The sequence below is a fragment of the Pedobacter sp. 22226 genome (genome assembly GCF_052045455.1).
Lineage (GTDB): Bacteria > Bacteroidota > Bacteroidia > Sphingobacteriales > Sphingobacteriaceae > Pedobacter > Pedobacter jeongneungensis.
Map to the genome: position 1 here is coordinate 630,682 of NZ_JBQEPB010000001.1, position 115,343 is coordinate 746,024.

The window sequence follows — 115,343 nt, forward strand, 5'->3', positions numbered from 1 at the left end:
GAGTACCATTCGAAATGAGTGAAGAGGATTTTGGAAAACTTTTTCTTCCAATGATCTTCAATGCGGAGACAGAGGAGCGGATGGAGCAACTGGCATTGAAAGTTGATGCCGTGCTTCAGGAGCTATCTGAGGTCGAGCCGCTATTGGCATTTGAACTTACCGGAAAATACAGTATCCGTGACAGACTTTCATATTTAGGGCATATGCCCAGGATCGGCGAGCTGCCATTTGATATGGAAGAGTGGCTAAAGCCCTTGGTAAAGGATGATATCAGTCCGGAACTTGACCATACTATACTTCAGATTTCCTCAAGGATTTCCAGAAAGATTCACCGTGAAACAAAAGATCACCTGCAGCGCGTTCCTGAACTTGATGATACCAAGCTGGAAGAACTTGTACGGGGCTATGTAAAAAAGTTAAGAGAGTCATTAGAAGAAACGGTTGAAATAGAATTGGATGCAGACCTGGCGGGATCGATTGGAATTGATCCTGAATTAAATGATGATACTATAGCATAAAGGGCCGGTGTGGTCGGCACTGCGCGATTTTTACTCCTAAGCTTAATAGGTCCGAAAATTGAGCCTTGACGAAAATACAGTTGACAAACCTACCCATTGGTTGAGTGCTGCGCAAAAGAATACTTAAAATATGATAGAGGAGTGGGCCTATTTGGTCAAAAAATATACTATTGCAGGTGCCAGGGAAAGATTCGAAGAGATCTGTGCCACCATGATCAAAAGAAGGTTTAGGGAAAGTAACGTAAAAACCGTGCGGGTTACGCAGGGTGATGGCGGAATAGATATATTTATAGGTGACATGGGTATATCACCGATAGAGGTTTTTCAATGTAAGTTTTTTCTAAATGGCATTGAATCTTCCCAGAAACAACAGATCAGGGAGTCTTTCCGTACGGTTATGGAATCAGGGGATTACAAATGCGCGAAATGGATTTTATGCATACCTGAAGAAATGAGTAAGGCAGAACACCTATGGTGGTCTGAGTGGAGGCAGAAACAGATAAACGATTATCAACTGGACAATGGTTTTATAGCGCTTATTGATGGGCCGGATATCATTGATAGCCTTAAGGAATATGGTCTTTACGAGGAAGTATTCGATGAGGATCTACGGTCTGGGATCACAGCACTGCTGAAGCTTGCCGTACCAAAAGATATTGAGCTCGATAAGGAACTAGCTAGGGCGTCAGCGTTTGTCGTTGGATTGAAAAACTATTTTGCCGGAGAGTACACTGCACATCTGGAGCGAAGCCAAACTGATGAAATCATAAACTGGGTAGCAGAAAGTCTCCCAGGGAAGGATCGGCTGGAAAGAGTGCTGGTTGTCAAAGGAAAAAAGGGGGTCGGTAAATCAACCATTTTACATGATGTGTACCAGAAACTAAATACTGAGAACAATTACTGTCTTCTCGCGGTGAAATGCGATCAGTTTTATGATATCAATACTGCCGATCTTGCCAAACAGCTTTTTGGCAGTGCTATTTCTTTTGAGGATATATTCAGGACGGTCGGCGATAGCGGTAAACAATTTATTATCCTCCTTGACCAGCTAGATGCCCTCTCACAGACACTTTCCGCAGATCGAAGGTGGCTTCAGACCTATATTACATTGATCGACAGGTTGCTGGAAATCAGGAATGTCCGGATAGTTATTTCTACCCGAAGCTTTGATCTTGAATACGATGCTGATCTGCGCAGGTATAGCGCGCCGGGCGTGCGCCAGATAGAGGTTGGTAATCTATCCCAGGAGGAAGTGTCAACTGTTCTAAAGGCCCTGGCGATTCAGGTTAAAAACCCGGTTTTGTTGGAACTTTTAAGAGTTCCCTATAATATGGAGCTTTTTACAAAAATTCCTGACCTTGCCGGCCTTATAGCTGAAAATGTCGAAATAAGCATATCTAGGCTTCATGGGGAACTTTATTCGCAGGTACTAAAGGCTAGAAAACTTCAGGTTGCAAACTGTCTCAATGAGATTATCAATAGAATGTATGCCTCTCAACCCAACCTGGTTGAGCAGCGATTTCTGGAGACTTTCGAACCAGAAACGAGTTATCTGGTCTCTCATGGGATTTTGGTTCTGCATGGTTCCAGATTGTCTTTTTTTCACCAGTCTTTTTATGAATACTATTTGGCGAGATGGTTTGTGGACTCTGGACAGGACCTTAAAGCCTATATGTTTGAAGAAGAACAGAACCTCTATATCCGCTCGCTGATTAAAACAGTTATCGAGTATCTGAGGGAAGCAAACCATCATGCATACATCCAGCTTTATAGGGATATACTGGTAGATGAAAAAGTGCGTTATCACATCCGTTATCTTTTTATTACCGAGCTGGGCCAGATCGAAGAACCCACAGAAAAAGAAAAGGAGGTGGTATATTCCACAATAGGCTCAAAGGATGGTTACCTTTTTACCGAGGTTTTCCGATCGCCGGGATGGCTACATTTTTTTATAGAAAATGATCTGCTTTCTGACGATGCCAATGAACTTTATTCTCTTTTTTATAAAAATATCGGCTTTTACACGCAGAATATTTTTGATTACCTCGCAAAATCAGAAAGCAATAGGCATCTCATCGCACATCTGATACCGTTGGTACCTAAATGGTCAGCTGGATTGTTGAGCTATTTTGATCTGCATTATCCTTACAACCAGAATAACGAACTGAGATATTTCGAGACAATTAAAAAGATCAGTATGCTCGATCTGGGATTTGCGCTTGACAGACTTCGGCCAGTAATCTTGATCCATAGGAAAAACAACGAACGATTGAAATTCGACCACCGTTATGACAGGGTCATGGAACACCTTTTCAAGATTGACCCGCGGGCGGTAGCAGTCTTCCTTTTTGATATACAGCTACAGATTTTGAAAGCAACTGAATGCAGGTATTATGGCATCCCTGAAGAAGTGGGCTCCGCTCTGGTAAGTTCCCGCAATTATAATGATGACTATCAAGACAGGGACAGTCCTGATGAAAAATCCATTGAGTCCTTCCTTATAAAATATTATCGCAGCTGCGATAGGAAAGAGCTAGAACAGTTGTTCCATGACCATAAAGATAACAATGCCGTTCCACTGCTGATCCTGCTAATAAAATTGCTGCGGGATAGATCTTATGAATTTGTCGCGGAAACGCTTGAGCTATTACAGATCATTGATGATAAAAAAGGACTGTGCGGAACCGACGATTTTTTCTCACTACAAATCAGGCGGTTGATAGCGGCATCAATCCCCAGTTTCACAGCCGAAAAATATGCCTTCGTCAAGCGTCTGATTTTGGAAATGCAGCACCCATACGAGGTTTATAAATACAATGACCAAGAGGGGAAGCGAAGGTTCAGCCTTAAATTCGGTAAGAAAAAATACCTCTTTTTAAAAGCATTGCCACCGGCGGTTTTGGCCCATGACAATGAATTACGCAGTGAATATCAGGTACTGGAGCGCCGTTATGGAGCGGTGGACCACAATGTCGCCATGGATAGAAGTAGATCGAGATGGGGTGGTGGGCAATCGCCTCTTTCCAATCCCAATTTCGATAAATTCAATCACTCCGCATGGTTATCGAGTATGAAGATGGTCAATGAGGACTATAAAAACGTAGATTTTTTTAAGGGGGGGATATTGGAGCATAGTCGTTCATTTGAGGCCCAGGTTGAGAAAAATCCCGGTTATTTTTACGGCTTTATTCACTCCTTATTTGATGAACAAGGAATATCACCGAGATATATCTCCCATGGTATCTCCGCGCTAATAAAAACGAAAGATAATATCGAAAAAACCGCTGAACTCATCAGAAGAGAAATGAGACTGACTTTAGATAGGGAATATACACAATATGCACTTTGGCACGGCAGGTTTCTGGTAGAGAATAAGGTAGTGACTGATGAGACGGTGGAATTTTGGGAAAGAATAGCAAGATGGGAACCGCATGAGGGTGATAGGTTGAACCCTGGACAGGAGATGAGCGACTTTATCAATACGCCTCGTGGCTCAGCGCTTGAAAATCTAATGTCCCTTGAGGATTACCCCCAATACCAGCAACGGATATTTGGTACCATAGAATATATTCTCAGGGACGGACAAGTGCCGACCATTACATTATCTTGTGGGATCATGCACGGTATAGCCTATCTTAACCGCCTTGATCTTGAAAGATCTTTTGCAATATTCAAGCGCCTGGTATTGCTTGGGGATAGCGAAGTGCTTAGATATTCTATAAATCCAGCACAGTATTACAACAATAGCCTACATGAGCAGATGGATTTTTATTTCCAGGAAATGTTACTTCATGAAGAACTCCATGATCAATGTTACTTTTTTGTCAGCAGTTGGGTGTTTGAGCACATTAATGACTTTGATCTGTATGATCATTTCATGAAGTTGGGAGGAAATTCACTAAAATGTGCCATGAAAGTTGCAGAAAAATTTTTGGTCGAAGATGGAGATATAAATCAAAGGGCGCTCCAGGTCTTGGAAAGATGCGTGAAGGATGCGGGCGGTGTCGATCTATCGCATGAGCTCTCCGGACTCGTATTAAGGGTGTTTGAGCCGGTATATTTTCCGCAACTTCATAATTTTATATCCCAATATGTTAAGAGTGTGCATTTTGCAAAAGATCCAAGTTATCTTTTTGAGTACCTTACAGAATGCGCTGCGGATTACCCCTGTGAATGTTTGGCCATGCTTCACAGTATGAAATTTCCATTTGAAGTAAACATTGCCGAGACCGGTTATATGGGAGATGAACCATTGATACTTGTTCTTGCTATCTACTCCAAATTACGCAACCACAGATTTAGATACAGGACAGAACAGGAAATGGCATTAGACGAATTTGACAGGATGCTCACCATTCCTTCTATCCGCTCCAAAGCCCTTGAAGCAATGGAAAATGTTCTTAATTAGTAGAACAGGGAAGTCTCTAACTTTATACTTAAGCAAAATTGATCATAACATCATCGTGTCTTTTAGTGTAGAGTGATGTGCACAAGCACCAGAATTGATTAACTTAGATTTATATTACTAAATATGGATAAAAAAATTGACGTAAGCTCAACAGTATTGGAAAAAGGCATCGACATGGCCAAGGGTTTTTTGGATAAACTCATTATGCCAGCAGTTGAAGAACTTGGCCTACTTGGTAAAGACGGTGTTGCACACTGGAGATTTAACCGCCAGGTCAAAACGTTGAATAAGGCCAAGTTGTATTGTGAAAAACACAATATCAATCCCAAAACGATCTCATTAAAAGTGCTTTGTCCCCTGCTTGAATATTCCGGCCTCGAAGAGGACGATGATATGCAGGATAAATGGGCGGTACTTCTGGGTAATATGGTAGATTCAGAACAAAATGTTGAGAATCACGTATTCCCCTACATTCTCAGCCAGATTTCGAAAACGGAATATGTGGTTTTGGATATGGCTTTTAAAAGATGGAAGAACCGTGTAAATGACCTGACGCAGGAACTTCAGGAGTTTAGGGAAGCCAGACCGAAACTTGCAGAAGCACTCCGAAATAAAATAAAAGACATCGGAACAGAGATAGCAGATAAGGTAGATTATACATTCTATTACCAAAGAGCAGAGCTCACAAAAAAAAAGAAGGCCTTTGAAAACCAGCTTGATGCGCTAAACTATCAAGAGAATATTCTAAAACATAAAATTTCAGAACCCGAGACCTTGTCTGATAGAAATGTTAAGGAGTTTGAGCTATCTAATCTTGTTCGTTTGGGTGTCCTCAAAGAAATCCGTGAACCATATGTAAGATCGCAGTCGATTGAAATCCCGAATGAACCAAATGAAAGTCATCTTGTACTGGATCTGGAAATTGATGTGGAAAGTAAAGATAGGTTTGTAATGACCGAGCTTGGAATACTTTTTATTCAGGCCTGTACAGAAAAAATAGCATGATCATTCTTTGTATTGCCCCATTGATCTGTTGATCGGCAAATATGCTGGCATATCTGCCGATCAACAGATGGGTAAATACTGGATTTAAGATTTTGCTTGCATCTTTAACATAAGTGGCTAAATTTGGTAATCGGAAGGGAAAAATTTCGATCAATTACTTTTCAGCCGACAAATTCAAATACCATCATGTCAGATATTACTGAGATCACCGATGCCTTATTGCGCTTTAGAGACGAACGGGACTGGGAACAGTTTCATAACCCCAAGGATCTTGCGCTTGCGATCAATATAGAGGCTGCAGAACTTTTGGAGCTATTCCTTTGGAAAAAGGCAGATCAGGCAGATCCCGAGAAAATCAGGGAGGAACTTGCAGATATACTATCCTACGCATTCTTGCTGGCCGATAAGTACAAGCTGGATCCAAGGGAGATCATTCTAGACAAAATAAAAAAAAATGCTGAGAAATACCCGGTTGAAAAGGCAAAGGGAACAGCCAAAAAATATGACGAGCTATGATTGGTAGAAAAGTAATCTACAGCGAGCCCCAGTCAGTGTTTTTTGAGGATATCCTATTGAATAGGGTTGCTGAGAAAATGATGATCGGACAAAGCAGCAACTTAGGGAAGTCCCCACAGGGACCTGAATACCGCTCTTGGCAAAACTCTCCGGTAGCCATCAAAAATTTGATTGAACTCAGCGGTGTTAAGGATATCTATGTCACCTTTGAGTATTTGCTGCCCTATACCGAAATGCGTATTGATTGTATGCTTTATGGTATGGACGAAAAAAACCGTGGAAAAGTAATACATATTGAACTTAAGCAATGGAACAAGGTTGTTGAAACCGATATTGAAGGGAACTTTGTTGAGACCTATACCGGACGGCCCAATAACAGGGTACCTCATCCATCTCAACAGGTCAAAGGCTATCATGATTTTTTGACTGGCTTCATACAAGTCTTCGAACAGGGAACTTTGGACCTCTTTGGTTGTGCATATTGCCACAATTATAAGACTGAAAATGGTACCGGTCTCCATGCGCCTATATATAAGGATATCATGGATGAATATCCACTTTACGCAGGGAATGAAGTGCAATCTCTTGCTGAAAGGCTAAGGTCGCTGCTTAACGGGGGCAGGGGTTATGAAATTTTTAATAAATTCATGCAGAGTCCGGTCAATCCGTCAAAGAAATTACTCGAAAGTGCCTCCAAGATTATCTCGAATTCCTCAGACTTTGTCCTGCTCAATGACCAGATCGTAGCCAGAAATACCATCCTGGCCAAAGTCTCTGCGGCCAAAAAGAATAAAGAAAAAAGCGTTGTCATCATAAAAGGTGGGCCTGGAACAGGTAAGACCGTTATCGCCCTGCACATCCTTGCAGAAATTGCCGGAAGAAAAGACACAAAAAACGTGTTTTTTGCTACACGTTCCAAGCCCTTGCTGGAGGGAATCAAGAGCATGCTTGATAGAGGAAGTGAGGCAAAGCCGCTTTTTACCAATCTTAGCCAGTACATCCCTTCAAAAATGGATGAAAACCAGGTTGATTTGCTTATCATCGATGAGGCCCACAGGGTAGAGGAGCGCTCCAATAACCGGTTTACCCGTCCACAGGATCTGACCTCGCTCTCCAGGATGGAAACGCTCATCCGTGCGGCAAAAACAAGTGTATTTTTTATAGATGACAAGCAAAATATAAGAAGTGACGAGATTGGAAGCTCACAGCTCATCGAAAAGGTAGCTAGAGAATATGGTGCCGCTGTTGAGGAAGTTACATTGGTTTCAGAGTTTCGGTGTAACGGATCAGATAACTATCTTGACTGGCTCGAAGCTGCCCTGGGCCATACCACGGAAACACGCATACTGACTGAAAAGGATAATTACGATTTCAAAATATTCAATACCCTAACATCACTTTATCAGGAATTGGTGGAGAGGAATACCGGGAATACGACCTCGCGGTTAGTTGCTGGATACTGTTGGCACTGGTCCAAGACACTAGATGAGAAGGGTGAGCTGATTAAGGATGTCTGCATCGGTGACTTTGCCATGCCATGGGAAACCCACGGAGAGATCTCAAAACCGCCAAAAGGTTATGTAAAATGGTATGAATGGGCCTATAAGCCAGAGGGGATCAAACAGGTTGGTTGTATTTATACGACCCAGGGTTTTGAGTTTGATTATATCGGGGTGATAATCGGCCCCGACCTTAGATATGATGCACAAACGGATTCCTTGTATACCGACATCACAGCGACAAAGGACACCACTCTTAAAAGGGGCAAAAAGAATTTTGATGATTATGTGCGCAACATCTACCGGGTATTGATGACCCGCGGTACAAAGGGATGCTATGTTTATTTTGTCGATGATCAGGTACGCCAATATTTTGAAAGAAGGCTAGCTGGGAAATTATCAAAAGTGTAATATGGGGATTTGTTGGGCATGTTTGTTGAGTGAAAGGGATTCAATTTGCCTAGATACAAATATATCGGCTGAGATTGAAAAGTTAGGATGGATTGTCTATACGTTGCAAAATGTCCTTCAATCCGGTTTCGACCGTGCTGAATAAGCCATTATTATTATTCAACTCATTAAACCTTAATCGCTTCAAATAGATCGATCTGAAATTTTTCCAGGCTGGTTCTTGCCTCAAATATGCGTACATGGGGCAATTGCTCATCGATAGTGGCAATGATTGCTTTTCTGTCATCAGGATTCATACTGGCACCCAAAACAATTTCGGTAATTCCTTCGGCAGGTAATCGGAAAACCTTATTTGAGGCGCCGTGACGGGTCAGCCGAAATTCATTTTCGTAAAGCCAATGCGGTGATTTGGTATTGAGCAGCCTAATCATTGTGGTATCTGGCTCGTCGGCAGGAGGAAACATGGGCACAAACGGAAAGTCCTCCTGATAGTTCACTGGGCCCAGTGTGCCCTTAACTACATCGAATAAAATGTCCCTGTCAAAGCCGACACAGAAGCCCCTATGGCTATTGGCATAATGTGCCCACATCAAAAGATTGTCGGCTTTACTCGTTAGTGATAGAAGACCAAAAGAAGCATGCAGATTAGCCTTTAATTTTTCATGTTGGTCTTTCCAGAATGCTCCATCTTCGAATTTTCCTGAATGCTGCTCTTTAAACGCCCGGGTTTGTATCTGCTGTTCAGAGATATCAGGCCAACTCTTTCTGCCGATTTCTATTAATTTGAGGTAAATGTTTCCTTCATTAAGGTCTTCAGGGTTGTAACGAAAAGGAAGAGAGGCATCAAAAGGATCATTCAGCCCCGCTGGAGAGGATAAAAAAACTTCTTGATGTGTTAAAACCCTTTGGTGATAGCTATCATTCCAATATCTATATTTATAAAGTGTTTTGGGGATATTGTCGAGCATAGATCTAAATTAAGCGGCTTAGTCATTAAAAAAACGCCCCGGTCCACAAAGCGCTAGGGTGTAAAGTAGCCTTTTTTCAACTGGAACCCAAACTTTATTTACTAAAACATTTCTTTTTTGACAGTCATTTATTAATGGCAATTTGTTGTCATTCAATGGCTAAGATCTTATGTGGCCAATTGAATTTTGTTATATTTGGCTAATGCAACCATATCGCTGGGTACAAAAGGCGAGGTGTCAAAGTTTCGAACAAGTTGTTCAGAGAAGCTTAGCAAATTAACCAAATTAACACACTCAAAATGAAAATTAGCCAAATCTATAATTTAAATAAAATACAGGCGCAACTCGACTTTGTCGACATTGATCCCACTTCCGATACACCATTATTTATCGATCCGTTTTTCCTGGGTAAAAAGCCGGATAACTGGTCGATGGGGGCTACACTTACCTTACGAGGCTTTTTTCAGCGTGTCATTGATTTGATAAGAAATGGTCAAGAAGAGGAAGCCAAGGAGCTATTTGCCCACCTTCATGAACCGAATGCGACCTGTCTCGGCTTGTCCCGCGGTAATCCACGGGGACGGGGAGTTGGAGACGAGGACACTACTAATATCTATTAAAGCTTGCTCAGTAGCCGGGCTATACAGACCGGTCTTATTCAGGATATCGAGGATAGCGTATTGTTTGTCGACAACTTCGGAAAGGACAAGTTATCGGATATGGCGACAAATATTATCACAGGCCACCTGATAGAATATACCCAAAACCAGTGTAAGCTGCACAATATTCCCCTTACACAAGGTGTAACTTCCGGTTTTTTCTGGAACAGGAATGCTGGAGAATGGGAGGCTATCTACACCGACATGCTAGTGGTTAATGATAAAAAGATTCTACTGGTTCCAAAGGGAATTGTTTCTTATAGTAAGAATTATGCACCTGATAAATACTATAATCATTTTGTACTTAATTTTCTGCAGCATGAGCATCTCAGGATTAATGGTGCCCTCATTCAGCATCGAAAGGACGGCACGCCGTTTGTAACCAAGGACAGCCTTAAAGAACTTCATCCTCAATCAAAGGATTTTTTAAGACGCTTTACCCAGGAACATCCTGAAGTGCTAGAACAGTTCAAAAATGAAACTGAAAACGATTCTCTACTCAATATGGAGATCGATGATCTGGATATCACAAATATCATCCCCCAGCTCATTCAGCAACTAGGAGATATACCACCGGGAACCCAATCTGCATCAGCCTTTCACAATCTGATTATTGGAATCCTTGAAATCATTTTCTATCCGCACCTGATCAATCCTGTTAAAGAACATGAAATCCATGATGGGCGCAAAAGGATCGATATCTGCTTCGACAATGCCGCTAGAGGTGGGATATTCTATTGACTAGAGAATAACGTAAAAATACCTTGCGGATATGTTTTCGTCGAGTGCAAAAATTACAGCAGAGATATTGTTAATCCTGAGATAGACCAAATTGCCGGAAGGTTTTCTAATAGACGCGGAAAAGTGGGGTTTATTGTGTGCCGGACCATTGACGATCTCCCTCTTTTTATTAATCGTTGCCGAGATACCTATAAAGACGATCGTGGACTCATTATTCCCTTGGTTGACCAGGATATTATCGATCTGCTAAATAACCATAATAACTGGAATTCAAATTTTGCCGAGAGATTCCTATCAGATAGGGTCAGGTCTATTATTACCGATTAAATGATCTGTAGATATAAATATTACTTGAAAGGTTGGATACTGGCTATTCATTCAGAGGACGAATGTGGATTGTTCTCATAAAAGCCGGGTTACACCCTCAGCGTAACCACTAGACTCTGGCAATAGCACTATAACTGAGCTAGGCTTTGGAAAAAATCTATAATTTATCGGCAATTCGGTTTCGGAATTAGACAGTTTTTTTATAAATTTGAGTTGATCAAAGCTAGGATCAAAAATGAACGTTGAAATTGCGATTTGCCCTTGTTGTATAGTGTAAGTCGTTGATTTTTAGTCTTTTTTGATTATTGTTTGAGTTATTTTTGTTTAATCGCACGTAAGTAGCTGTAAATAAGCTGTTTATGGTGATAAATTCTTTTTGTATCGTTTTTGGACACGTCGATAACTATTTAATTGTTAAGCAATTACGTGTAGTTCTTGTATCGGAAAGTAATTCCCTAAACTTACCACAATTTTCGAAAAGTAAAGACAGTTATTTAATTGATTTTTAATGAGTTGTGTTGATGTTTTCTTCCAATCTCTTGGACGTTTGATACTATTTTTCGCGTTTTTGTTGCTCGTGAGGGCAAATTCACAAGGGAATTTACCATACCTGGTAAAAAGAATTATAAGGGCAACCCCCCAGACACTTAAATCAAAAATAATATAAGAATTATTGTTATTCGCTGATAATACGTATAAGAACATAGATAGATTTATTAGCCTGTTTAACTGATATAGGATAAAACGGCATCCATTCTATTTAAGAACTTTAGCAACATGACTTTCGTCTGTCAGCCCAAATTCAGCAGCGATCTCTTTTAGACTGTAACGACCGCTCGCCATTCTTTGCTCCACGACACTTTTTCGGTATAATTTAATATAATCCCTTAAAGTTATACCGGCATTCCTTTTAAAGTACGGACCTATATAATCAGTTGAGATATTAAAATGAGCAGCCATTAAGGTCGCTTTTAGTTTGTCGGGTGTATAAATATACTTATGTATATAGCAGAACATGGCCTGCATATCCTTACTCTGCCCACCTGTGTTTTTAAGCTCAGGCATATTGCGCTGCATTATAGACGCAATAGATAATATTTGAAGCCAAAGCAGTTCCTCATTGCTAAAAATCTCATCCTTTAGAGACACAATAACATCAATAATTTTATCTACCGTATGCAAATCCCCAGGTTTTAAAGCAAATCCAGATAAATGAGTATCCCTGCTTTTAATAAGATATTCCAGATTTTGCAAATGGGAAGCACTGCCAATTGAAGCGGCGTATATATAGGGGTCAGTAAATTTTATATAAACAAATCTTGTACAATTTTCTATTTCAAAATAATGGTCATCCTCGGGTCCTAAAAGATAGAGCGTGCCTTGGCTGTAGTCATTTGCAAAATCGTGAATATAATGCTTGCCGTTGCCTTTCTTAATGTATATAAGTTCATAATGGTTGTGATTATGCGCAGGGTGTTCCCAACGGTCCGTTTCAAAATCAGAAATAGCTATTGGTTGGAATTGACGGTAACGCTTCATAACGGAAAGATACAAAATTGTATCGGATTTTTACCAATTCTTAGCCTTAGTTTATCCCAATTTTGCATGGTATAAAAAATTAAAAGCATGAATAGGAGAAAATTTATAGCAACAGATTCTTTAGCAGGCGTGGCAATAGCCTTGAATCCTTTTTCAGGATTGTCTAAGGGCATTAAACCATATAAAGATGATCAGACAATACCAAACTTTTGGCCTGGTAATGCATGCTCAGCCATCTCTGTCTCCCTACAATTTTAGGCCAGTGGAAAGCCAATATCGCGCTCCTCTGGAAGAGCAATGCTTCAATAAATTGATTAAATACTGCGTTCTTCCTGTTAAAGCAAAAATGCTGCTTATTGATTAAAAACTATCAGTGTACTAAATAAAAATAAAAAATGAATACAACATATAAGGCACTCGTAGTAGGTGCAAACGGAGTTATTGGGACTAATCTTATCAATCATTTACTGTCGCTTGGTAACTGGAATGTAACCGGGCTTTCGCGAAAAGGTGGTATTGATGCCACTAATCTTAAGCATATTTCGGTAGATTTATTGGATATTGACAGTTGCCACTCCAAATTATCCGGTCTGAAAGACATAACCCATATTTTTTATGCTGCTTATCAGGACAGGCCAACATGGGCAGAGTTAGTACCGCCTAACCTGGCCATGCTGGTTAATGTTTTAGAAGCCATCGAACCTGTGGCAGCGGGACTTCGGCACATTAGCCTGATGCAGGGATATAAAGTTTATGGTGCGCATTTAGGACCATTTAAAACACCTGCAAAAGAAAGTGATGCAGGTCACATGCCCCCGGAATTTAATGTGGACCAGCAGCAATATCTTGAAAAAAAACAAATAGGCAAACCGTGGACGTGGTCTGCTATCAGACCATCTGTTGTCGGGGGAACAGCTATAGGCAATCCTATGAACCTTGCGCTTGTTATTGCAATGTATGCCTCGATATCTAAAGAACTTGGATTGCCATTACGTTTTCCCGGCAAAGCCGGAGCATACGATACGCTGTTGGAAATTACGGATGCCGGCTTACTGGCAAAGGCTACTGTTTGGGCAGCAACATCGCCAGAGTGTGCAAACCAGGCTTTTAATATTACCAATGGTGATTTGTTCCGGTGGAATGAAATGTGGCCGAAGATAGCAGCTTATTTTAAAATGGAAGTTGCTCCACCACTGCAAATGCCATTGCAAAGCGTTATGGCAGACAAATCCGGTTTTTGGCTAACAGTTCAGCAAAAATATAACTTAGAAAAACATAGTTATGAGCAGCTTTCGGGCTGGGCATTCGGTGATTTTGTGTTCTCCTGGGATTATGACTTTTTTGCCGATGGAACCAAAGCAAGGCTGCTTGGCTTTCATGAATTTATTAATACTGAAACGATGTTTTACGATCTTTTCGATGAATTTCGCAGTAAGCATGTTATACCTTAAACTTTTCATTTGTGTCAGTTTAAGTACGGGTCAGAAAACGAAGCCATTCAAATGAACAAGCTATTTTGCGGGCATATTAAATGAAGGGGGAATAGCACTGTCATCAGAGGCCCAAAGTTTATTAGGGCGTTTTCCCATTACCAGTTCCAGTTTTCCACCTTTTATTAAATCTGCATGGCTAAACCAGGATTTGTTCCATACCACTCCATTTAATTTTGCCGACTGAATGTATTTGTTTTCCGGAGAATAATTTGCACAGGCCACTTCGAATTTTTTACCATTGCCCAGATCGAGTTTTACCTTGGCAAATGCTGGACTCCCGATTACATACATTGGCAGGCCAGGTGTGATGGGATAAAAACCCATTTGAGAAAATACGACGAAAGAGGTTAAGCCACCACCATCTTCATCTCCGGGAATGCCCATTAAATCATTCCGGAACCACTGGGTTAATAAACTGCGTACTCTTTTTTGTGTGCGCCAGGGCTGGCCCGCATAATTGTACAGGTACGGAATATGCATTGCCGGTTCATTTCCCATAGAAAACTGACCAACATTACCCGTATGATCTGGCAGCTGATAATAAAAATCGGATCTGCTTTTTCCGAGCGGGGTATTATACATTTTTTCCAGTTCATCAACAAAAGCCTGTTTGCCTCCCATCATTTCTACCAAATCACCAAGGTTGTGCAGCACATCCCAGCGGTAAAGCCAGCCGTTGTTTTCATCGTAAGTTTCACGGGCACCAAGTCCGCCTGAAAACCGGTAATCTAAATTTTCGATAAATTTACCATTTGCATCTTTTGGATGAAAAAAACGGGTATCGGGGTTAAAAACAGTATGATAACTCTTGCTTTTATCTAAAAAATAATCTGCATTCCCGGTTTTTCCCAGTTGCTTTGCAATATTACCCAAACACCATTCATCGTACACTGTACCCAATGTTACCGCTATAGGCTGCCGCTTTTCAAAGCCATGTACTTCGGGTGCGGTTTCTTTTTCGCCTGCAGGCAGGGCGGGAAAATATCCCTTATCTTTAAAAAACTGATCCAGTACCCCGGCTTTTTTTGATGACCATGGTGAAAGGGTTTTTTCGGTAATACCTGCTTTACAATATTGATAAGCATCCGCCAGGTTAAAGGTTCGCAGCCCTTTATTATAGGCGTCAATGATAGTTGCAACTCCATGGTTACTGTTCATCCTGCGGCTATCTCCGGTAACTTCGGGGAAAGTAGGCATCCAGTGATCGTCCATCTGTTGCGCCATGCGGAGGTAAGAATTAATCATATCGCCTTCCATTTTTGGTTCGATAATCACGCGCAGCGGATGTGTTGCCCTGTAGGTATCCCAAATCCAGTCATCAGTAAAAAACGGCACACCTTTATCATCATGCACCTTTCCATCAAATGCACTAAAATATTTTCCATCTTCAGATAAACAGATCATACGTTCGTAGGTGCGGTATAGCGAGGTGTAAAAAATGGTCTTGGCCGTTTCATCTGTTCCCTCCACCGCAATTTTTCCGAGCGTTGCATTCCAGATGTTTTTTCCCGTTTGCGCTACCTGATCAAGGTTATAATCTTTAATTTCCCGGCTAAGATTCTTTTTGGCCTGTTCTACACTGATGAAAGATATTCCGTATCGTGCTTTGATCTGTTTGGTTTTTTCAGGATATTTTAAAACCAGATAAGCATTGCGCCCATTGGTATATTGCTCCTTAAAATCAATTTTATCACCCTTATGGGTGCCCGATCCGGTTGGTGCAAGGTCAGTTTCCAGATAGAGGTACACTTTGGTGTTATTATCCAGTTTCTGAAATCCACTTACCACATTCCGATCTGCTTTGAGCTCTCCATCACCGGTATTTATAACAAGATAGGCAGGAAGGTTTGTAGCTGAAAAATTTAGCGCATAAATGCCCGATTGGTGTGACGGGGCAAACTGCACGTTTATGCCGTAATCATCCAGGTCTACCTCATAATAATAGGGTTTTACCACTTCATTGTCGTAGCCATAACGAAGGATACTTTTTATTTTCTTCAGGTCGCCCTGAAAAGGACTGAGGTTAAAAGCGGAACTTCCGCGGTGACTGGTAACCACCACCGGCAGGCCGCTTATGGTGTTTGCCGTAAAATTATCACGCTCCGGGTAAACCCTCAGCAAACTGTTTGGCAGGTGAACGGTGGGGTAGGTTGGCACCAGCAAATGGCTGATGTTGCCAATATAGGGATTAACGTAGTCTACAGGTTTTTTATTGATCTGTGCAAACCCAAAATTGCGATCAAATGCAAGTGTAAAAATTAGACAGATTAAAATGTAAATGTATTTTTTCATGATCGGGATTTTCGCAGGACAGGTTAAGCCTGATGGTTTCTGGTATTGATAATCAACCATTATTTAATTAGTAAAACGATTTATCAAATTTGCTGAAAAACACTTGCTGATCAAAAAATATTGAACATAAAAGTTAAAAAAAATAAAAACAGATCAGTTTATGAGCTAAAATTGTATAAAAAATAAAACAATCAGGCTGTAAAATGGATCATATATATGAGCAAGGAAAAACATTATCAGGAGATCTTTAGAAGTTCATTGAAAAGTTTGAACTGAATAAATTCAAAATAATGTCTGCCGGTATAGAATTGAGGGGCGTTACAGGTTATTTCAATTTCAGCAATATTGGTACTCAAATCAGGCGATCATAATTATTCCGGTGCTGATGACTAGCTGAAATTATTCTTGCCGCAGCCCGCAGGGTTTCAAAGAAAATAATGTAAAGGATTTTTATTGATATTCTATAGTGTATTTACCTATAGCCAATTATGGCAATGAAACCGAATGTATTTATATTATCTTTGTGTTATCTCTATGCGTATTTACAGTTCATATTCTGATAGCGAATTGGCATTTTTGTTAACTAAAGGTGATGAACTGGCCTTTACAGAAATTTACAACCGTTTTTATGCTTCAGGACCTTGGATGTTTTTGCGCACAGCAGAGTAGAAAACAAGTAGGTGGCCTCTTTACAGGATTATATCGATCAGGATCATGTACAAACTGACCATTAATGCCTGTTTAATAATTACTACTTATTTTACCTTTAAAATATAGCCCAAACCATAAACATTTTCGATACTTACCCGCTCAGAGGCCTTAAAAAGCCTGCGAAGCCTTGAAATAAAAACTTCAAGGCTTTTTCCGTTAAAATAATCATCGTTTCCCCAAAGCGCTAAAAGAATATCTTTCTTTTTAACCACCTGATTGATATTGCCAGCCAAAGAGTCTAACACTTCCGATTCCCTTACCGTGAGCGAAATTTCTTTTCCCTCGGGCATGTGCACCAATAACTGGTCTTTTTGATAAATGATGTCGCCAATAGAGATATGGTCTGGCTTCGGAAGTGATTCCATTTTGGGTTTACCGGAAAACTTATTAATGATATTCCCGATCCGTAAAACCAGTTCTTCAATTTCGAATGGTTTGGATATATAATCTATCGCACCAAGCTTAAGGCCCCGAAGCCGGTCCTGTTTTTCGTTGTGTGCGGTAAGAAAGAAAAATGGCTGGTTCGCGTTTATCTTTACCATTTCCGCAGCCAGTTCGAAACCATTCCTGTCTGGCAGCTGTACATCAACAATTACCAGTTTGTTATCGAGTTGGTTTGCGCCATAATAGTTCAATGCCTCTGTTGCCGTTTTAAACCACAATACGCTAAAGCCCCTCAATTTCATGTATTCTGAAATGACGTTGCCCAGGTCTATTTCATCTTCAATGATTACGATATCATAAAGCATAATGCTGTAGATTAATGATTTGTACTGTTCACTGTTTGCCCGGAAGGGATATGTACCAGAAATTCAGTTCCTTTTCCCGGTTCTGTTCTGACGCTGATTTCCCAGCCATGAATATCCAGGCATTGTTTAACATAATAAAGCCCAAGTCCCAGGCCCGAAATGGTACTATCCTTGCCTGCACGGAAGAATTTATCAAATATTTTTTCTTTTATGGTATCATCAATTCCCTTTCCATTGTCTTTAATGTGGAGGATGTAACCGCCATTATGCGACGTAATAAAAAGCACGGTCATTTTTACATCGCGGTGGTTATGTTTAAAGGCGTTATCCAGCATATTCTGCAACATGGTAGTAAATACAAAAGGATCCATCATGATCAGGATTTCCGAACCATGAGGATCAAAGGTAAGGCTGTCGGGTGCCTGAAGTTTTATTTTATAATCGTTAACCAGGGTAAGCACTTCATAATTGAGGTCGGTTTCCTCTAAATTGATGTTGTTGTTGATCTCAGAAATCTCCAGCATCTGGTTAATATGGGAATGAAGTCTTCGGGCCTGTCGTTCTACAATGTTGACGAGTGCATTTACACGCATCCTGTCATTGAGTACCTCCTCTTCATGCAGGCTTTTACTGGCCACCAATATGGTGGTAATGGGGGTGTTAAATTCGTGTTTGATGCTATTCAGGAAGTCAGATTTAACATCCGTTTCCTTTTTCTGCCGCATCCAGCTGATGTAGGTATAATAATTAATGCCCACGATAATGATAATGCACAGCGCAACCAGCGAAAATGTTGGCAGCATTTGATAGGCCACTTTCAAGGTACGTCCGGGAGGATCGACAAAAAGATTGAAGGTAATTCTATAATCGTAAACCAGTTTGCCACTAACCGAAAGATTGGTTACACGGTTCTGAAGGCTTGGATCGGCTAGTGTCCCATCAATAATCACACCGTAAGGGGTTATTTGATTTGATTTAAAACCGGTATGACTATAGTTATCGAATATAGTGATATTCCCGATTTTGGTATCAAAGTTGATTTCGATCTGCTGGAAAGTGAGGAGGTATTGCAAGCTGCTATCCAAACCATTTCTTTTTACAATCGACCGGAAAACACTGTCCATGGTGCTTTTCTTTTGGAGATCTTTTAACAGGGTGTCGCTCACCCTTTCCGACAATCTAACAAATTCTTTCCGGTTGCTCAGGTAAGCCTGTTTAAGCGCCGGCATATTACTGGAGAGGATCGAATCGATGATTTTTCCACCGCCACTGTACACTTTATCTTCTGATATACTGCGTCCATATTCATCGTTGATCAGCGTTTTTTCTTTTAAACTATAATCCCTGTCTCTGAGCACATAAGAATTATAGGTTAATCTGAGCTGTACCAGGAGTAAAATCAGAAAACTGACCAGCACAACGGACTTATATATACGATCTTTCATTTTATCCCTTAAAAATAGACGTATTATTCCATAAATACCATAACGTTAAGCTTTCGTTAGGTTTCTGTTACGGTTTCGTTCGACAAATTTCGTTGGTGTGGAGTGTAGCTTTGGATAATGAAAGCGTGATGGTGTTCATTAACCAGATTTTAGCCGATCAATTGGAATAGCTAAATATCTGTACATCAATTCATTTTTAAATACAGCTAACACAAATACAAAAACCAAAAAAAAGAGAAATGACCTTTAAAAGGATTTTATCATTATTACTTATCGTTTCGGGAACGACATCCATTTACCCGGCAATGGCCCAGCAGAAATCGGCCAATAAACCTTTACCTGAACTTCAGCAAGATTTTGTTGACCTTGGATTGGGCATGTTTATCCACTATGGGATGCCTACCTTTATGAATCAGGACTGGTCTGACCCTGATGCCGATCTTTCCCTTTTCCAGTCGCCTAAACTCGATGCTGATCAATGGGCGAAAGCCGCAAAATCTGCAAATATGACTTATGGCTGTTTGACCACTAAGCACCACAGTGGATTTCCGATCTGGAACACCAAAACCACAGCCTATAATGTAATGAATACCCCGCTGAAACGCGATGTGGTAAAGGAATATGCAGATGCCTTCCGTAAAAACGGATTAAAGGTCATGTTGTATTATTCTATATTAGATACCCATCACGGCATCCGCCCGAACCAGATTACCCCGGCGAATGTTAAAATGATCAAAGATCAGATTACTGAATTGCTCACCAATTATGGCGAAATCACCGCCCTTATTATTGATGGATGGGATGCACCATGGTCTAGGATTTCTTACGATCAGGTACCTTTTGAAGATATTTACTATTTAATCAAATCATTACAACCTAACTGTTTGGTAATGGATCTGAATGCGGCCAAATACCCTACGCAGGCACTTTTTTATACCGACATCAAATCATATGAACAAGGCGCCGGCCAGTTTATTTCTAAAGAAAACAACAAACTTCCGGCGCTTGCCTGTTTGCCTTTGCAGGCCAACTGGTTCTGGAAAACATCTTTCCCTACTACACCTGTAAAAAATGTACCCGAACTGGTGAATAAGTTCATCATTCCTTATAACGGTGCCTACTGCAATTTTATATTGAATGTGGCACCGGGCAAAAATGGCCTGATTGATGATAACGCGTTAGCAGCACTTAAAGAAATGGGGAAGATCTATAAAAAACCTGCAAATCTTCCACGTATTCCGGCTTATGCTGCACCAATTATTTCGAGTAACATCGCCAAGCATGTAAAAAGCAACAGTAGCTGGAGTGATGATATGAATATCATGGATTTTGCCAATGATGATGATTTTGGTTCCAGCTGGTTGTCTAATCCTACCGTAAAATCGCCATGGTATGAGTTAAACTTCGAAAAAGCTGTTCCTTGTAATATGGTGGTGCTAACGGCAGGAAATAACAAAAAAGCCACATACAGCTTACAATACTATGCGAATGGTAGATGGAATGCTTTAACTGCAAAACATGAGGGTGAGAAAAGGGTGAATATTTTTAGGTTCGGACGTATCTGGTGCGAAAAAATAAAAGTAACCATTACCGACTTCGACAACCCACCAGCGATTGCTGAACTAGGCGTATTTAACGAAAGAAAATAAGATGGATTAGCCGGATCAGTTTTGGCCGGCTAATTTATGAACCACTCTTGTTGCCAGATATAAGTGGGAATTAACTACTGCTCTTTGTGTTTCCGGAACTTCTATATAAAACTGAAAGTGATAGCAGCAAAAAATCATATTCGATGAATAAAATATTCCCGCTTATCATAAGCGGAAAAAATACCCGGTGAGGACCGGTCATAACCAGCTTTAATGAGATTCGCTATAAGCTGATTTTAGTGGTCAAAACATAGGTTGTGGCGAATACCCAACCTATGTTTTAGTTTTTCAATTGCTAAGTGAAATCTTAGATCTAAAGCAAAAGTGAAGACATCTGAATTAACTTTGACTTTTTAATACTCGATATCATTAACTAAAGCCGGATTTGGTTTTTTTGGGCGAAGGGCGCTATTTAACAAAACTAACCAGTTCGTTTATCGGCAATCTCACCTTTTTTAAGGCAGCATAGACATCGTGTTCCTCATCCCGGTATCCAAGTGCTAAGGTAACCACACTGGTCAGCCCTTGAGACTTCAGGTTAAGCAATGAATCAAATTTTTCTGCATCAAACCCTTCCATTGGTGTAGAATCAATCTTCAGCTCTGCTGCGGAGATTAACGCTGTCCCCAAGGTGATGTAAGCCTGTCTTGCTGCCCAGGCCGCATTTTCTTCGTCTTGCCTTGAAAGAATCCCGCCAACTAATGCGGTCTTGAATTCCGCAAGGGCTTCCACTGGAATTTCTCTTTGCAATGCAATCTGCTGCATATAAGCATCGAGCTGTTCAATCGTGATTTTTGTAAATGCAGCAAAAACAAGCAGGTGGGAACATGTAGCGATTTGCGTATTAAAGGATCCCTCAGCCAGGGCATCCTTAAGGGAAGGATTTTCAACTACTATAATCCGGTAAGGCTGCAATCCGGTGGACGATGCAGATAGATTGATAGATTCCAGGATTTTGTCTATGGCTTCAGCCGGAACCTTGCGGTCTCTGAATTTTTTGGTGGCATAGCGCCACTTTAAGCTTTCTATTGTATTCATTATTGTCGTTTTTAATCTGTGCAGCAAAGTTGCAATAATTAGTTTATTTTTGTCACTATATGACAAAAAGTAACGGTGACAAACAGGTAACCATGAAGAAGATTACGAAAGAACCAAGCCACGATTGTAAAATGGCCATTATGGCTGTACATGATGCGATTGATGTGTTAAACGGCAAATGGAAGATCACCATTATCACCTGTTTATTGTTTGGCCCAAAAAGGTATTCAGATATTATGCGCGATGTGAAAGGTATTTCTGGAAAGGTACTCAGCAGGGAGCTCAAAGAGATGGAGACCAACCTGCTTATCAGCAGGAGCGTAATCAGTAACCGGCCCATCACTGTGAGCTACTCCCTAACCGATTATGGCATGTCTGTGCAGCCTATAATCACCGTGCTTTCGGAATGGGGACAGACCCATCGGAAGCAGATTAGTAAAAAATAAGCCACTAATAAGTTTACTGAGTTTCATTGTTGACAACTGGATTTTCCAATTTTAAGCTGCTGTATCTTTTAAGCCGCCGGTTAGGTGTGGAACTAAGGTTGAAAGCACTATTTATAAGGGAAATTGAATAGGTTTTTAAAGTGTCTTTGGCATCATGTATATCATGAGTTAATGCTGAAAAATGCTAATTTATTTAGTAAAAATGATTACCTTTGATTTTTGAAATTGATACAACATCCTTATTATGATTGAACTGGAATATTTTTTTGATGGGGAAAATGGGGCAGTAGAGGTTTATCAGCTAATCCAGTTTGGAGCAGGAGAGCCCTGGAGGATTGTGCTGGATGGAGAACTGCTCGGTAGTTTGGAAAAGCTACAGGGCACCTGGAGGCAACTGAGCGGCGATGAACTCAGGACAGAACTTTTTAACGGTCTTATATGTCACATTAATAATCAATATTTCAATAGCCTGCCTGAGCAAATCTGTTCGCGTTGGCCAAACCTGGTCGAAAAAGTCGTATTAAAATCTGATGAAGCATATTTGGTTATCTGCAAAGAGGGAATCAGCTTTAAAAGCTTTGAGCGGATATTTTCAAGGTTCGTACCAGGCTTGCTTAAAGATGAGTGGGTAGTAAAATTTCAAGTGTTTAACCATGATTTTTCTGATGACTTTTTGCTGGAAGCCAGTCCGCTGGTAGATAAGAGAGAAACATTTGGCTGGGAAGAGGTGAACCGGTAATGGAACAGTTAAGCATTTACATCAGTAGCCTTATAACTAAAATTTCTTTTCTATACCTTTCAAAAAGCTGCTGAAAAACCACCAGATTGCTACGCCCGATTCATCTTCAATAGTAATGAAGCACCCCATTTAGCCAACCCCGGACGTTGACGGCCCGGCATTACCGCGGAAAAAGGCTTAGATGTGCACGGTAGCCAAACAATCTTTTCATTTTACGGTTAGCTGATTATGAACATATCCCTTCTCACCCTGGTAAAGAACCGGAAACCTGCTATAATTAATATGTTGGCCGGATTGTGTAAAGGCAACAGGTTTCCTTCTGAAGTGGTGATTATCCATATGAATGAACAGATTTATGGTTTATCAGGCTATCCTTTCCCGGTTAGGGAATATGTGCTTTCTTCTGTCGAAGCGTTGCCATTAGCCCATGCGCGTAATTGTGCAGCGCAAAAAGCTTTATCTGATCAGCTGGTATTCCTTGATGCAGACTGTATCCCGGCGGAGGATTTTTTGGAGGTTTATCAAGAAGCACTTTATCAAAAGAACTGTCTTTATTCTGGGAGGGTTAGCTATCTCCCGCATTGGGTTATGGATAAGCCAGATTTATTGCAGTTAATGGCCCTGTCTGGTACTGCCGACCCTGTAAGAGCGGGCGTAGACCAATACCCGTATCATTTGTTCTGGTCTTTAAATTTTGGCTGTTCAAAGTCAGTCTATGCACAAATCGGCGGCTTCGATGAAACTTTCTGCGGATATGGGGCAGAGGATACCGATTTCAGTTTTTCAGCCAGGCAGAAAGGGGTAGACCTTGTTACCATTGATGCCTTGGCCTACCACCAATACCATCCAAGTTATGACCCTCCGATCAATCACCTTGAGGCGATTGTGAAAAACGCGGCCATTTTTAATGAAAAATGGGGGGTATGGCCTATGGAAGGCTGGCTGGAGAAATTCTGCGCAATGGGTTATACGGCCTGGCAGGGGGGACAACTGCAGATTTTGAGGTTACCAGGCAAGGATGAAATTTCTGCGGTTTTAAAACGTAGTTGACCTGCTGAAATTGTTATCATAGATCTTTTTCAGGTAATCTGCGGCTTTAGCTGTGGCAGTGTCTGACACTATCCCTGTCCAGTCGGGTTCCTGTGCTAAAGTATTCTCAAGAAGTGTGTTCCAGCGTACCTCAAACAGCTCTTCGGGATGTACTATGGATGCTAGGTTTAGTGCTGCTAAAATGCGGGCTTTTTCCACCTGCTCATCAAAAGGGCGTTCTTCGGGTACCACAATAAATCTTTTGCCCAGTGCTGCTACCTCCATTACCGTATTGTGCCCTGCATTGCCGATGATGATATTGCAGTTTTCCATTATAAGTCCGGGTTTGGAGAGGTTGCCCATAAAGCTGATGTTCGGATAGTTGCTAACCATAGTACCAGTTTCTCCAAGTACCTGAAAATGCCATTGCGGGCATTGTTCTGCCAGATGTGCGATAACCTGCGCAGTGAGGCTCGTACCGCCCTTCCCGATAATAACCGCGACTTTTTTCCCTTCGCGGTCGCAATGGTCTTTTTGAGGCTCAAAGCGGGCAATGCCACCAGCGTGAAAAGTTTTTTCTAAAACCCAGTCAGGATCATTGCTCTTCATTATTTCCGGATAGGGAGCCAGTATTCCTGATGCATTACCATAGGCGTGCAGATGTGGAAGGTCATCACGTTTGCCATGTTGTTTAACAGCGATATAAGGGATCCCGCACAGGCTGGCGAGCATTGCAGCCTCAGCAGATACATCCACTACCAGTAGTAAAGGAAATGCTGAAACAAAAAATCGGGTCATTACTTCCACCCTTTTGCGTTGTCCCTCAATATTTAAAGGAGAATAATGAATGCCATTTGGTTTCCTGTCGCTAAAGTAAAGGTCAGCCTTTTCAGGGGTATCCATCGGCAGGATGATTATGCTGTAATCCTCTGGGATTATTTGTGCATAAGATCCCAGGTTACTTCCGATGAGGGTAATGGTAGTATCCGACAACGACTTTGCTATGGCCAGGGTACGCATGATGTGTCCTGATCCGTGATGATGGACATAAAAAGCTATATTATAAGGCTGGGACATTTCCGGGCTGTTCAATAGTATCCATCAGTATCCGCTCATATGCATCTGCCATGCGTTTGATATTGAGTGTTTTCTCGGCATGTTGCCTGCAATCTTCCCTGTTTAGCTTTATCGCACCAGTAATACAATCTGCCAGTTCTGCGGGGTTGCAGCTACTGGTAAGGCATCCTGTTTTGCTGTTGATAAGGTAAGGAAGCGCACCTTTTGCTATTCCGGCAACCGGGGTTCCGCAGGCCAGGCTTTCGGCGACTACCAAACCGAAGGGTTCTTCCCAACAGGGGGTGATAACAGAACATAATGCATTGCCGATCAAGTCATTCAGCTCTTCATGCTGACAGTTTCCCAAAAGATCGACATCACCCTCCAGCAGAGGTTCAACATAAGTCTGAAAATAGTGATGATCGGCAATGCTGCCGGCAATTTTGATCCTGAAACCTGCAATCCTCGCTGCCTGTATGGCCAGATGGGTGCCTTTGTCAGGATGGATGCGCCCGAACCAGATAACATACCTCCCGGATGGCTGCCCGATGTATTTCCAGGCATCCATATCCACACCGTTGGTTACAACTTCGCAGGAGTTAAGGTAAGGCTGCCAGGCAACTGCATTGGAATTTGAAACACTAACGTACCGAATTTTGCCACTTTTGCGTTCATGTGACATTGCCCTTTTCATCTCAAAGATCGGAGGGGTATGCAGAACGGTTACCATAGGTGTTCCGATTAGTGTAGCCATTGTTACCGGAACATAGTTCAGGCTGTTATTGAACAGCACATCGTGCCCCTTGCCGTCGATATCCTGCATGAGCTCCAGGTAGGCATGGTGTGTAGAGATAAAATCTTCGCTCAGTTCATGTGAGCGGAACCTGCTGAAGGTTTCCCGGTCGTAATCTATATCACTTAGAATTACGTGGACATTAAGCCCCGGGTCAGATTGTTCGCTTGCATATAGTGTTACCTGATGGCCTTTGTCTATCAGCCGGCGGGTAATTTCATAGGTAAAAGCTTCGAGGCCGCCCATGAAGGGTTTTTTGATAGGATGTTTAAGATGTGCAATTATGCCAATGTTCATAGGTAATCATTTATTAAAACAACCATCAAAAACGTTGCTCGGTTTTTATTTTTTTTAAGAAAGATATTCCCGCCAAGCATTTTCGTATCCACTGCTGCAAATAAATAATATATTGATGAACAGCCAGCTTTCCGAAACGAACCTTTACCCCGGTCAATATCCGGATCAGTACGATTAGTTTCCACTTGCCGCCAATATTGCCCGGTCTCTTCATCCGAAGTTTTGTATCGAATAAAAAAAAGATGCCGCAATTAGCGGCATCTTTATGGGACTATGATCAGCAGTAAGCCAGCGAAGACTTACATTTATGATTCGTCATTTTTATTATGGGCTGTAATTGCCTCTCCGATTATCAAAACAAGCTGATCGTCCAGTTCATCCATTGTTCTCCATTGTACCATATCATCGTTTGGTTCTGCATAAACCACCCCGATTTTTTCTTCGTCCCGAAGTATCCTGTACGTGCCATTTTCCTGAGGTTCGACCACGAAATCCCCTTCTTCTGTATTGATTCTAAAATTTTCCATTTCCCTGTCGTTGCTTGTTATGTAAAGTAAATTTGTTTAGATAACCACTAAAAGGTATCAAGTGTTTGGGGAATCTTGATCTTACAGCAGTTAATCTAGATTTTCCTTTCAAGCCGTATCCATTGCGTTTTTACCATTCGCGTCAGGACTATAGCCGCAAGGAACAAAAGGGCATAAAAACCAAATACGTTCTGAATGTTGAGGTTTATCCGTTTAAAAGATGCATCTCATTTCCCATTTCATCTTTAAACTTTTATCACGGCCTGGATTTTAATTCTTCGTCATTGTACCTGTTTTACTGATCAGATATGTTTATTTAAACCTGTAGGTAATGCTCAATCGTGCATTGCGCGGAACCTCATAGATATAAGTATAGTACGAAACAGACGTTGCAGTTTCAGTTGCCAGCTTGGTATATGATCCCTGCGTCAGCAACCTGCGGTCCAATAGGTTATTAACTACCGCTGCGACGGTTATTTTACCTTTTTCATAAGAAACGCCTGCGTCAAAACGGTAGTATGAAGGTAACATCAATGGAACGGAAGTTGATCCCGCATAACGGTCCAGCTGAATCTGGTAACCCGCACTCAATCCAAAACCGTTAAATAAGGCGCCTTGTTTCTGGTAGCGGTAAGATAACCAGCCATTGGTAATGTGCTTAGCAGAGTTAGGGGTGTGCCTGCCTACCAATTCTGGTTTGGCATCCTCACTTACTGTAGCATCCGTAAGCGCATAATTTAAGACCAGGTTCAATCCACGTGTAATTTCACCGTTTATATCCAGTTCAATGCCTTTTGATATAACCCCACCCAACTGGATCTGGGCATTTGGATTTGCAGCCAGGTGAGCCGGATCCAGGTCGGCGGTTAATACATTTTTCTTCTTGATGCGGAAAGCGGCAGCCGTCAGGTTCCATCTTCCGTCAAAGAAATCCTTTTTCAAACCCAGCTCGATGTTATTTCCGCGGATCGGCTTGAAAGGTTCTCCTGCATAGTCCTGACCCGCAACAGGAAGGAAGCTCTGATCGTAAAGTGTATAGGCGCTGAAGTCTTTCGCCAGGGTTACACTCAAACCAGCCCTCGGACTGAAAACATTGTCAGATATTTGTGTAAGATTGGTTTTGCCCACCGTTACCGCATGTGTGAAACGACCGGCTAAAGTTAAACGCACACGTCCATCCAGCATGCGAAGTTCATCCTGCAGGTAAGCGCCGGTATAAGTCAGGTTGGTGGCATATACATTTGATCCTGAACGGTTCTGAATGCTTCGCGACCGGTCGAAGACAGGAATATTGGCAAAAGGAATACCATAAACCGGATTGTAGATATTAAATACAGCATTGTTTGCCAGCTTAAGGTCAGGCTGTTGCACGCTCGAAAAATCACCCCATGTTTTCAGGTTACCCATATCAAGTCCACCTAAAATACGGTGTACAACCGATCCTGTAGCAACATCGCCCATCAGGCTAACCTGTATGTTTTTGTTAATGGCCAATTCCTCACTGATATTGAGGTAACGTTTCATATCGCCATTTGGTGCAATGGTTGAAGGCCACGGTGTACCCCCATCTAAACCATAACGGAGATAAGCAGCCTGGGCATTAATCTTCCAGTTGTTATTTAAACGGTGGCTCACATAAAGCGTGGCGTTGTGGTCATACAGCTTTGCCGGATCAAGTGCCGGATCGCCCAGAAAGAAACTGGGATCTGTATCTCCGAAGCCTTTTGGTGAGAAGCCATAAGAGCCCAGTGCCTGCGCCTCTACATGCTGGGTAGTATATTCGGCGGTGATTAATGTATTGCTGTCTACCTGGTAGCTAATTACTGGAGCAATAACGTATTTATCCGTGTAATTGTATTTGTTATAGCTGTCTTTAGTTTGTGCAGCTACATTGAGGCGAAACAACAATTTGCCGTCGCGACTTAATTTACCATCTAAGTCAACAGCGGCGCGACCCAGGTTATAACCTCCGGCGGCTACACTTACCGAACTGTTGTTCTGCCCCGTAGGCTTCTTGGTTACCACGTTATAAATACCGCCGGGTTCACCGTTGGCCATCATAAAGCCCGAAGGACCTTTTACAAACTCAATACGATCAATAGTTGCCGCATCGTCGGCTAGTGGTCCCCATGGCATTTTTTGGTTCATGCCGTTGCGGAAGGCGGGGATACTCGTGCCGCGCATAAAAATATTGGCATATTGTGCGTCCCAATGGCCTACGCGTACCGTTCCGCTCACATTCCTGGTTACCCCGTCAACAATATCAAACACCTGTTGATCAGCCAGTACCTTACTGGTTACCACCTGTATGTTCTGCGGTACTTCGATCAGGGGAGATTGTAAGCGTAACGAAGAAGACACTTTATCCACTTTATATTTTTTCTTATTCGTGCTTATCTGTACCTCGTCTAACTCTGAACGATTTTCTTTTAGAGAAAAGTCAGCAATTACAGTACCACGGAATGAAACATGTATCTGTTTTTCCTTTGGATAAAGGCCAACTGCCGAAACTACAAGCGTATAATCGCCAACCGGAACCCGGCGGATTTGGTATAATCCATCCTCGTCGGTAACCGAGCCAAAGCGGGTGCCTTTCAGCACTACAGTTACATTAGCAGCTACACTACCATCAGCAGTGGTAATCCTGCCTCTTACTAGCCCGGTTTGTTCGTCATTCCGGCTTTGGACAAGGCTATCTGTAGGATTTATATAGTTTCCTGTCAGATCATTAGCAGAGCTGGCATGGGCTGCAAATATTCCGGTGCAGCACACACTTAAACGTAAAATTTTCTTAAATTGCATTTACTTTTAATTTGATGTTAAAGGTGTCAGGGCTTAACGCCCATATCGCCACGCGGGGTCGGATCCGTGTGGCATTTTTTTGCAAAGTTAAGTTTATTAAGAATAAATCCAAATAGATGCGCCGATGCTACGGAATCTTATTCCTGAATTGGATTACAAGTGATGGAGATTTAAGGATCGCTCATTTTTTTGGCCACAAGCCCTCCGGGCTCTGCATGCCTATGAACGGACACTCAAGATCAAGCGAAAAGGACTGTTCATGATTTTTTGATCAACACATTTATCCATTGTAGCAGCAGCCAAAATTATTTAGGATAGGGAAAAGTTAACGTTGTTTCCGCGGTGTACATACATGTGATTAGCCAGAATGCTAATGATATTCGAAGGCCAGTTTATCGTTTTCAATAAATAGATAGGTTGTCTGATTGCCAAGATAATTATGTATGGGATATTTGCCATTCATGTTTTTCAGGGATGATATCAGGCTTTTTGTAACCATATTTAGCCGTTGTTTATATCCTGTTCTTTTAGCTTCCATATCCAATATTTCTACTTCATTAATCGCAGCGTCAATATCGTGGCCAAGGTTGTGTATCTTATTTAACAGGTCTAGGTACTGGTTAAATTGTTCTTGAATAGTGTAAGTGCTCATATAATCAATCAACGAAATGACCGCCGAAATAGTTTTTTATTTTCCTCAAGTATTTTTAAAAAAAGGCAGGTTTTGCGAGGAAATATTCACTGGTAAGGAATGAAGCGGAGTGTTAAGGTGCAAGGTTGATCTCCCGTCTAAGCCGGAAATGCCGGTTTTGAAAGCTTTTTATAAGAAAACAGTTTGTCCGGTAGTCCCGGGTTGCTCAGCATAATTATGTATTTCAGGTTCTAAAGGAAAAAGATTTTCTAAGGGCTGTTTTACATACCATCTGCATTTAAAGCGGCGTATTGTCATCATACTGGGCGTAAAGTTGATACAAATCGACAAAATATTGAACAGATAATAAAATCAGTATTCCTTTACTTTGATTTCAATTAACCAAATAACAAACCTTACTGCAATTTCTTCAACAGGCAACACCATGCTTTTTGCAGTGCCAAATTTTATTATGAGAAAACAAATATTTATTTCAGACAGCTGATCATCAGTACCGTATTAAAAAATCAACTAACCAGGGAAATTAAAACTAAATTTATATGATGCTCAATAATTACTTATCTGTTCTGAATACCTTCCTTGTACCACCAACCGTATCAGAACCCTATTAATCCCTAAAGAATAAAAACGGGGGGCGTTAGGTTTACCAATATTTTCCTGAAATCACCGCTAATTCCGGTGCAACATCAAGTAAAGCTTTTTACAGCAATGTAACAGGTGATTAATGCTTTGATTTTCAGCAAATAGTGTTTATTGTAAAAACGTTTTAGTGCTTTTGGGTATTCCGGGTTAAGGTTAGCAATCATTTTAAGGCAATAGGGTATGGTTTGGCCAATACCGGCAACCGGCATTGCATTTACAAAGCCGAAAGGGAATTGTTTTGCCCAAAAATTTAAAAATATTGTCTTGCCTTGCTTCCTGTAATACCTATAACGGCCTGTTAAATCCCTGTTTTTCAGGAATATCATTGTCGGTTAATACCGTATAACCAGTGGTTAACAATTTAAAATCATGTAATCCCGGCCAGGGCCGGGGGAAAAACATATGTGTATATGAAAACAAAAAACAATGTTAAAACCATACGCCGGCACATCCACCGGATATTGCTTGCGCTGATTGCACTTTCTTTAACACAGTGTAAACAGGAAAAATTGCAGCAAGAGGATGCTTACGATCCCTCTAAAGAAGTGTTGATCACTGATTTTTACCCCAAACAAGGCGGAGTAGGCAATAACCTGATTATTTATGGCGATAACTTCGGGAATGATATTTCTAAAATAAAAGTCACCATTGGCAGCAAAGCAGCGAAAGTGATCGGCGTAAAAAACAATAGCCTTTATTGCATTATTCCGGAAGAAGCTTATGATGGCGATATTAAAATCATCATAGTTGATGGCAACAACCAGCAACTTGCCCAGGCCATATCAAAAGAGGCTTTTTCTTATACGCGGAAACTGCTCGTGTCTACTTTTTTAGGAAAATATTACCAGGTGGCTTCCAACTTCGAAGAAAAAGAAGGTCCGTTTAATGATTGTGGTGCCTTTAAAGGGATCACCTGGCTTACCCTCGATCCGAAAAATCCAAACCATCTTTATTTTTCAGCAGATGTGAACAGTTGCCGGTTAATCGATTTCGAAAAAAAATATGTGAGTTATTTCAGGACAGACCTGGACAGGGTTTCCATAATTAACTGGAGGATTGACGGCAACCAGGATATGATTGTGTCGCACAACCACTCCAGCGATACCAAAAACGGCAATTACATTTTTACCCGTGAATCTAACTTTCTGCAAAAGAAAGCGATAGAAGTTTATGCCCGTGGAGTAAACGGCACCATGGTGCACCCGCAAAACGGCGAACTGTATTATTCAAGGTACCGGGCAGGCGATATCCGCAGGTACGATTTTAATAACAAAGAAGATAAACTGGTATTTTCTAACCCTTACAGCGCTGTTGCCGTTTACATGGTGATGCACCCTTCGGGCGATTATGCCTACCTGGTTGAATATGAAAAGCATTTTATTATGCGCACCGATTATGACCGTGCCACAAAAACCTTTAAAACGCCTTATACCATTTGCGGGGCTGCGGGTACGGCAGGTTATGCCGATGGCATTGGTACCAATGCCAGGTTAAATAGCCCGGTACAAGGCGTTTTTGTTAAAAACCCCGATTATGAAGCTGCGGGAGGAGACCAGTACGATTTTTATTTCTGCGATAAGGCCAACCATGCCATCCGCACATTAACGCCGCAGGGCAGGGTAAGCACCTTTGCCGGGCGGGGCAATAATGGTACAAGCGGTTACGCCGATGGTGATTTACGTACCGAAGCCCGTTTCAATAATCCACAGGCCATTACCTATGATGAAACCCGGAAATGTTTTTACGTTGGCGATACCGGCAACTGGCTGATCCGCAAAATAGCTAAAGAAGAATAATTTATAAACACGCAAAATATAATGATGAGATTTATTTTACTAACCTGCCTCATGCTGCTTGGAATTTCCTTTATCACCCGGGCACAGGAGGTAACTGTTAAAGGGACGGTAACCGATGACAAAAAGCTGCCCATACCAGGGGTAAGCATCTCGGTGAGCAATTTGCCGGGTTTGGGCGCCATTACCGATGGAGAAGGTAGGTACAGTATAAAAATGCCCGCCTACCAAACCCTTGTATTTTCTTATGTGGGTTACGAAAAGAAAGAAATTTTGGTAAAAGAGCAACGCGTGGTTAATGTAACCTTAAAAGAATCGGATGCCAGCGTACTTAATGAGGTGGTGGTAACTGCCACCGGCGCCGAAAAAAAGATAGCCATTACAGGGGCCATCACCACGGTAAATGTTGATCAGCTTAAATCCAATCCATCTACCTCCATGGCCGATGCCCTTGCCGGCGTGGTGCCGGGCATACAGGCCATGCAAACCTCGGGCCGGCCCGGCAGTATTTCCGAATTCTGGGTGCGCAGTATTTCTACTTTTGGTGCCAGTAATGCAGCTTTGGTACTGATTGATGGTTTTGAACGCGATATGAACGAAATCAATGTAGAAGATGTAGAATCCTTTTCGGTATTAAAAGATGCTTCTGCAACTGCCATGTACGGCAGCAGGGGAGCCAACGGCGTAATCCTGATCAAAACCAAAAGAGGTAAAGAAGGAAAAGTAAATATTAACGCCAAGGTAGAAGGGTTTTACAACACGCTTACCAAATTGCCGCAATTTGTAGACGGCTATACCTATTCCTCTATGGCCAATGAGGCAAAGATTGTCCGCAACCAGGAACCGCTTTTCTCCCGCCCTGAGCTTGAAATACTGCGCCTCGGGCTTGATCCGGATCTGTTTCCCAATGTAAACTGGATGGATGTAGTGTTGCGCGATGCAGCAAAAAGCCAGCGCAGCATGCTTAACCTGAGCGGGGGCGGAAAAACGGCCCGCTATTATCTGTCAGGCAGTTATCAGAACCAGCAGGGCATGTACAAAGTAGATGATGCCCTAAAAGATTATAATACCAATGCCAGTTTTAATAAATATACCTACCGTTTAAGTGTGGATATGGATATTACCAAATCTACCCTGTTAACCGTTGGGGTATCGGGCTCGTTGCGTAAACAAAATGATCCCGGCGTAGGCAGTGATGCCATCTGGACTGCCCTGATGGGCTATAATGCCATTACTTCACCGTTAAGGTATTCGGATGGAAAAATCCCGGCGAGTGATGATGGGGACACTAATCCGGATAATGATATGGACCGTTTCAATCCATGGGTGCAGGGCACTATGACGGGTTATAACGAAAGCTGGAGCAACAATATCCAAACCACATTAAACCTGAACCAGGGCCTGGATTTTATTACGCGGGGACTTCGGTTTGTAGGCCGTTTTGGTTACGATACCTATAACAACAATTACATCAGGCGTTATAAATTTCCGGAATTATGGAGTGCCAACCGATACCGCAACACCGCGGGCGAACTGGTATTTAAACGCATAAAGGAAGAACAAAAAATGACGCAATCATCTGGTTCGGACGGTAATAAAAATGAGTTTTTCGAATGGGAAACCCATTATAACCGCAGTATTGCCGCACATAATTTCGGCGCGGTGATTAAATACAGCCAAGCTTCAAAAGTTTTTACGCAGAACATTGGCACCGATCTAAAAAACGGAATTGCCCGCCGCAACCAGGGACTGGCCGGGCGTGTTAATTACAACTGGAACTCACGCTACTATGTCGATTTTAATTTCGGCTACACCGGTTCAGAGAATTTCCATAAAGATTATCGTTTCGGCTTTTTTCCGGCCATTTCGGGTGCATGGAATGTGGGCGAAGAACCGCTGGTGAAAAAACTGGGCTGGGTAGATATGTTTAAAGTGCGCTATTCTTATGGAAAAACCGGTAACGATAATTTAGGCAACATCAGGTTTCCTTACCTCTACAGTTTAGAACAGATGGCGGCAGGCGGTTATAATTTCGGGGATTTCGATTCGTCAAACCCATGGACAGGGATCCGTTATTCTTCGGTAGCCTCGCCAAACGTAACCTGGGAGGTAGCCACCAAACAGGATTTAGGGATCGATTATTCCTTATTTCACGATAAAATCAGCGGTTCAGTAGATTACTTTAAAGAAAGGCGGGAAGGCATTTACATGAGCCGGAATTTTCTGCCCGGATTTGTGGGCCTCGAAAACAATCCTTCAGCCAATGTGGGTGAGGTAAAAGCGCATGGTTTTGACGGGAGTTTTACCTTAAAACAGAAAATCAATAATGTCGATTTTACCCTTCGGGGCAATGCCACCTATAGCAAAAATGAAATTATAGAACGCGATGAAGAAAATACCATTTATAACTATAAACTGCAGGAAGGGCACCGGGTAGACCAGGCCAGGGGACTGATTGATTTAGGCCTGTTTAAAGATTATGATGATATCCGGAACAGTCCGAGGCAAAGTTTTGGTGCGGTAATGCCGGGCGATATCAAATACAAAGATATTAACGGAGATGGGGTTATTGATGATAACGACATTGTGGCCATTGGTGCTACCACCCGTCCAAATTTTACTTATGGTTTCGGGATGTCTGCAAGCTGGAAAGGCCTTGATATTAACGTGCATTTTCAGGGTGTAGGCAAATCAACCTATTTCATCAACGGCTCTTCGGTTTACATGTTCAGTTTGGGGCAGAACTGGGGAAATATCTTAACTGATATTGCCAACAGTAACCGCTGGACGCTGGGTGTGAATGAAGACCCTGATGCTGATTACCCACGTTTAACCTATGGCCCGAATGACAATAACTACAGGGCATCAACCTTTTGGCTCAGGGATGGCTCTTACCTGCGTTTAAAAACTTTGGATATCGGTTATTCTTTACCCAAAAGCCTGGTAAACAGGGCGCATTTAAACAATGTCCGTTTCTTTTTAATCGGTACCAACCTGCTTACTTTCAGTAAGTTTAAACTGTGGGATCCGGAGTTGGGAAGCTCAACAGGCAAGGTATATCCGCTTAGCAAAACATTATCATTAGGCGTATCAGTTAATTTATAAATAATGAAGAATTTGAAAAAAACAATGGTGGTTTTAGGCTTCTTAAGCACAATTATAATCATCAATGGGTGTAAGAAATTTCTCGATTCCGATTATCTTTTTGATGAGAGGTTAACCACAGAAGAGGTTTTTACCAATCCCGATTATGCAAACAGGTGGCTGGCACAGGCCTACTCTTTTTTAGGCAGCAATTACATGCAGGAGGTGAGCAGCAAAAAATCGGTGCCCTTTAATTTTGCAGATGATATGTATTATGGTGACGAAAGTGACGGATACAAAAGATGGAAAAACGGGCAGTACACCGAAAATGGCCTGAATGGCGAAAGCAAAGAAATCTGGAATACGGCTTACAAGGGGATCAGGCAGGCTTCTGTTTTTATCAATAACATCGATATCAATACCAAATTTACCGCGAAAGAAATTGCTGATTTAAAAGGACAGGCCCGCTTTTTAAGGGCATATTTTTATTGGATATTGTTGCGCACCTATGGTCCTGTACCTATTGTGCCCAACGAGGGGATAGATTATACCAAAGAATATGACGACATTGCCCAGCCGCGCAGTTCGTATGAAGAATGTGCCGTTTATCTTGCCAACGAGCTTGCAGAAGCGGCCAAAGGTTTATCTACCCAACAGGGCATACAACAGATTGCAAGGCCAACACGGGGTGCAGCATTGGCATTACGGGCCAGGATTTTGTTATATGCAGCAAGTCCGCTGGCTAACGGAAAAGCACCTGCAGATGTTGCTGCAGCTCTGGTAACCAAAGACGGAAAGCCCTTACTTTCGCGTACTTACGATGAATCGAAATGGGCACGGGCAGCTGCGGCAGCAAAAGATGTAATGGATTTGGGGCAGTACCGCTTGTATGTGGCCTATAAAAAAGCAACCGGCGACGCCGCTTATCCGGCCACGGTAACCCCGCCTTTCGACAGTAATTTTTCTAACAGTGCCTGGCCTTCCGGCTGGAGTGATATTGATCCGTTCGAATCTTACCGGGCTTTGTTTAACGGTACGGTACCGGCTTACCAGAATCCGGAACTGATTTTTACCCATGGCCAAAACCAGGGCGGGGAAGGGATTAATGTATTGGTATTGCATCAGCTGCCGCGGCTCGAAGGTAAAGGATATAACTCGCACGGGATGACCCAGAAACAGGTAGATGCCTATTACATGAACAACGGGAGCGATGCACCCGGTATGAACAGCATGTATGCCGGGAGGCAGGGTTACGAAGGCCGTTTCAATTCGGCGCCCCGGGCAACAGGCTATGTAAAACAGGAAGAATTGGCCGGCTATCCGGAACTGGGACCGATGGGCGTGGGGGTAAATAAACAGTTTGCACGCCGCGAACCCCGGTTTTATGCTTCAGTTTCGTACAACGGCTCTACCTGGAATTTATTGAATGCCGAAACGGTAAGGGATGAAAAAAGCAATGTGCAGATATTTTATTACCGTGGCGACCCGAATGGCTATAAAAATACCTCTTACTGGCCACGTACAGGGGTAGGCATAAAAAAATATGTGCACCCGGATGATATTAGCAATGTGGCCGTTACGGCATACGATCAAACCCGGATGAAACAAAAAGTAGATCCTGCCATCCGCTATGCTGAAGTATTGCTCATTTATGCAGAGGCCTTAAACGAACTGAATGGTTCTTACAATATTCCATCGTGGGATGGGAGCAGGACACATGCCATATCACGCAATATTCCGGAAATGAAAAGGGGGATCCAGCCCATCCGCATCCGTGCGGGACTGGCCGATTATCCGGGCGATGTATATGCTGATCCAAACAGGTTCCGCATAAAATTAAAAAGAGAAAGGCAGATTGAGCTTTTTGCAGAGGGACAGCGTTATTTTGATCTGCGCCGCTGGACGGATGCGCCCTCGGAAGAATCGGCTCCGGTTTATGGATATAATGCCTATGCTACCAAAGCACAGGCCGATCTTTTTCATACCGTGGTAGAAACACCTTCCTTGCCTTCTATTTTTACCCTTAAAATGTGGTTCTGGCCCATACACTATGACGAATTAAAGCGCAACAAATACCTCACCCAAAATCCTGGCTGGACAAATCCTGAATAAGATTAACATTTACAACAATGAAAAAACGTATATATCTGCTATTTTTAGTGGTTACAACAGCAATATGCTTTGTATCCTGTAATGATGAATGGAAAAAAGAACAGTTTGTCCAGATGGCATCATTTAAATCAAACCCGACAGCGCAGGGTGTAACCTGGTGTTACATCCGTTATAATGCCCAGGGGAAATTACGGTTTAACCTGCCGGTTATCATCAGCGGTTCTACCCCGAATGTTAAAAACCGCACCATCCACATCGGTTTAGATCCTGATACCCTGGCAAAATTAAACCAGGAACAATATGGGCACAGGCAGGAACTGTATTTCAGGCAGCTGGATAAAAAGTATTATACCATGCCCACAAGTATAGAGGCTCCTGCGGGTGTGAGTACGGTTACTATACCGGTTGATTTTACCCTTGGCGACCTGGACCAGGCGGATAAATGGGTATTGCCCCTGCAGATTTTAAGCGATCCATCTTATGATTACCAGGCGAATCCAAACAAATATTACCGCCGCACCATGCTGCGCATTACTCCGTTTAACGATTACTCTGGCGAATACGGCGGTACCCTTTATAAGATATTTTTAGAAGGGGATACCGAACCGTTAACCTTAAATACCCACAGAACTTTTGTGGTGGATGACAAAACCATTTTTCTTTATGCGGGCATCAGGGACATCGATTACCTGGACCGCAAGAACTATAAGGTGTTTATAAAATTTACCGACGAGAAAATTGACGTGCAGAAGAAAAAGCTGGAAATCTGGAGCGATAATACGGCTAATAACAAATTTAAAGTGGGTACAACGCAATCCTATTACACCAGGGATGAGGCCATGGATCCGAAACTTCCTTATTTAAAACATGTTTACACCACCCTTTACCTCTCGTACGAGTTCGAAGATTATACCACCGTACCCGGGCAAAGACTAAAATATAAAGTTGAAGGCACATTGTCCATGCAGCGCGATCTGAATACGCTGATACCGGATGAAGATCAGCAGATTCAGTGGTAAATGAATGATGACCATCGTAGTTATTGCGATGGTCACTATTTTATTAAGCTTAGATTAACTGTTGCTATCCCACCGACCATTATTTAGTTATTTATCAATTTAAAACTGCTAAAACTTCCTGTTTCTGAGGGATCTCCCTTTACCACGATGCCAGCCCTATATCCCATTCCCCAGGGCACATATTTAGCTGCTAAAAAATCTGTGCGATAAAAACTGAGCCATTCTGCCCCCTGTTTTTTATAAAAAAATTCAATCTGTTTGCCATTGTCGCTGATCAGCATTTTCAGCTGTACCGGTGCCGATAAACTTTCAGCAGATGTTTTATGAACCTTATAGGTGCCTTCGAAATTATCAAAAACAGTTAAACCATTTTTCGAAGCCGTAATGCCTATACCGCCAAGCTCACCAGGCCACTTACTTTTAAAAATGGCACCCCCAAGGCAGATGCCTGTTTTAGCTGTACCAGGATTTACTGTTGCACTGATGCTAAAATTTACGGTTTTTATGTACTGACCTAAAAAAGTGCCAAGTTCATGATTTTCATCAGATGCGGACAGTTTTAAGCCCCGATCGAAAACCATTAATGGCCTTTGCGATTTAGATGGCCATTGCCAGGCAAGATCCGGTTTTTGATCCTGCTCAAAATTATCGGTAAAGTTAAGGTCGGCTTTTGGCCGGTTAGGGAGGGTTGCATTGTGCAGTACCGGCCAGCCATCAGCGCCCACAATCAATTCCTCAATAATACCTTCACGGCCTACAAAAACATCATAGTTTTTATTAAAAGCATGGTAAAGCATAAACATCCTCTCACCGGCAGTTTTTACCACCGTACCATGGCCCGGGCAGTTCCACTTATCATTGCTCACCATAATCGGGTTGTTGCCGTATTTTTCCCATACGCCGCTGTCCAGGTTTTTTGTTCTCGCAATTCCGGTTTTGTAATTGCACCTGGCATCGCAGCAACCCCCAACCGAGTAAAGGCTGTACACATATTCGCCTAAAGTAAAAAAACAGGCTCCTTCTACGAGTCCCGTTTCCCACGGCTGACTATTGGTAAATACCTTACTTTTTTGCCCGAGCAATTTAGTACGGCTATCGTTAATTTCCTGTTTCCAGATCCAGCTTTCTTTACCACAGCCATTGCCGTCGTTTTTCCAGAAAGCATAAATTTTGCCGTTTTGCTGCAATTCAAACGCATCTATCGCTCCGCATTCATCTTCGATAATTACAGGGCCATTGTCGGTAAATTTACCGCTTTCAATTTTATCTGCATCAATCCAGGCCGTGCCGCACTGCAAACCCGGATTACCTTTTGTTTCCCGGTTATGCGCCGTATAATAGGCATAAATCCGGTTCTGTTTTTGATCGTAAACCAGTTCTGATGCCCAAAAATTATTCTCGCCCCACTGGTTTTTCATATCCTCAAACCCATCCGGGAAAACATGATTGATGAGTTTCCAGTTTTTAAGGTCTGTTGATTTATAAATGGTAAAATAAGGTGCCCATTCGTTTGTGGTAGAAGTGGCATAATATACCTTGCCTACCCTGATAATGGAGGGATCCGGATTATCGCCGGGCAAGGCAGGGTTTACCAATAAAGGGGCAATATTTTCCACATTGGAATTTACAGACTGCGTTTTTTTTAACCCGCAGGAAAAAAGGCAAAAGCAGATCAGCAATGCAAATAAGCAAATGTTTGAAGGTTTTTCAGGTGCTGTTAAGGGCTTTTGTGCGGCAGAATCTTTATGATTTTTTATAAGCCTAACGCCATTTAAAGATTGGTTAAAAAATGCAGATAATCGAAAATTGATCATGTATTTCAAGGTATAAATTGTCTTTTTGCTATTTGGTTATTTGTCCGAAAATAAACAATTATATATAGGGAGGAAGGGTTGCTCAAGTAGAGCGACTACATTAAAAGGCATGATTTATCACGCTTTACGGCGGCATAATCTGTTCACTTTTAGCTTCCATATAAGGGATTTGGTTTAGTATAAATTATTGATTTTTAAGGTGTTGTTTTCTTGTTTCTGCATCCGCTGCTATCTTTATAATACCATTTTTCAAACCGGATATTCGGCTGCTTATCTGCTTTTTGATCGGGTAAAATGAGACGAATCAACAATAAATTGAACATATTTTACAAAGTCCATTGGCTTACTTTGGCATAACAACCAATTATAAACTTGTTAAGCAGATCAAATGCAAATGCTATGGCCCATCAGCATGGAGATATTTATCAAATCCGATTTTCACTATATGGCTTAAGCACCTGATGCATCCTTAAAACTAAATCTTTAAACACATAAACAATTACAAATTAAATTCAATGAAAAACCACAGGTTAATTTACATGCTATTATTAGGCCTTTTTGCCGTAAACCTAACTTACGCTCAAAATACACTCAGCAAAAACGAAAAAAAGGAAGGCTTTAAACTGCTTTGGAATGGCAAGGATGCTACCGGCTGGCGTGCCATATTTAAAGAGCAGTTTCCGGCCAAAGGCTGGGAAATGAAAGACGGGATTTTAACGGTACTGGCATCGAACGGACAGGAGCAGGGTTCTGGCGGCGATATTGTGACCCGGGATGAATTTTCGGCCTTTATTTTAAAGTTCGATTTTAAACTTACTCCAGGTGCCAACAGCGGTATTAAATACTTTGTAACCGAAGAAGAAAAAACCAACCTATCGGGCATTGGCCTCGAATTTCAGGTATTGGATGATGAAAAACACCCTGATGCCAAACTGGGCAAAAACGGTAATCGTAAACTGGCCTCTTTGTACGATCTGATTCCTTCAAATAAACCCGCTTCGGTAATTAAACCAATTGGCGAATGGAACAGTGGCGAAGTACGTGTTTATCCCAATAACCATGTAGAGCACTGGTTAAATGGCGTAAAAGTGGTGGAGTATGAGCGTGGATCGGAAGATTTTAGAAAACTGGTGGCCGGAAGTAAATATAAAACCTGGAAAAATTTTGGTGAAGCTAAAAAAGGCCATATCCTGATACAGGATCATGGTAATAGTGTTTCGTACCGGAACCTTAAAATAAAAACACTTAAATAACCTGCATCATGGAAGAATCGAGAAGAGATTTTATAAAAAAGGCAGCAATTGCTGCTGCGGGTACTTATGTGGGTACTTTTGGGATGTCGGCAAAAAGTTATGCAAATATTATCGGTGCCAACGACCGGGTTAGGGTTGGGGTAGTGGGATTTTCAGACCGTTTTAAGGATACACTTTTTCCATGCTTTCTAAACCACAATAAGGAACTGAATTTTGATATTGTTGCCCTTTCCGACCTTTGGAATTACCGGCGCAATTTAGGTGCTGAGCATATTAAGAACAAAATTGGCCATGGCATAACCTCCTGTAAAAACAATGATGAGCTTTACGCCCTGAAAGATCTTGATGCAGTAATCATCAGTACGCCGGATTTTGCGCATGCCTCGCATGCCATAGAAGCGGTTAAAAATAAAAAAGATGTGTATTGCGAAAAACCTTTCGCCGAAACCATGGAAGATGCCCGCGCTGCATTAAAAGCGGTAAGGTCTTCTAAACAGATTCTGCAGATCGGCTCACAGCGCCGCAGTGGACAAAATTATAAAGCCGCTGCCGATTTTATTAAAGAGGGTAAATTTGGAGATATTACGATGGTGGAGTTAAGCTGGAATGTAAACCAGCCCGGCCGCTGGCGCCGTCCTGATCTGGTGGCCAAACTAAAAGAAGAAGATACCGACTGGAAACGCTTTTTACTCAACCGCCCGTATGAAGCTTTTGATCCGAGGATTTACCTGGAATACCGCCTTTTCTGGCCCTATTCTTCGGGTATGCCCGGGCAATGGATGAGCCACCAGATTGATACCGTGCACTGGTTTACCGGTTTATCGCACCCACGCAGCGTAACCGCCAATGGTGGTATTTATCAGTGGAAAGATGGTCGCAGGAACTGGGACACCACCACAGCTGTTTTTGATTACGGGCCATTAGACGACCTTACGAAAGGCTTTCAGGTAGTATTTACCTCGAGGATGCACAATGGTGATGAAAAACCTGCAGAGATTTATTATTCGAACGGAGGGGAACTGAACCTGATTACCAATACCATCTCTCCGCATGGCGGTTTAACGGAAAGGGCAGCGGCAGCCATGAAAATGAAGCCAAACCTTTTGCCCGAAATTAAACTTGCTGCGCCATCTGCTGCTGCAGCATCGGCTAATACGGGTGCCGACATATTAAGCTCTAACCATATGCGCAACTGGATGGAATGTATCCGCAGCAGAAAAGAACCTAACGCCCCTGTAGAAGCAGGGTACCAGCACTCTATTGCAAACATTATGACCAACGCCGCAGTGCGCACCGGCGGAAAAGCAACCTTTGATGTTACACGGCAAGAAGTGATGGCAGAAGGAAAAGTATTTAAATATTAGCGCATTAAACAACAAAGTGCAAAGGTCTGTGTCTGCACATGACGACTTTCCTTCCAAGGTCTGTGTCCTCACAGACCTTTCGCATAAATTCATTAGTTTATTTTTTTACCATATGAGGCATTTGGGGCATATAAGTTCAATCGCTTTAAAAGATATCGTAAAGTGAGGGGTACAGCTTGCAACGAATTTTAGGGGTTCAATACTAAGCAAATGCTGGTAGCGATTGTTGGAAGATTGCTTGCCCGAATACCTTGGCAGGCTGTCGGCTGAAAAAGGCTCCCCGCAATGATGACTATCTTTCCAAGGTCTGGGTCCTCACAGACCTTATGCATAATAAGCATGTATCACCGGTTGGTATCCTTACTCAGCGAATTCATATATTCCTGTGGTGATACTTTAAAATACCTCAGAAAATTTTTATTAAATAAACTCTGAGAACTGTAACCCACCATTTTTGCGATCTCGAAAAACGTAAACTCATTTTGGGCAATCAGCCTGGTAGCTTTTTTTAACCGGGTTACATCAATAAGTTCTTTTGGTGATAGGGCAGAAATCGCTTTTATCTTGCGGTAAAGTGTCGGGCGACTCATGTGCATATGTTCTGCCAGCTGGTCGATATCAAGATAGGGGTCCTGAATATTTTTACGTACATATTCATCCAGCCTTTTTAAAAACGCCTCTTCAATTTTAGAGTTGGCCACTACACGCACATCCTCAAAGGGAGAACTTGCAAAATGAGCCTTTATTTTTAAGCGGTTCTGGAGCAGGTTAGCCACCTGAACACGTAATAACTGCGGCGAAAATGGTTTTTTAATGTACAGATCTGCACCCACTTCAAGGCCTTCAATATGTGCTTTATAGGTGTTTTTAGAAGTTAATAAAATAATGGGAATGTGGCAATATTCTACGTTCGATTTAATGAGCCTGCAAAGTTCAAAACCATCAATGCCGGGCATCATAATATCCGAAATAATCAGGTCTACGATTTCATTGCCTAAAATTTCCTGAGCAACCCCTCCGTTAATTGCCAGATACAATTTGTAGGTGTTACCAAATACCTGCGTTAAAAACTCCAGGATATCTTCATTGTCGTCAATAATTAAAATACTTTCCGTCATATTTATTTTATCTTTTTCCAACTGCTCAGTTTAAATTCAAACTTTTGATGTATAGGTAAAATTAACTCAAAAACCACTTTGTCCGTATCGCTTTCCAATAAGCTTAATGAACCATTATGCAGTTCTGCCAACGATTTTGCCAGCGAAAGCCCGATGCCCGTACCCGGTTTATCTTTGCCATATAACCTGAAAAAAGGTTCGAAAATCTGCGAACGGTATTGCTGGGGGATCCCTTTTCCATCATTGGTAAAAGTAACCGTAAACCGGCTGTCGGTTTCTTCAGCAGTGCTGAGGCGCACGGTTACCCGGCTTGTTCCGTATTTTATGGCATTAGAAATTAAGTTGTTGCAAATCTTAATCAGCGCTTCCCGATCGGCAAAGGCAATAACATGGGTTTTGGGCAGTTCCAGATCAAGCGCGATATTACTTTTCAGGGCTTCCTGTTTAAAAGCATCCACCTGTTCTTTTAAAAGATTGTTGATATCTGTATTCACGAAATTTAAACCAAACTGGTGCATCTCCGTCTTCCGGAAATCAAGCAGCTGATTGGTGAGTTTGGCCAGGCGGTTCGCATTCTTTTCTACCATGAGCAAGCTGCTTTTCAGTGGCTGTTCCGGTGCTTCTTCGAGCATCATTTCCACCGGACCTAAAATGAGCGTAAGTGGCGTCTGTATTTCATGGGCAATATTGGTAAAAAACTCAATCTTGGCCTGATAAATCTCTTTTTCCTTTTCGTGCTCAAATAACTGTAATTTATTAAGGTTTTTGCGCTCAATGTAGCGGTGGTAATAGCGGATTGCCAGAAAAAGTCCTGTTACAATCATCAGCAGGTAACAAATATATGCTGTAATGCTTTTCCAAAAGGGAGGAAGGATTTTAATAAAAAGGCGGCGCTCTTTACCCGTCCAGCTTTCTACGTTGCTTTTTGCCCTGACCAAAAAAGTGTAATTGCCGGGCGATAAATCGGTGAAATAAGCTTTTCTGTTATTGTTAAGGTAGGTGGTGGCCTGATCTACACCTTTCATCACATATTCGTACCTGGTTACCTCTGGTGAAGAATAATTGAGCGCAGCAAATTCGATACTGAAATTATTCTGATTGTGGGTTAGCACAATGGTATCGGTATAAGAAATGGATTTGCTAAGCGGACTGTTTTTAATATTGGGAAGTACTTCCATATTATTGATCTGGAAACCCGTAATAAAAGTGGGTGGTGCGGTATCTTTCTGCTCAAAATCTTTCGGGTCAAAAGAAATCATCCCCCTTACCGATCCAAAATACATTCTGCCGTTTGGCGCTTTATATGCCGAACTGAAATTAAACTGATCGGTAATCAATCCGTTTGATTTGGTGTAGATTTTAAACTTTTCGGTCTGCATGTCAAAACAGATCAACCCCTTAAGTGAGCTTATCCATAAATGTTTTGAGTTATCTTCGAGCACACGAAACAGGATATTGGTCGGCAATCCGTTTTCGGTGGTAAATTTTTTCAGCACTTTCCTGTCTGCACTAAGCCTGATCAGTCCGCCACCTTCCGTAGTAAACCACATGGCTTTGTTGCTGTCTTCAATAATGCCGCATACCGGAAATTCGTGGATGCTTTTGTTGTTAACCTTATCGCCAAAGGTAATGTTGCCGTGTTTCCCTGTTTTGGGGTTGAAGTAAAATGCCCCACGGGATACACTTCCTGTCCAGATATTGCCAAACCTATCTTCCCAGATATCGTAAACATAGGAGTTTACCGGAATCGCTTTAATCCGCTTAAAAGTTCTTTTCTTTTGGTCGAAAACAAACAGTCCCGAACCCATATTATAGCCCGTACCCACATAAATGGTACTGTCTTTAGCGCGATGGATGGAAAGCACAAAATCGCTCGTTTCTTCATTTTCTTCGCCAATGGTTTTAAAACGGTTTGTCACTTTGCCTTTGCTGATATCCATAATTTCCATGCCGTGTAAAAATGGCCCAACCAGCAATTGATTGCCCAGAGCAAGCAAGCCATGAATATTAGGGTAGGATACATTTCCGGCTTTGCCATTGGCCGTATAATTGGTAAATAGCCCGGTTTTAGGGTTGAATTTATTAACGCCCGCATCCTCGGTACCGATCCATAAATTGCCTTTATCATCAGGGCAGATTTCCCGTACCGCGTTTCCGGAAATGGAGTTGGTACCCAGCAGCGGGTAATATTTTTCGAACCTCGCATTGTTTTTGGAGAAATAACTCAGTCCGCCAAAATAAGTACCGGCCCACATGCCGCCTTCATTGTCTTTACAAACTGTATAAACCGCATTATCGGGTATAGAATAAGGATCGCCAGACCGTTTACGCAGGTTTATTTTGGCATTAGTGGCCAAATTGTAGATATAAATGCCCGATTCTGTGGCAATCCAGTACTCGTGGTTTTCGCCCGCAGTAATGTCGCGTACATAAATATCAGTATTGTCGCTGTTTTTAAGGATCAGCGATTTAATCTGGCCGGTTCTGGTGTTATAACTTTTTAAACCCCGTTTAAAGCAGCCTACCAGGATATTATCATTCCCCGTTGGAAATATCTTACTAATCGACCGCAGGTTTGCGGGTACATTTTTACCGATTATTTTCACACCCGTTTTAGATCCATCCTTCGGGTTGTAGGTAACCAGTTCTCCATCATCATTCCCCACCAGAATGTTTCTATGTTCATCAATGGCAATACATGCTGCACTTATTTTGAGGTCTGTTACCTTATTTTCTTGCTGCACATATTTAAAAAGAGCCCGGTTTGCTAAAAAGAAGAGGTTGTTTTCATGATCTACCATGATAGAATTGATGTATTTTTTGAGGTTAGGTCCCAGGGGGGTAAATACCTCTTTAACAGGATCATATTTAAAAATACCACGACCTGTACCCACCCACAATATGCCCTTTTTATCTTCGGCTAGGCTAACAATGATGTTGTTGCCAATGTTTCCGAACCTGCTTTTTTCGTCTTTAAAGGTTTTAAAAGTATAACCGTCGAAACGGTTTAAACCGCCACGGGTGCCCACCCAGATCATCCCTTTTTTATCCTGTATCACCGTATTTACCGAATTATGCGCCAAACCATCATCGGCCTGGTACTGCTTAAAATAATGAGATTGCCCTTCGCAGGTATAAACTGCAAAAAACTGGCTCAGTAACAGGAAAAATAATACAAAACGCATATTCAAGTTAATATCAAATATATATAAATCGCATTGTTGTGTAATCTATGTTTTGGCACCTTTTAATCAGGTTTTAGCCGGGTGGGTATTTAGGTGTTGATTATCAGTTGTTTGTGTGGTTTTGGAATGATGATTTGAGACATATCGACAAAAAGATGAACAGATTTTACAGGCATCATTCCTTTACTTTGATTTGAATTTAACCAAATTAATAACCTTGCTGCAAATTCTTCTACCGGCTTTTACCAGGCCTTTGCAGTTTTAGTAATTTTTTATGAGAAACAAATTATTGATTCATCTGGCAACCGCTTTGGTGGTTTTAACAGGTTCTTGTCAGAAAGGGCCATCAGGCGAAAGTATCGAAGCAGGCAAAACCGTAAAACTGGCCACCTTAAATGTAATTGCTGCGGCACCAACTTTGGGCACCTTAATTGATGGGGCAATTTACCGGATTCGTGGGATTTCATCTTTACCTGATGGACCGGTGGTAGAAGTTACGGGTAACTCCACGGCAGAAAATGCCGCCATCCAACAATGGTCGTGGTTCCCAAACAATGGCCAAAAATGGAAACTCGTAAAAACCGACGCCACTTATTACAAACTGATTAATATTACGAGTAATAAATGCCTTAAATCACCATCAGCAACATCGGGCGATATTCTGCAGCAGGGTACCGATGATGGCAGCGATGCACAACAATGGGCTATCGGTTACACGGGCAGCAACAACGTATTTACCCTTACCAACAAGGCCACCGGGATGAAAATGGCCGTCGACCCTGAAAGCAATACCCCTGGCACTAAAATCAGGCAGAAAACTACGCTGACAGGTACGCAGGGGATGTTCAACTTTCATGATACGAATTTCCAGAATCCACTTATCAATGCCAGCAGGGCCGATCCTTATGTCGCCCAAAAAGATGGTTATTATTATTTTATGTACACCCGCGGGAACAATATCGGGCTGAGAAAAACCAAATCGATGTCTTTGCTTTCTACAGCAGTAGAAACCGTGGTGTGGACGCCCCCTGCAGGTACGCCTTATTCTTCGAATATCTGGGCGCCAGAATTACATTTCCTTTCTGGAAAATGGTACCTCTACTTCGCCGCAAATGATGGTGGCGATGTTACCCACCGCATGTTTGTACTCGAAAATCCGAATGCCGACCCTACTACAGGCACATGGACTTTTAAGAGGAAAATCAGCGATCCCAGCGATCAATGGGCTATTGACGGATCGGTATTGACCATCGGCACCGCAAATTATTTTATCTGGTCGGGATGGGAGAACGTGGCCACCAAATACAAACAGTATATCTACATCGCTCAAATGTCTAACCCCTGGACAATAAGCAGCGACAGGGTGAAAATATCATCGCCCACCAACAACTGGGAAAAATATGAACCGAGCGGTTCTTTAGGCGCAGGTGTTAACGAAGGACCAATTATGCTTAGAAAAGATGCCGGCAGTCCGGTATTTATTATTTATTCTGCCAGCCGTTACAGCAGCGATAATTATTGTTTGGCGCAGATCCAATTAAAAGATGGAGGCAACCCGATGGTAGCGGCCGATTGGATCAATAAAAAGCAGGTGTTTGTTAAAAGCGATGCAAACGGGGTTTATGGTCCAGGCCATAATGGTTTTTTTACCAGTAGTTATACTGATCCGAATGGCGTATTGCATAGCGAAAACTGGTTTATTTACCATGCCCGTAGTGTGGCTGGTACGGGCAATGGATCGAGAACGCCAAGGATGCAAAAGCTGACCTGGAATGCGGATGGCTCGCCAAATTTTGGAACAGCCATGGCCACAGGACTAAACATTCCGGTACCTGTAGGTGAATAGCGATTGCGCCTATTTACTACGCCTGCTGTGTTAATTATCCCTGTCAATTTGAGATAAAACGACAAAGGATTGAACAGTTTTTGTAAACAGCATTTTTTTACTTTGATAGCAAGAAACCAAATATAAAACCCTGCATCGCCGCTTTGCAAATTCTGCATGGCCAATAACGCGGTTTACAATAAGGTTTCGCGTATCCTGTAATTTAACCAAATATGAAATATAGAAGTCTACCCAAAAGAATTATAGCCATAACTTTTTTGCCGGTTGTGATATTGGCCATTTCAACCTCAGCAAATGCAGGCAACAGTGGTAATGCCGCCCTGGTGCTGAATACTAAATCCGGGATTGCGGTTATCAGCCAGGCCGACATCATCATTACCGGTAAAGTAACCGACGAGAAAACGAAGTCGCCGATTCCGGGGGTATCGGTTAAGGTTAAAAATGGTAGCTCCACTGCGGTAACCGACGGAAACGGTGTGTACAAAATCAATGTAGCCAATGAGCAAACGGTTCTTTTATTTTCTTATATCGGTTACGATGTACAGGAAGTAACGGTAGGCAATCTTAAAAACATCAATGTAGTGTTAAAATCTTCGCAGGCCAACCTGGACGAAGTGGTGGTGGTGGGTTATGGAACACAGAAAAAAGCAGATGTTACCGGATCGGTAGTGCGGGCAAATCTCGATGATTTCAGAAATGCACCTACCACTAATGTGGCCAACCTTTTACAGGGAACGGTGCCGGGTTTAAATGTGGGCCAGGTAAACAGGGCAGGAGCCACACCATCCATTAGCATACGTGGGCAGAATACTTTGGGTGGCAACCAGAACGTGCTGATCATTTTGGACGGGGTACAGTATAATGGTTCTTTAACTTCTATCAATCCGGATGATATTGCCTCCATAGATATCTTAAAAGATGCAAGTGCCACAGCGGTTTATGGTGCACAGGCGGCAAATGGTGTAATCCTCATTACGAGCAGAAAAGGTGCCATCGGCCGGACCAGAATCTCTTTTTCCACTCAATACGCAACCCAGAAACCCAATATCGATTTAAAGCCAATGGCGAGGGATGAATATTTAGATCACATTAAATATTTATATTATGATGAGGCCTTTCTCGCCCCCGATTTTACAAAGCCTAACCCGGCATTCGATCTGGTAAGCAAGGTAGATGCCTCTATGAAAGACGCACAGTGTAACCTGTTGCCCAACGATTTTAGCTGGTATGATGATGCCACTAAAACAGGTTCAATAATTGATAATCAGCTCAGTGTATCAGGCGGAACGGATAAAATAAATTACCTTTTATCGGGCAGTTTAACTCGAAATTCAGGTTTTATCAATAATGATGTTTTTAAAAGGAAAACCATCAGGGCCAACATTGAAACCAAAGCAACAGATTGGCTGACCATTGGTTTGCAATCGTTCGGTACTTTTGTAAATGAGGATGGGGTTGAGCCGAATTTTGTAGATATTAACCTCATGTCGCCACTAATTTTGCCCTGGGACAATAATGGAAACCTTAAAATCAATCCTTTTAATACCAATGTGGTAAACCCCTTACTGAATTACCAGGCCAGGGATTACGACCGCCACAACTACTTTTTTGCCAATGTTTATGGTAATGTACAACTGCCTGTTAAAGGCCTGAGTTACAAAATAAGTTTCGGCAATAATTACCGTCTCGATTTTAAAAACATTTCGAACATGTACGATGCCAACCTCACCGGGCAGGCTTCGAAAGAAAATACCACTTATTACGATTATACCTTTGATAACCTGTTAACTTATAATAAGGTAATCGGTAAGCACAATTTTACGGGCACTTTGCTGTATGGTGCCATAGAACGCGATAATAGTTATACAAGGGCTTATTCAACAGGTTTTTCGAGGTTAACCCTTGGTTATGATAACCTGCAGCAGGGTACCAACCGCTTTGCGATATCCAATGCATGGAAAGAGACCCTGAATTACCAGATGTTCCGTTTAAATTATAATTTCGACAGTAAATACCTGTTTACCGGAACCATCAGGAGGGATGGATTTTCAGGCTTTGCAGAAAATAACAAATACGGTATTTTCCCTTCGGTATCAGCGGGTTGGGATATTTCTAAAGAATCATTTTTCAAGGTTAACTGGGTAGATAACCTGAAACTGAGGGTAGGGTATGGCGTTGCCGGGAATCAGACCACAAGGTATTCATCGCTCGCAAATGTGGGCGTAAGCGCCTCGTATGTTTTTGGTGATGGCGGTTCTACACAGTTTGGTCAGCAGGTAAACTCCTTATCCAATCCCGATTTAAAATGGGAACGTACCACCGGCGCCAATTTAGGTCTCGAATTTACCCTGTTCAAAAACAGGTTGTCGGGTGTAATCGAATATTATGATACTAAAACAACCGATCTTCTTTATTCGGTAAACATCCCGGTAATTACCGGTTTCAGCAATATCCTCACCAACATAGGGCAATTAAATAATAAGGGACTGGAGGTTTCTTTAAATTCAAAAAACATCAACAGCGGTCAATTTAAGTGGACATCTTCCTTAAATTTTGCGAGGAACGTAAATAAAGTGGTTAAACTTTTAGGGGATCTTAATGGCGATGGTGTGGAAGATGATCTTCCGCAGAGTGGCCTTTTCATCGGTCAGCCTACTGCGGTGATTTACGATTATCAGGTAAACGGCATCTGGCAGGTAGGCGAAAAAATTCCCACCGGATATTCTCCCGGCACTTACCGTATTGTGGATCAGAATGGCGATGGGGTAATCAATGCCAGCGATAGAGCGGTATTGGGATCATCAGCTCCGGCTTACAGGATCAGTTTGCTCAACAACTTTCAGTACAAAAACTTTACCCTGAGCATATTTTTAAATTCTGTGCAGGGTGGAGATAAATCTTACCTCGCAGGCAATACCCCCAGGCTGATCAGGGATGATAATTCCATCCGGAACAATTACCTCAGCGGCATAGATTTCTGGTCGCCCGATAATCCCAATGGCAAATATCCCCGTTCTATTGTTTCTGCAACCTTAAATCCGCCACTTTTCCAGAACCGCAGTTTTGTGCGTTTGCAGGATGTTTCGCTCTCCTATAAATTTAGCGGGAAACTGATTGAAAGGATGAAACTACAAAACCTGAATGTATTTGTGAGTGGAAGAAACCTGGCTACCTGGACCAGCTGGGACGGTTGGGACCCGGAAACAAATCAGGGATTAACCAACGACGGAAGGCCTGTATTTAAAGGCTATTCGGTAGGTCTTAATGTTACATTTTAAACCAAAAGTGATGAAAAAGATAACCTTTACAATTATAGCTGCCATAACCCTTACGTTTTTCTCCTGCAAAAAAGCTTTTCTGGATGAAGAACCGCTAGATTTTTTAAGCACCACAAATGCCTACAACAATGTTAAAGATTTTGATGCTGCAGTAAATAATTTATATAGCCGGGTAAGAAGCGAATTTTATAACAGTGGCGAGCAACGGCCCTTCGATTATGTTTTTGGCTGCGACCTTGTTTTCGATGGCCAGCCGGCTACTACCAGGCATACCAATATGGTTGCGGCTTATTCTCCGCTCAGTACCGAAATTCCTTTAATCCACTGGACATCGCTCTATAAAATTATTGCAGAGTCTAATACCATTATCGATCGCATTCCCGCTTCGGCGTTATCTCCTGCAGATAAAACACTAATGGAAGCCAGGGCTAAATTCTTCAGGGGAATGGCTTTCCGAACCCTTGCTTATTTATATGGTGGTGTACCTTTGAATACAACCGAGGTGGTATCGCCAAAAACAGATTATGTAAGAGCGCCGAAAAGTGCGGTATTGGAGCAGGCCATTAACGACCTGAAATTTGCAGCTTTAAACCTGCCTGCCATCAATGTGGTGCAGGATGGAGAGGTTAACAACCTTGCCGCCTATCACCTTTTATCAGAAGTTTACCTGGCAGCCGGACAGTTTCAGAATGCTGCGGATGCTGCAACAAGTGTAATCAGCAACCCGAATGTGGGCCTCATGACCAATAGGTTTGGCGTGAAAGCATCAGACGCTACCAAAAATGTATATTGGGATCTTTTCCAGAGAGGAAACCAGAACCGGAAAAACGGAACCAACAGGGAAGCCCTTTGGGTAATTCAGTTCGAAACCGATGTTCCGGGCGGTGGCGCTGTCTCCACTGGCATCGGTGGCTCATACCAGATGGAAAGGCATTTTGCTCCGCAGTTTCTCACGTTCAGGCTTGCAGGCAGCAGTGTACAGCCATTTTTATACCCGATAAGCGATTATACCGGTGGCCGTGGGATTGGCTGGGCAATACCTACCAAATATTTCTCGGATGTGATCTGGCAGAGCGATTTTAACAACGACCTCCGTAACGCACCATTTAACTTTGTGCGCGAGTTTAAAGTAACCAATCCTGCACATCCGCGTTTTGGTCAAACCATATCCACCATTAATCCGCCTGCAGGCATTACGGTGCCACGCAGGGATTTTTATGCTTTTCAATCCAAAGTTACTACCCCGGGAGATCACCCTGATGGCATGTTTCAGGATAAATCGCAACTGCTGCTTAAGGCAAGTGCAGGCGGAACCTATGCCGATCAATATATGTTCAGACTGGCAGAAACCTATTTGTTAAGGGCTGAAGCCTATTTAGGTTTAAGTCAACTCGATAAAGCTGCAGCCGATATTAACGTGGTACGCGGCAGGTCTAATGCATCTCCTGTGCTGCCGGCCAATGTAAATATCGATTACATTCTAGACGAGCGGATGCGCGAACTGGGATCGGAAGAAAAAAGAAGGATTACATTAATGAGATTGGGACTGGTTTACGACCGCGTAAAAAAATGCAATCCTTATTACAATGATGTATTAACCACTTATAACCTGTGGCCAATCCCTGCTTCTGAGATTGAGCGAAACAATGGTGCAAGATTGGAACAGAATCCGGGCTATTAATTTTTGCAGACCCTTTCAGAAAAATGGCGGAGAATAGTATGGAAAATATGATCGATAAAATGGTAAAAAAAGTTGAAGTTCGGATCGATCTTTTGGGTTATGGAATTGTGGAACTATCGGTATCGTATAGCCTGAAATTTTCTGCTTTACCCTCCAGGGCCTATAATATTGATTGCCACATCGGGCAGCTTGATGCTGACCTGCATTCATGGCTTTATGCACCTGATTTTAAACTGGTTTTTTCCGAAATAGAAAATGGTGTGGGACATATTGTCTGCTTTAGTGGTGCAGGACTGAACAGGAATGTTTATTATCAAACCATGCTGAATGTAGTATCTGATTACATTTTTTTAAAGGAAAAATTTTTCCTCTGATGATGCTTTAAACCAAATTATAAAATCAAATATGTGTAGAAAATTAATTGCCTTATTATTACTCTTAATCCCTTGTCAGTTCCTTTTTGCCCAGAATAATCTGCTTAAAGATTTTCCGGAAGGATTTGGTCCAAAGGAAGTGGGAAAACGCCTGGCCTACCGCTTTCTGGATAGAAAACACATGCTCCATGCGGGCAAATGGATCAGCTATCCTGAAACTTTTAACTGGACGGGAGCGCTTCGGTATGCCAAATTAACAAAAGATAAAAAGCTCTTATCACTTTTGGAAGAAAGGTTTGAGAAACTCACTTCGCAGGAGAAGCAGTTGCTACCGATCATGAACCACGTTGACCTGAACATGTTTGGCAGCCTGCCTTTAGAACTCTATCAGATCACTAAAGACAAGCGTTATTTTGACCTTGGCATTCCCTACGCAGATACCCAATGGGCCGTTCCTCAAAATGCGGATAAAAAACAAAAAGAGTGGGCCGGTAAAGGCTTTTCCTGGCAAACCCGTTTATGGATTGATGATATGTACATGATTACCATTGTACAGGCACAGGCTTACAAAGCAACCGGAGACCGGAAATATATAGAACGTGCCGCCAGTGAAATGGTGCTTTACCTGGATGAATTACAACGCCCGAACGGCCTTTTTTACCATGCGCCCGATGTGCCGTTTTACTGGGGGCGTGGCAATGGCTGGATGGCTGCAGGCATGACAGAACTCTTACGTTTGCTGCCCAAAGATAATAAAGACCGTCCGCGTATTTTAAAAGGTTATGAAACCATGATGAAAAGCCTGAAAGATTTTCAGAGACCTGGCGGCATGTGGAACCAATTGATTGATGAGCCTGACTGTTGGGTAGAAACCTCGGGATCGGCCATGTTTGCCTATGCCCTCATTAGCGGGGTTAAGCAAGGCTGGCTGGATAAGCAGGAGTACGCTCCGGTTGCGCGCAAAGCCTGGCTGGCCATGGTACCTTATATAAATGAGAAAGGTGATGTTGCCGAGGTATGTGTGGGTACAAACAAGAAAAATGATAAACAATATTACTACGACCGGCCACGGAATGTGGGCGATTCTCATGGGCAATCTCCATATTTATGGTGCACTTTTGCCCTGTTAGAAAAATAATCTTTTGGTGTGCTTAAACATTTGGTCATGCGCTGGCTGCTCTCATACAGCTGGTAAATGCACACGCTGGTAATCCTGGGGCATTGTCCCCAGGCTGCTTTCATTCCTCTTTAAATATTAACCTTTAAGTTTTTCCTTATATGCAATCGCCGGTAAATCTCTTCCACACTCGATAACCTGCCCTTTTTGGAACAGGTTTTGACTTCTTAAGGATAAACTACCGCATCAATACGTTTTTCTACCAATTCATCCTTTAACCTGCAGTTGGTATAAAATTCTTCATAATAAGCTTTGATCACAGCTGCCATTGGTGTTGCGAGTAAAGCCCCTGTTAAACCAAAAGCCGTACCCATCGCAAGTAATAAGAACAGGGAAGACATCGGATGGATGTTCATTGTGGATGAGCGGAGTTTGGGCATCAAAAAATCCGAAACCAGTTCGTTAAGCAAAAGAAAAAAGACCAGGCACCAAAAGGCTGTTCCAGGGCTCACCGAGAGTGCCACCAATGTGGGCGGAATAGCCATAATATAAAAACCAATTTTAGGGATTAATTCCGAAAAAAACGCCAATGCAGCCCAAACCAAAGCTCCGGGTACATTCATCAGTGTGAGAAAGCCATATACTACTACTGCTTCGATCGCGCCACCAATCAGGTTCGACTTCATCCAGCCAATAAGCATTACCGAAGTGTGTTTAAGTGCATCTTCAGCCTTTTGGCGCTGATGAATTGGAAAAACCGTGACATACAATTCCACAATAGGCCTGGGATTACCCACAAAAAACACCACCATACAGATAAAAACAATAAACACGAATACATTTCCAAGCACTGAAAATGAAAAATTTCCAATACCCATTACAGTATTACCTATGGAAGGAATAGCAGAAGATACCGACATGCCGCCTTCTCTGATTTCCTTCTGCAATTCAGGAAATTTAGCTAAAACCTTATCAAGGTAGCCACTAACAGATGCGTAATATTTAGGGATATTTCCAATCAGCACATCTAACTGATCGCTTAAATGAGGCACAACCATCCAGCCAAGTAAACCCATTGTGGCGAAGATCAGCACAAAAACAATCATCGAAGCAAGCCAGCGCTTTATTCCTTTTCTTTCCAGGCGACTAACCGGAGCATTGATGATAATGCCCAGTACAACCGCAAAAATACCGAGTAAAAGCACACTGAGTATTTTATATAAAAACCAGAGTAAAATGATCAGCCCGGCGACATACAGCACAATGGAGGTTGCCGTTCGGAAAAGGTTGTTGCTTCTTTTAATATCCATACCAACCTAACTTATAAAATCCATCAAAAGTTTTTAAAGCAATTACAGATTTTTAATAGTATGGATGTGAAAACGGATATATGCCTGGAAACGAAGGGTAAGCTTGCAGCTAACCTTGGTATTTAATCAACTAAATGGATAATACCCAAAACCGCAAACATTTTAATAAATCTGCTGTTGCAAGGAATATCACCTTTATCAATCACCACCATGCAAAAAGATACATCAATAGCCAGCCTGATCAATAAAACAGTTGTAATCACCGGAGCATCAAGTGGGGTTGGACTGGCTACAGCTGAGGCTTTTGCCAGGGCAGGATGCAATGTCGTGCTGGCATCCAGGGGAGTAGATGCACTTAACCATGCTGTTGATTTGTGCCAAAGCCTCGGCGCAAATGTAATTGGAGTACCTACCGACGTTTCAGACGAGTCACAAGTCTCAGCGCTAGCGGATCGTGCACTTTCCCTAACCGGGCAGATTGATTTTTGGGTGAACAATGCCGGGGTGATGGCCAGCGGTAAATTTGAAGAAATCCCGATTGAGGTAAGCCACCAGGTAGTGAAAACGAATTTATTAGGCTATCTCAACAGTGCGCACACCATCATTAAAATTTTCAAACAACAGGGACATGGTGTGCTGATTAACAATGTATCCATAGGTGGGTTTATGCCTGCACCTTACAGTGCGGTATATTCTGCGACAAAATTTGGAATCAAAGGAATGATGGAATGTCTGCAGGGAGAACTCTCCGGCGAGGCCAAGATACATATCTGTAACCTTTACCCACAGATTCAGCGTTCTACCGGCAACATGCATTCGGCGAAATATTCGGGACTGGACTTCAAGATTCCGCCGTTTGCTGCTGATCCCCGCGATACGGCAGATCAGCTGCTCAAGCTTGCTATCCACCCCAGGAAAGATAAATTCCCAGATTTTACTTCTTGGGCACTTAAGGCCATGCATGGCATTTTGCCAAGGGCAATGGTTAATACGGCCTCATCGGGTATGCGTTTATTAATGGAAATTAAGCAGGGTGAATCGACAAGCGGAAATGTGCTTGTCCCATCAGGCCCACCGCATCAGATCTACGGAGAGACGTTGATTCCAATGCCATCGAAGAAAACAAAATTAGTATTGGGGCTCGGGATCGCACTCGGTCTGGGATTGTTTTTGATCTCAGGTAAAAAAAGTTAAATAGCTAAAGTTATAAATTTGAATAGCGAAAAAAATCGCCAAATAATAGTCAGTTATTTAAACTTTAATGTCTATCCATCTTGCCTTTTAATCAAAAACACATACTGGAATTCACACACGTTTGAGAATTTTCGAAAAACCGCCTGTTTCGACTAATTCGTCTACTAATTGGTTTTTATTCGAGATTGTGATTGCCTTTAACGGTATTGATGATCGGTAAATTATCAACAGCATGGGGAAATAACTACAGATATTAATTCAATTCTTGTATTGTAATTTTTTAGGTGTAAATAATTGACTTTAAGATGTTTGTATTTTATGCATTGGCCAATAACGTTTTTGTTTTAGTATGTAAAACCTTGCTTATGATATCATAAACAAGGTTTTTATTTTTACAGGCTTTCATTTCATTGCTTACATTGGCAAATTGTTCTGAGTATTTTATAATTCAGGAAGAAAGTCTGAAAATACCCTGAAATTTTTTTTCTGATTATTAATGTGGTTTGCTTTTGTTAGCACTTGTTTTTTTAAGTGGCAGTAGGGCCATTTATTTAGACAATAGGGCATGGGTCTGACAAAGTAAAACATACCTGCAGAACTGAATTAATGAAAAACCGCCTCGCAATTACTGATGAAACAGTCTCCTTTATTTTTACCTTAATTCAAGATAAGGAAATACAGGATATATGACACGTAATAGGTAGCTGGATAAGTTGCAATATATGACCATAAAAAAGTATTGAGCCCCATTATCCGTCCAATACCAACATGTAGACAAACGCCAAAAACCAGGATAAACATGCAAATATGTGGGGGGAAGAGAAACGAAACGGATAATAAACAATCTCCATATACAACCATTATGCCCAAAACCTTTGCTACTGATCGGCTTTTTTGTGTAATTGCCAGTACTTTTTTATTGCCATAAGATGATGTTTTTAAAATATCGGTTACGTATTCCCCATTGTACCATCCTATCTTCTGCATTTTCAGAAAACCAGAAGTGCCATAAGCTAATGCGGCCTGGGCAGCTATAAAAAAGAGTGCGCAAGACATGCTGGTTACGGTATTGATAACATTTGCAAACAATAGTACGATATAACAAACTGTGGCCATTTGATCCGAACCATCGTTGCTCTGAGAATTTCTGATCTGCATCAGGAGGTTTATGACTGTAATCAGCAATAAGGGTATCACTGCCGATTGGTGTAACCAGACAATCGGTATCAAGGCTATAGCGCTCAAAAGCCGGAGGATGAGCACAAATAGTACATTGGGGTACTTACAAACGAAATCAAGCTTTAATTTTCTGACATAAACAGCTAACTTTGGGCCTAAACGCTGTAAATCCCAAGCCATTAAGCCATCTTTTCTATAAATTCTATAATACCTCAGTAGTTCCCCAGTTGCAATAATTGTCTGTATCGCCAGGATGATTTCTACCGCGTAAATTAAAATAAAAGCGTTATACTTCATGGTTCTCTTTTTTTATTTGAAAATGCCAATCTGAAATTAAAACCAAACGGGGTTTTGAGGCCGTATCAAATGTTTGTTCAGATACGATTTTAAACTGCATACCTCTGCTGTTAACATCGTTGTTTTTGTCCTGGAGGTAATTTAGGAGGTGACGGTACGAAATACTCCTTGGTATAGCCCTTGGGCTCTGGGAATGCTGCAACTTAATAATCCTTCTTACGTAAGTATTGAATGATTTTCTGGTCCGCTTATCAGGATACCATAACACAGATAAGACTGTGCGCTCGGAAAAAAACGATATCCTTTTCCATTCAGTAGTCTTTAATGACGGTTTGATGAGCCTGTACTCCAAATGAAAGTCTCGCCGGATGGGTACTGGCGCAAAAAAACGGTAGTTTGGAATCAGGTGGAGGATTCCCTGCCCAAAAATTTTTCTGATTTTTTCATTGTACTGGGAAATGCAGGAACATACCCACCAAATAAACAGTAGTAAAGCAAAACCGTAATCGATTATATTCTGTATGCTGATCATTTAATTTAATGATTATGTATAAAATATTTATATTGTTGCTGCCGGCAGATCAGCCCTTAACTTCATAGGTGATGGTATCGTTGGATACAAACGATACGAGGCGACCTCTTCCCCCTTTCGGCATCTCTTTACTTTTTACCAGCCTAAACCTGCATGCATCAGAACAGACAAATTTTATAGTTTGAGAGATGAGTGACATGGAGAAACTCCGGCCCGGACAACTTCGTTTGCCCATACCAAAGGGCATGTATTTGAAGCCTTTTGATGCATCGGGCTCTAAAAAACGTTCTGGATAAAACTTATGGGGGTTTTTCCAGATGCTGTCATTGCGGTGCAGATCAACCACAGGTATCATAAATTCGGTCGCAAAACCATTAGGATGCTGTTTATCACTATTTTTATTAGTCTGTTCGTAACCAAACTGGCGGAAAGGTGGATAGAGCCTTAACACCTCCATTACAAAATAGCGGGTAAATGCAGGGTCGCTGTGGATCTTTTTCTGATAACTGGGGCGTGCGGCCAAGCAGAGTAGGGCAGATCCCATTGCCGACGCCAGGCTAAAGGAAGAAACTAGCATACTCGTAATCTCTCCCCTGAACTGTGCCTTTGTGATCTTTCCAGATAATCTTAGTTCTTTCAGCGTTGCGAACCATGAATCTGGCTTGGGCAATGTAAAATCCAGTACCATTTGTTCCAGTTTTACCGAAATACGCTTCATATACAATACTCTCTTGAAAAACAAATTATCGAAGAGCCAACGCACAGGTCTCAATAATGGTAAATGTAGCCTAAAAGAATACATCAGTCCCTCTAAAACCAGTGGACGTGATCCGTGCGGAAATTTGGTCTGTGTGATATAATCTTCTAATGGCTTCAAAACTTCTACTTCCAGCATATTTTTGAGCATGATGCGGTAGAGTTCGGGGATCAAGCTGTCTGAAATCTGGATGCTTTTTTGCTCATTTTCAAGTCCATTCACATCAAATAACTTTTCAGTAATCTGTTTGGCAATAGCGGGTACATCTTCATCAATTGGCATGTGTGGCTTTGCAACACGCTTTAACCACATGGCATGCTCATCGTCGCTTACCACAATGGAATGATGGCTTAAATGAAACTCACTAAGCAGGGCCATTACAAAACGCGAACGCGTAAATTGCGTTTTTGCATACGCGGCTATCCTGTCGGGATCTGACGAATACTCAATGCGGTTTTTAAGCCATGGCAGGGAATAGACTTTGCTACTTCCCTGCCATTTTAATGGATTACGCATCTTAAAAATTGATCTTTTCGTTGAAGCGTCGTTTTAACCACCACAGTCTAGCCGAGTGATAAGAAAGGCCAACCATGAAAGCTACTTTTAATATCGCGAAACGGATGGCATAAGGAAGCCGGATCTTAGCAAAGGCGCCAAGGCCGTAAGCATATACTTCATTCACCATATCTACATCTTTAAATGTAGTGGCTTTCTGGTTCACTAATTCTGCGGTTGCGATCCGGTAAAGATCCTTAGCGAGATCAAACTCACCCATTTTGATCAGAACGGTAATCGGGCGGAGATGTTCTGTCCAGAACTGTTGCCACTCGGGTGCAGTTGAGCGTTGAACAATCAAAGGTGCAACCTTATAGTAAAGCTGTACCGAGGCATTGTCCTTACCTGAGGTCATTTTGTTATCGCGCAGATATCTGGCCAGTGTTAATGGTTCGCTGTCATCGGCCATTCCGAGGGTATTTACTACTGCTGTTGTCAAAAAGCATGGACCTGCAGCTTCTGGCTCAGCTTCCGGTTCTGCCTCTGGTTCTGCTTCAGGCTCTGGCTCTGGCTCCGGTTCCGGTTCCGGCTCTGCCTCCGGTTCCTGTTCTGGTTCCACCTCTGCTTCGGCTTCTGCACCTACGGCTTCGCCCCCTGGGTTATCTTCAGGGTTAAATTCCTGAGGATCTTCAACAGGCCTGTTTCCCGGATCATCAGCAACCTGCTGGCCCTGAGCCCTTGCATTCTGAATCAGTTCACTAAGATAGTTATAACCAGCTGTAGCCAATTTTTTAATAATCTCAAAAGCTACCATGCCGGCCACACCAACACCGATCATAATACCAACTTGTGCCCACTCATTTGTTTCTTTCTGTGGGGGCGTAGGCGGCGGCGGAGGGGTTTGCCCTAAATTACCGTAAACATTTGGGCTGCTTGGCCTGGTTGAACCAGTTTGGTAAAAATAACCAAAGAAGTTTGGCCCTTTGAACGTACTACCTGCCATTATGGGGAAATACGTCCACTGCATGTAGATTAATAAAGTATTGTTTCCGATGATGCAGTTGAAGTAACTGGTAAAAGGACCAAATACGGTTGTTGATGCTGCTGTTCCCTGGAAGGTTACCGTTGAGCCATCTGAGGAAATGTTTAAGGTTGCACTCGTTGAAGTATTGAGCATGCAGGAGTAATTGCCTGCCCAGATACTGGGAAGATCTACTGTTGCTGGTGCAAGTGCTGCCACTGAGGAATAAACACTTCTGCGCCCGCTTGAGGTAATGGCACTACCTCCATTGGTCGGATTAAGGGACACTACAACATTAAAGTCTGTTGTAGGGGTGTTATTATAGTTGACCACGCAAGAGGAGAAGGTTATTGTACCGTTAAACGCAAAGGAAGAAGATGTCATCACCAAAAATTCACCTGAATTGTTTTGAAAAGCCGAAGATGAGGAAATATCAACCAGCGCACCTGTTGCCGCTGTAGCAACCTGCAGCTTCCAACTTCCCTTGCCATTATCATATATCATAATCAGAATACTTGAATTACCCTGAGCATCGAATGTTTGATAAGTTCCGTAAAGGATAGAGGGTAGATTTCCAAAAGGTGGGTATGACGGGGTTGAACTTTTCCCACTGCTTACATCAGTATAGCTGCCTCCAACAACAGTATTGATGGCACTGCTTACCTGATCAGTGGTAACTCCTGTATAGCCAGATTTTGTAATGTAGGCCTGCACAGCTGCATCGGCCTGGGCAGCAGTTCCGCCACTTGCGAGGGCGCTATAATATGTTTCCTGCAATACAGCAGTATTCCCTTGCTGTATCAAACCATTAAGGAAGTCGTTAGCGCTGGTAGGCACTATATTTTGACCTGCGGATGTTTCCGTCTCATTTTTCATAATTTGGGATTTGAGAATGTAAAAGATGATTTTAAATATTTTTTCGAAGAACTATCCTGCAGGTTTCGTCCTTCATTGTACTGTTTGATCAAAAGACAAATTAGGCAGTTTATAAATACTTTCCAATACTTATTTATTAGTATATTTAAAAAGTCTAAAAAACAACTAATAAGAGTAAAAAATCCTCGGTTTAGTTGTTAAAATAGTATTAGGATGAAATTTATCATTATTTACCTGTCAATCTCAAAATAGCACGCTTTAAAAAAAAAATATTAAATTATAAAAATAAGAAGACATTAACGTATTATTTACCTACATAATCTGCTATGCATGTTATTAAGGTTTTGGTGCAAAATGGCAGATATGAGAAAGAGGATGTCTCAAAGGATGGCTTCTTTTTATTGTGTGTTTTAAGTTATGGGCGACACCGGTATTTAAATAATACGATTTTAACCTGGTGCAGTCACATCCGACTAGCCTGAAAGAATTGGTATTGGTCAATCACCTGCATGCATAGTGAAAAAGGTTATTGACGAGATTAACATCCATCCGATTAACCGAATAAATTCAAGGTGGATAGATAACCTTTGGTAAACATACGGTTTACTAGAGGATTGTCGAATTGCAAGCTAAGAACAATCAAAATGAGTAACTTCATTTAAACAGGTAAAAATTTAGGTTGGATGTCCGGCATGCAGAAAGAAATTTTGGCATAAACCCACCTATTGCTTTTTCGCACTTTTTCATTTATTCCGTTGCTTATTTTGCTTTAGCGGTTAGCAAACCAGTGACTGCATCATAATTAAATCAAAATAATATGGAAAAATCAGTTTACCGGCTCGTATAGATCTAGATCGGCATAGTATCGGGAAAGGAAGTGCTGGAAAGCTTAAAAATGGTGAAATATTACCAGCTTTCTATTCATTTCCTGAAGATTGTAATTCTACCAATTATTAGACTTTTTATTGAACAATTAACGCCCAACTCTCCAGCATAGGTTACTGTGCTAGGGCTAAATAGGTATAGGGATAAGCCTTGCGGTTGTGGGGAAATGGAAAATAATAAGATCGGTGGTTTTGATATTTCAGACAAAACTTTATCCGGTAAACGATGTTTCAAATAGACAGATTCCGTCAAATAAGAAATAACTGAGATTATGGATAGCAGCGTAAGTACAATAAAGAAAGAAAATGATTATTACCGTGCACAGTTTCTGGATTCACACCGAAGTCATCTTAAAGGGGATCACAGCATGACCTTCATTGTAAAAGAGGGAACAGATTTATTGAAATTCGCCAAGGCGGCAAAGGCAGTATGGGAATCCCTTGGAGATTATCCTTCAAGCTTTACGGGCTTTGTACGTATCCCGGGGGCAACGCTTTCGCCACATTTAAATATGAAGGCGCACTCGCTTTTTCTACTGAATTCAGGTAGTCCTATCAAACAATGATTTTGTTGTACAGTTCACTTATAAGTATATCTTGCCAATGGTAGTGTTTATGTATGCATGGCCAGCAATTTGGTTCGAAAAAATCGTTTAAAAATCTTTTAGTTCAATCAATAACTCCGGCTTTTTGATAATTGTAGCAAACAAGTTCGGAAAGATTTATAAATAAATTTTATTTTGTCGCACGGAAAAATGAAAACATGCAACATTTTTTTGTTCTATAACTCGTTTATTGCAGTAATTAAACTTTTTAATTTCAATGAAATATGCTGATTTTGAAATGTTTTTTGTCTCTATTTCCAGACAGATAAGGTATTGATTTTCAGTAGGTGTAATTTTTATTGCTGCTTATTTGGATGTTATTTTAATAATAAGCTGATTATCAATATGTTTTAATTGCTGCACATGCAAGTAATCCCTATAACTATTTCAATCGCTTAATTTAATGCATTGATTATTAGTAATATATAATTACTTCACCTATCAGCTGCCCGGTCCTGCCATATCTTTTCGCTAAAACAAAAATTAGAACAGAGATACCTGGGAGAAGGATAACTGCGTGTACGAAATAAAAATCCTTACCGGAATCAAACCTACAAATACACTTCAGAGCGGAATGCGTTGACTGCTACTTCTTAAACCATCTACACCCATTAAAAATTATTTTATATATTCGTTTTATAATCGTCTTTACGACATTTAATTTAACCAGATTTCAAATTTTATGAGCATGTGTGTTTAAGGAGCTGAACCCTTAGGATACGCAGACTAAACCTGATCTATATGAGCGCGCTAAAGTGTACCAACCTCTTTTTTTCTCTTTGCTTAATGGCCAGCCTGTTGCAGGCACAGGAAAAAACCAATTACAAATTTGATTTCGGCACAGGAAAAGTTGCTAAAGGTTATACCGCAGTTTTACCAGCTGATGTTTACAGCCAGGAAAAAGGTTATGGTTTTGATTTCGGTTTAAAAGTTGAAGGCCTCGATTATGGAGGTAAGAATTTTTTAACTTCAGATCTGGTTAAAAGTGATCGGCCGTTTTATTTTTCAGTAGCCGTTCCCGAAGGCAATTACAAAATCACAGTTACACTCGGCAATCCGAAAGCACCGGCATTAAGTACAATAAAAGCAGAATCGAGGAGGCTGATGCTCGAAGATGTGAAAACTGCTTCTGGACAATCGGTTACCAAAACTTTTATCGTAAATGTTAAAGATAAACACATTGCAGGTGGGCAGCTTGTTGCGTTAAAGCCACGCGAGCTCACCAAACTCGATTGGGATGATAAGCTGACATTAGAATTTGATCACCAGACTGCATTGCAGGCACTCGAAATTACGAAAGTTGATGATCAGGTTACTGTTTTCTTGGCAGGAAACTCTACAGTAGTTAATCAGGATGACGAACCCTGGGCATCCTGGGGGCAAATGATTCCGCGTTTTTTTAAACCAGGTGTTGCCATTGCCAATCATGCCGAATCTGGTTTAACATTAGGTTCATTTTTAGGGAGCAAACGTTTAGCAAAGATTTTAAGTGTGATGAAACCCGGCGATTACCTGTTTATCGAATTCGGGCATAACGATCAAAAAGATAAAGGGCCGAATGATGGTGCCTATAAGTCATATACTGAAAGATTGAAAACTTTTATTTCGGAAGTAAAGAAAAAGGGTGGAATTCCGGTTGTTGTTACTTCAACCAGCAGGAGATCTTTCGGACCGGAAGGAAAAATTGTAAACTCTCTGGGCGATTTTCCCGATGCTGCACGTAAAGTGGCAGCTGAAGAAAAAGTAGCTTTAATTGATCTGAACACTATGACAACGACGCTGTTTAATGCTTTGGGCGAGGGGCCATCAACAAAGGCATTTGTTCATTATGCGGCCAACAGTTATCCAGGGCAGGATAAAGCATTGGCTGATAATACGCACTTTAATCCTTATGGTGCTTATGAAATTGCGCAGTGTATCATTCTGGGCATTAAAGAACAGAAATTAGGTATTGCCAAATATCTGATTGATGATCTGCCGGAATTTGATCCTGCAAAACCAGATAACCCGGCAAATTGGCATTGGCCGGAAAGTCCGAAAAGTAGTGTACTCAAACCAGATGGTAATTAAGTTTTATAGCAAACGAAAGCATTAAAACCGGTATTGTTTACACTTATTGATTTAACAGTTCTTTAAGTTCTTTTGCTTTGATGGTTAGTATGGTTCCGTGTCGTAAGCCCTTAGGTAAGCTGATTTTTTCTGAAACATCTGTCCAGTTTTTTAAATCGACAGACTGAATAGCACCATATTGATGATCGCGGTATTTATCAAAATAGACCATCCAGGTATGATCTTTTTTTAGGGTAGTAGGGCCTTCGGCCCAGTAATTTCCGGTTATTGCACTTCCAGCCTTGCTGTACGGACCAATCAATTGACCGGCGTAGGCCATCTTGATGTTTTTTTGAGCGGGTTCCCGGGTTTCATCTTTTAAGAACATTACAAAGCCTGAGCCTTCTTTTACAATGGTCGCATCAATTACATTAAACCCCGGATCGTAAAGCAGTTTCGTTTCCGAATAAGTTTTAAAATCTTTAGTGGTAACATAATATATTCTGTGGTTGTAACCACTTTCTTCAGTTGAAGCCGTTTCGTTAAATTTATCTTTAATCGTTGTGGCCCAGTAAATCATGTAGGTTTTAGTGCGGTTATCATAAGTAATTTCTGGCGCCCAGGTGTTTCTTGCACCATCTTCTTTTATCATCACGGGTAAAAATTGTTGCTCATTCCAGTGGATTAAATCCTTCGAACTGGCATAGCCGATTCCTCTATCTTTCCAGCTCACCGTCCACACCATGTGAAATAAACCATCAGCTCCACGGATAATACACGGATCCCGCATCAACTTATCTTTACTTACTGTAGGTGTAAGGAATGATTGATCATTTTTAAGCGCGGTCCATTTATAAGCATCGGTACTGTAAGCCAGGTGCAGGCCATCTTCGCCATTGCCTTTAAAATAAGCAAAAAGATAAATTTCTTTTTCAGACTGTGCATGTGCATTATAAAACGCTGATAACAGTAAGATGGTCAGGTATAACAGTTTTTTCATTTATTTTATTTTTGTTTAAATGCACCGTTCCGTTGCCGGTTTTGCATTTATTTTTGAAAAATCGTAGTTGATTATCTCGTGATAAAAGTAAAATATTTAAAATAATAAACGTTATTTAAACATTTATTTTATTCATAATTCATTTTAGGAGTCATTCTACAATCTTAGCATTAACAGATGGCTTTTAATCTTCCCAAATTATAATTAAGTTACTAAAAGGGTTTAGTAAAGTAACTTTTTACTTGATGTTTAAAATTTATTTTGAGGAAAACCTTAAAATCTTTCTTATAATATATTGTCATCCTAAAAAAGCAGGATACTACAGGATGCAGGTTAAAAATATACTATTTACATTCGACATGAATCAATTAATGGAAGCCACCCGGCTTAAGTTAAGATTCGCTAACCAAATACGCATGATGAGCCTCTTTTTTTTCAATATTCTATTATTGATGATATTTTTTGTGGGTCAGTATATGTGGCGCGGATATCTGTTTCACATGACTAACAAAGGAATATGAACCTCAAAAAATATACGTTGTTTTGCCTTTTAAGTGGATCAGCAATTTGTTGTTTGGCGCAACAAAAAACTGCACCTGTTGCTTCTGATCAAAAATCGGTTAAACTCTTTTTTGAGAAATCATACCTACAGTTAGACCGTAGTTATTACAGCACTGGCGAAGATGTTTGGTTTAGCGCTTATCTGGTAAACGGAAAAAGCAGCAGCCTGACTGCTACGAGTAATAGTTTATATGTGGAGTTGCTTTCGCCCAAATCTGAAATTCTGGACAGGAAAATGATCCGGATAGATGGCGGGCTTGGCAGGGGGGATTTTAAACTGAAAGATTCTATCCCTTCAGGCTGGTATGCCATAAGGGCATACACCAATTGGATGCGGAATTTTGGCGATGATTTTGTGTTTCAAAAACGGATCCACATCAGCAATAACATTATCGAAAATGCTTCTTATTTTACCCGAAATCCAGGCAGTCAAACAGATGCCGCTAACCTGAAAAAATCTATTGCTTTTTTCCCGGAAGGGGGGGCATTGGTTGAAGGATTAACCGGTATTGTTGCTTTTAAAACCAATGATAATGAAGGAAACGGTATAAAAGCCTCAGGCAGCATTATTTCATCGAAAGGAGATACCGTAACCACTTTTCAAAGCACCGAAGCGGGTATGGGCATTTTTGCCTTTGCGCCAAAAGCCAGCGAAAAGTACAGGGTTGAAGGATTTTATGGCAAAGAAAAATTTGCTTCTGAAATGCCCGCAATTCTTAAGAAAGGACTTTCATTACACATTACTACCGATTCTTTAAATATTAAGGCAACCATCAGCGCCAACGAACCCATGTTTAGCGAATTGAAAGACAAATCCGTTTCGCTGGTAATTAAACATGCAGGTGATTTAATTTATTCGGGATCGGTTAAACTGAGTAAAGCTACTTCTTCGGTATCTGTCTCAACAAAAGGTTTTCCCAATGGTATTTCGATCATTACCTTACTGGATGATGCAAACAGGCCCAATTGTGAGCGATTGGTTTACATACAAAACGAAAATAAAGTCAAACTATCCATTATACCAGGCAAGAACAGCTATAAACCGCGTGAAAAAGTGGCTCTTCAGCTAAAAGCAACAGATTTTCTTGGCCAGCCTGCTAAAACTTCATTTTCACTGGCTGCGGTTGACGGGCTGGTTCCGGATGATGGAAATGACATCGTTTCTTATTTAATGCTGCAATCGGAAGTTAAAGGAGAAATTAAAAATGCAGCGCAGTATTTCGATGTTAAAAATCCAGCACGTTTAAAACAACTTGACCTATTGTTGCTTACCCAGGGCTGGAGAGATTATATCTGGAGAAAACTGGCCGATTCTGCAATAAAAATCAGTTACCTGCCCGAGCCAGGTATTACGATTAAAGGCCTGGTACGTGAAAAATTGGCCAATAAACCACTTCCGGATATGAATATTACTTTATTTGGAAGCAATTTTAAAGGGAATAAACTGTACACCACGAAAACTGATCAGGATGGGCACTATTTTCTGGATGGATTAAACTGGAACGGCAATCAGGCAATAAAAATTTCATCAAAAGATGATAAAGGGAAAAAAGGTGGTTGGTTACAGATTGATACGCTGATCAAACCCTTAAATCTGCTACCGTTAAAGGTAATTGATGCTGGGATTCCGAATACACTGAATGCGGAAATTGGGAAACGCATGGATTACAACCGTAAGTATAAATTTGGCGATTCAATCTCTTTAAACGATATTGAAATTAAGGCGAATGCTGGTAAAAGGCTAACGTTGTTTAACGAGAGCTTATCAACCTTTGGCTACCCTGATCAGGTGTTTAACATCACTGCTGCCGATTATTCTTACAAAGGGTTGGAACATTTTTTATTAACAAAAGCCAATGGGGCGCAAACAATAGATGATTCGGATAGCACGGGAGGAGAAGGTGTTGCTTTTCTATCAAATGGAAAAAAAGTGCGGCCGCGTATTTTAATCAATAACCGGGAAGATCTTTTCGAGCGCCTGGATTATTATAGCCTGACCATGGATCAGATCAATCAGGTTACGGTGCGGCATTTGGTTAATAATGAAGCTAAAGATGTTTATGTCATCAGCCTTAATTTAAAGGACGAAGCCTTGCGCGGATCAAATTTAGATTTACTCAACATTAATTTAAACGGTTACTATACGGCCAGAACCTTTTATTCACCTGATTACGCTGGTCCGGCAAGCCAAAATAAAGATTTACGCACGACTATTTTCTGGTCACCATCGGTAAAATCCAACCAAAATGGCGAAGCCACGATTACCTATTTCAATGGCGATAACAAAACAGATATTTTGATTAAAGCCGATGGAATTACAGATAAAGGAGTAGCAGTATCAGCCAAAGCAACATATAAAATTCAATAACCATGAATAATCCATTCTTCAACAATCAGGATAATTAAGTAATGAAGATCAGAACCATAACGATTTCATGCCTAATTTTCAGCATATTTTTTTCGGCTCAGCTTTTTGCCCAAAGGCAAATGGAAAAGCTTGGCCGCGGCCTGATTGCGGTACGACAAAATAGCGATTCAGTCTATATAGGCTGGCGCATGTTGGGTACCGACCCGGATGATATTGCTTTTAATTTATACCGTAAAACCGGGAATGGCAAAGCTGTAAAACTCAATCAGGATCCCGTTGTAAAGAGTACAAATTTTGTAGATGCAAGGGTTAATTTTGATCTCGCAAATAGTTATTTTGTTAAACCCGTTTTTAAAAATCATGAACTTGAGGCCAGCAAACCGTTTACCCTTGTAGCTAAGCAGCCGGTTCAGCAATATTTAACCATTCCTTTAAAAACACCTGCAGGTTACTCACCTAATGATGCTTCTGTTGGCGATTTAGACGGAGATGGAGAATACGAAATTATATTGCACCAGACAGGGCGTGGTAGAGATAATTCATCTAACGGGATTACCGATCCGCCAATTTTTCAGGCTTATAAACTGGATGGAACTTTTTTGTGGGAAATTAACCTGGGCAAGAACATCCGGGAAGGGGCACATTATACTCAATTTATGGTTTACGATCTGGATGGTGATGGCATAGCCGAAATGGTGTGCAAAACTGCCGATGGAACGATAGATGGCAAAGGAAAGGTAATTGGCGATTCGACTAAAGATTGGCGAAACCAGAATGGTAAAATATTAAATGGCCCTGAATTTTTAACCGTATTCAGCGGTAAAACAGGCGAAGCCTTGGCTACTACAGATTATATTCCTGCACGGGGCGATATTGGTGGATGGGGTGGCAGAGGCGGAAATGGAAAAAACGACAATACAGGCAACCGTGTAGATCGATTTAATGCCTGCGTGGCCTATTTAGATGGTATTCATCCAAGTGTGGTGATGTGCAGGGGCTACTACGGCAGAACGGTTTTGGCTGCGTGGGACTGGCGTAATGGCAAATTAATGTCCAGATGGGTATTTGATACCAAAGATGCGAAAAATCCATTTTCAGGGCAGGGAAATCATAACCTCACGGTGGCCGATGTTGATGGCGACGGAAAGGATGAAATTATTTATGGTTCAATGTGCGTGGATGATAACGGAAAGGGATTGTACACCACAGGCTTAAGACACGGCGATGCCATTCATGTTTCGGATCTTGATCCTGATCGTCCGGGATTAGAAGTTTTTGGGGTGCACGAAATAGAAGAAGGTACAAAAGGCCCTGGTGTTGCGGTTTATGATGCAAAAACCAGCGAAATATTATGGAAAGGCTCGCAGGATGAGGATGTGGGCAGGGGAGTGGCCGATAATATTGATAATACCCGTTTTGGTGCACAGATGTGGTGGTCAGGATCGAACGGATTATACGATATCAAAGGCAAACGGATTGGCAATCAGCCACGATCAACTAATTTTTTGATTTATTGGGACGGTGATTTATCAAGGGAACTTTTAGATGGAAACCACATTGATAAGTATAATGGAGGGCGGCTTTTTACAGCTGAAGGATCGGTATCGAATAACGGAACCAAATCAACCCCTGTTTTAAGTGCTGATGTTTTTGGCGATTGGCGCGAAGAACTGATCTTAAGATCTTATGATAATCAAAGTTTAAGGATTTATACCACAACCATACCAACTGAGCACCGCAATTATACCTTAATGCACGATCCTCAATATCGTTTAAGCATTGCCTGGCAAAATGATGGTTATAATCAGCCACCACATACCGGTTTTTATTTTGGTTTCGGCATGGAAAAAGCACCAAAACCGCACATAACGTTGGTAGAACCTAAGAAATAAACGAATCCGGTAGATATTATGAAATACAACAGATTATATATCCTCTCTTTCATTTTTGTATTTTGTTGCCCCGTGGTGTTTGCACAGACTCTAAAAGAGCAGGTGAGGGTAATTACTCTTTTCGATGAGGACTGGGCCTTTAATCCTGGTGATGTACAGGGTGCAGAAAAAACCGGTTTCGACCAAACCAAATGGCGGAAATTGAATGTTCCGCACGATTGGAGCATTGAAGGGGCATACGATAAAACAAATTTAACTGCCCGCGGAGGCGGTTATTTACCTTCGGGCATCGGCTGGTACCGTAAAACTTTCAATCTTGACGAAAGCTTTTCCAAAAAGAAAGTAACGATAGAATTTGATGGCATAATGGCCAACAGTGAGGTATGGATTAATGGATTTTATTTAGGTAAACGCCCCTTTGGTTACATCAGCTTCAGCTACGATTTAAGTAAATATTTAAATTTTGGGAAAGGCAAAATCAATACAATTGCAGTAAAAGCCGATAATACCGTACAACCTGCTTCGCGTTATTATACGGGTGCCGGAATTTACAGGCATGTGCGCCTTGTTGCCACTGATGCAGTTCATATTGCCGATTGGGGTGTGTACATCACTACTCCTGATGCTACTGCTCAAAAAGCTGCAGTAAAGGTGAAAACGGAAGTGTTAAATGAATCTGGTCAAAGTGCACAGGTTACCATAGAAACATCAGTTTTAGATCCTGCAGGAAAAATTGTTAAAACTGTGCAAAGTAAACAAACCATCGCAGCTGGAAAAAATGGTAGTGTAGATCAGGAGCTCTTGGTAACAAACCCAAAACTTTGGAATCTGGAAAGTCCGGATTTATACCAAACCTTAACAAAAATAACACTGAACGGGAGGGTAATTGACGATCAGCTGAATACTTTTGGGATCAGGGCTTTCAAATTTGATGCTTCAACCGGTTTCTGGTTAAATGGCAAAAACTTTAAGTTGAAAGGGGCATGTTTGCACCATGATGGCGGTGCTGTTGGCGCAGCCGTGCCTTTAAGCGTATGGAAGTTTCGGTTAGGACGTTTAAAAGAGGTAGGGGTAAACGCCATCAGAACAGCGCATAATCCGGTTGCACCAGAGTTTTTGGATCTGTGCGACCAGATGGGTTTCTTAGTAATGGATGAAACCTTTGACACCTGGAATTCGGCTAAAAACAATGGTGAAAAAGGATACAACAGATTTTTTACCGAATGGTGGGAACGCGATACGCGTGATATGGTAATGCGCGACCGTAATCATCCGTCCATCATAATTTATAGTGTTGGAAACGAAATCCATGATGATTTAAACAGTCCTGAAGGATTTAAAAAATATAAGGACCAGCAAGACCTCATTCATCAGCTCGACCCAGGCCGCCCGGTAACCATGGCGCTTTTCCGTCCGGCCAATTCGAAAGTTTACACCAATGGATTTGCCGAAACAATGGATGTTGTCGGGCAGAATTACCGAGAGAATGAATTGGTAGCACTGCACAATCAGAAACCAAATTTAAAAGTAACCGGCACAGAGAATACGCATGTCATTCAGCAATATCTGGCACTTCGCGATAATCCTTTTATGGCAGGTCAGTTCCTGTGGACAGGTTTTGACTATCTTGGAGAAGCTGATTGGCCGCAAATTACCAACGGACAAGGTTTGTTCGACAGGATTGGAAGCTGGAAACAGCAAAGTTTACAACGCCAGAGCTGGTGGTCGGATAAACCTGTGGTACATATTGTCCGTAAAGAAGATAATGCCGGTGCTGGTGCCTGGATCAATAACTGGACACCCACCGATTTTGATACTTACGATGACGCAAAAGTTGCCGTTTACAGCAATTGCGAAGAGGTAGAACTCTTTTTAAATGGTAAATCGCTGGGCAGCAAAGCTAAACCAGCCGATGATTCACCCCGTTTATGGGATGTCACTTTCGAAAAAGGCAGTATTAAAGCAGTTGGTAAAAATAAAGGCAAAGTGGTTTTATCAGAAGAACTTAAAACTGCCGGACCTCCCGCTAAAATTGTATTATCGGTTGATAAAAGCAAAATCAAAAATAGTTGGGAGGATGTGGCTTTTGTAACCGCAAAAATTTATGATGTAAACGGAAATCTCTGTCCAAATGCTGACCAACTGATCAAATTTAGCATTTCAGGCAGTGGAGTTATCGATGCTGTTGATAATGGGAATATAGCCAGTCACGAAATGTACAAAGCCACGCAACGGCATGCCTATCAGGGTGTTTGCATGGCTAATATAAAAGGTAATGCAACTGGAAATGTTGAGGTTAAGGCCACTGCAGATGGATTGGAAGGTGCATCAATAAAATTAGAAGTGAATAAATAATAATACAATGAAGTTTACACCCATAAAACTACTTACCGCAGTAGCCATCATCTTTTTGGCTTCGGCATTTATAAAAGGCGATAAACCTGCTCTCCATACCATTGGCGATTCTACCGTCCGCAATTCGAACAAAGAAACCTGGGGCTGGGGAACACCAATTGCGTCCCTGTTTGATACCACAAAAATCCATGTAGAGAATAATGCCATGGCCGGGAGAAGTACACGCACTTTTTTATCAGAAGGCCGGTGGGATAAGGTCCTGGAAACATTAAAACCCGGCGATTTCGTTACGATGCAGTTCGGGCACAATGACGGAAGTGTACCTGATACCACCAAAGCCGGTAGAAGAGGTGTGTTAAGAGGCACCGGTGAAGAAACCAAAGTACTAACCTGGCCTGATGGAAAGGTAGAAACGGTACATACCTATGGCTGGTATATCCGCAAATTTGTACGCGAAACCAAAGCCAAAGGCGCTACGCCGATTGTATTGTCGATGATTCCCAGAAACATTTTTAAAGATGGCAAAGTGCTTCGGGCCAATAACGATTTCGGAAAATGGGCCGCTGAAGTTGCGAAAGAAGAAAATGCTTATTTCGTCGACCTGAATAAAATTACGGCCGATAAATATGATGCGCTCGGTCCGGATAAAGTAAAACAATATTTCCCCGGCGACCATACTCACACCAATTTAGAAGGTGCAAAAGTTAACGCCGAATCTGTTGTAGAAGGGATTAAAGAATTGAAAGATTGTAATTTGAAAAAGTATCTGAAAGACTAGAAGACGGAGGTTCGAAAGTCCGATGTCCGAAGACTAAGGAGCATAGCCAATCATCCGAAAATTAATCTAAGTAATCTAATAATCTGTAATCAACCCAGAAGGGTGTAATCATTGTCATATGAAATCAACTAAATACCTATATCTAATTCTCTTAACTACCTTCATCATCTTTTCTTCCTGCATCATCTTGAAACAGCAGGCGAAACCCACTTTATTCCTCATTGGCGATTCGACCGTTAAAAACGGAAAAGGAAAAGGCGATGGTTCTTTATGGGGCTGGGGAAGTTTTATCGGTAATCTATTTAACACTGAAAAAATCAATGTCGAAAATGATGCACTTGGCGGCACCAGCAGTCGTACTTTTCAAACCAATGGTTTGTGGGATGCGGTTTTGGCAAAAGTAAAAAAAGGCGATTTCGTGATGATGCAGTTTGGTCATAATGATAGCAGCCCGCTGGATGATACCGCCCGTGCCCGTGGCACCATAAAAGGCATTGGAACGGAAAGTAAAGAAATTTATAACCCGATTAAGAAAAAGCAGGAAGTGGTATATACGTATGGCTGGTACCTGCGCAAATTCATTAGCGATATTAAAGCTAAAGGTGCAACACCGATTGTTTGCTCGCCAATTCCACGCAATCCGGTTAAAGATAACGCGGTGGTTTTAGCCAATGATAGTTATGCAGGTTGGGCTGAAGCGGTGGCAAAAGCTGAAAAAGTTGATTTTATTCCATTAAATCAGCTCATTAAAGATCAATATGCCGCTTTAAGTGCGATTGAGGTAAAGACATTTTTTACCGAGAAAGACCACACCCATACCAACGAAGCCGGTGCGAAGTTAAATGCAGCGGATGTGGTAGAAGGCCTAAAGAAATTAAAAACCAATAAACTGAATAGCTACCTGAAATAAGTCACCGGGCAGGATACTACAGGATGCTTTCCTGCCGATATTGTTTTATTTTAACAGCCTAACCAAATACCAGCGGTAATAAGCCGTTCAATTTTATGCAGATACAGATAAACCGGGTTTTCATAGTGCTGATAGGCATGGCTTTAATATTTTTAAGCATTCCGAAAACACATGCCCAAAGTATTTCACTGGAAGGCAAATGGCGTTTCAAAATAGATACTAAAGATGAAGGCATAAAAGGAAAATGGTATTCATCCGTTCTTCCTGAATCCGTTAATCTACCAGGTTCGATGGCCGAAAATTTAAAAGGTGATGATATTACCCTCAAAACAAAGTGGACCGGAAGCATTTACGACAGCTCTTACTTTTTCCACCCCCGTTTAGAAAAATACCGTAAACCCGGTAACTTAAAAATACCTTTCTGGTTAACCCCTGCCAAACATTATACCGGTGCGGCCTGGTATCAGAAAGATATCGAAATCCCCGCCAACTGGAAGGGTAAGCGGCTGGTATTATCTTTAGAGTATCCCCATTCCGAAACAAGGGTTTGGATAGACGATATCGAAATCGGTACGCAATTTACCTTTGTAGTTGCTCAGAATTTTGCACTCCCGCTAAATTTAAAAGCCGGAAAACATACCATCACTTTACTGATTGATAACCGCATCAAGGCAATCAATGTAGGGCAGGATTCGCATAGTTTAACCGATCATACACAAGGCAACTGGAACGGGGTAGTTGGCAAAATGGAACTGCTGGCCGGTTCGCCTGTTTATTTTGATGATATCCAGGTTTACCCTGATCTGAAAAATAAGTCTGCCAGAGTTAAAATCCAGTTGAAAGCCAATGCCGGCGAATCCTCTACCGGGAAAATTACGCTGGTTGCAACAACTTTCAATACCAAAAATATCCTGCAGGTAAAACCAGTAACAGCGGCTTATCAGATCACAAATGGTGAAGGCAGCCTGGAGATCAATTTTCCAATGGGCAATAAAATAGCCACCTGGGATGAGTTCGATCCGGCATTATATCGTTTAACAGCCACGCTGAATTCGAAAGACGGCAAAAAAGATGAAAAAAAAATACAGTTCGGCATGCGCGAATTTAAAGCGGTAGGCAGAACTTTTGAAATCAATGGGCGTCCGGTTTTTTTACGTGGTACGGTTAATAATTGCGAATTTCCGCTAACCGGTTATCCATCAATGGATGTTGCGGCATGGGTACGTATTTTTAAAATTTCGAAGGCCCATGGCTTAAACCACATGCGTTTTCATTCATTTTGTCCTCCTGAAGCTGCCTTTATAGCCGCAGATCAGATAGGTTTTTACCTGCAGCCAGAAGGACCGAGCTGGGCCAATCATGGTTCATCAATCGGAGATGGAAAACCGATCGACCAGTTTATTTATGATGAAACCAACCGCATGGCTAAAAGCTATGGCAATTATGCATCCTTTTGTATGATGGCCTATGGAAATGAACCACGTGGCAGGCAGGTTGAATACCTGACCAAATTTAATAATTACTGGAAAGCCAAAGATTCGAGACGACTGTACACCGGCGCATCGGTTGGTGGAAGCTGGCCGGTTATTCCAAACAACGAATTTATGGTACGTGCAGGTGCCAGGGGTTTAGATTGGGGCAGAAAACCAGAAAGCATTTCAACCTATGCCAAACAGATCGAACAGTTTACGGTACCTTTTGTGGCACACGAAATGGGGCAGTATTGTGCCTTCCCTAATTTCGATGAAATCAAAAAATATACCGGTGTTTATTGCGCAAAGAACTTCGAAATGTTTCAGGAAGATCTTAAAGATCACGATATGGCTGATCAGGGGCATGACTTTTTAATGGCTTCGGGCAAATTACAGGCACTTTGTTATAAGAATGAAATCGAAAAAGCATTGCGGACGCCAAATTACAATGGTTACCAGCTTTTATCCTTAAATGATTATCCCGGACAGGGAACAGCGCTTGTGGGTGTATTGGATGCCTTCTGGGATGAGAAAGGTTATATCAACGCCAAAGCATTCAAACGTTTTTCTAACAGCACGGTACCCTTATTAAAAGTTTCGAAGTTTGTTTTTACCAATAACGAAACCTTAGCAGCTGCGGTAGAAGTAGCCCATTTTGGGAAAGCACCGATTGAAAATGCAAAACTCTCCTGGACGCTTAAAGATGAAGGCGGCACAAATGTGGCGAAAGGTAGTTTCGATCCTAAAACCTTAGCCCTTACCAATTGTATTATCATCGGAGAGATTAAATTTCCCCTAAATAGCATAACAAAAGCCACAAAACTGAAGTTAGAAGTTACCATTGATGGAACTGAATTTGCCAACGACTGGAGTTTCTGGGTTTATCCTGCAGAATTACCACAGGTTAAAAGCAATGTATATTACTGTACCAGTTTAGATGACAAAGCCCAGTCGGTTTTGGCCGAAGGAGGCAGCGTTTTTCTTAATGCAGCAGGCAAAGTGGTAAAAGGAAAAGAAGTGGTGCAGACTTTTTTACCGGTGTTTTGGAATACCTCATGGTTCAAAATGCGTCCGCCACATACACTGGGGATTTTATGCGATCCAAAACATGCTGCTTTTAACAATTTCCCGACTGATTTCCACAGCGATATGCAATGGTGGGAGATTGTCAATAAATCGCAGGTGATGAACCTCGAAGATTTTCCATCGGGCTTTAAACCAATTGTTCAGCCGATCGATACCTGGTTTCTGAACCGCCGTTTGGCGCTGGTTTTTGAAGCGAAAGTGGGCAAGGGGAAATTAGTAGTTTCGAGCGCCAATCTTTCGCCTGATTTAAAAGGTAGCCCGGCGGCTCAGCAGCTTTATTTCAGTTTACAGCAATACATGATATCTGATCAGTTTAATCCAAAATACGAAGTGGCTTTTAATACCGTAAAAGATATCTTCGAAAGTCCGTCGAAAATCCAGTTCGATACCTTTACAAAAGATAGTCCGGACGAATTAAAACCAAAACCGAAAACCAATTAAGATAAGCGAAACCACCATGAAGAAATTTATATTCAGCTCCGCTATACTATTCAGCATATCTGTCCAGTTAGTTTTGGCACAGAAAATCCCAAATAAAAAGGAGGTTCTAAAAGTATTAAAATCAACAAATGCTTATTTCATGAATAAGTGGCCTGATGCGGGGAAATCGATCATAACCAACCGGGAAAGGCCAAGCAACATCTGGACAAGGGCCGTTTATTACGAAGGATTAATGAATCTTTATCAAATCCATCCTGAAAAAGCGTATTATGATTATGCCGTTCAATGGGGGCAAAAACATAACTGGGGTTTAAGAAATGGCATTAGCACCAAAAATGCTGATGATCAGGCCTGTGGACAAACCTATATCGATCTTTATCAGATTGATCAGCAGCCCGAACGCATCAAAGATATTAAAGCCTCGATCGATCTGGTGATTAAATCGGGTAAGGTAAACGATTGGACCTGGATCGATGCGATACAAATGGGGATGCCTGTTTTCGCCAAATTGGGCAAATTATATAACGATACCACCTATTACAATTACATGTACAAAATGTACCTGCACTCCAAAAATACTGAAGGTGGTGGTTTGTACAATGCCAAAGATGGCCTTTGGTGGCGCGATAAAGATTTTGTGCCCCCTTATAAAGAGCCCAACGGAGAAGATTGTTATTGGGCCAGAGGGAATGGATGGGTGCTTGCCGCATTGGTACGTGTATTGGAAATTATCCCTGAAAATGAACCTCACCGCAACGAATATTTAAAAACCTATCACGAAATGATCAAAGCTTTGGTGCCGATCCAGCGAACTGATGGTTTCTGGAATGTAAGTTTACATGATGCCACGCATTTTGGTGGTAAAGAAACTTCAGGTACGGCATTGTTTGTATATGGTATGGCCTGGGGTGTAAACCAGGGGATTTTAGATAAGGCGACTTATTTGCCTATCATTACCAAAGCCTGGAACGCCATGACCAAAGATGCTGTTCAGAAAAACGGATCCATCGGTTTTATGCAGGGAACAGGTAAAGAGCCAAAAGATGGGCAACCGGTAACCTATACCAGTGTACCTGATTTTGAAGATTATGGTTTGGGCTGTTTTTTATTGGCCGGAACTGAAGTTTATAAACTTAAAAAATAATAAAAATGAATGTCAGAAACCTGACTACTTTATCGGTATTAATGTGGTTGTTCTTGCTGCCTAAACAAAATATGGCACAAAGGGCAGGCATTGCTGTTTCTGAAGTTAACAGTATTTCATCGTTCCCGATTGTTGACGGAGGAAAAGCATCATCCATGTATATCGATGCAAAGGATGCCGAAGTGGTAGGAATTGCGGCCACTGCTTTTAAAGATGACATTCAATTATTAACTGGCCATACTTCGCCGGTTTTTAAAAATAATACAACTTTAAGTGCCTATCCGATCATTATCGGTACGCTTGGGCAGTCATTTTATATCGATCAACTGGCTAAAACCGGGAAAATCGACCGTACTACTTTATCCGGCAAATGGGAAACTTTTTCGGTTTCGGTAATCGAAAATCCTGTAAAAGGCGTAAAAAGAGCATTGGTGATAGCCGGAAGTGACAGGAGGGGAACAGCCTATGGTGTATTTCAACTGTCAAGGATGCTTGGCGTATCACCCCTTTGTTGGTGGGCGGATGTAAAGCCTGCGCCCAAAAAATCTTTATACATTAAAGCTGGTCAGCCATTAGTGGAGTCGCCATCAGTTAAATACCGTGGTATTTTTATCAATGATGAAGATTGGGGCATTCAGCCCTGGGCAGCTAAAATGATGGATACTGATGTGAAAGATATCGGTCCGAAAACCTACACCAAAATATTCGAATTACTGCTCAGGTTAAAAGCCAATTACATCTGGCCGGGTATGCATCCTTCAACCAAAGCGTTTTATTATTATGCCAACAATCCGGTCATGGCCGATAAATATGCCATTGTTTTAGGTTCCAGTCATTGTGAGCCTATGTTACGGAATAATGTTTTCGAATGGGCAGAGAATTTTGAACACGAATACGGTAAAAAACCTGGTGAATGGCGTTACGATCTGAATAAAAATGAAATGGCCAATTACTGGACTGACCGTGTAAAACAAGCTAAAAATTACGAATCAGTTTATACTGTGGGGATGCGTGGTATTCACGACGGCAGTATGCCCCGACCGAAAGATAAAAATGCAAAAGTAAAGTTGCTGGGTGAAATCATAACTGATCAAAGAACAATTTTAAGTAAGAATATTACTAAACCTGTAAGCACTATCCCGCAGATTTTTTGCCCTTATAAAGAGGTTTTATCTTTATATCAGGCAGGATTGAAACTTCCTGATGATGTAACCATTGTCTGGGCGGATGATAATCATGGTTATATCCGCCAGCTTTCTAACCCTGAGGAGCAAAAACGATCGGGCGGAAGTGGGGTGTATTACCATATTTCGTACTGGGGTGCACCGCAAGATTACCTGTGGCTCTCTTCCATTTCTCCATCATTGATTTCTTACGAGTTAAGCAAGGCCTACCAGTATAAAGCTGACCGACTTTGGGTCATAAATGTGGGCGATATTAAACCTGCTGAGATGGAAACACAGTTTGCGATGGACTTGGCCTGGAATGTAAACCAGTGGAAACCCGAAAATGCGGATAAATATGCCGAAAGCTGGGCTACAGAGACTTTCGGTGCCGAATTTGCAGAACCCATTGCTGAAATAAAAGCAATTTATTATCGCTTGGCGCAGGCTGCTAAGCCAGAGCATATGGCCAGTGTTAGTTTTACAGATGTCCAGGCTGAAGAACGTTTGGCCGCTTATGAAAAGATTTATAATCAGGCTAAAAATTTAAATGAAAAGATGCCAGCACGTTTAAAAGACGCCTTTTTTGAATTGATTTTGTATCCTGTTGAAGGCGCCATGCTGATGAATCAGAAGATTTTATACGCCAAAAAAAGTTTGGCCTTGGCAGCAAACGGAGATCAATCCGCTTTGACTTATTCGAAAAAATCGAAAGCTGCTTTTGAACAGATCCAGTTGATCACCAAAAAATACAATGAAGAAATTTCAGGTGGCAAGTGGAACGGCATGATGAACTGGAAACCTCGCGATTTAGCGGTTTTTAAAATGCCAAAAGTGGCCGATTCTATTGCTGCGAGACCATCAGGTGCAGTAGCGAAAACTGAAAATAAAATTATTCTTCAGGCCGCTAAATATGCCGAGAAATCTGTTCCAAAAGGAGTAACATTACAAACTTTAAAAGGATTGGGTTTAGGTGGCGATGGTATTTCGGTTTATCCTTTTACTTTTAAACCAATTGATGAAAAAGAGATTAAAAATGCTGCTTATGCCATTTACAATGTCAATTTTAAAACACAGGGCGAGCACCAGATCGAAGTAAAATGTTTGCCTACGCAAGGGATTAATAACGGCATTAAAGTGCGTTATGCCATTTCTGTAAATAACGATACACCACAGATCATAAACATTTCTCCGGCTTCAGAAAATAACATCTGGAAACAGAATGTGCTTCAGGGTTACGCTTCAGGTTTAACCAAACACGAGATTAATATAACAGGTAAATCGACTGTTAAAATCTATCTGCTCGATCCGGGCTTGGTAATTAACCAGTTGGAAATACAATAAATATGATGAAGAAACTTTTAGCTTTTGCACTAACCTTAATTTTTATATTTTCTATTGCCAGGGCACAAAGCATTGGCGATTATAAATCTGGTTTTAAGAAAACGGGAAATACCATTTCATTTTCAACCACAAGGGGAGAAGTGAAATTCGAATTCTGTACACCGGAAATATTCAGGATCATAACCAGCTGGAGCGGTAAATTCGAAGCCAACGAAAACCTGATGGTAATCAATTACAACTGGCCTAATGTTGCGGTTAAAGTTTCGGATAAAAAAGATCATTTCTTGCTTACCACAGCAAAATTGGTGGTTAAATTATACAAGGCCCCTTTCAGGATTGATGTTTTTGATGCCAAAGGTAAATTACTGAGTAGCGAAGTAAAGGGAGCGGTAAGTAAAGAAAATACGCAGGTTGGGGTAAGCAAAAAACTGCAGGCCGATGAACATTTTTTTGGTTTTGGCGAACGCATGGATTTTATGGATCGCCGTTTTAAAAAACTAAACTTAAATGTAGGCCGTGGTAAAGGTTTGCCGCATGCCATTGGTGCTTACAATATATTAGAGGCCAATTATTGTCCGGTTCCGTTTTTTATGAGTACAAAAGGCTACGGTATTTTCTTCCATAATTCCTTTGCCACCGAATGGGATATGGGCGCCACGAAAAAAGATCAGTACAGTTTTAAAGCTGCTGATGGAGAATTGGATTATTATTTCATGTATGGGCCAACTTTTCCGGCCATTTTAGATCATTATACCAGCATTACCGGCAAATCGCCGATGTTGCCACAGTTCGCCTTGGGCTTACACGCAGGTACGTATAGCGGAGGTACGTGGGGGAATGAGGCACAATCTTCTGATCATTATGTGGTCGAGCTGGCAAAAAAATACAGATCATTGGGCATTCCTGTTGATTTGTTATGGCTGGATTCTACCTGGCGCTTATTTGGCGAAAATGGCGGCAAAGGTGCCACTTCTTTCGAATGGAGAGAAACCTTTAAAGATCCAAAATCGATGTTCGAAAGCATTTACGCCATGAACTATAAAATGGTGGGCTTGCATCTTCGTCCACGGTTTGATAATGCTAAAAAATTAAATTTATTAGATCAGGCGAGAGAAAAAGGTTATACCTATCCCGAAAATGGTAAACCCGGCGAATTTGTAAACTTTTTCGATGAAAAGGCAACACAGTGGTGGTGGGATAACGGCGTAATGCGGGTAGCAAAATTGGGGGCAAAATTTCTCAAAACAGATGAAGGCAGTGCTTTTGGATCTTTAGCCAACGAAAGTGAGAAGGTTGGTCCAACCGGAAAAGATGCCGAACGTTTACATAATCTTTTCCCTATCGCTTATGCCAAAGCGCCTTTTTTGGAGTTCGAAAAGTTTAACGGTTTTAGAGGATTGAACCAAACCCGTGAAGGTTATTCAGGTATTCAACGTTATCCTTATATTTTCGCAGGCGATTGGCCTAGCGAGTGGCAATATTTCGCACCGGTAATTAAAGCGGGTTTAAATGTTGGTCTTTCAGGTGTAGGTTCATGGGCGCATTGTATGGGTGGCTTTGAACATCAGGCTGATCCGGAGCTGTATATCCGTTGGGTGCAATTTGGGATGTTCAGTCCGATTGCATTGGTTTTCGGGATGGATCACCCTGGTTATAAAGAGCCCTGGAAATATGGCGAAGATGCTTTGCGTAATTTCAAAAAATATGATCTGTTGCGTTACCGGTTATTTCCTTACCTGTACACGAGCATGCATCAGCAATACCAAACAGGCTTGCCGATGATGAGGGCTTTAGTATTAAACCATCAGGATGACGAAAATGTATATGAAATTGGCGATCAGTATATGTTTGGCGATCATTTAATGGTCGCCCCGGTAACCACTAAAGGTGCCATTACGCGTTCGGTTTATCTGCCGGAAGGCACCTGGTTTAATTACTGGACAAATGAGAAATACGAAGGCAAAAGTTATCACCATGTGGTGGCACCATTAGATACGATTCCTTTATTTGTTAAAGCAGGTAGCATTATTCCGATGCAGCCGGAAATGACCTACAGTGGCGAAAAACCCGTTGATGTGATTACCCTGGATGTTTTCCCTTACGGCGAATCTAAATATGACCTTTATGAAGATGATAATTTAAGCGCGGCCTACAAAACAGGAAGCTTTGCTTTAACGAAGATCACCTCTTCATTAACCGCATCAAATTTTACACTGAGAGTGGCCAAACCAACAGGAAGTTTTAAGCCCAGTAAGCATAAATATCTGGCCAAAATACATTGGACAGGAAAAGCTGATCCAACAACAGTTTCGGAGAATGGGCAAAAAATAAAAGCTTTAAAAACACCAGATCGTTTAGATAAAACTGAAGGCTGGTTTTATGATACCAGGAATAAAATACTATGGGTTAAATCGGCCGGAGATAACAGTACTGATTTGAGCTTTGTCGTGAATTAATGGGGGAGTTCCTCGGTCTGTGTCCTCACAGACCGAAACGGAACAATAAATTTAACTAATGGTTCGTGGGGATACGAACCACGGCGGATGAGGCTTACTTCTTGGGTATAAAATAGTATTAATGGTTCGAGGGTATCCGAACCTCGGAAGAAACTAAAGGCTGATGAAGGACTCAGTTTGAGTGCCAATGGGTTAGAGATTCTTCGTGCCTCAGAATGACAGATACTGGTTTGTGCGGACATGAAACACGTCAATAAGCTTTGTCATTCTGAACGCAGTGAAGAATCTCAGGGTCAATTCCCTCGGTCTGTGTCCCCACAGACCGAAACTAAAAGATTAATTGTCAGGTGGTTCGTGGGGACACGAACCACGGAAGAAATAAAATCCTTAAATAATAAAATGGATCACATGAAAATTGCATTTAAGATGAAACTTAAACCCGGTTTTGAAACAGAATATAAAAAGCGCCACGATGAGATCTGGCCAGAGCTATCAACTTTATTAAAAGAAAATGGGATCAGCGATTATTCTATTTTTTTAGATGAAGAAACCAATACCCTTTTTGCTGTGCAACAACAAAACGGCAGCTCCTCCCAAGATTTGGGCAGCACGCAGATTGTGCAGAAATGGTGGGCATACATGGCCGATATTATGGAAACCAATGCCGATAATTCTCCAAAAACATTCCCTTTAGAAATGGTATTCCATTTAGATTAACGATATGCAATTACATCGATTCTGTTCTGTTCTGCTGTTTAGCACGCTAACTTTTGGTTTGGCCAAAGCACAAAAGCCTGTAAAAAATACCGGTAGCTGGCCGGTTATCGAAAAGCAGATGAAACCCTGGACCCGCTGGTGGTGGATGGGGAATGCTGTAGATGAACAGAATTTAGACCTTGTTTTAAAGAAATATGCCGATGCTGGTCTCGGTGGAGTAGAAATCACCCCAATTTATGGAGCTAAAGGCTTTGAAAAACAATACCTCCAGTTTTTGTCTCCTGAGTGGATGAGTATATTACACCATACGGTAAATAAAGCCAATACTTTAGGCCTGGGGGTTGATATGAACACAGGCACGGGCTGGCCCTTCGGTGGTCCGCAGATTAAACCTGAAAACGCTGCAACCAAACTAATTACCCAGCAATACACGCTTAAAGCTGGCGAAAAGTTGACGGAAGCCATTAAGGTTAAAGAAGCCAAACAGGATTTCGCGCAGTTACAGGCTTTAACCGCTTACGGTAATAATGGTGAGGTACTCAATTTGCTTTCTAAAGTTCAGTCTGATGGATCTTTAAATTGGTCACCCATTAGTGGCAGCTGGGATATTTATGCTGCTTTTGCAGGTAAAACACGGCAAATGGTTAAACGTGCTGCCCCGGGAGGAGAAGGTTTTACTTTAGATCACCTCGATAAAAATGCAGTTGATGTTTACCTGAAAAGATTTTCGGATGCTTTTAATGGCAAACCACAAGGTATTCGCTCATTTTTCAACGACAGTTATGAAGTGTACGGCGCAACCTGGACGCCAACCCTCTTTCAGGAATTTAAGAAAAACAGAGGTTACGACCTGGCCAGTTATATTAAAGAATTAACCGGTAAAGATTCTACAAACGAAAACATAGCCCGTTTAAAATCCGACTATCGCGAAACCATGGATGAACTTTTACTGCATAACTTCACCCAAAACTGGACCAATTGGGCACATCAGCTTAAATCGGCTACCAAAAACCAGTCGCATGGTTCGCCGGGCAACCTGCTCGATCTTTACGGTGCGGTAGATATTCCTGAAACCGAAACCTTTGGTTCGAGTTATTTTCCAATTCCGGGACTTCGTCGGGATGCAGCGGATATCCGTAACGTAGATCCGGACCCAATCATGAGTAAATTTGCATCCTCTGCGGCACATACCGGCGGTAAAAAACTGGCATCCTCCGAAACATTCACCTGGCTAACCGAACATTTTAAAACTTCATTTTCGCAATGTAAACCAGAAGCGGAGCAATTGTTCTTGGCAGGTATCAACCATATTTTTTATCATGGTACTACCAATTCGCCAACAAATGTGCCCTGGCCGGGATGGTTGTTTTATGCTTCGGTAGAAATGAACCCGAACAACAGTTTATGGCCACAGGCGCAGGGTTTAAACAATTATATCACCCGTTGCCAGTCTATTCTTCAATCGGGAAAGCCAGATAACGAACTTTTAATCTACTGGCCCATATATGATGTATGGAATAAGGCCAAAGGTTTGGATATGGCTTTGAAAGTACATGATGTTGATGAATGGTTACACCCGACAGCTTTTTATAAATTATCAAAAGAACTCTCTAAGTCAGGTTATTCTTTTGATTTCGCATCTGATCGGTTGTTAAAGCAATCAACGGTTAACCAGGCATTAATCAGTACCAACGCGGCAGCTGCGCCATATCAGGTACTCATCGTTCCGCAGTGCGAAATGATCAGTCCGGAAACTTTAGATCAGATGATCAAACTGGCTAGCAACGGCGCAAAAGTTATTTTTCAGGCATTGCCTAAAGATGTTCCGGGTTTAAACAATCTGGATGCCCGAAGGGCGCAGCTAAAAGCCAGCCTGGCTAAATTGACTTTTACCGATGGCCCTAACGGAATTAAACAATTTAAAATTGGCTCAGGCCTAATCTTATTAGCGAACGATATACAAAAAGCATTAAGTTCGATAGCCATTAACAGGGAAACTTTAACCGATACCGGCCTTCAGTTTATCAGAAGAAAAACAACAACCGGTAAATATTATTATCTGGTAAACCATACCGCTAAAGATATCGATACCGAACTTTCCTTAAATGTAGAAGGCAAGGTTTTAATTATGGACCCGCAAAGTTCTAATGTGGGTGTGGCGGCATTACGCGATAAAAAGGTTCGCGTACAGCTTAAATCGGGGGAGAGTTTATTTTTAAAAGTGGAGCGTAATGGAACAATCAATACGCCCTGGGTGTATTTAAATAAAGCTGCGAACACCATCAATCTTAACCAGTCCTGGAATTTACATTTTACTGAGGGCGGACCTGAGCTTCCTGCAGATCAGCAATTAGCTAAACTGGTCAGCTGGACCACTTTGAGCGACCCTAAACTACAGGCCTTTTCAGGTACTGGTGTTTATACTTCAGGTTTTAACTTAAGCTCAAAAACCGCTAAAGAATATGTTTTGAACCTGAACCAGGTTGATGAAAGTGCCAGGGTGTGGATCAATGGACAGGAAGTAGGTATTTTATGGAGCATTCCTTTTCAGGCCCGTGTGGGTAAATATTTAAAAGCAGGTCATAATACCATTAAAATTGAAGTGGTTAATTTGATGGCGAACCGCATCCGCGATATGGACATCAAAAAAATACAATGGCGGAATTACCACGAAATCAATTTCGTTAATATTAATTATAAGGATTTTGATGCTTCAAGCTGGAATGTAATGTCTTCAGGATTAATCGGTCCGGTTACCATTATGCCTTATCAATAAATTTTCGCTAACATAAATGTATAGCACAAATCACATCTGTTTTTTAAAATGTGTATGAATAATTAGTCGAAAAAGATTTAACAAATAAATTTTAAACATCGTTAATCGATTTAGTATGCGTTGGGCTTCTGTTTAGCATTCATGATAATATTTTATAAGAAAAAGACAGGATAGTACAGGATGGAAATTTTATACCTCCTGTTTATATTTAAGAAATAATTCACTAACCAAATAACTAATAAACCAACACCTACAACGTTTCGTTAAACTAACGCTATGCAATAAAAAATCTACGTTTTTCTCCATTCTTTTCTAACCAATCCCGCTACTGATTTCTATTGTTATCGCAGTTTAGCTAATGGGCGTTCGCACCCAATAGAATTGCTATGAGTAAAATTTTACCCAAATTTTTAATCGTTTTTTTAACAGTTATTTTTTTTCTGAGCAGTTGCCGGAAAAAAGAATTCGATGATTTTTATGGTCGCCCGGAGAATTTGGGAGATCCAATTTACCAGCAACTTCAGGCAAAAGGGAACTTTGCCAAATTTCTGGATTGTATTGATAAAGCCGGTTACAAAGAAACCCTGAGTACGGCAGGCTCGTGGACGGTTTTTGCACCCACCGACGAAGCATTTGCCACTTATCTGAAAGACAATAATTTAACTGAAGTTTCGGTAGATCTTGCTTCCAGAATTGTTCGTTACGCCATGATTTATGATGGGGAGAAGGTGGAGCGTTTGAGCGATTTTTTCTCTGTTAAGGGATTTATCAAAAACAGCGCCTTTAGAAGAAGAAGCGTGTACTACGATTTCGTTTATGACGGAAAAGACAATAATGGAAATGCAATTAAGGTTATTGCAGCAAACCGTAATGGTTCTTATCTGGCAACCGATTTTAACAATAAGAATATTACCTATTTTTTATCGCCTTACATGACATTCAATGGTCTGTCGGCTGCCGATTATAATTTCTTCTATCCAAACACTGCTTACAATGGCAACAATATAGGTGCAGCAAGATTAATTGACGGACAACAGAATATTGTAGCCGAAAATGGTGTAATCCATGTAATCGACAAGGTATTAACCCCGCCTCAAAGTATTGATCAGTATATTAACGAAAAGCCCGATTACAGTGTTTTTAAAGGCTTACTGGATAAGTTTGTTACCTATTCTTTAAACACCGATATCTCTCACCGTTACGAGGTGCTGAGTGGTAAAGCGGCCAATGTTTATGCCAAAACCTACAGTACTTTACTGGCTTTCTCGCCAAACAACGAAAATTATTTAAAAGTAGATGCAAATGATGCGCAACAGGGTTCGTACAGCATTTTTGCCCCTACCAATGCTGCAGTAAATACTTATGCCCAAAATGTATTGCTTAAATATTGGAAGAAAAAAGGCGTAAACAACCTGAACGACCTTTATGTAGTGGCACCCGATGTAATTAAGGATTTTGTGAATTCACATTTGTTTACCACTACCGTTTGGCCAAGCAAATTTGCCACTACGCCCAATGCCCTAAACGATTTTACAACCCGTGTAGTAGCCGATGTGGTAGATAAACAGGCCCTGAGCAATGGCTTTTTATATGGTATAAATAAGGCCCAGAATGCGAATGTATTCTCTACAGTTTATGGCAATGTAAACCTTGATCCCGATTACAGTGTGATGAAACAGGCTTTAATTTATTTCGGGCTGATACCTGCCTTAAAAACACCAACATTGCGTTATGTGGTGGTGATGATTCCTGACGTAACGCTTAGGAGAATGGGTTTTAATTACGATCCGTTTTATGCATCAGCCCCGATTAGAGGCGATTTAGTCGCACTGAAACGCATTTTGCAAACCCACATTATTGCTTTGGGCGATAGGGATATCCCCAACTTTAGCACCGGATCCGGAATTTTAGAAGCCTCGAACGGCGAATATATTAAATATGCTGCCGGGAAACTGATTTCGGCAGGTACACAGGATAGTGTTGCCGTTGCCAAACAAAGTATCCCAGTCGATTCTATCAGCACCTCACCGGTTAATGGTGCAGCCGTTTACGGAAAAGAAGCACTTACCTATACCGTGCTGAACATTGGCAAACACATCGAAAAATATGGTACACTCACTACCGATCCATATTATTACTTTTTTCAGTTGTTAAACAATAACATCATTTACACTAAAGCCACTGGTGTAATACAAGGAACCGTTGAGGGCGTAAACTATACCGTTTTTATCCCTACCAATGCGGCCATCATGCAGGCTGTAAAAGATGGTATTTTACCTGGTAACGTAACCACAGGCATTCCAACTACTGCTCCAACCGATGGTTCGGATGTAACCAGGGTGAGTAAATTCCTCCTCTACCACATAATCAATAAAAATACAATTGCAAGCGACGGGCAAAAAACCGGGCAGTTTGAAACCCTAATGAAAAACGACGGTGGTGATGCCGCTAAGATTACCGTTGCCATTAATACCACCTCTTCTTTAACGCTTAGAGATGTAGTCGGCAGAACAGCTAACGTGCTTTTAAACCCGGCAGACAGGAGCAATGTATTATCAAACCGTACAGTAATTCATCAGATCAATAATTACTTAAAATATCAATTCTAAACCGATATGACTAAAAAATATACTTTACGTTTATTTGCCTTGCTGTGCCTTTTATTTGCGTCTGCTATTGCTGGTGCACAACAAATTAACTACGTGCGGGGTAAGATTATTGATAAAAAAGATAAACAGCCCATTATCGGTGCTTCGGTAGTAATTGTTGATAAAGACCGCAGGGTAATCAAAGGGGTATCATCTGATATTGATGGTAACTATACCTTGCCTGTTGCCGATAAAACCTACCGGATTTCAGTTTCTTACATTGGCTATAAATCAACTGCGCCTGTTGCAATTGATAAGGCCACCATTAACTTTCAATTAGAAGCTTCAGATAACCAGATGGATGAGGTTCAGATTGTTTCGAAAGCCAGGGCTGATAATGGCAGCGGGATGAATATCGATAAGCGGGATCAAACTTCTGCTATAGGAACCATTAATGCCAAAGAACTGGAAGATATGCAGGCCGCCTCTATCGATCAGGCTTTGCAGGGCCGGTTGGCAGGTTTGGATATTGCAGCGAGCAGTGGCGATCCCGGTGCCCCGATGCAGATCCGGATCCGTGGTACCTCTTCCATTAATGGTGCGGTAGATCCCTTGATCGTAGTGGATGGTATGCCTTACGATATTTCCATTCCATCTGATTTTAACTTTGCAACTTCTGATGAAACCAATTACGGACAGTTATTAAATATTGCCCCTTCAGATATTAAAGACATCAGTGTGTTAAAAGATGCTGCGGCTACGGCTATTTGGGGTTCGAGGGCAGCAAATGGTGTTTTAGTGATCAATACCAAAAGGGGAACAATGGGGCCGCCTACTATTTCTTATAATTTTAAAGGCTCTTATTCAAAACAGCCAAGCCCTATACCAATGCTTAACGGTAACCAATATTCATCGTTGGTTTTAGAAGAGTTTTACAATGCTGGCCGACAGTTTTCTACTTCAGAGTTTGCCAAAGAATTTCAGTACGACCCGAACGATCCATACAATTATTTTAATTACAGCAACAATACCGATTGGTTAAAAGCCATTACCCGGATCGGCTACCTTCAGGATCATAACCTCTCCATTTCGGGTGGGGGCGAAAAGGCCAAATACAGGGCATCGCTAAATTATTTTAACCAGGAGGGTACTACCCGTGGTACAAGTTTAGGCCGTTTAAGCGCCCGTGTAAATTTAGATTACCAGGTATCTAATAAAATCAGGTTTAGTGCCGATATTGTGTACACGCACATCGATAACGAAAATCTGTACAGCACAAAGGTTAGGGATATTGCCTATCAAAAAATGCCAAATCAATCGGTTTACGAGTATGATGAATACGGTAATTTAACCTCCAATTATTTCAGTCCGCTGGCTACCGCTCAGGGCAATTATCCGGGCACTTACAATCCCCTGGCTATGGCAAATGCAGCCAGTAACCACCAGCTTGGCGAAAGGGTAATTCCGAAATTCTCCTTACAGTACCAGATTGTTCCCGAGCGTTTAAGGTTAAATGCAAATTTTCAGGTCGACATTAACAATTCTAAAACCAAAACCTTTTTGCCACAAATTGCAACAGGTAAACTATTTACCGATGCTGTTGTAAATTCGACGGGCGATGTGGATGGCGATGGGTTTACCATGGCTTCTAACATTACCCTGGCTTACACGCCCGAACTTGGCAAAAAACACGATCTGATCGCTTTTGCAAGGTTCGATAGTAACGATAGCCGTAGAACAGGGCAGGGCATGTTTGCCACCAACACGGCATCATCTTACCTCGCCGATCCATCTATTGACGGACGTACAAATGCAACCGGATCTGCCTATTCATCTTATGCACAAAGCCGCTCTGTTGGTTTGCTATTGAGTGCGCAGTACAAATTTTTAGACCGCTATATTTTTAATGCCGGTATAAGGGGCGATGGTAACTCTAAGTTTGGCCCGAATAACCGTTATGGCGTATTTCCTTCAGCATCACTTCGCTGGAGGATTTCAGGGGAGCCGTTTATGAAAAGAACTGAAAAATACATTGATGATTTCAGTTTCAGGGCCAGTTACGGTATTGTAGGTAATGCACCCCGTGGCGATTATACTTATTTAAATACCTATCAGAATTATGGTTTCAGTTACCTGGGCATGTCTGGCGTATATTCCAGCAATCTCGAATTATCAGATTTAAGGTGGGAAAAAGTAGCTCAATCCAACCTCGGGCTTACGCTAAACATGTTTAAAAATGCCATCAATATGGATTTTGATATCTACCGCAAGCGTACAACCGATTTATTTTATCCCGGTATTGCCATCCCAACCTATAATGGTTATTCGGGGGTAGACCTGAATGTGGGTACGATGGATAACCAGGGCTGGGAATTTAACCTGAATGCCACACTGATCAGAAAGAAAAATTTTAGATGGGACTTCAGTTTCAATATTTCCCACAACGAGAATATCATCCGCGAAATCGACCCGCTTTATCCCCGCGAAAACAAAGGAAAAATCACCACAAACAATGTGTTTAAGGTTTATATTCAGGAAAACAACCCGTTTGGCTCTTTTTACGGATTTAAGTTCAAAGGTGTTTACAAGGATCTGAACTCAACGATTGCAGTGGATGAAAGCGGCAACCAGATCGTTGGTCCCAATGGGCAAAAAGTGTATATGCGTTTTGCATATCCGTCTATCGATTACGTATTCCAGCCTGGTGATGCCATGTACGAAGATATTAACCACGACGGAAATATCGACTATAAGGATATTGTGTATTTGGGTAACAGTAATCCCAACTTAACCGGAGGCTTTGGCACCGGAATTACCATCAACGGCAACATCCGCTTTGGTGCCAACTTTAGTTACCGCACCGGTTATCAGATCATCAACGGAACAAAAATCACCACCACCAATATGAATGGTTTTAGTAACCAAAGTACAGCCGTGTTAAGACGCTGGAGGGCTGAGGGCGATGTAACTGATATGCCCAGGGCTGTATATGCTACCGGATATAACTTTTTAGGATCAGACCGGTACGTAGAAGATGGTTCTTACCTGCGTTTGCGTAGTGTAACCCTGAAATACGATTTTAGTAAAAACTTTATGAAAAGACTGGGGATGAAAAGTTTAAGTGCCAATTTAATGGTGGAGAACATTTTAACCTTTACCAAATACACAGGTCAGGATCCGGAAGTCCCGGTAAAACTAACAGCATTTTCTACCGTGGTTGATAATTCTACCACGCCTCCGATCAAAACAATCACCCTTGGTTTAACCGCAAATTTTTAATCAGCAACACCATGAAAAAGATTTTATATAGTACAGGCATAATCGTGATGCTGATCATGAGCAGCTCGTGTAAAAAATGGTTGGATTTACAACCCCGGGATGGCATTACGCGGCAGGGCTTTTGGAAAACCAAAGAAGATATTCAGGCTGCGGTTGCAGGTTGTTATGCATCTTTACTGGCCTCTCCGCCAAATATTACAGATAAAGCATTAACCGAGTATATATTTATATACGGCGAAATACGGGCCGATATGATCGATGCCGGACCAAATGGAACCATTGAAGAGAAGGATGTTTTTGATAACAATATTGTTCCGGGCAATACCTTAACCAGCTGGGCCGCTTTTTACCGCACCATTAACTTTTGCAATACCGTACTGGATTTTGCGCCTGCGGTAAAGGAAACCGATCCAACTTTAACCGACGTACAACTAAATGCCTATATCAGTGAGGCACTTGCGCTCAGGAGCATGATGTATTTCTATCTGGTCAGGAATTTTAGGGATGTACCCTTAAAATTAACTTCTTCATCAAAAGATACCGATTTGCAGGAGCTTACTAAAACGCCTGCTGCCGATATTCTGAACCAGATCGTAGCCGATTTAAAAAAGGCTGAAGCCGGAGCGGTAAACACTTATGGCAATACCGTATCAGATAAAGGAAGAATTACAAAATTTACGGTTAATGCCTTATTGGCCGATGTGTATTTGTGGATGGATAACTTTAACGGCTGCATTACCGAATGCAACAAAATCATGGATTCGCAGAAATTTGCCGTTCAGGGGGCGGCTTCCGGCTGGTACAACAACGTATTTTACAATGGCAGTTCAACCGAAACCATTTTCGAATTCTCGAATAAAAACGCCGTAAACAACGTATTCTATAACTTACTTGTACAATCTAAAAAACGCTTTATTGCTTCGGGCATTTTAACCTCCGATATATTTACTCCGGATGATGTAGATCCCGACCGCGTTTATGATATCCGCGCTTCGGCATTTTACAGTGGCGATAACAGCATTGTTAAATATGGTACCGAAAACCCTTCTTATGTAAACTGGCAGGCTTACCGCTTATCCGATATCTGGATGCTAAAAGCCGAGGCTTTAGCTTATACAGGGGGAGGAGCACAGGCCATTAACCTCATTAAAGATTTAAGGTTAAAGAGAAACGCCGTTAAAACAACCGAACAAAGCCCCGACGAAAATGACAAGGATGCCATATGCGATTACATTTTAGCTGAGCGATCGCGCGAATTTGCTTTTGAAGGCAAACGCTGGTACGATTTACTGCGGATTGCCAAACATGAAAATTACAGACGCATTAACGTATTGCTTGAGATGGTTGCCAGAACGGTATCACCTGCCGTACAACAATCGGCTATAACCAAATTCAGGGATGTAAACAGCCATTATTTACCCATCAACGAAAACGAGCTTTTTGCCGATTCAAAACTTGTCCAAAATCCATTTTACACCAAATAAATTTTAGCATGATGAAAAATAATCCGAATGTACGCAGCTTCGCCGTTTTGATGGTGATAGGCGTTATTGCTTTTATATTTGTAAATGCATGTAAAAGAGAATCGTACACCTTAGCCACCACAGATGATGTAAACATTACCGGCTATCTGGATAAATACCCCGATAAGTTCTCGATGATGAGGCAGATTGTAGAACGCTCGGGCACGGCGGGATATTTGGGTGCTTATGGCAGGTACACTTTATTTACCCCCACCAATGATGCGGTTACCGCCTGGCTTAAAGGCATTGGCAAAGCAAATGTATCCGATTTAACTGTTGAGCAATCGAAGGATATGGTTAAATTCCATTTACTGCCAGATACAGTTGCAACCAATCGTTTTACAGATGGGAAATTGCCACAAATTACCTTATATGGCCAGTACCTGCAAACAGGTGCCATAAACGATGGCGGTGTAAGTAGCTATATTGTAAACAAACAGGCCAAAATAAGCCAATCCAATGTAAGGCTGGGTAATGGAATTGTTCATGTAATTGATCATGTTTTGATTCCGGCAACATTAACAACCGCTCAAACCATTGAGGCAAGCGGCCGGTATAAATATTTTACGCAGGCTTTAAAAGAAACCGGTTTCTACGATTCGTTAAATGTGGCTTCATCGGCCGTAAAAGATACCACCCGTCGCCTTCAAACCGCCATTATCGAATCCGATTCTGCTCTGGTAAAAGCGGGTTACTCCAGTTATGAGGCGTTTAAGGCTAAATTTTCTAAAACGGGCGACCCGAAAAACCATAACGATAGTTTATGGTTATACATTGCTTATCACCTTTCGGCCGGGGCCACCTATACACCAGATATCATTTCATCAACCACCATTAATACTTTAGCCCCAAAAGAAGTAGTTACAACCAAATACATTAATCAGAAAATTTTACTTAACGACGATGAGTTTAACGGTGTGTTAGAACCCGGGGTAGAAGTAAACAGAACCTTTAGCAACATCACAACCGCTAACGGTGTACTCCATGAAACTAAAAACTTATATGCCATTAAGGTACGCTACCCAACGGCAGTATTTTTTGATGTGTGCGACCAGCCAGAACTCAAAGCTAACCCGATCTGGCGCGGCCGTAACGGTGCAACAAGCGGTACAATACCCTTATTTGCCAATGGTGCCAGTACATTAGCCGGATTAAGGGTAAATAACCCTGCTAAAGCCACCTTACCTCAATACTATGATTACGCAGTATCTGTTTTCGGGCAGACCAGAAGAGTGGCTTATGATGATAAATTAGTATTGTCGTTAGGCTTAACCAATGCAAACCGGGCAATATGGGTAGAGTTAAAAACGCCCATGCTGGTAAAAGGTAAGTATAAAGTTTGGGTTTGTTACAGCTATAACGGTTCATCGCCGCTTTGCCAGGTAGGGATGGATATTGGCACCCCCGATGCGCAGATACTGCCCAATCTGGTAGATTTCAGGCAATCGCTTACTTCTTCCGGAATGACTGATGCAGGTGCGGCCTTACCAAGTTCTGATCCATTAATGTTAGCACAGGGTTTTAAACGCTATCTGGCCACTACTAACGATAAAGATAAAAACGGCAATCTGGGTTTAATCCAGCCTGCGGTTAAAAATAACTGGGGAAGTGCCGTAGCCCGTTTGGCAGGAACAGTAAATATTACCACAACTGACAGACACTGGATCAGGTTAACCATGGTAGGTGGTACCGAGGCCTCCGGTACAGGGTCAGGAGGTACCTGGCTGGATATGATCCAGTTTATACCGGAAAACGACGACCAGAACTATCCAAGGTTTTCGCCGGGTAAAGACGGTCTGATTTTTCAAAAACCCTAATCATTAAATAGGAGGCTGTGCCACAAACAGTGGTGCAACCTCATTTTACAGCAAAAAAATACACCTGTAAAAGGGGAATAAAAGAATAGAAATGAAAAAATATATATTACATACCATATTATTACTGGGAGCAGTGCTTTGGCTGGGAGGATGTAAAAATGCGTTGGAAGAACATGCAGAAATAGTAAATGTGGACAATACCACCGATCTGTTGCAAAAAATTGCTGCTCAGCCCGACTTAAGTAAGTTTGCCGGATACGTGAGGAGTACCGGTTACGATAAACTGCTTACCTCATCGCAAACCTATACGGTATGGGCGCCTACAAATGATGCATTGGCAACGCTTGATGCTGCCATTATCAGCGATCCTGTTAAACTAAAAGATTTTGTGGCCAACCACATAGGCTTAACTGCTACCGCTGCACCTAAGGGGCCTACTGATACCATTAAAGTATTGCTTCAAAATAAAAAATACGCTACCATGGTAGGTTCTACCTTCGAAGAAGCGGCTATTGTAGGTAAACCTGCTTTTGTAAAGAACGGTGCTTTGTATGTAATCGATAAAGCGGTTCCAACCAAGCTAAATGTTTGGGATTTTATGCTTGGCAGTACCGATGCATCCATCCAAACCAATTACATTGCCAATTTATCTGTACAGGTTATCGATACCGCCAATGCAACCATTATTGGTTACAATGCTTTAGGCAATCCGATATTTGCACCCAACCCACCAATGGTATCAAGAAATGCCTATTGGAACAGTGTTGCCGATTTAAGGACAGAGAACCAGCAGTACACCTTTTTTATGCTACAGGATGCCACATTCACTACCGAACGCAACCGTTTAGAGCCTTTTTATCCAAATGGCGGAGCGTTTATTCTGGTGCGCGATCTGGTGGCAAAAGGTTTATACACGCTGGATAAATTACCTGATACCCTGATTTCGACAAGGGGTGTTAAAATTCCCATCAAAAAATCGGCTATTGTAAAATCGTACCGCGCCAGTAATGGAATAGTCTATGTCATGAATGCATTACCATTCCGAACAAAAGATAAAGTGCCAGCCTTTAAAATAGAAGGCGAACTACCCTTTAGCTTTAGATCGGATAGAACAGGCAATACACTGTACCGGTTAAAGCTGGATGATAAGGGCATTCCTTATAGAGATATTGAGGTGTATAACCATGGCGTTGCCGAATATTATGTTCAGTACCTCTCAACCGTTGCTTCGGTTAAATACAAAGTATATGCAAGGGCCATATCAGGCGGGCAAGGTGATGCCCAGGTAGCCAATTTTACCCAAAGATATTTTATTTACAACCCAGCCACTTTGGTTTTCGACTTATTTGCCACACAAACGGTAACGCCTTTAAATTACGCAGAGGTTTACCTTGGCGATTACACGCCACAACAATACGGGCAATTACAGTTACGCTTAACGGCAGCGAATACCACATCTAAAGACCAAAATACGCTTATTTTAGATTACCTGCGATTTGAACCCATTCTTCCTTAAATAAGTAATCTGACTCAAAAAAAGACTATGCATAATTTTACCATCATAAAAAAAGGAATTTTATTTGTACTGTTTGGGCTGATGTGCTCGGCTATGGCTTTTGCTCAGCAAACCGATACCGGCAAAACAGATTCGAGCCAGTACAGTACCGATACCACTACCGTAAAGGTGCGGCAGAAAAAACTGGCAGGCCAGAGAATAACCGGCATTGTGGTAGATGGGTACACCAATAAGCCCATTACCGGAGCCAAACTAACTGTAACCGATTTTTCGGGTGCTTTAACAGATAACAACGGGAAGTTTAGCATCATTGTCCCCGATTTTAACGCAACCATTTTAGTCAGTTTTACCAATTACCACACTAAATTATTACCGGTACATAAAGGTAAGTTGGCTACAATCAAAATTTATCCAAATGGCTACAATTCATTATTTACCGAAGTAACTTTGCCTGCTGGTATGCAAAACCTGGCGCGGTCTCAGTCGGCCTTAAGCTACCTGAATCCTCAGGGCGGCTGGAGCGCTAACTCCGAAACGCCAGACAGTTATATACAAGGCCGTATGGCCGGGGTTAATGCAATCAGAAGATCGGGAACCCCGGGGATTGGTGCCGATGTATTTGTACGCGGTTTCACTTCCCTGTATGCCACAAACCAGCCCTTATATGTGGTGGATGGTATGGTTTACGATGCCAATTCTTATGGTACATCGCTCACCACCGGGCATAAAAATAATCCTTTACAATTTATTGATGTACGCGATATCGAAAACATTACGCTCATTAAAGATGCATCGGCCGCTGCGGTTTATGGCACCAAAGCTGCAAACGGCGTAATGATTATTACCACCAGCCATGCCAAAGATTTAGCCACACTGATCGATTTTTCGGCATATACAGGGATTAACCTGAAACCTAAAAAAATCAACGTAATGGGGGTAGACGATTACCGCAGTTATTTATCTGATATTTTGAAAAGCCAGGGTTTAAGTGCCGGTGAAATTGCCGCTAAACCTTATATGAACGATGATCCAAATCCGGTAACCAATCCAACCTACCAGATGTACCACCAAAATACCGATTGGCAGAACGAGGTTTTTAAAAACAGCATCGATCAGAGTTATTACCTGAAAGTTAGTGGCGGCGATAACATTGCCAAATACGCGCTTTCTGCAGGTTATTCATCAGATAAAGGCATTATCGATTCAACAAGCAACAACAGGTATTCCATGCGTTTCAACAGTGATCTAAATCTGACCAAGAAACTTACAGGAAACACCAATTTATCGTTTACCTATGCCGAGCAACGGTTAAAAGACCAGGGTTTATCGGCCCGTTCAAACCCGATCTTCCTGTCGCTGGTTAAGGCACCGTTTTTGGCTGTAAATGAGATTAGCGCAAGCGGGGCGGTTTCTCCAAACCTGGCCGAAGCCGATACATTGGGCGTAAGTAATCCAAGGGCATTAATAGAAAAAGGACTAAATCAGAAAAAAGCCTACCGCTTTTTTGGTAACATTAATTTTGATTATGCTTTTAACAAAACCTTCAAACTTTCTAATCTTACAGGGATAACCTACGATAAAACTCAGGAAACGTTGTTTATTCCGCGGAAGGGCGTAACTAACGAAATTTTGCCAACCACCATTGGCGATAGTAAACTGGGAACGCAGGTGATCCGTTATTTCAGTGTTTTCGACGATCTGCATTTAAGCTTCGATCGTAAGTTTGGTAACAACCATACTTTACATGCGGCATTGGGTACACGTTATACTTCGAGCCAGAGCGAGCAGGATTATGCCATTGGATACAACTCCGCAACCGATGTATTAATCAGTATTGGCAACAGTAATGCCGCGCTGCGCTATTTTGGGGGTGACATTGGCAAATGGAGCAATTTGAATAGTTACTTCACAGCCAATTATAACTATAAGGACAAATATTATTTAAGTCTTAATGCTGCTGTAGATCAGTCATCGAGGTTTGGCCGTAAAGATATTTCTTCTTCAGTTCGCTATATTGGCGGTTATGGTTTAGATATCCTCGGTAATAAATCGGCTATTCTGCCTGCCTTAAGTGCTGCGTGGTTAATCTCCTCAGAGAACTTTATGCGCGATTATAAATACATCGATTTATTGAAATTCAGGTTAAGTTACGGTTTGGTTGGCAACGATGATATTGGCAACTATAACAACAGGCAATACTATGTTTCCCAAAACCTGCTGGGTTTACAGGGCCTTGTTCGTGGCAACATTGCTAATCCTGGCATCCAGTGGGAGCAGGTAGCCAAATTTAACACCGGTGTAGATGCTTCGTTTTTTAATGAACGTTTAAGCCTGAGCCTCGATTATTACATCCATACCACCAGCAAAATGCTGGCTTATGTGCCTGTTGCATCAGTAGGAGGGATCAATTCTTATATCGATAACCAGGGCGGTATGCGTACCTCAGGTTTGGATTTTGGGTTAAACAGCCGCATTTTAAATAAAACCTTAAAATGGGATTTAGGCATTACCCTGGGTACCTATAAGAATAAAATAAGTAGCTTGCCCGGCGGTACCGATATTTTAACCAGTTATGCCAATGGCACTTATTTAACCAGGGTGGGCCAAACGGCAAATTTATTTTACGGTCAGCGTACCAATGGTGTATATGCTACCACTGCCGAGGCTACTGCAGCAGGGCTATCCATCAGGAATAGTTCAGGTGCTTTAGTGCCATTTACAGGTGGAGATACCAGGTTTATCGATACCAATGGCGATAAAATTATTAATGACGCAGATCGTGTGGTTATCGGCGACCCAAACCCCAATGTATATGGAAGTGTTAACAATACGTTCAGCTATAAAAACTGGAGTTTAGATGTGCTCTTCTCTTTTGTGGCGGGCAACGACATTTACAACTACACCCGTTCGGTATTGGAATCGGGAAACAGTTATTATAACCAGACTGATATTGTGCGTAACCGCTGGCGCGGAGAGGGCCAGGTAACCAATGTGCCTAAGGCAAGTTATGGCGACCCGATAGGCAACGCACAGTTTTCTGACCGGTGGATCGAAGATGGCTCTTACTTACGTTTGCGCACGGTGAATTTAACCTATAATGTACCGCTAAAAGCAAAGGCAATTAAATATGCCAGGCTTTATGCAACAGCCAGCAATGTATTCACCTTAACTAATTACTTAGGTTACAATCCTGAGTTTAGTGCCTCGGGCAGTATCTTCACTCAAGGTGTAGATACCACTTTGGAACCTCAGTTCAGGTCGTTCCAGCTGGGCGTTAGAATTGGTTTATAATTGATAATGTTTAAAAAGATGAAGATGGATTTTAATAAAAAAGTTATTGCCCTTTTAGCGGTAGCCCTGCTTGCAACAGGTTCGTGGTCGTGCAAAAAAATTACAGACGAAGTACCCGAAGATAAATTGGATATTACCAATGCCTACCGGAACGTGGGTGATGCAGATGCAGCGGTTATTGGTGCTTATGGTCAGTTTTTGGGGCTCGAAAAATTATATATTTTGCAAAATGAACTACGTGGCGATCTGGTAGATGTTACGGGTAATGCCGATGCATATTTAAAGCAGCTATCAAACCATACCACCAGCAAAGATAACCCTTATGTCGACCCGCGGCCTTATTACACGGTGATCTTAAATATTAACGACGCACTTAAAAATTTTAATTTGATGCTTGCCGAACATCGGATGAGTGTTGATGATTACAATAAACATTATTCCGATTTGGGTGCTTTGCGCAGTTTTATTTATTTGCAGCTGGGTGCGCAATACGGTAGCATTCCCTATATCACCGAACCGGTAGAAAAGGTAGAAGATGTTAAAAATTTAAGCCTTTATCCCCGCATATCTTTCGATGAGCTGTTAACCCGACTAATTGATTTTACCGAAAAGCTACCTTATAAAGAGGTTTATTCTTATCCGGCAGGCAATGCGTTAAATGTGGCCATCGACGGGCAGAACACCCAAAAAATATTCATCTGTAAACCTTTTATTCTGGGCGATTTATATTTATGGAAGGGTAATTATTTAAAAGCTACAGAGAATTATGCAAAGGTGATGAATGTAGAAAATACCAATACCAACATCAATGTTCAGTTTGATGCGTATAAAGTAGTTGGTTATTTAAGTTCTGCCTACAACGATCTGGTGGTTCGTTATACCAGGGCCCAGGATGAAGGTGCTTTAATTACCGATGGTGGCTGGCGCAATATGTTTATACAGCCTACTAATAACATCACTTGGAATTCGGAGTTCTTTTGGGGCATACCTTATAACCCGGGTTATAAACCTGGTAATCCAATGGTTGATGTTTGCTCTTCCCTGTATGGTAAATATTTGATCAAACCATCGCAGGTAGCAATCGATAACTGGAATGCACAAAGGCAATACAGTGGCATTCCTTATGATGCACGCGGAAGATTATCTTACGAAAATTCTGCCGCTGGTCCGGTAATTACCAAATTAACAGATAACAATACTATATTGAGTAGTTTTAATAAAGGTGGTAAATGGGGCATTTATCGTGCAGGTCTTTTGCATCTGCGTTTTTCTGAAGCAGCAAACCGCGATGGCCAGAGCAAATTGGGATGGGCCTTTTTAAATACCGGAATTCAGGACACTTATTATACAGGTACTTTCGTGAACGGGGCTAAATCGCCTGTGTCAACAGCCGAAATTAACACCATGCAAACACCTTATCCTACCTCATCGCCATATTATTTTGATGCAAGAAGTAATTCTGATTATAAATCGCCATGGTATAGAAATACAGGAATCAGAAACAGGGCAAACGTGCGCCCTATTGATGTAAGCTTTCAAACTGATATGTTGGGTTTAGAAGGAAAAATTATTGATGAGGATGCTTTAGAATTGGCCTTTGAAGGCAGCCGCTGGCCAGATCTGGTACGCGTAGCCCGCAGGCAGAACAATCCTGCTTTTTTAGCTGAAAAGGTTTATCAGAAGTTATTAAAAGCCGGAGATCCCAATGCCACCGCAACCAGGGCGAAATTAATGGATCCGGCAAACTGGTATTTACCGTTTGACTGGAAATAAAATCTGAAAAATTGGTTGTAAGCTTTCATCTGTTAAAATAGGTGAAAGCTTTTTTTATATTCGCAAACAAAATAATCTATCATGCGCTTCTTAATTGTCCTTCTACTTTGTTTAACTTCTGTATTGTGCAAAGCACAGATAAAATCGGGTGATCTTTCAGGCTCGTGGGTTGCCGGTAAGGTGAATTATCTTAGTGGTGATGATCTTCCGGATGAAAATGTGCTGAAATACACTTATGTAAAATACACATTTACAATGCCAGACAAAATGTACTTTTCTTCAATATATCATGCTTTAGGCTCTGAATTGCTTTTTGAACTTCGCGGAAATAAACTTTTGGTAAAATCGAGCGTCGGGTTTGTAATGAATACGTTAAAGATAATGGAACTGAGCAAAACCAAATTGGTTTTGGTTATGGCCAATGCAAATGGTTCTTTAGAAAGTCCAACGGCCATCAGATATACTTTTATCCAGAACCGCTAGTGCAGCGCAGCCTTGCACTTAGTCCAGATGATATCTATAAAATTAAGGGCACTGATACCGTATTTAATTCCAGCCAAAAAATATATGCATTATTTAAGGGCCCGGATTTTAGTAATTATATTTCTTATGAGCTTAGCAAAATGGGGATCTATGTTAAAACAGGAGCTCTACAGGCAACTTTTATTGTAAATGCCTCAGGTAAAGCCGATAGTTTAAAGATTATTCAGGGTATTAATGCCAATTACGACAAGGCCTATACCAAGATATTTTATGCGGCACAATATAAATGGGAAGCAGCAACACATAATGGGAAACCTGTTAATGTATTAATGCATCAGGAAAAGAAATATTTCACAACAGATGAAGTTATACCCAGTTTTTTTAATGCACAAAAAGCTAATGCTGCTTATGAAGAAAAAAACTATGAAGTAGCACTTTATTATTACGACCTGAGCTTAAAGGATAAACCAGATGACAAAGAGAATTTTTATCGCAGAGGTGTTTGCAGGCAGCAGCTTGGAAACCTCGAAGGGGCCTGTAGTGACTGGAAGAAGGTGCAATCTCTTAACAGCAGCTTAGCTGACGCACTGTTGGCTAAATATTGCCGATAATTACAAAATTAACTTTTTAAGCAGGATACCGCAGGATGCAAAATAGAAAAGCTTTATTGATCTTTGATCAGATTGTGCTGTCAATCTATTTAACCAGATATCTGCCCCAGCTAACTATGAAAAGATTAACCTTACTCACTTTTTTTGCTTTTATGGGCTTAAATGGAGGTGCCCAGGAATATGTCATCACCAAATTTGGCGTAAATGCCGATAGTACAAAACTGAATACCAAGGCCATTCAAAGTGTAATTGATAAAGCCTTTCAAAAAGGTGGGGGAACAATTGTGGTTCCGAAAGGTACTTACCTAACAGGGGCATTATTTTTTAAACCCAAAACCAATTTGCTTTTGCAGGAGGGCGCCGTACTTAAAGGATCAGATAACATTAAAGATTATCCTTTTATCCCTTCGCGTATGGAAGGCAGGAGCCTGAAATATTTTGCTGCCATGATTAATGCCACCAAAGTAGATGGGTTTAGCATTACAGGACCGGGCACCATTGATGGCAACGGACTTAAATTCTGGAAAACATTCTGGTCGCACCGCGATTCTTTAAACAAACTGGGCAGAGAATCTACAAACCTCGAAGTAAGTCGTCCGCGCTTATTATTTATATGGGGATGCAATAACGTCAATATCAAAGGAGTAAAACTGCGTAATTCAGGATTCTGGACCACTCATTTGTATCAGTGCAATAATGTGCTGATCGAAAATTGCGATATCCGTTCGCCATTCAGGCCGGTAAAAGCGCCCAGTACTGATGGGATAGACATTGATGTTTGTAAAAAAGTAACCATCAGAGGCTGTTATATTTCGGTAAACGACGATGCCATCTGCATCAAAGGGGGCAAAGGGGTAGATGCCCGGAAACTTCCTGAAAACGGAATTGTGGAAGACATATTGATTGAAAACTGCACCATTGGCGAAGCCCATGCTACCCTAACCATGGGTAGCGAATGCATCCATGCCCGCAACATTACCATGCGCAACTGTAAGGTAGATAATAACTGCCCCATATTAAAGATGAAAATGCGTGGAGATACCTTTCAGCTTTACGAAAACATTACGGTAGAAAACATTACCGGTAAATGTGGCTCAATCATCGACTTAAACCCCTGGAAGCAATTTTTCGATCTGGCGGGCAGTACCGCAAAACCCTTTGGTACCATCAGAAATATCAGGCTTTCGAACATTAAAGTAGAAGCAACAAAATTTGGTGAAATGGATGGCAATCCTGATGATAAGGTATCCGGTTTCCTTTTTAAAGACTTAGAAGTGAGTACTAAAACACCTTTTCTAAAAAATAAATACCAGGATGTTCAGATCGATCAGGTAATGGTAAACGGAGCGCCTTTAGTAGTGAAACCTTAATCTTCCACCATACTGATCTAAAGTAAAAGAAACAGGTTTCGGGGTCAATCATTTAAGGGCGTAGGCCAAATGATTAAGCATTAAAGTTAATTGATTAAGGTAAGAGGTACAAAAATATACTCCCGGAGCAGAAAGAGAATATGTCGGGTTCTTATCCTCAATCTTTTTTACATCATTATAAACACTTCTCTGTTTTCTTGCCTTCCGTGTTTCCGTATAAAAAAGTATGTACATTTTTCTTTTCTCCGTGATGGTTTAAGCGTGGCTCAGCCTTAAGGCTGCTCGTAAATTTCTGCCTCAATAATGCTTAAGCCCCCTTTTAATTTGGTTTCGGCACGTTCAACACCATCATCCAACTTTTTGCCGTTCACTTCTACACCAATATTGCTGTTCTCCTTTTCTTTTCCCGAACCGGCCAGTTGTATGGTTACTGTTTTCCCTTTTGTTGCTTTGAAGTTTGCAGTAAAATAACCCAGGCTTGGTGTACTATTACCCTCGAATGCTACTTTTCCATCCACTAAAATTTTTAATGGATAAATTTTTGTCCTGAAGCCATTCAATTTTAAAGCAACAGCCGATACACTGCTTTCCTTTGCCAGCGTGTATTTTATCCAGGCCGTTGCAACCTTTCCATCATTTACCCAATCGCTCAGTTCATTGTCATCAAAACTTAAATGGGTTTTATCGTTATTGGCTCCTGCTTCGGCAGATGCAATTTTAACCGATTTTCTCGTTACCGTGTACGAGGGATCGGGCGGGGTTGCACCTTTGCTTAAGTTAGGTTTCAAACCGTCGGACGGCAGTTGAGCAGATAATCCGTTCGTAGTTTTAACCGCTAAAGTTTCAAAAGAGAGGTTTGCGGTTTGCAGGCCTTCAGCCTTTGCCGTTAAATTGATTTGTCCGGCAGTGGTTGTCGAGCGGATCAAAACGCGGTTTACGCCACTTTCCACAGGAAGATCTTTGGCTAAAATGTAATTATCAGGTCCCTGGGCAAGGCCTCCGCGCCATTCAGCAGGGCCATTTAAACTAAAACTGATCATATTTGAAGCCGTGGGGCAGCGATTCCCATCCTGATCTACTACTTCAACCTGAACAAGCACCACATCAGCGCCATCTGCCTTAAAACCGTTAGGGTTTTTTATTGCGGTAAGTTTCAATCCTGCTGGCCTGCCCGCCGTTTTTAATTGTGTTTCGGCCAGTTTTTTTCCTGCTGAAGAATAGGAGATGGCCCTGATGGTTCCGTCCTGGTAAGCAATATTTCTAAAAGTGAACAGAAAGCCATTGCTTTTCTCGCCAAAACCAAGCGATTTATGATTTGAAATTAGTTCAACCTTATCGCCAGCGGCCACTACATACACATTCTTTTTTATGCCAGCTTTGTAGTTCCAATGCCCGATTAAATGAAGACCAGTCTTTTTTGCATCAACCCAGCCATCCCACATGACCTGGTGTGCAAAATAGGCGTCTTTCGGAATGCGCATGGCATCCACTTCGCCACTTCTGCGGTAATTTTCTTCGCCACGGTGGTGGGTATTCGAATCAGAAAATATGATATTTACGCCGCCCGAACTTACGCGGGCTCCTGTACCAGGGCGTTCCTGGTAATATTCGTTCCAGCGGGTTACGTCTTCAATGGCAAACGAATCCTGATTGCGGTTATAATCGCTCGCATCGGCATCCTTATACTTAGGGCCAGCGCCATTCACGTGAAAAGGAGGGGAAAACTCGTCCCAGTATTTTCGCAAGGCTTCATCTCTGGCATATTCCATAGACCATAGGGGTTTTGTTGCACTTTTATTGATGTACAGCATCTCACCACCATATTCGGCTTCAGGAATATCCAGCATTTCTCTTGATCCGATGGCCCGGCCGCCATTTGGATCGTAAAGATTTCTAATGTCTTTCATTTCCTGCATGTGCGCTGCACTGACCGATTCATTTCCACATTCGTAAAAGATTATGCTCGGGTTATTGCGGTTGTAGATGATGGCATCCGTCATTACCGCTTTGCGTTGGTCCCATCTGGTACCGGTTACATCTTTTTCTGAATCTCCGGCAGGCATTGCCTGGATTAAACCCACCCGATCGCAGGATTCTATATCCTGTTTCCATGGGGTAATGTGCATCCAGCGTACCAGATTGGCATTGCTTTCTACCATGAGGCGGTTGCTGTAATCGCTTAACCAGGGTGGTACCGACAGGCCTATTGCAGGCCATTCGTTGCTGCTGCGCTGTGCGTAACCCTTCATCATCAATACGTGGTCGTTTAAATACACCATACCGTTTTTAAAACCGGTTTTTCGAAAACCGGTTTTGGTGCTCAGTTCATCGATGATTTTTCCTGCTGATTTTAACCTTGAAGTAACCGTGTACAGGTAACCGTAACCCCAGCTCCAAAAGTTTAAACCGGTTACCAGTGCTTCTGCTTTTAGGGTTAAAGTATCGCCAGCTTTAATCGTGGTTTCTGCAGATGTAAATGTTTTTACGGTTTTTCCATCAAGATCTTTTAACTCCACTTCATAAACCAGTTTCTGATCTGTACTACTTTCATTTTTAACCTGCGATTCGGACACCACGACGGCTGATTTGCCTTTAATGTTGAAATCTTTGGCGTAGCAGTAATTTCCCGTGGTTTTTAAGGTAGAATAAAGCGGAAGGGTTTGATATACATTACCTGTTATATGCAAACGTACATTTTTAGAGATACCACCATAATTGGCATTAAAATTTTTGTCGTTCCATTGATAGCCGGAGTTGGTGGCTTTTTCTCTGTAGTTCCAGGCGTTATCAATCTTTACGGCAAGTACGTTTTCCTGGTTTGGAATAATTAAAGCACTGATATCAAAACCAAAGGCCATTACACCATTCTCATGCCGGCCGATAAATTTGCCGTTCAGGTAGAATTCTCCTGCCTGCCTGATGCCTTCAAATTCAAGAAATACCTTGCTGCTCTGGCTGTTTGCCGGAAGGGTAAAATGTTTCCTGTACCAGGCAATGCCGGTTGATAAATCTTCTATCGATTTTTTGAAGGCTTCATCCTCATTCCAGGCATAGGGCAGGGTAACTGGCTTCCATGTGTGGTCATCAAAACCGGGGTTTTCTGCTCCCGATAAATCACCAACATGAAGTTTCCAGCCAAGATTAAAGTTATAGGTTTGCCGGGTGGCGGCAGTTTGTTGCGCCATCCCGAAAAAGGGCAGGAGCGCAGCTATTAACATGACGTAAATAAGCTTCATATGTTTGGTTAGGGTTTTAAGCTGATGGATAACGGTTTATCGCGGTTGCAGGTAATTTCGCCATCCTGATATTCAAGTTCTGCCAGCTGGATTACGCTTCTCCTGGTGATTGCATTATCGGTTCCTTTATTTTCGGGTGTTCGGCCAGGGTGGGTAAAATAATAAATATAGGCTTTATCGCCATTTACCACCACATCGGCATGTCCGCCCATTACCCCGTCATCAACTCCTTTACCAGGCTCCTGTAAAATGTTTTTGGGTTGGCGTTTCCAGGTTAACAGATCGGTTGAAGAATAAATACCAAGGCCTTTCCAATTATCTACAACCATCCAATACGTATTTTTCCAATAGAAAACTTTTGGGCCTTCGCAACCTTTATCGCCAATCAGTTTTGTATTTTTATCTTCCCAGGTATAAAGGTCTTTACTATCGGCGTAATAGATCGATTTGCCTGCCATTTCGTTGTTGTAATACATGCGCCAGCCTTTATTATCAGGTAGTTTAAATACGGAGGCATCAATGCAACGATCGGAGGCAAGGTTTAATTTCGATTTAAATTTCCAGTTGAGGAGGTTTTTGCTGGTAAGGTGAACAATATGCCGGGGGTGGCGCCAATCTTTAAAAACGCCGGGCACATAGGTTAAGTACATGTGGTAAATTCCTTTATTTTCGATTACTTCCGGTGCCCAGTGTGTGTAATCAGTTAACCGGTACTGGATGTCGCAGGTATCGCGGTATTTCCATTTTACCCCATCTTTTGATTCGGCAATACCGATGCGTGTACCATGCACCCAGCTTACGCCATCGAGGTTTTTAACATTGGCCCTGCGGTTGGTGTAAAACATAAACCACTTCTTTTCCCCTTTGTTCCAGATCACCACCGGATCGGCAGCCCCATCGTAAACAGGGTCGCTGTACAAGGGTTTTGGAACAAGCTGCGCCTTTTTGCTTTTTTGGGCAAAAGTATATGTTGAAAACAGCATTAAACAGGCAAGCAGGATTTTCTTCATCGTAAAAATGATCATCATGGCATCGTATCCATACCACCGGACGGAACGCCATTTTTAAAGGAGAAATATTTGGTTAAATGTTAAACGAGGTTAACATTTAAAATTAAAAAAGCCATCCTGTGCTATCCTGTATAAATTGAATTAATTATCCCGCAGGTGGTTTTAAATGAAATCAAACAATTGAAAATGATTAAGAAAATCTAATTTTTATGGTTTCTCCTGTTTCCTTAATCTTTATCCGTTAAATAAAAATAACCGGGCAGGCAAGTCCCTTTCAGGTTTGCAGGGGTGATTGACGCTGCACCATATTTAAACAATGCAACCCATTGCAGGATAGAACAGGACGGATTAATAAATTAAAAGCCCTAACCTCGTATAACCAAATATAAATACTAATTAATTTTTTCTATATGAGCATTAAATACCAAAGCCTGCAGGGATAGCTATTTTATAATGTGCCAAACCGATACGGCATAAGTTGTGCGTCGGAAACACAGGGCATCAAAAAACAGGCTTATTAAACCCATTATTTTCTGAAAAGGGTATTCATCCATATCGCATGATGTTGATTGCCCGGTAATATTTCGCTCTAAAATTTAGCAGATTCTGCAATATACCTTTCTAATAACCAAATATTTACATAAAAAATAATACTATGGATCTTAATTTTTATCCTGAAAACCTCAACCGGCGTAAAGTCTTTTCGTACAAAAAAATCCTGGTCACCGGAATTTCGGCATTGAGCTTACTATGTGTGGTAAACACAGCCCGTGCAGATTCATTTATCCGCGAAACATTACTTGCTAAAACAGCTCCAAACACCGCTCTGAGCAAGCGGGATGTGAGCCTTAAAGGAAAAATTGTGGATGAAAAGGGCGAAACGCTGGTTGGTGTGAGTGTTAAAATTAAGGGTACCACGATTGTAGCATCAACTGATGTTAACGGTTCTTTTTCGGTTACTATTCCATCAACGGTGAGCAACCCGGTTTTGGTGGTTTCATACGTGGGTTATACCACACAGGAAATACCTGTAACAGGAAAAACCACCATAACGGTTCAACTTAAAAGTTCTGCAAACGATTTGGATGAAGTTGTAGTTGTTGGTTACAATACGGTTAAAAAAAGTGATTTAACCGGCGCGGTAGTAAGCATCGGCGCAAAGGAAATCAGATCGAGGCCTGTAGCCAATGCACTGCAGGCCATGCAGGGTAAAGCTGCTGGTGTAGACATTACCTCGAATGAGCGGCCGGGACAGGTAGGAGATATTAAAATCCGTGGCCTCAGGTCGTTAAAAGCCAGTAATTCACCTTTGTTCGTGGTAGATGGTATCCCACTGCAGGCTGGTGGAATTGATGCAATTAACCCTAACGACATTGAAAATATCGACGTTTTGAAAGATGCTTCTGCTACTGCCGTTTATGGTTCGCGCGGCGCAAACGGAGTGGTGCTGGTAACCACAAAAAAAGGGAAAGCCGGGAGATTAACACTCGATTATGTGGGTACTGCAACCATCGAAACATTAAATGACAGGATGGAAATGATGAACTCGGCACAGTATATCGATTTCCGCCGCGACGCATTCAGGGCATTGCCTGCTACAGACAGCAGAAAATATCCAACCGTTCCAACGCTGGCGAAAGACAGGGAAATTTTTGCCGGAGATCCCAATGTGCTTGCAAACATCGAAAAAGGCTGGGTAAACGGTATTTATGATGGAAGTTTGGTACCCACTACCGATTGGGGCGATCTGGTAACGAGGACGGGCATTACGCAGGACCACGTACTGAGTGTAAGTGGCGGAACGGATAAAATGAAAGCTTACGGATCATTCGGTTATCTGAACCAGACCGGTACACAGCTGGGCCAGGATTTTGAAAGATACAGTGGTAAATTAAGTGTAGAAATTAATCCGGTAAAATGGTTTAAAATGGGCTTAAACGTTACTGCAACTTACAGTTTACAAAATTATGGTTTCGTTGCGGCCAGTGCTTCGGGTGCGGGTAATATTTACGCAGCTGCACGTGGCATGCTTCCAATGGCTATCCCTTACGATGCAAATGGAAACAGGATTAATCTCCCTGGTGGCGATATCAACATCCAGAACCCAATTCTGGAAGCCGATTATAACATCAATTTACGCAAAACATTAAGAACCTTAGGCTCGGCATTTGCTGAGGTAAACATTTTAAAAGGATTGAAATACCGCATCAATTTCGGTCCCGATTTTTCTAATTTTTACAACGGAAAATACCAGGATGCAAAATCTGTAAACCGCGATGCGGGTATTCCGGGATCAGTTAACAACTATGCACAGTTAAACCAAAGCAATAAATTCGCTTATACCCTCGATCATTTATTGTATTATGATAAAACCATTAACAAGCACAGTTTCGGCGTAACCTTATTGCAGAGTTCATCGCTGTTTCAGGATGAATCGTCATCACTAACGGGGAGTAAAATAAACCTCATCGCGCCACTTTGGTATGGATTAAGGGCAGGAAGCATTACCGCTCTGGATGGATTTGATACCGATTTTAGAAAATCTACCCTCGAATCTTACATGGCCAGGATCAATTACAGTTTTGATAATAAATACCTGCTAACGGCATCCTTGCGTTCGGATGGGGCCTCGCAACTGGCTGAGGGCAACAAATGGGATTTTTTCCCCTCAGCAGCTTTGGCATGGCGTATGGATCAGGAAGAATTTATGAAAAATATTAAGTGGGTAAGTCAGCTGAAATTAAGACTGGGTGTTGGCAGTACCGGTAACTCTGCTGTAGATATTGGCAGCACTTTAGGGCTTTTGCAGCCGTTAACCTATACTTTTGGGAGTGCTGCACAGATAGGTTATGTTGCCTCCGATGCATCCCTGGCAAATCCGATCTCATTTCCGAATAAACTGTTAAGCTGGGAAAAAACCCGGCAATATAACCTCGGTTTGGATTTTGATCTCCTGAAAGGGAGGATCAGCGGCTCACTGGATTTATATAAATCCAACACAACAGATTTGATTCTGCTGAAAAAAATCAACATCATCAATGGTTATCCTACCTCTTATGATAACATTGGCTCAACTAAAAACAAAGGACTCGATTTAACCGTAAACACCGTTAATGTAAGAACGAAAGATTTCAGCTGGGAATCGACCCTTAATTTCTCGACCAATAGAGATGAAATTGTTAAACTGAATGGCGG

The 115,343-nt window shown here is 41.7% G+C and carries 70 protein-coding genes (2 of these 70 only partly in view); 48 read left to right on the plus strand and 22 right to left on the minus strand.

From position 1 onward, the window contains the following. From ACTJKC_RS02775 to ACTJKC_RS02795, 5 genes are all read left to right on the plus strand, one after another. A protein-coding gene (locus tag ACTJKC_RS02775) for a hypothetical protein (RefSeq protein ID WP_440790075.1) crosses the window boundary here: on the plus strand, window positions 1-518 show its 3' portion. 229 nt of this gene lie to the left of the window's left edge; only the last 518 of its 747 coding nucleotides appear in the window; its start codon lies beyond the left edge, outside the window; the stop codon is at window positions 516-518. 130 nt (window positions 519-648) lie between these two features. Further along, window positions 649-4,926 carry an NACHT domain-containing protein gene (locus tag ACTJKC_RS02780; protein WP_440790076.1) on the plus strand — a complete coding sequence of 1,426 codons (4,278 nt, stop codon included), beginning with the start codon at window positions 649-651 and terminating at the stop codon, window positions 4,924-4,926. Between the two features lie 123 nt (window positions 4,927-5,049). Then, window positions 5,050-5,931, plus strand: coding sequence for a hypothetical protein (locus tag ACTJKC_RS02785; protein ID WP_440790078.1), 882 nt, complete (start codon window positions 5,050-5,052; stop codon window positions 5,929-5,931). A gap of 186 nt (window positions 5,932-6,117) precedes the next feature. Beyond that, window positions 6,118-6,447 carry a nucleotide pyrophosphohydrolase gene (locus tag ACTJKC_RS02790; protein ID WP_440790080.1) on the plus strand — a complete coding sequence of 110 codons (330 nt, stop codon included), beginning with the start codon at window positions 6,118-6,120 and terminating at the stop codon, window positions 6,445-6,447. Next, on the plus strand, window positions 6,444-8,357 hold the full coding sequence (locus ACTJKC_RS02795; RefSeq protein WP_440790082.1) for a DUF2075 domain-containing protein: 1,914 nt from the start codon (window positions 6,444-6,446) through the stop codon (window positions 8,355-8,357). Before ACTJKC_RS02790 ends, ACTJKC_RS02795 begins: the two co-directional genes overlap by 4 nt. A gap of 167 nt (window positions 8,358-8,524) precedes the next feature. Here the strand turns inward: ACTJKC_RS02795 and ACTJKC_RS02800 are convergent, their stop codons facing one another. Next, complete coding sequence (locus ACTJKC_RS02800) at window positions 8,525-9,325, minus strand: DUF2971 domain-containing protein (RefSeq protein WP_440790084.1); 801 nt, start codon at window positions 9,323-9,325, stop codon at window positions 8,525-8,527. A gap of 299 nt (window positions 9,326-9,624) precedes the next feature. Between ACTJKC_RS02800 and ACTJKC_RS02805 the strand changes: the two genes are divergently transcribed. Together ACTJKC_RS02805 and ACTJKC_RS02810 are read left to right on the plus strand one after the other, a co-directional pair. Further along, entirely contained in the window at window positions 9,625-9,945 is a 321-nt protein-coding gene (locus tag ACTJKC_RS02805; RefSeq protein ID WP_440790086.1) for a hypothetical protein, read from the plus strand. A 99-nt stretch (window positions 9,946-10,044) separates the two neighbouring features. Further along, entirely contained in the window at window positions 10,045-10,725 is a 681-nt protein-coding gene (locus ACTJKC_RS02810; protein ID WP_440790088.1) for a hypothetical protein, read from the plus strand. A 1,083-nt stretch (window positions 10,726-11,808) separates the two neighbouring features. On the opposite strand, the gene ACTJKC_RS02815 is transcribed toward ACTJKC_RS02810, so the two are convergent. Beyond that, window positions 11,809-12,591 (minus strand): AraC family transcriptional regulator, encoded by a 783-nt coding sequence (locus ACTJKC_RS02815; RefSeq protein ID WP_440790090.1) that lies wholly within the window; start codon window positions 12,589-12,591, stop codon window positions 11,809-11,811. 395 nt (window positions 12,592-12,986) lie between these two features. Here ACTJKC_RS02815 and ACTJKC_RS02820 point away from each other — a divergent pair, with 395 nt between their 5' ends. Beyond that, on the plus strand, window positions 12,987-14,042 hold the full coding sequence (locus ACTJKC_RS02820; protein WP_440790092.1) for an SDR family oxidoreductase: 1,056 nt from the start codon (window positions 12,987-12,989) through the stop codon (window positions 14,040-14,042). Between the two features lie 60 nt (window positions 14,043-14,102). On the opposite strand, the gene ACTJKC_RS02825 is transcribed toward ACTJKC_RS02820, so the two are convergent. The 3 genes from ACTJKC_RS02825 to ACTJKC_RS02835 form a co-directional block, all read right to left on the minus strand. Beyond that, window positions 14,103-16,436: a GH92 family glycosyl hydrolase gene (locus ACTJKC_RS02825; RefSeq protein WP_440790094.1), complete on the minus strand. Its 2,334-nt coding sequence runs from the start codon at window positions 16,434-16,436 to the stop codon at window positions 14,103-14,105. Window positions 16,437-17,131: 695 nt separating this feature from the next. Continuing rightward, a complete protein-coding gene (locus tag ACTJKC_RS02830; protein WP_440790095.1) occupies window positions 17,132-17,836 on the minus strand; it encodes a response regulator transcription factor in 705 nt (234 codons plus the stop codon). 11 nt (window positions 17,837-17,847) lie between these two features. Beyond that, window positions 17,848-19,281, minus strand: coding sequence for a sensor histidine kinase (locus tag ACTJKC_RS02835; RefSeq protein ID WP_440790097.1), 1,434 nt, complete (start codon window positions 19,279-19,281; stop codon window positions 17,848-17,850). 239 nt (window positions 19,282-19,520) lie between these two features. Here ACTJKC_RS02835 and ACTJKC_RS02840 point away from each other — a divergent pair, with 239 nt between their 5' ends. Further along, on the plus strand, window positions 19,521-20,930 hold the full coding sequence (locus tag ACTJKC_RS02840; RefSeq protein ID WP_440790099.1) for an alpha-L-fucosidase: 1,410 nt from the start codon (window positions 19,521-19,523) through the stop codon (window positions 20,928-20,930). Between the two features lie 408 nt (window positions 20,931-21,338). Here the strand turns inward: ACTJKC_RS02840 and ACTJKC_RS02845 are convergent, their stop codons facing one another. Continuing rightward, window positions 21,339-21,968: a nitroreductase family protein gene (locus tag ACTJKC_RS02845; RefSeq protein ID WP_440790101.1), complete on the minus strand. Its 630-nt coding sequence runs from the start codon at window positions 21,966-21,968 to the stop codon at window positions 21,339-21,341. A gap of 92 nt (window positions 21,969-22,060) precedes the next feature. Between ACTJKC_RS02845 and ACTJKC_RS02850 the strand changes: the two genes are divergently transcribed. From ACTJKC_RS02850 to ACTJKC_RS02860, 3 genes are all read left to right on the plus strand, one after another. Next, window positions 22,061-22,414, plus strand: a complete 354-nt coding sequence (locus ACTJKC_RS02850) for a winged helix-turn-helix transcriptional regulator (protein ID WP_440790102.1) — start codon at window positions 22,061-22,063, stop codon at window positions 22,412-22,414. Window positions 22,415-22,658: 244 nt separating this feature from the next. Beyond that, a complete protein-coding gene (locus ACTJKC_RS02855; protein WP_440790104.1) occupies window positions 22,659-23,153 on the plus strand; it encodes a hypothetical protein in 495 nt (164 codons plus the stop codon). A 228-nt stretch (window positions 23,154-23,381) separates the two neighbouring features. Continuing rightward, window positions 23,382-24,203: a glycosyltransferase family 2 protein gene (locus ACTJKC_RS02860; RefSeq protein WP_440790106.1), complete on the plus strand. Its 822-nt coding sequence runs from the start codon at window positions 23,382-23,384 to the stop codon at window positions 24,201-24,203. On the opposite strand, the gene ACTJKC_RS02865 is transcribed toward ACTJKC_RS02860, so the two are convergent. From ACTJKC_RS02865 to ACTJKC_RS02890, 6 genes are all read right to left on the minus strand, one after another. Beyond that, the gene (locus ACTJKC_RS02865; protein WP_440790107.1) at window positions 24,189-25,259 is read right to left on the minus strand and encodes a glycosyltransferase; all 1,071 of its coding nucleotides are present in this window, start codon (window positions 25,257-25,259) and stop codon (window positions 24,189-24,191) included. The genes ACTJKC_RS02860 and ACTJKC_RS02865 overlap by 15 nt on opposite strands. Continuing rightward, entirely contained in the window at window positions 25,243-26,328 is a 1,086-nt protein-coding gene (locus ACTJKC_RS02870; protein ID WP_440790109.1) for a glycosyltransferase family 4 protein, read from the minus strand. Before ACTJKC_RS02870 ends, ACTJKC_RS02865 begins: the two co-directional genes overlap by 17 nt. Before the next feature lie 305 nt (window positions 26,329-26,633). Then, window positions 26,634-26,855: a hypothetical protein gene (locus ACTJKC_RS02875; protein WP_344851233.1), complete on the minus strand. Its 222-nt coding sequence runs from the start codon at window positions 26,853-26,855 to the stop codon at window positions 26,634-26,636. Between the two features lie 312 nt (window positions 26,856-27,167). Further along, a complete protein-coding gene (locus ACTJKC_RS02880; protein WP_440790111.1) occupies window positions 27,168-29,657 on the minus strand; it encodes a TonB-dependent siderophore receptor in 2,490 nt (829 codons plus the stop codon). A 370-nt stretch (window positions 29,658-30,027) separates the two neighbouring features. After that, window positions 30,028-30,309 (minus strand): hypothetical protein, encoded by a 282-nt coding sequence (locus ACTJKC_RS02885; RefSeq protein ID WP_344851231.1) that lies wholly within the window; start codon window positions 30,307-30,309, stop codon window positions 30,028-30,030. A 686-nt stretch (window positions 30,310-30,995) separates the two neighbouring features. Then, entirely contained in the window at window positions 30,996-31,277 is a 282-nt protein-coding gene (locus tag ACTJKC_RS02890) for a hypothetical protein (RefSeq protein WP_440790113.1), read from the minus strand. A gap of 84 nt (window positions 31,278-31,361) precedes the next feature. Between ACTJKC_RS02890 and ACTJKC_RS02895 the strand changes: the two genes are divergently transcribed. From ACTJKC_RS02895 to ACTJKC_RS02910, 4 genes are read left to right on the plus strand one after another with little or no spacing between them, the layout of a single operon-like run. Next, on the plus strand, window positions 31,362-32,747 hold the full coding sequence (locus tag ACTJKC_RS02895) for an IPT/TIG domain-containing protein (RefSeq protein WP_440790115.1): 1,386 nt from the start codon (window positions 31,362-31,364) through the stop codon (window positions 32,745-32,747). Between the two features lie 21 nt (window positions 32,748-32,768). Beyond that, window positions 32,769-35,849, plus strand: a complete 3,081-nt coding sequence (locus ACTJKC_RS02900; protein WP_440790117.1) for a SusC/RagA family TonB-linked outer membrane protein — start codon at window positions 32,769-32,771, stop codon at window positions 35,847-35,849. Window positions 35,850-35,852: 3 nt separating this feature from the next. Then, window positions 35,853-37,940, plus strand: a complete 2,088-nt coding sequence (locus ACTJKC_RS02905) for a RagB/SusD family nutrient uptake outer membrane protein (RefSeq protein WP_440790119.1) — start codon at window positions 35,853-35,855, stop codon at window positions 37,938-37,940. A 17-nt stretch (window positions 37,941-37,957) separates the two neighbouring features. After that, entirely contained in the window at window positions 37,958-38,959 is a 1,002-nt protein-coding gene (locus tag ACTJKC_RS02910; protein WP_440790121.1) for a DUF4973 domain-containing protein, read from the plus strand. Window positions 38,960-39,042: 83 nt separating this feature from the next. Here the strand turns inward: ACTJKC_RS02910 and ACTJKC_RS02915 are convergent, their stop codons facing one another. Then, on the minus strand, window positions 39,043-40,575 hold the full coding sequence (locus ACTJKC_RS02915; RefSeq protein ID WP_440790123.1) for a glycoside hydrolase family 43 protein: 1,533 nt from the start codon (window positions 40,573-40,575) through the stop codon (window positions 39,043-39,045). A gap of 713 nt (window positions 40,576-41,288) precedes the next feature. Here ACTJKC_RS02915 and ACTJKC_RS02920 point away from each other — a divergent pair. Then, complete coding sequence (locus tag ACTJKC_RS02920; RefSeq protein ID WP_440790125.1) at window positions 41,289-42,026, plus strand: 3-keto-disaccharide hydrolase; 738 nt, start codon at window positions 41,289-41,291, stop codon at window positions 42,024-42,026. Between the two features lie 8 nt (window positions 42,027-42,034). Then, complete coding sequence (locus ACTJKC_RS02925) at window positions 42,035-43,390, plus strand: Gfo/Idh/MocA family protein (protein WP_440790127.1); 1,356 nt, start codon at window positions 42,035-42,037, stop codon at window positions 43,388-43,390. 344 nt (window positions 43,391-43,734) lie between these two features. Here the strand turns inward: ACTJKC_RS02925 and ACTJKC_RS02930 are convergent, their stop codons facing one another. After that, window positions 43,735-44,529, minus strand: coding sequence for a DNA-binding response regulator (locus tag ACTJKC_RS02930; protein WP_344851222.1), 795 nt, complete (start codon window positions 44,527-44,529; stop codon window positions 43,735-43,737). Next, entirely contained in the window at window positions 44,511-47,693 is a 3,183-nt protein-coding gene (locus ACTJKC_RS02935; RefSeq protein WP_440790130.1) for a ligand-binding sensor domain-containing protein, read from the minus strand. The genes ACTJKC_RS02930 and ACTJKC_RS02935 overlap by 19 nt, the downstream gene beginning before the upstream one ends. 274 nt (window positions 47,694-47,967) lie before the next feature. On the opposite strand from ACTJKC_RS02935, the gene ACTJKC_RS02940 reads away from it, so the two are divergent. The 5 genes from ACTJKC_RS02940 to ACTJKC_RS02960 all read left to right on the plus strand — a co-directional run bounded on the left by ACTJKC_RS02940 (window position 47,968) and on the right by ACTJKC_RS02960 (window position 56,010). Continuing rightward, window positions 47,968-49,539: a family 43 glycosylhydrolase gene (locus tag ACTJKC_RS02940; protein WP_440790132.1), complete on the plus strand. Its 1,572-nt coding sequence runs from the start codon at window positions 47,968-47,970 to the stop codon at window positions 49,537-49,539. A 212-nt stretch (window positions 49,540-49,751) separates the two neighbouring features. After that, window positions 49,752-52,817, plus strand: a complete 3,066-nt coding sequence (locus ACTJKC_RS02945; protein WP_440790134.1) for a SusC/RagA family TonB-linked outer membrane protein — start codon at window positions 49,752-49,754, stop codon at window positions 52,815-52,817. A gap of 10 nt (window positions 52,818-52,827) precedes the next feature. Continuing rightward, window positions 52,828-54,498 (plus strand): RagB/SusD family nutrient uptake outer membrane protein, encoded by a 1,671-nt coding sequence (locus ACTJKC_RS02950; protein ID WP_440790136.1) that lies wholly within the window; start codon window positions 52,828-52,830, stop codon window positions 54,496-54,498. 38 nt (window positions 54,499-54,536) lie between these two features. Continuing rightward, window positions 54,537-54,872, plus strand: a complete 336-nt coding sequence (locus ACTJKC_RS02955; protein WP_440790138.1) for a hypothetical protein — start codon at window positions 54,537-54,539, stop codon at window positions 54,870-54,872. 31 nt (window positions 54,873-54,903) lie between these two features. After that, the gene (locus ACTJKC_RS02960) at window positions 54,904-56,010 is read left to right on the plus strand and encodes a glycoside hydrolase family 88/105 protein (RefSeq protein WP_440790139.1); all 1,107 of its coding nucleotides are present in this window, start codon (window positions 54,904-54,906) and stop codon (window positions 56,008-56,010) included. Window positions 56,011-56,216: 206 nt separating this feature from the next. Here ACTJKC_RS02960 and ACTJKC_RS02965 read toward each other — a convergent pair whose 3' ends face one another. Next, window positions 56,217-57,299 (minus strand): AI-2E family transporter, encoded by a 1,083-nt coding sequence (locus tag ACTJKC_RS02965; protein WP_344851215.1) that lies wholly within the window; start codon window positions 57,297-57,299, stop codon window positions 56,217-56,219. Window positions 57,300-57,476: 177 nt separating this feature from the next. On the opposite strand from ACTJKC_RS02965, the gene ACTJKC_RS02970 reads away from it, so the two are divergent. Next, complete coding sequence (locus ACTJKC_RS02970) at window positions 57,477-58,493, plus strand: SDR family NAD(P)-dependent oxidoreductase (protein WP_440790142.1); 1,017 nt, start codon at window positions 57,477-57,479, stop codon at window positions 58,491-58,493. Window positions 58,494-59,150: 657 nt separating this feature from the next. Here ACTJKC_RS02970 and ACTJKC_RS02975 read toward each other — a convergent pair. The 3 genes from ACTJKC_RS02975 to ACTJKC_RS02985 all read right to left on the minus strand — a co-directional run bounded on the left by ACTJKC_RS02975 (window position 59,151) and on the right by ACTJKC_RS02985 (window position 63,650). Continuing rightward, the gene (locus ACTJKC_RS02975; protein ID WP_440790144.1) at window positions 59,151-59,969 is read right to left on the minus strand and encodes a hypothetical protein; all 819 of its coding nucleotides are present in this window, start codon (window positions 59,967-59,969) and stop codon (window positions 59,151-59,153) included. 581 nt (window positions 59,970-60,550) lie between these two features. Then, window positions 60,551-61,774 (minus strand): cytochrome P450, encoded by a 1,224-nt coding sequence (locus ACTJKC_RS02980; RefSeq protein ID WP_440790146.1) that lies wholly within the window; start codon window positions 61,772-61,774, stop codon window positions 60,551-60,553. A gap of 1 nt (window position 61,775) precedes the next feature. Continuing rightward, window positions 61,776-63,650 carry a hypothetical protein gene (locus ACTJKC_RS02985; RefSeq protein ID WP_440790148.1) on the minus strand — a complete coding sequence of 625 codons (1,875 nt, stop codon included), beginning with the start codon at window positions 63,648-63,650 and terminating at the stop codon, window positions 61,776-61,778. Between the two features lie 1,156 nt (window positions 63,651-64,806). Here ACTJKC_RS02985 and ACTJKC_RS02990 point away from each other — a divergent pair. Both ACTJKC_RS02990 and ACTJKC_RS02995 read left to right on the plus strand, forming a co-directional pair. Further along, window positions 64,807-65,100 carry a hypothetical protein gene (locus tag ACTJKC_RS02990; protein WP_440790150.1) on the plus strand — a complete coding sequence of 98 codons (294 nt, stop codon included), beginning with the start codon at window positions 64,807-64,809 and terminating at the stop codon, window positions 65,098-65,100. Between the two features lie 780 nt (window positions 65,101-65,880). Next, complete coding sequence (locus ACTJKC_RS02995) at window positions 65,881-67,209, plus strand: rhamnogalacturonan acetylesterase (protein WP_440790151.1); 1,329 nt, start codon at window positions 65,881-65,883, stop codon at window positions 67,207-67,209. Between the two features lie 43 nt (window positions 67,210-67,252). Here ACTJKC_RS02995 and ACTJKC_RS03000 read toward each other — a convergent pair whose 3' ends face one another. Further along, a complete protein-coding gene (locus ACTJKC_RS03000) occupies window positions 67,253-68,188 on the minus strand; it encodes a glycoside hydrolase family 43 protein (protein ID WP_440790153.1) in 936 nt (311 codons plus the stop codon). A 517-nt stretch (window positions 68,189-68,705) separates the two neighbouring features. Between ACTJKC_RS03000 and ACTJKC_RS03005 the strand changes: the two genes are divergently transcribed. The 21 genes from ACTJKC_RS03005 to ACTJKC_RS03105 all read left to right on the plus strand — a co-directional run bounded on the left by ACTJKC_RS03005 (window position 68,706) and on the right by ACTJKC_RS03105 (window position 107,902). Then, window positions 68,706-71,117 carry a hypothetical protein gene (locus ACTJKC_RS03005; RefSeq protein WP_440790154.1) on the plus strand — a complete coding sequence of 804 codons (2,412 nt, stop codon included), beginning with the start codon at window positions 68,706-68,708 and terminating at the stop codon, window positions 71,115-71,117. Window positions 71,118-71,236: 119 nt separating this feature from the next. Further along, entirely contained in the window at window positions 71,237-73,009 is a 1,773-nt protein-coding gene (locus ACTJKC_RS03010) for a rhamnogalacturonan lyase (protein ID WP_440790155.1), read from the plus strand. An 18-nt stretch (window positions 73,010-73,027) separates the two neighbouring features. Next, a complete protein-coding gene (locus tag ACTJKC_RS03015; protein WP_440790157.1) occupies window positions 73,028-75,364 on the plus strand; it encodes a sugar-binding domain-containing protein in 2,337 nt (778 codons plus the stop codon). 7 nt (window positions 75,365-75,371) lie between these two features. Beyond that, window positions 75,372-76,142, plus strand: coding sequence for a rhamnogalacturonan acetylesterase (locus ACTJKC_RS03020; protein ID WP_440790159.1), 771 nt, complete (start codon window positions 75,372-75,374; stop codon window positions 76,140-76,142). A 118-nt stretch (window positions 76,143-76,260) separates the two neighbouring features. Next, window positions 76,261-77,052: a rhamnogalacturonan acetylesterase gene (locus ACTJKC_RS03025; RefSeq protein ID WP_440790161.1), complete on the plus strand. Its 792-nt coding sequence runs from the start codon at window positions 76,261-76,263 to the stop codon at window positions 77,050-77,052. A gap of 137 nt (window positions 77,053-77,189) precedes the next feature. Beyond that, on the plus strand, window positions 77,190-80,051 hold the full coding sequence (locus tag ACTJKC_RS03030) for an exo-beta-1,4-galactosidase (protein WP_440790163.1): 2,862 nt from the start codon (window positions 77,190-77,192) through the stop codon (window positions 80,049-80,051). A gap of 16 nt (window positions 80,052-80,067) precedes the next feature. After that, complete coding sequence (locus ACTJKC_RS03035) at window positions 80,068-81,195, plus strand: glycoside hydrolase family 88/105 protein (protein ID WP_440790165.1); 1,128 nt, start codon at window positions 80,068-80,070, stop codon at window positions 81,193-81,195. Between the two features lie 5 nt (window positions 81,196-81,200). Then, complete coding sequence (locus ACTJKC_RS03040; RefSeq protein WP_440790167.1) at window positions 81,201-83,702, plus strand: glycosyl hydrolase 115 family protein; 2,502 nt, start codon at window positions 81,201-81,203, stop codon at window positions 83,700-83,702. Window positions 83,703-83,704: 2 nt separating this feature from the next. Next, entirely contained in the window at window positions 83,705-86,158 is a 2,454-nt protein-coding gene (locus tag ACTJKC_RS03045) for a glycoside hydrolase family 31 protein (RefSeq protein ID WP_440790169.1), read from the plus strand. A 408-nt stretch (window positions 86,159-86,566) separates the two neighbouring features. Beyond that, window positions 86,567-86,875 carry an L-rhamnose mutarotase gene (rhaM, locus tag ACTJKC_RS03050; protein ID WP_055906177.1) on the plus strand — a complete coding sequence of 103 codons (309 nt, stop codon included), beginning with the start codon at window positions 86,567-86,569 and terminating at the stop codon, window positions 86,873-86,875. A gap of 4 nt (window positions 86,876-86,879) precedes the next feature. Continuing rightward, on the plus strand, window positions 86,880-89,651 hold the full coding sequence (locus ACTJKC_RS03055) for a glycosyl hydrolase (RefSeq protein WP_440790171.1): 2,772 nt from the start codon (window positions 86,880-86,882) through the stop codon (window positions 89,649-89,651). Window positions 89,652-90,037: 386 nt separating this feature from the next. Then, complete coding sequence (locus ACTJKC_RS03060) at window positions 90,038-92,260, plus strand: fasciclin domain-containing protein (protein WP_440790173.1); 2,223 nt, start codon at window positions 90,038-90,040, stop codon at window positions 92,258-92,260. 6 nt (window positions 92,261-92,266) lie between these two features. Beyond that, window positions 92,267-95,518: a SusC/RagA family TonB-linked outer membrane protein gene (locus ACTJKC_RS03065; RefSeq protein WP_440790175.1), complete on the plus strand. Its 3,252-nt coding sequence runs from the start codon at window positions 92,267-92,269 to the stop codon at window positions 95,516-95,518. Window positions 95,519-95,529: 11 nt separating this feature from the next. Then, window positions 95,530-97,002 (plus strand): RagB/SusD family nutrient uptake outer membrane protein, encoded by a 1,473-nt coding sequence (locus tag ACTJKC_RS03070; RefSeq protein WP_440790177.1) that lies wholly within the window; start codon window positions 95,530-95,532, stop codon window positions 97,000-97,002. An 8-nt stretch (window positions 97,003-97,010) separates the two neighbouring features. Continuing rightward, a complete protein-coding gene (locus ACTJKC_RS03075) occupies window positions 97,011-98,858 on the plus strand; it encodes a fasciclin domain-containing protein (RefSeq protein WP_440790179.1) in 1,848 nt (615 codons plus the stop codon). 91 nt (window positions 98,859-98,949) lie between these two features. Further along, window positions 98,950-100,374 carry a fasciclin domain-containing protein gene (locus ACTJKC_RS03080; RefSeq protein ID WP_440790180.1) on the plus strand — a complete coding sequence of 475 codons (1,425 nt, stop codon included), beginning with the start codon at window positions 98,950-98,952 and terminating at the stop codon, window positions 100,372-100,374. 27 nt (window positions 100,375-100,401) lie between these two features. Beyond that, window positions 100,402-103,665: a SusC/RagA family TonB-linked outer membrane protein gene (locus ACTJKC_RS03085; protein ID WP_440790181.1), complete on the plus strand. Its 3,264-nt coding sequence runs from the start codon at window positions 100,402-100,404 to the stop codon at window positions 103,663-103,665. 24 nt (window positions 103,666-103,689) lie between these two features. Further along, complete coding sequence (locus ACTJKC_RS03090; RefSeq protein ID WP_440790183.1) at window positions 103,690-105,438, plus strand: RagB/SusD family nutrient uptake outer membrane protein; 1,749 nt, start codon at window positions 103,690-103,692, stop codon at window positions 105,436-105,438. A gap of 81 nt (window positions 105,439-105,519) precedes the next feature. Further along, window positions 105,520-105,921, plus strand: a complete 402-nt coding sequence (locus ACTJKC_RS03095; RefSeq protein WP_440790185.1) for a hypothetical protein — start codon at window positions 105,520-105,522, stop codon at window positions 105,919-105,921. Next, a complete protein-coding gene (locus ACTJKC_RS03100) occupies window positions 105,921-106,532 on the plus strand; it encodes a hypothetical protein (protein WP_440790187.1) in 612 nt (203 codons plus the stop codon). Before ACTJKC_RS03095 ends, ACTJKC_RS03100 begins: the two co-directional genes overlap by 1 nt. Window positions 106,533-106,648: 116 nt before the next feature. Then, complete coding sequence (locus ACTJKC_RS03105) at window positions 106,649-107,902, plus strand: glycoside hydrolase family 28 protein (protein ID WP_440790188.1); 1,254 nt, start codon at window positions 106,649-106,651, stop codon at window positions 107,900-107,902. Between the two features lie 272 nt (window positions 107,903-108,174). Here ACTJKC_RS03105 and ACTJKC_RS03110 read toward each other — a convergent pair whose 3' ends face one another. Together ACTJKC_RS03110 and ACTJKC_RS03115 are read right to left on the minus strand one after the other, a co-directional pair. Further along, on the minus strand, window positions 108,175-111,138 hold the full coding sequence (locus tag ACTJKC_RS03110; RefSeq protein ID WP_440790190.1) for a sugar-binding domain-containing protein: 2,964 nt from the start codon (window positions 111,136-111,138) through the stop codon (window positions 108,175-108,177). Window positions 111,139-111,146: 8 nt separating this feature from the next. Continuing rightward, complete coding sequence (locus tag ACTJKC_RS03115) at window positions 111,147-112,148, minus strand: family 43 glycosylhydrolase (protein WP_440790192.1); 1,002 nt, start codon at window positions 112,146-112,148, stop codon at window positions 111,147-111,149. Between the two features lie 655 nt (window positions 112,149-112,803). Between ACTJKC_RS03115 and ACTJKC_RS03120 the strand changes: the two genes are divergently transcribed. Further along, window positions 112,804-115,343, plus strand: partial view of a SusC/RagA family TonB-linked outer membrane protein gene (locus ACTJKC_RS03120; RefSeq protein ID WP_440790193.1) — the 5' portion only. Its footprint extends 667 nt past the window's final position; 2,540 of the gene's 3,207 nt are visible here — the first part of the coding sequence; it begins with the start codon at window positions 112,804-112,806; its stop codon lies beyond the right edge, outside the window.

What these genes read in the sequence shown, in the direction of transcription:
- ACTJKC_RS02805 (WP_440790086.1), top strand. Translation starts at nt 9,625, where the DNA reads ATGAAAATTAGCCAAATCTATAATTTAAATAAAATACAGGCGCAACTC.
- ACTJKC_RS03020 (WP_440790159.1), top strand. Translation starts at nt 75,372, where the DNA reads ATGAAGTTTACACCCATAAAACTACTTACCGCAGTAGCCATCATCTTT.
- ACTJKC_RS02780 (WP_440790076.1), top strand. Translation starts at nt 649, where the DNA reads ATGATAGAGGAGTGGGCCTATTTGGTCAAAAAATATACTATTGCAGGT.
- ACTJKC_RS02835 (WP_440790097.1), bottom strand. Translation starts at nt 19,281, where the DNA reads ATGAAAGATCGTATATATAAGTCCGTTGTGCTGGTCAGTTTTCTGATT.
- ACTJKC_RS03080 (WP_440790180.1), top strand. Translation starts at nt 98,950, where the DNA reads ATGAAAAAATATATATTACATACCATATTATTACTGGGAGCAGTGCTT.
- ACTJKC_RS02990 (WP_440790150.1), top strand. Translation starts at nt 64,807, where the DNA reads ATGGATAGCAGCGTAAGTACAATAAAGAAAGAAAATGATTATTACCGT.
- ACTJKC_RS03025 (WP_440790161.1), top strand. Translation starts at nt 76,261, where the DNA reads ATGAAATCAACTAAATACCTATATCTAATTCTCTTAACTACCTTCATC.
- ACTJKC_RS02895 (WP_440790115.1), top strand. Translation starts at nt 31,362, where the DNA reads ATGAAAACAAAAAACAATGTTAAAACCATACGCCGGCACATCCACCGG.
- ACTJKC_RS02885 (WP_344851231.1), bottom strand. Translation starts at nt 30,309, where the DNA reads ATGAGCACTTACACTATTCAAGAACAATTTAACCAGTACCTAGACCTG.
- ACTJKC_RS02925 (WP_440790127.1), top strand. Translation starts at nt 42,035, where the DNA reads ATGGAAGAATCGAGAAGAGATTTTATAAAAAAGGCAGCAATTGCTGCT.
- ACTJKC_RS02800 (WP_440790084.1), bottom strand. Translation starts at nt 9,325, where the DNA reads ATGCTCGACAATATCCCCAAAACACTTTATAAATATAGATATTGGAAT.
- ACTJKC_RS03095 (WP_440790185.1), top strand. Translation starts at nt 105,520, where the DNA reads ATGCGCTTCTTAATTGTCCTTCTACTTTGTTTAACTTCTGTATTGTGC.
- ACTJKC_RS03060 (WP_440790173.1), top strand. Translation starts at nt 90,038, where the DNA reads ATGAGTAAAATTTTACCCAAATTTTTAATCGTTTTTTTAACAGTTATT.
- rhaM (WP_055906177.1), top strand. Translation starts at nt 86,567, where the DNA reads ATGAAAATTGCATTTAAGATGAAACTTAAACCCGGTTTTGAAACAGAA.
- ACTJKC_RS02945 (WP_440790134.1), top strand. Translation starts at nt 49,752, where the DNA reads ATGAAATATAGAAGTCTACCCAAAAGAATTATAGCCATAACTTTTTTG.
- ACTJKC_RS03015 (WP_440790157.1), top strand. Translation starts at nt 73,028, where the DNA reads ATGAAATACAACAGATTATATATCCTCTCTTTCATTTTTGTATTTTGT.
- ACTJKC_RS02850 (WP_440790102.1), top strand. Translation starts at nt 22,061, where the DNA reads ATGAAGAAGATTACGAAAGAACCAAGCCACGATTGTAAAATGGCCATT.
- ACTJKC_RS02880 (WP_440790111.1), bottom strand. Translation starts at nt 29,657, where the DNA reads ATGCAATTTAAGAAAATTTTACGTTTAAGTGTGTGCTGCACCGGAATA.
- ACTJKC_RS02855 (WP_440790104.1), top strand. Translation starts at nt 22,659, where the DNA reads ATGATTGAACTGGAATATTTTTTTGATGGGGAAAATGGGGCAGTAGAG.
- ACTJKC_RS02940 (WP_440790132.1), top strand. Translation starts at nt 47,968, where the DNA reads ATGAGAAACAAATTATTGATTCATCTGGCAACCGCTTTGGTGGTTTTA.
- ACTJKC_RS03030 (WP_440790163.1), top strand. Translation starts at nt 77,190, where the DNA reads ATGGCTTTAATATTTTTAAGCATTCCGAAAACACATGCCCAAAGTATT.
- ACTJKC_RS03010 (WP_440790155.1), top strand. Translation starts at nt 71,237, where the DNA reads ATGGAAAAGCTTGGCCGCGGCCTGATTGCGGTACGACAAAATAGCGAT.
- ACTJKC_RS02950 (WP_440790136.1), top strand. Translation starts at nt 52,828, where the DNA reads ATGAAAAAGATAACCTTTACAATTATAGCTGCCATAACCCTTACGTTT.
- ACTJKC_RS02815 (WP_440790090.1), bottom strand. Translation starts at nt 12,591, where the DNA reads ATGAAGCGTTACCGTCAATTCCAACCAATAGCTATTTCTGATTTTGAA.
- ACTJKC_RS02865 (WP_440790107.1), bottom strand. Translation starts at nt 25,259, where the DNA reads ATGTCCCAGCCTTATAATATAGCTTTTTATGTCCATCATCACGGATCA.
- ACTJKC_RS02820 (WP_440790092.1), top strand. Translation starts at nt 12,987, where the DNA reads ATGAATACAACATATAAGGCACTCGTAGTAGGTGCAAACGGAGTTATT.
- ACTJKC_RS02995 (WP_440790151.1), top strand. Translation starts at nt 65,881, where the DNA reads ATGAGCGCGCTAAAGTGTACCAACCTCTTTTTTTCTCTTTGCTTAATG.
- ACTJKC_RS02785 (WP_440790078.1), top strand. Translation starts at nt 5,050, where the DNA reads ATGGATAAAAAAATTGACGTAAGCTCAACAGTATTGGAAAAAGGCATC.
- ACTJKC_RS02960 (WP_440790139.1), top strand. Translation starts at nt 54,904, where the DNA reads ATGTGTAGAAAATTAATTGCCTTATTATTACTCTTAATCCCTTGTCAG.
- ACTJKC_RS03090 (WP_440790183.1), top strand. Translation starts at nt 103,690, where the DNA reads ATGGATTTTAATAAAAAAGTTATTGCCCTTTTAGCGGTAGCCCTGCTT.
- ACTJKC_RS03040 (WP_440790167.1), top strand. Translation starts at nt 81,201, where the DNA reads ATGAATGTCAGAAACCTGACTACTTTATCGGTATTAATGTGGTTGTTC.
- ACTJKC_RS02890 (WP_440790113.1), bottom strand. Translation starts at nt 31,277, where the DNA reads ATGATATTCCTGAAAAACAGGGATTTAACAGGCCGTTATAGGTATTAC.
- ACTJKC_RS03075 (WP_440790179.1), top strand. Translation starts at nt 97,011, where the DNA reads ATGATGAAAAATAATCCGAATGTACGCAGCTTCGCCGTTTTGATGGTG.
- ACTJKC_RS02900 (WP_440790117.1), top strand. Translation starts at nt 32,769, where the DNA reads ATGATGAGATTTATTTTACTAACCTGCCTCATGCTGCTTGGAATTTCC.
- ACTJKC_RS02980 (WP_440790146.1), bottom strand. Translation starts at nt 61,774, where the DNA reads ATGCGTAATCCATTAAAATGGCAGGGAAGTAGCAAAGTCTATTCCCTG.
- ACTJKC_RS03065 (WP_440790175.1), top strand. Translation starts at nt 92,267, where the DNA reads ATGACTAAAAAATATACTTTACGTTTATTTGCCTTGCTGTGCCTTTTA.
- ACTJKC_RS02955 (WP_440790138.1), top strand. Translation starts at nt 54,537, where the DNA reads ATGGAAAATATGATCGATAAAATGGTAAAAAAAGTTGAAGTTCGGATC.
- ACTJKC_RS03105 (WP_440790188.1), top strand. Translation starts at nt 106,649, where the DNA reads ATGAAAAGATTAACCTTACTCACTTTTTTTGCTTTTATGGGCTTAAAT.
- ACTJKC_RS03045 (WP_440790169.1), top strand. Translation starts at nt 83,705, where the DNA reads ATGATGAAGAAACTTTTAGCTTTTGCACTAACCTTAATTTTTATATTT.
- ACTJKC_RS03055 (WP_440790171.1), top strand. Translation starts at nt 86,880, where the DNA reads ATGCAATTACATCGATTCTGTTCTGTTCTGCTGTTTAGCACGCTAACT.
- ACTJKC_RS02825 (WP_440790094.1), bottom strand. Translation starts at nt 16,436, where the DNA reads ATGGTTGATTATCAATACCAGAAACCATCAGGCTTAACCTGTCCTGCG.
- ACTJKC_RS02810 (WP_440790088.1), top strand. Translation starts at nt 10,045, where the DNA reads ATGGCGACAAATATTATCACAGGCCACCTGATAGAATATACCCAAAAC.
- ACTJKC_RS02795 (WP_440790082.1), top strand. Translation starts at nt 6,444, where the DNA reads ATGATTGGTAGAAAAGTAATCTACAGCGAGCCCCAGTCAGTGTTTTTT.
- ACTJKC_RS02985 (WP_440790148.1), bottom strand. Translation starts at nt 63,650, where the DNA reads ATGAAAAATGAGACGGAAACATCCGCAGGTCAAAATATAGTGCCTACC.
- ACTJKC_RS03110 (WP_440790190.1), bottom strand. Translation starts at nt 111,138, where the DNA reads ATGAAGCTTATTTACGTCATGTTAATAGCTGCGCTCCTGCCCTTTTTC.
- ACTJKC_RS03085 (WP_440790181.1), top strand. Translation starts at nt 100,402, where the DNA reads ATGCATAATTTTACCATCATAAAAAAAGGAATTTTATTTGTACTGTTT.
- ACTJKC_RS02910 (WP_440790121.1), top strand. Translation starts at nt 37,958, where the DNA reads ATGAAAAAACGTATATATCTGCTATTTTTAGTGGTTACAACAGCAATA.
- ACTJKC_RS02870 (WP_440790109.1), bottom strand. Translation starts at nt 26,328, where the DNA reads ATGAACATTGGCATAATTGCACATCTTAAACATCCTATCAAAAAACCC.
- ACTJKC_RS03115 (WP_440790192.1), bottom strand. Translation starts at nt 112,148, where the DNA reads ATGAAGAAAATCCTGCTTGCCTGTTTAATGCTGTTTTCAACATATACT.
- ACTJKC_RS03000 (WP_440790153.1), bottom strand. Translation starts at nt 68,188, where the DNA reads ATGAAAAAACTGTTATACCTGACCATCTTACTGTTATCAGCGTTTTAT.
- ACTJKC_RS02935 (WP_440790130.1), bottom strand. Translation starts at nt 47,693, where the DNA reads ATGCGTTTTGTATTATTTTTCCTGTTACTGAGCCAGTTTTTTGCAGTT.
- ACTJKC_RS02790 (WP_440790080.1), top strand. Translation starts at nt 6,118, where the DNA reads ATGTCAGATATTACTGAGATCACCGATGCCTTATTGCGCTTTAGAGAC.
- ACTJKC_RS03035 (WP_440790165.1), top strand. Translation starts at nt 80,068, where the DNA reads ATGAAGAAATTTATATTCAGCTCCGCTATACTATTCAGCATATCTGTC.
- ACTJKC_RS02840 (WP_440790099.1), top strand. Translation starts at nt 19,521, where the DNA reads ATGACCTTTAAAAGGATTTTATCATTATTACTTATCGTTTCGGGAACG.
- ACTJKC_RS02905 (WP_440790119.1), top strand. Translation starts at nt 35,853, where the DNA reads ATGAAGAATTTGAAAAAAACAATGGTGGTTTTAGGCTTCTTAAGCACA.
- ACTJKC_RS03005 (WP_440790154.1), top strand. Translation starts at nt 68,706, where the DNA reads ATGAACCTCAAAAAATATACGTTGTTTTGCCTTTTAAGTGGATCAGCA.
- ACTJKC_RS03070 (WP_440790177.1), top strand. Translation starts at nt 95,530, where the DNA reads ATGAAAAAGATTTTATATAGTACAGGCATAATCGTGATGCTGATCATG.
- ACTJKC_RS02845 (WP_440790101.1), bottom strand. Translation starts at nt 21,968, where the DNA reads ATGAATACAATAGAAAGCTTAAAGTGGCGCTATGCCACCAAAAAATTC.
- ACTJKC_RS02920 (WP_440790125.1), top strand. Translation starts at nt 41,289, where the DNA reads ATGAAAAACCACAGGTTAATTTACATGCTATTATTAGGCCTTTTTGCC.
- ACTJKC_RS02830 (WP_440790095.1), bottom strand. Translation starts at nt 17,836, where the DNA reads ATGCTTTATGATATCGTAATCATTGAAGATGAAATAGACCTGGGCAAC.
- ACTJKC_RS02965 (WP_344851215.1), bottom strand. Translation starts at nt 57,299, where the DNA reads ATGGATATTAAAAGAAGCAACAACCTTTTCCGAACGGCAACCTCCATT.
- ACTJKC_RS02875 (WP_344851233.1), bottom strand. Translation starts at nt 26,855, where the DNA reads ATGGAAAATTTTAGAATCAATACAGAAGAAGGGGATTTCGTGGTCGAA.
- ACTJKC_RS02975 (WP_440790144.1), bottom strand. Translation starts at nt 59,969, where the DNA reads ATGAAGTATAACGCTTTTATTTTAATTTACGCGGTAGAAATCATCCTG.
- ACTJKC_RS02860 (WP_440790106.1), top strand. Translation starts at nt 23,382, where the DNA reads ATGAACATATCCCTTCTCACCCTGGTAAAGAACCGGAAACCTGCTATA.